At 42.8% G+C, this 109,786-nt stretch carries 91 protein-coding genes, 1 tRNA gene and 1 rRNA gene; 35 read left to right on the forward strand and 58 right to left on the reverse strand.

Annotated features, from left to right (window positions below):
• Positions 1-74 precede the first annotated feature (74 nt).
• The 3 genes from G337_RS0107850 to metA all read right to left on the reverse strand — a co-directional run bounded on the left by G337_RS0107850 (position 75) and on the right by metA (position 9,051).
• The gene (locus G337_RS0107850) at positions 75-3,320 is read right to left on the reverse strand and encodes a DEAD/DEAH box helicase (RefSeq protein WP_028863403.1); all 3,246 of its coding nucleotides are present in this window, start codon (positions 3,318-3,320) and stop codon (positions 75-77) included.
• 164 nt (positions 3,321-3,484) lie between these two features.
• Positions 3,485-7,165, reverse strand: coding sequence for a methionine synthase (gene metH, locus G337_RS0107855; protein WP_028863404.1), 3,681 nt, complete (start codon positions 7,163-7,165; stop codon positions 3,485-3,487).
• Between the two features lie 968 nt (positions 7,166-8,133).
• On the reverse strand, positions 8,134-9,051 hold the full coding sequence (gene metA / locus G337_RS0107860) for a homoserine O-acetyltransferase MetA (protein ID WP_028863405.1): 918 nt from the start codon (positions 9,049-9,051) through the stop codon (positions 8,134-8,136).
• Between the two features lie 130 nt (positions 9,052-9,181).
• Here metA and G337_RS0107865 point away from each other — a divergent pair, with 130 nt between their 5' ends.
• Positions 9,182-9,667 (forward strand): GNAT family N-acetyltransferase, encoded by a 486-nt coding sequence (locus tag G337_RS0107865; RefSeq protein ID WP_028863406.1) that lies wholly within the window; start codon positions 9,182-9,184, stop codon positions 9,665-9,667.
• Positions 9,668-9,791: 124 nt separating this feature from the next.
• Here G337_RS0107865 and G337_RS27640 read toward each other — a convergent pair whose 3' ends face one another.
• From G337_RS27640 to gspC, 16 genes are all read right to left on the reverse strand, one after another.
• The gene (locus tag G337_RS27640) at positions 9,792-10,157 is read right to left on the reverse strand and encodes a response regulator (RefSeq protein ID WP_169719616.1); all 366 of its coding nucleotides are present in this window, start codon (positions 10,155-10,157) and stop codon (positions 9,792-9,794) included.
• Between the two features lie 118 nt (positions 10,158-10,275).
• Complete coding sequence (locus tag G337_RS0107880) at positions 10,276-10,911, reverse strand: SCO family protein (protein ID WP_028863407.1); 636 nt, start codon at positions 10,909-10,911, stop codon at positions 10,276-10,278.
• Positions 10,912-10,997: 86 nt separating this feature from the next.
• The gene (gene lexA, locus G337_RS0107885) at positions 10,998-11,627 is read right to left on the reverse strand and encodes a transcriptional repressor LexA (RefSeq protein ID WP_028863408.1); all 630 of its coding nucleotides are present in this window, start codon (positions 11,625-11,627) and stop codon (positions 10,998-11,000) included.
• Positions 11,628-11,794: 167 nt separating this feature from the next.
• Complete coding sequence (locus G337_RS0107890) at positions 11,795-12,250, reverse strand: DUF3465 domain-containing protein (protein WP_028863409.1); 456 nt, start codon at positions 12,248-12,250, stop codon at positions 11,795-11,797.
• A 30-nt stretch (positions 12,251-12,280) separates the two neighbouring features.
• A complete protein-coding gene (locus G337_RS0107895; protein ID WP_028863410.1) occupies positions 12,281-13,033 on the reverse strand; it encodes a type II secretion system protein N in 753 nt (250 codons plus the stop codon).
• A gap of 24 nt (positions 13,034-13,057) precedes the next feature.
• Positions 13,058-13,540, reverse strand: a complete 483-nt coding sequence (locus G337_RS0107900) for a type II secretion system protein M (RefSeq protein WP_028863411.1) — start codon at positions 13,538-13,540, stop codon at positions 13,058-13,060.
• Positions 13,540-14,739, reverse strand: a complete 1,200-nt coding sequence (gene gspL, locus G337_RS0107905) for a type II secretion system protein GspL (RefSeq protein ID WP_028863412.1) — start codon at positions 14,737-14,739, stop codon at positions 13,540-13,542. The genes G337_RS0107900 and gspL overlap by 1 nt, the downstream gene beginning before the upstream one ends.
• A gap of 52 nt (positions 14,740-14,791) precedes the next feature.
• Entirely contained in the window at positions 14,792-15,778 is a 987-nt protein-coding gene (gene gspK / locus G337_RS0107910) for a type II secretion system minor pseudopilin GspK (protein WP_028863413.1), read from the reverse strand.
• Entirely contained in the window at positions 15,778-16,413 is a 636-nt protein-coding gene (gene gspJ, locus G337_RS0107915; RefSeq protein ID WP_028863414.1) for a type II secretion system minor pseudopilin GspJ, read from the reverse strand. The genes gspK and gspJ overlap by 1 nt, the downstream gene beginning before the upstream one ends.
• Positions 16,400-16,786, reverse strand: coding sequence for a type II secretion system minor pseudopilin GspI (gspI, locus tag G337_RS0107920; RefSeq protein WP_084605313.1), 387 nt, complete (start codon positions 16,784-16,786; stop codon positions 16,400-16,402). Before gspI ends, gspJ begins: the two co-directional genes overlap by 14 nt.
• Complete coding sequence (gspH, locus tag G337_RS0107925; protein WP_245597642.1) at positions 16,783-17,388, reverse strand: type II secretion system minor pseudopilin GspH; 606 nt, start codon at positions 17,386-17,388, stop codon at positions 16,783-16,785. The genes gspI and gspH overlap by 4 nt, the downstream gene beginning before the upstream one ends.
• Before the next feature lie 27 nt (positions 17,389-17,415).
• Positions 17,416-17,871 (reverse strand): type II secretion system major pseudopilin GspG, encoded by a 456-nt coding sequence (gspG, locus tag G337_RS0107930; protein ID WP_211235789.1) that lies wholly within the window; start codon positions 17,869-17,871, stop codon positions 17,416-17,418.
• A 120-nt stretch (positions 17,872-17,991) separates the two neighbouring features.
• Positions 17,992-19,206, reverse strand: coding sequence for a type II secretion system inner membrane protein GspF (gspF, locus tag G337_RS0107935; RefSeq protein WP_028863418.1), 1,215 nt, complete (start codon positions 19,204-19,206; stop codon positions 17,992-17,994).
• Between the two features lies 1 nt (position 19,207).
• Positions 19,208-20,740, reverse strand: a complete 1,533-nt coding sequence (gene gspE, locus G337_RS0107940) for a type II secretion system ATPase GspE (RefSeq protein ID WP_051303073.1) — start codon at positions 20,738-20,740, stop codon at positions 19,208-19,210.
• A complete protein-coding gene (gspD, locus tag G337_RS0107945; protein ID WP_028863420.1) occupies positions 20,740-22,719 on the reverse strand; it encodes a type II secretion system secretin GspD in 1,980 nt (659 codons plus the stop codon). The genes gspE and gspD overlap by 1 nt, the downstream gene beginning before the upstream one ends.
• A 101-nt stretch (positions 22,720-22,820) precedes the next feature.
• The gene (gene gspC / locus G337_RS0107950; RefSeq protein ID WP_028863421.1) at positions 22,821-23,741 is read right to left on the reverse strand and encodes a type II secretion system protein GspC; all 921 of its coding nucleotides are present in this window, start codon (positions 23,739-23,741) and stop codon (positions 22,821-22,823) included.
• A gap of 418 nt (positions 23,742-24,159) precedes the next feature.
• On the opposite strand from gspC, the gene hslR reads away from it, so the two are divergent.
• The 3 genes from hslR to pckA all read left to right on the forward strand — a co-directional run bounded on the left by hslR (position 24,160) and on the right by pckA (position 27,624).
• Entirely contained in the window at positions 24,160-24,564 is a 405-nt protein-coding gene (hslR, locus tag G337_RS0107955) for a ribosome-associated heat shock protein Hsp15 (RefSeq protein ID WP_028863422.1), read from the forward strand.
• 363 nt (positions 24,565-24,927) lie between these two features.
• Positions 24,928-25,788, forward strand: coding sequence for an Hsp33 family molecular chaperone HslO (gene hslO, locus G337_RS0107965; RefSeq protein WP_028863423.1), 861 nt, complete (start codon positions 24,928-24,930; stop codon positions 25,786-25,788).
• A 204-nt stretch (positions 25,789-25,992) separates the two neighbouring features.
• Positions 25,993-27,624, forward strand: a complete 1,632-nt coding sequence (gene pckA, locus G337_RS0107970; protein ID WP_028863424.1) for a phosphoenolpyruvate carboxykinase (ATP) — start codon at positions 25,993-25,995, stop codon at positions 27,622-27,624.
• A gap of 69 nt (positions 27,625-27,693) precedes the next feature.
• Here pckA and G337_RS0107975 read toward each other — a convergent pair whose 3' ends face one another.
• Positions 27,694-28,605, reverse strand: coding sequence for a DMT family transporter (locus G337_RS0107975; RefSeq protein WP_028863425.1), 912 nt, complete (start codon positions 28,603-28,605; stop codon positions 27,694-27,696).
• A 106-nt stretch (positions 28,606-28,711) separates the two neighbouring features.
• Between G337_RS0107975 and G337_RS0107980 the strand changes: the two genes are divergently transcribed.
• Positions 28,712-29,626 carry a LysR family transcriptional regulator gene (locus G337_RS0107980; RefSeq protein ID WP_028863426.1) on the forward strand — a complete coding sequence of 305 codons (915 nt, stop codon included), beginning with the start codon at positions 28,712-28,714 and terminating at the stop codon, positions 29,624-29,626.
• A gap of 9 nt (positions 29,627-29,635) precedes the next feature.
• On the opposite strand, the gene G337_RS0107985 is transcribed toward G337_RS0107980, so the two are convergent.
• Positions 29,636-30,724: a hypothetical protein gene (locus tag G337_RS0107985; protein ID WP_245597643.1), complete on the reverse strand. Its 1,089-nt coding sequence runs from the start codon at positions 30,722-30,724 to the stop codon at positions 29,636-29,638.
• Between the two features lie 217 nt (positions 30,725-30,941).
• Here G337_RS0107985 and G337_RS0107990 point away from each other — a divergent pair, with 217 nt between their 5' ends.
• Entirely contained in the window at positions 30,942-31,931 is a 990-nt protein-coding gene (locus G337_RS0107990) for a 2-hydroxyacid dehydrogenase (RefSeq protein ID WP_028863428.1), read from the forward strand.
• A 40-nt stretch (positions 31,932-31,971) separates the two neighbouring features.
• On the opposite strand, the gene G337_RS0107995 is transcribed toward G337_RS0107990, so the two are convergent.
• Positions 31,972-32,904 carry a Gfo/Idh/MocA family protein gene (locus G337_RS0107995; protein ID WP_028863429.1) on the reverse strand — a complete coding sequence of 311 codons (933 nt, stop codon included), beginning with the start codon at positions 32,902-32,904 and terminating at the stop codon, positions 31,972-31,974.
• A 160-nt stretch (positions 32,905-33,064) separates the two neighbouring features.
• Here G337_RS0107995 and G337_RS0108000 point away from each other — a divergent pair, with 160 nt between their 5' ends.
• The 4 genes from G337_RS0108000 to G337_RS0108015 all read left to right on the forward strand — a co-directional run bounded on the left by G337_RS0108000 (position 33,065) and on the right by G337_RS0108015 (position 38,912).
• Positions 33,065-33,640, forward strand: a complete 576-nt coding sequence (locus tag G337_RS0108000; RefSeq protein WP_028863430.1) for a TetR/AcrR family transcriptional regulator — start codon at positions 33,065-33,067, stop codon at positions 33,638-33,640.
• Between the two features lie 332 nt (positions 33,641-33,972).
• Positions 33,973-35,388, forward strand: a complete 1,416-nt coding sequence (locus G337_RS0108005; protein WP_037027243.1) for an aminotransferase class V-fold PLP-dependent enzyme — start codon at positions 33,973-33,975, stop codon at positions 35,386-35,388.
• A gap of 265 nt (positions 35,389-35,653) precedes the next feature.
• Positions 35,654-36,586, forward strand: a complete 933-nt coding sequence (locus G337_RS0108010) for a transporter substrate-binding domain-containing protein (RefSeq protein ID WP_028863432.1) — start codon at positions 35,654-35,656, stop codon at positions 36,584-36,586.
• Positions 36,587-36,590: 4 nt separating this feature from the next.
• Complete coding sequence (locus G337_RS0108015) at positions 36,591-38,912, forward strand: putative bifunctional diguanylate cyclase/phosphodiesterase (protein WP_028863433.1); 2,322 nt, start codon at positions 36,591-36,593, stop codon at positions 38,910-38,912.
• A gap of 63 nt (positions 38,913-38,975) precedes the next feature.
• On the opposite strand, the gene G337_RS28575 is transcribed toward G337_RS0108015, so the two are convergent.
• From G337_RS28575 to G337_RS0108030, 3 genes are all read right to left on the reverse strand, one after another.
• Positions 38,976-39,149 (reverse strand): hypothetical protein, encoded by a 174-nt coding sequence (locus tag G337_RS28575; protein ID WP_157619248.1) that lies wholly within the window; start codon positions 39,147-39,149, stop codon positions 38,976-38,978.
• Between the two features lie 290 nt (positions 39,150-39,439).
• On the reverse strand, positions 39,440-39,898 hold the full coding sequence (locus tag G337_RS0108025; protein WP_028863434.1) for a methyltransferase family protein: 459 nt from the start codon (positions 39,896-39,898) through the stop codon (positions 39,440-39,442).
• 9 nt (positions 39,899-39,907) lie between these two features.
• Positions 39,908-40,582 carry a hypothetical protein gene (locus G337_RS0108030; protein ID WP_028863435.1) on the reverse strand — a complete coding sequence of 225 codons (675 nt, stop codon included), beginning with the start codon at positions 40,580-40,582 and terminating at the stop codon, positions 39,908-39,910.
• A 247-nt stretch (positions 40,583-40,829) separates the two neighbouring features.
• Here G337_RS0108030 and G337_RS0108040 point away from each other — a divergent pair, with 247 nt between their 5' ends.
• Positions 40,830-41,393 (forward strand): phosphoribosyltransferase, encoded by a 564-nt coding sequence (locus tag G337_RS0108040; RefSeq protein WP_028863436.1) that lies wholly within the window; start codon positions 40,830-40,832, stop codon positions 41,391-41,393.
• Between the two features lie 84 nt (positions 41,394-41,477).
• Here the strand turns inward: G337_RS0108040 and G337_RS0108045 are convergent, their stop codons facing one another.
• Positions 41,478-42,074: an acyl carrier protein phosphodiesterase gene (locus G337_RS0108045; protein ID WP_028863437.1), complete on the reverse strand. Its 597-nt coding sequence runs from the start codon at positions 42,072-42,074 to the stop codon at positions 41,478-41,480.
• 252 nt (positions 42,075-42,326) lie between these two features.
• Between G337_RS0108045 and G337_RS0108050 the strand changes: the two genes are divergently transcribed.
• Positions 42,327-43,811 carry an alpha/beta fold hydrolase gene (locus G337_RS0108050; RefSeq protein WP_028863438.1) on the forward strand — a complete coding sequence of 495 codons (1,485 nt, stop codon included), beginning with the start codon at positions 42,327-42,329 and terminating at the stop codon, positions 43,809-43,811.
• Between the two features lie 62 nt (positions 43,812-43,873).
• On the opposite strand, the gene G337_RS25835 is transcribed toward G337_RS0108050, so the two are convergent.
• From G337_RS25835 to cra, 3 genes are all read right to left on the reverse strand, one after another.
• Positions 43,874-44,623, reverse strand: coding sequence for a metallophosphoesterase (locus G337_RS25835; RefSeq protein ID WP_051303076.1), 750 nt, complete (start codon positions 44,621-44,623; stop codon positions 43,874-43,876).
• A 53-nt stretch (positions 44,624-44,676) separates the two neighbouring features.
• The gene (gene speG / locus G337_RS0108060; RefSeq protein WP_028863439.1) at positions 44,677-45,195 is read right to left on the reverse strand and encodes a spermidine N1-acetyltransferase; all 519 of its coding nucleotides are present in this window, start codon (positions 45,193-45,195) and stop codon (positions 44,677-44,679) included.
• A 215-nt stretch (positions 45,196-45,410) separates the two neighbouring features.
• Entirely contained in the window at positions 45,411-46,394 is a 984-nt protein-coding gene (gene cra, locus G337_RS0108065) for a catabolite repressor/activator (protein ID WP_028863440.1), read from the reverse strand.
• A gap of 297 nt (positions 46,395-46,691) precedes the next feature.
• Here cra and fruB point away from each other — a divergent pair, with 297 nt between their 5' ends.
• Genes fruB through fruA form a run of 3 tightly spaced genes read left to right on the forward strand, consistent with a single transcriptional unit; the run spans position 46,692 to position 50,493 of the window.
• Positions 46,692-47,813, forward strand: coding sequence for a fused PTS fructose transporter subunit IIA/HPr protein (gene fruB, locus G337_RS0108070; protein WP_028863441.1), 1,122 nt, complete (start codon positions 46,692-46,694; stop codon positions 47,811-47,813).
• The gene (pfkB, locus tag G337_RS0108075) at positions 47,810-48,769 is read left to right on the forward strand and encodes a 1-phosphofructokinase (protein WP_028863442.1); all 960 of its coding nucleotides are present in this window, start codon (positions 47,810-47,812) and stop codon (positions 48,767-48,769) included. The genes fruB and pfkB overlap by 4 nt, the downstream gene beginning before the upstream one ends.
• Positions 48,766-50,493, forward strand: a complete 1,728-nt coding sequence (fruA, locus tag G337_RS0108080) for a PTS fructose transporter subunit IIBC (RefSeq protein ID WP_028863443.1) — start codon at positions 48,766-48,768, stop codon at positions 50,491-50,493. The genes pfkB and fruA overlap by 4 nt, the downstream gene beginning before the upstream one ends.
• Positions 50,494-51,066: 573 nt before the next feature.
• Here fruA and pulA (G337_RS0108085) read toward each other — a convergent pair.
• Complete coding sequence (gene pulA / locus G337_RS0108085) at positions 51,067-55,158, reverse strand: pullulanase-type alpha-1,6-glucosidase (RefSeq protein WP_028863444.1); 4,092 nt, start codon at positions 55,156-55,158, stop codon at positions 51,067-51,069.
• Between the two features lie 920 nt (positions 55,159-56,078).
• Positions 56,079-58,955 (reverse strand): pullulanase-type alpha-1,6-glucosidase, encoded by a 2,877-nt coding sequence (pulA, locus tag G337_RS25840; protein ID WP_037027246.1) that lies wholly within the window; start codon positions 58,953-58,955, stop codon positions 56,079-56,081.
• Positions 58,956-60,212: 1,257 nt separating this feature from the next.
• Here pulA (G337_RS25840) and G337_RS0108100 point away from each other — a divergent pair.
• From G337_RS0108100 to G337_RS0108110, 3 genes are all read left to right on the forward strand, one after another.
• The gene (locus G337_RS0108100; RefSeq protein ID WP_028863445.1) at positions 60,213-61,070 is read left to right on the forward strand and encodes an MIP/aquaporin family protein; all 858 of its coding nucleotides are present in this window, start codon (positions 60,213-60,215) and stop codon (positions 61,068-61,070) included.
• A gap of 73 nt (positions 61,071-61,143) precedes the next feature.
• A complete protein-coding gene (gene glpK / locus G337_RS0108105; protein WP_028863446.1) occupies positions 61,144-62,667 on the forward strand; it encodes a glycerol kinase GlpK in 1,524 nt (507 codons plus the stop codon).
• Between the two features lie 253 nt (positions 62,668-62,920).
• Entirely contained in the window at positions 62,921-63,694 is a 774-nt protein-coding gene (locus tag G337_RS0108110; protein ID WP_028863447.1) for a DeoR/GlpR family transcriptional regulator, read from the forward strand.
• Between the two features lie 73 nt (positions 63,695-63,767).
• Here G337_RS0108110 and glpQ read toward each other — a convergent pair whose 3' ends face one another.
• Together glpQ and glpT are read right to left on the reverse strand one after the other, a co-directional pair.
• Positions 63,768-64,850 (reverse strand): glycerophosphodiester phosphodiesterase, encoded by a 1,083-nt coding sequence (gene glpQ / locus G337_RS0108115; RefSeq protein WP_028863448.1) that lies wholly within the window; start codon positions 64,848-64,850, stop codon positions 63,768-63,770.
• Positions 64,851-65,022: 172 nt separating this feature from the next.
• On the reverse strand, positions 65,023-66,408 hold the full coding sequence (glpT, locus tag G337_RS0108120) for a glycerol-3-phosphate transporter (protein WP_028863449.1): 1,386 nt from the start codon (positions 66,406-66,408) through the stop codon (positions 65,023-65,025).
• 473 nt (positions 66,409-66,881) lie between these two features.
• Here glpT and glpD point away from each other — a divergent pair, with 473 nt between their 5' ends.
• Positions 66,882-68,429, forward strand: coding sequence for a glycerol-3-phosphate dehydrogenase (gene glpD / locus G337_RS0108125; protein ID WP_028863450.1), 1,548 nt, complete (start codon positions 66,882-66,884; stop codon positions 68,427-68,429).
• Positions 68,430-68,620: 191 nt separating this feature from the next.
• Here glpD and G337_RS28580 read toward each other — a convergent pair whose 3' ends face one another.
• On the reverse strand, positions 68,621-68,848 hold the full coding sequence (locus G337_RS28580) for a hypothetical protein (RefSeq protein WP_157619250.1): 228 nt from the start codon (positions 68,846-68,848) through the stop codon (positions 68,621-68,623).
• Positions 68,849-69,072: 224 nt separating this feature from the next.
• Here G337_RS28580 and G337_RS0108135 point away from each other — a divergent pair, with 224 nt between their 5' ends.
• Entirely contained in the window at positions 69,073-69,819 is a 747-nt protein-coding gene (locus G337_RS0108135) for a DsbA family protein (RefSeq protein WP_028863452.1), read from the forward strand.
• Positions 69,820-69,888: 69 nt separating this feature from the next.
• Here G337_RS0108135 and G337_RS0108140 read toward each other — a convergent pair whose 3' ends face one another.
• Complete coding sequence (locus G337_RS0108140) at positions 69,889-70,773, reverse strand: LysR family transcriptional regulator (protein WP_028863453.1); 885 nt, start codon at positions 70,771-70,773, stop codon at positions 69,889-69,891.
• 158 nt (positions 70,774-70,931) lie between these two features.
• On the opposite strand from G337_RS0108140, the gene G337_RS0108145 reads away from it, so the two are divergent.
• Complete coding sequence (locus G337_RS0108145) at positions 70,932-72,137, forward strand: DUF1254 domain-containing protein (protein ID WP_028863454.1); 1,206 nt, start codon at positions 70,932-70,934, stop codon at positions 72,135-72,137.
• Between the two features lie 77 nt (positions 72,138-72,214).
• Here G337_RS0108145 and G337_RS0108155 read toward each other — a convergent pair whose 3' ends face one another.
• On the reverse strand, positions 72,215-72,697 hold the full coding sequence (locus G337_RS0108155) for a GreA/GreB family elongation factor (RefSeq protein WP_028863455.1): 483 nt from the start codon (positions 72,695-72,697) through the stop codon (positions 72,215-72,217).
• A 250-nt stretch (positions 72,698-72,947) separates the two neighbouring features.
• Here G337_RS0108155 and G337_RS0108160 point away from each other — a divergent pair, with 250 nt between their 5' ends.
• From G337_RS0108160 to G337_RS0108170, 3 genes are all read left to right on the forward strand, one after another.
• Complete coding sequence (locus G337_RS0108160) at positions 72,948-73,259, forward strand: hypothetical protein (RefSeq protein ID WP_028863456.1); 312 nt, start codon at positions 72,948-72,950, stop codon at positions 73,257-73,259.
• A 100-nt stretch (positions 73,260-73,359) separates the two neighbouring features.
• Entirely contained in the window at positions 73,360-74,286 is a 927-nt protein-coding gene (locus tag G337_RS25845) for an HlyD family secretion protein (RefSeq protein ID WP_245597644.1), read from the forward strand.
• Between the two features lie 322 nt (positions 74,287-74,608).
• The gene (locus G337_RS0108170; RefSeq protein WP_028863457.1) at positions 74,609-75,592 is read left to right on the forward strand and encodes a LysR substrate-binding domain-containing protein; all 984 of its coding nucleotides are present in this window, start codon (positions 74,609-74,611) and stop codon (positions 75,590-75,592) included.
• A gap of 75 nt (positions 75,593-75,667) precedes the next feature.
• On the opposite strand, the gene G337_RS0108175 is transcribed toward G337_RS0108170, so the two are convergent.
• Positions 75,668-76,645 (reverse strand): zinc-dependent alcohol dehydrogenase family protein, encoded by a 978-nt coding sequence (locus G337_RS0108175; protein ID WP_028863458.1) that lies wholly within the window; start codon positions 76,643-76,645, stop codon positions 75,668-75,670.
• A 146-nt stretch (positions 76,646-76,791) separates the two neighbouring features.
• On the opposite strand from G337_RS0108175, the gene G337_RS0108180 reads away from it, so the two are divergent.
• Both G337_RS0108180 and G337_RS0108190 read left to right on the forward strand, forming a co-directional pair.
• A complete protein-coding gene (locus G337_RS0108180; RefSeq protein ID WP_028863459.1) occupies positions 76,792-77,682 on the forward strand; it encodes a LysR family transcriptional regulator in 891 nt (296 codons plus the stop codon).
• Between the two features lie 228 nt (positions 77,683-77,910).
• The gene (locus tag G337_RS0108190) at positions 77,911-78,393 is read left to right on the forward strand and encodes a GNAT family N-acetyltransferase (protein ID WP_028863460.1); all 483 of its coding nucleotides are present in this window, start codon (positions 77,911-77,913) and stop codon (positions 78,391-78,393) included.
• Between the two features lie 376 nt (positions 78,394-78,769).
• On the opposite strand, the gene G337_RS25850 is transcribed toward G337_RS0108190, so the two are convergent.
• From G337_RS25850 to G337_RS0108225, 6 genes are all read right to left on the reverse strand, one after another.
• Positions 78,770-79,531, reverse strand: coding sequence for a substrate-binding periplasmic protein (locus G337_RS25850; RefSeq protein ID WP_037027250.1), 762 nt, complete (start codon positions 79,529-79,531; stop codon positions 78,770-78,772).
• A 96-nt stretch (positions 79,532-79,627) separates the two neighbouring features.
• Entirely contained in the window at positions 79,628-79,942 is a 315-nt protein-coding gene (locus tag G337_RS0108205; RefSeq protein WP_028863461.1) for a 2Fe-2S iron-sulfur cluster-binding protein, read from the reverse strand.
• 146 nt (positions 79,943-80,088) lie between these two features.
• Complete coding sequence (locus G337_RS0108210; protein WP_028863462.1) at positions 80,089-80,397, reverse strand: hypothetical protein; 309 nt, start codon at positions 80,395-80,397, stop codon at positions 80,089-80,091.
• 204 nt (positions 80,398-80,601) lie between these two features.
• The gene (locus G337_RS0108215) at positions 80,602-81,159 is read right to left on the reverse strand and encodes a GNAT family N-acetyltransferase (protein ID WP_028863463.1); all 558 of its coding nucleotides are present in this window, start codon (positions 81,157-81,159) and stop codon (positions 80,602-80,604) included.
• Positions 81,160-81,197: 38 nt separating this feature from the next.
• Entirely contained in the window at positions 81,198-81,890 is a 693-nt protein-coding gene (locus G337_RS0108220; protein ID WP_028863464.1) for an esterase/lipase family protein, read from the reverse strand.
• 11 nt (positions 81,891-81,901) lie between these two features.
• Positions 81,902-85,354 (reverse strand): acyl-[ACP]--phospholipid O-acyltransferase, encoded by a 3,453-nt coding sequence (locus tag G337_RS0108225; protein WP_028863465.1) that lies wholly within the window; start codon positions 85,352-85,354, stop codon positions 81,902-81,904.
• Positions 85,355-85,503: 149 nt separating this feature from the next.
• On the opposite strand from G337_RS0108225, the gene G337_RS0108230 reads away from it, so the two are divergent.
• The 5 genes from G337_RS0108230 (at position 85,504) to G337_RS0108250 (ending at position 90,965) form a co-directional block, all read left to right on the forward strand.
• Entirely contained in the window at positions 85,504-86,241 is a 738-nt protein-coding gene (locus G337_RS0108230) for a helix-turn-helix domain-containing protein (RefSeq protein WP_028863466.1), read from the forward strand.
• 117 nt (positions 86,242-86,358) lie between these two features.
• Positions 86,359-88,389 (forward strand): VIT and vWA domain-containing protein, encoded by a 2,031-nt coding sequence (locus G337_RS0108235; RefSeq protein ID WP_028863467.1) that lies wholly within the window; start codon positions 86,359-86,361, stop codon positions 88,387-88,389.
• A gap of 242 nt (positions 88,390-88,631) precedes the next feature.
• Positions 88,632-89,264: a guanylate kinase gene (gene gmk, locus G337_RS0108240; RefSeq protein ID WP_028863468.1), complete on the forward strand. Its 633-nt coding sequence runs from the start codon at positions 88,632-88,634 to the stop codon at positions 89,262-89,264.
• Positions 89,265-89,606: 342 nt separating this feature from the next.
• Complete coding sequence (gene rpoZ, locus G337_RS0108245) at positions 89,607-89,882, forward strand: DNA-directed RNA polymerase subunit omega (protein ID WP_028863469.1); 276 nt, start codon at positions 89,607-89,609, stop codon at positions 89,880-89,882.
• A gap of 93 nt (positions 89,883-89,975) precedes the next feature.
• Positions 89,976-90,965, forward strand: coding sequence for a calcium/sodium antiporter (locus G337_RS0108250; RefSeq protein ID WP_037027252.1), 990 nt, complete (start codon positions 89,976-89,978; stop codon positions 90,963-90,965).
• 176 nt (positions 90,966-91,141) lie between these two features.
• On the opposite strand, the gene G337_RS0108255 is transcribed toward G337_RS0108250, so the two are convergent.
• The 3 genes from G337_RS0108255 to nirB all read right to left on the reverse strand — a co-directional run bounded on the left by G337_RS0108255 (position 91,142) and on the right by nirB (position 94,994).
• Positions 91,142-91,996, reverse strand: a complete 855-nt coding sequence (locus G337_RS0108255; protein WP_028863471.1) for a formate/nitrite transporter family protein — start codon at positions 91,994-91,996, stop codon at positions 91,142-91,144.
• A 125-nt stretch (positions 91,997-92,121) separates the two neighbouring features.
• A complete protein-coding gene (gene nirD, locus G337_RS0108260) occupies positions 92,122-92,448 on the reverse strand; it encodes a nitrite reductase small subunit NirD (RefSeq protein ID WP_028863472.1) in 327 nt (108 codons plus the stop codon).
• Positions 92,448-94,994, reverse strand: a complete 2,547-nt coding sequence (gene nirB, locus G337_RS0108265) for a nitrite reductase large subunit NirB (RefSeq protein WP_028863473.1) — start codon at positions 94,992-94,994, stop codon at positions 92,448-92,450. The genes nirD and nirB overlap by 1 nt, the downstream gene beginning before the upstream one ends.
• 255 nt (positions 94,995-95,249) lie before the next feature.
• Between nirB and G337_RS0108270 the strand changes: the two genes are divergently transcribed.
• Both G337_RS0108270 and G337_RS0108275 read left to right on the forward strand, forming a co-directional pair.
• Entirely contained in the window at positions 95,250-95,735 is a 486-nt protein-coding gene (locus tag G337_RS0108270) for a 2-thiouracil desulfurase family protein (protein WP_028863474.1), read from the forward strand.
• A 243-nt stretch (positions 95,736-95,978) separates the two neighbouring features.
• Positions 95,979-97,031 (forward strand): hypothetical protein, encoded by a 1,053-nt coding sequence (locus G337_RS0108275; protein WP_028863475.1) that lies wholly within the window; start codon positions 95,979-95,981, stop codon positions 97,029-97,031.
• 65 nt (positions 97,032-97,096) lie between these two features.
• Here the strand turns inward: G337_RS0108275 and G337_RS0108280 are convergent, their stop codons facing one another.
• Together G337_RS0108280 and G337_RS0108285 are read right to left on the reverse strand one after the other, a co-directional pair.
• A complete protein-coding gene (locus tag G337_RS0108280) occupies positions 97,097-98,503 on the reverse strand; it encodes a winged helix-turn-helix domain-containing protein (protein ID WP_037027255.1) in 1,407 nt (468 codons plus the stop codon).
• A gap of 97 nt (positions 98,504-98,600) precedes the next feature.
• The gene (locus tag G337_RS0108285; RefSeq protein ID WP_028863477.1) at positions 98,601-99,401 is read right to left on the reverse strand and encodes an NAD(P)H-binding protein; all 801 of its coding nucleotides are present in this window, start codon (positions 99,399-99,401) and stop codon (positions 98,601-98,603) included.
• Between the two features lie 179 nt (positions 99,402-99,580).
• Between G337_RS0108285 and G337_RS0108290 the strand changes: the two genes are divergently transcribed.
• Complete coding sequence (locus G337_RS0108290; RefSeq protein ID WP_028863478.1) at positions 99,581-100,663, forward strand: carboxypeptidase-like regulatory domain-containing protein; 1,083 nt, start codon at positions 99,581-99,583, stop codon at positions 100,661-100,663.
• Positions 100,664-100,703: 40 nt separating this feature from the next.
• Here the strand turns inward: G337_RS0108290 and G337_RS0108295 are convergent, their stop codons facing one another.
• Positions 100,704-100,916, reverse strand: a complete 213-nt coding sequence (locus G337_RS0108295) for a DUF1289 domain-containing protein (RefSeq protein WP_028863479.1) — start codon at positions 100,914-100,916, stop codon at positions 100,704-100,706.
• 113 nt (positions 100,917-101,029) lie between these two features.
• Here G337_RS0108295 and G337_RS0108300 point away from each other — a divergent pair, with 113 nt between their 5' ends.
• Entirely contained in the window at positions 101,030-101,386 is a 357-nt protein-coding gene (locus G337_RS0108300) for a glutathione S-transferase N-terminal domain-containing protein (protein WP_028863480.1), read from the forward strand.
• 39 nt (positions 101,387-101,425) lie between these two features.
• Here G337_RS0108300 and G337_RS0108305 read toward each other — a convergent pair whose 3' ends face one another.
• From G337_RS0108305 to rrf, 9 genes are all read right to left on the reverse strand, one after another.
• Entirely contained in the window at positions 101,426-102,289 is an 864-nt protein-coding gene (locus tag G337_RS0108305; protein WP_028863481.1) for an META domain-containing protein, read from the reverse strand.
• Between the two features lie 117 nt (positions 102,290-102,406).
• Positions 102,407-104,530 carry a permease gene (locus G337_RS0108310; RefSeq protein ID WP_028863482.1) on the reverse strand — a complete coding sequence of 708 codons (2,124 nt, stop codon included), beginning with the start codon at positions 104,528-104,530 and terminating at the stop codon, positions 102,407-102,409.
• A gap of 117 nt (positions 104,531-104,647) precedes the next feature.
• Positions 104,648-105,157 carry a cyclin-dependent kinase inhibitor 3 family protein gene (locus G337_RS0108315; RefSeq protein WP_028863483.1) on the reverse strand — a complete coding sequence of 170 codons (510 nt, stop codon included), beginning with the start codon at positions 105,155-105,157 and terminating at the stop codon, positions 104,648-104,650.
• Positions 105,158-105,238: 81 nt separating this feature from the next.
• Positions 105,239-106,423 carry a heme biosynthesis HemY N-terminal domain-containing protein gene (locus tag G337_RS0108320; protein ID WP_028863484.1) on the reverse strand — a complete coding sequence of 395 codons (1,185 nt, stop codon included), beginning with the start codon at positions 106,421-106,423 and terminating at the stop codon, positions 105,239-105,241.
• A gap of 12 nt (positions 106,424-106,435) precedes the next feature.
• Positions 106,436-107,593, reverse strand: a complete 1,158-nt coding sequence (locus G337_RS0108325) for a uroporphyrinogen-III C-methyltransferase (protein WP_028863485.1) — start codon at positions 107,591-107,593, stop codon at positions 106,436-106,438.
• Positions 107,594-107,653: 60 nt separating this feature from the next.
• Complete coding sequence (locus tag G337_RS0108330; protein WP_028863486.1) at positions 107,654-108,385, reverse strand: uroporphyrinogen-III synthase; 732 nt, start codon at positions 108,383-108,385, stop codon at positions 107,654-107,656.
• Positions 108,385-109,311: a hydroxymethylbilane synthase gene (hemC, locus tag G337_RS0108335; protein ID WP_028863487.1), complete on the reverse strand. Its 927-nt coding sequence runs from the start codon at positions 109,309-109,311 to the stop codon at positions 108,385-108,387. The genes G337_RS0108330 and hemC overlap by 1 nt, the downstream gene beginning before the upstream one ends.
• A gap of 152 nt (positions 109,312-109,463) precedes the next feature.
• A tRNA-Thr gene (locus tag G337_RS0108340) sits at positions 109,464-109,539 on the reverse strand.
• Positions 109,540-109,547: 8 nt separating this feature from the next.
• Positions 109,548-109,663, reverse strand: a 5S ribosomal RNA gene (gene rrf, locus G337_RS0108345).
• Positions 109,664-109,786 lie beyond the last annotated feature (123 nt).

Here is a 109,786-nt window from a genome sequence, read left to right on the forward strand (position 1 = left end):
AGCGTTCAAACAGTTTTCTTAAAGCGCTGTTAGTTGTTTACTGATGACGCAAACTTACTAATCCTTATAAAAAACTAATAGCGTTCAAACAGTTTAAGTAATGCATCACTGTTATCAGGCGCAAACTTCTCTTCCTGCTCTTTACCATAGACACTGTCGGCCAGTTTCTGCTTGCGCGTCTGCAGGGCTAAAACACGCTCTTCAACGGTATGCTCACAAATTAGTTTATAAACAAATACCGGTTTTTCCTGGCCGATTCGATAAGCTCGATCCGTTGCCTGGTTTTCAACCGCCGGATTCCACCAGGGATCATAATGAATAACTGTATCAGCAGCGGTTAAGTTCAGACCGACACCACCTGCTTTTAACGAGATCAGAAATACCGGTACATCACCGGACTGAAACTTATCAATAACCTCTGTGCGGTTACGGGTCTGCCCGGTTAACTTCACAAAGTCGATCCCCTCAGCCTGCAGCGATTCTTCAATCAGACCTAACATCTGTGCAAACTGTGAGAAGATCAGAATACGACGCCCCTCTTCAATCATCTCCGGCAGAATTTCCATTAAGAAATCCAGCTTAGCTGAACTTTTAATACTCTGTGCATGTTCGAGTTTTACTAAACGCGGGTCACAGCAGGCCTGGCGAAGTTTAAGCAGCGCGTCCAAAAACTCAATACGGCTTCTTGCCATGCCTTTTTCTTTAAGCAGATCCCGTACTTTCGCTTCCATGGTGACACGAATGCTTTCATATAATGTGCGCTGATCATTAGGCAGAATAACATTATGCACAATTTCAGTTTTAGCAGGCAGCTCTTTGGCAACATCATCTTTAGTACGGCGTAATAAAAACGGCCGGGTCTTTTGAATTAACCAGTCTTGAACCTGCTGATTGCCCTCACCTTCAATACCTTTACGATAAAAGCGGTTAAAAGTACTGTGAGTTCCTAAAAAACCAGGCATTAAGAAATCAAACAAAGACCATAACTCACCCAGATGGTTTTCCATTGGCGTACCGGTCAGACATAAGCGCTGTTTTGCATTAAGCTGCTTGATACTTTTGGTCATTTTCGCCAGCGGATTTTTAATAGTCTGCGCTTCATCAAGAATTAAATCCGAAAACTGCATCTCTTCAAGCTGTGCAAAGTCCCGTCCGACCAGAGGATAAGTTGTGATCACTAGATCGTAATCGGGCACATCCGCAAAGTACTGATGACGCTCTGTACCGTGCAGTACCAGCACTTTTAATGTAGGAGTGAACTTAGCGGCTTCATTTAACCAGTTACCCACCAGTGACGTCGGACAGATAACCAGTGCCGGGTGCGCTAACTGACCACGCTGTTTTTTATATAATAGATACGCCAGGGTTTGAATGGTTTTACCCAGTCCCATATCATCGGCTAATACTCCGGAAAAACCGTACTCATTTAAAAATACCAGCCAGTTTAATCCGGTTAACTGGTAGTCGCGTAATGTTGCATTAAGGTTTTCAGGCAGTTCTACCGCCTGGATACCGGTAAAATTAGTCAGCTTTTCGGCTAATGCTTTTACATGGTCGCCGCCTACCCAGCGGTTTATCTCTGGTAACTGCGCTAATAATGCGGCCTGGCTTTGCGGCAGATGAATATTGTCATTATTTACTTCACCCAGCTCCTGCAGAATAGATAAAATCGGCTGGATAGACTCACGTTTAATACGTAACGGACGTCCGTTAGGCTGTGCCAGGAGAATATCAAACTGATGCTGCTGCCAGTCTTCGTTGCTGCGCAGCCATTCTAATAACAAAGGCAGCAGCGCTATACGTTTACCGTCAATCTCAATAGAAACACCTAAATCAAACCAGTTACCCTGCTCTTCAACTTCTATATCAATACTGTCAATCTGATCGCTTTGTAATGCCAGATCAGAAGAGATATCAAACCTCCAGCCTAAAACCTCTAAACGGGCTTTGTGAGCGGTTAACAGGGATAACCACTGGAACTGCTGCGAGCCTCCTAATTCGGGAGGTAAAATACCCAGTAACTGCGCTGTTTTAGGCTGCTTAGAGTCGTACATGTGCACGTCAAGCAGACACAACTGTTCAAACTCCTGCAGCGCCAGGCGTTCTTTTTCAATCTCACGCTGAATATTAACAATTTCATCTTTCCACATAAACTGCGTACGATCCGGCTCATCAGTCACACTCGGATTCAGTACCAGCTCACCATATTGAAAAGTTAAAGACGCAAGGAATAACGGCTGTTCTTTAATGACTTTTTCACTAAGTTCAAATACAACCTGCAGCGGTTCACTGATATCACGCGTCTCAAATTCAACAGGATTAGGCAGAACAGTCTGAGGAAAACGCAGTGAAACTTCCTGGGTAAAATGCACACACTGTTTTTCAGCCAGCGGCGGCGTTTTTAATAAAGATAAGATCCACTCACGATCAAACTCACTACTTATCTCACCCACCAAACCCTTATCTGTGTCCAGGTAATAAGGCTGAGGAGTCGGTACCAGCAGCCAGTTTTCACTGTCCTGCAGGCTGACCTGCAGCTGCTTTAAATTATCTTCCTGCTCTAACCATTGTAACTGCAGTTCTTTGCTTTCAGAATGGTGCAGAGGTTGTGATAAATCGTTCCAGAAACAGCGTCCGCTAGCCAGTATTTTCTGCAGCGCCAGTAAGTCATGTTCATTGTGAATATAAGTTTTAGCCAGCTTAGCTACCCGCCCTTCTTTAGCTAATAACAGCTGCAGAATACTGACATCTTCAGCTTTTACCCATTTATAACTTTCCATCCAGGCTTCATTATCAACCACTGAAATAAGATCTTTCTCAGCAAAAACACTTACATTTTCACTTTTTAAAAAACGTACTGAACCGTATTCAACCTGCAGGTACTGCATTGAGTGGTTATATAAACTTTTATTAAAAGACAGGCGGAAATAGCCCTGATAAGCACTCGCGCTAGTAACCGGCTGTTTTTTGACTAACTGTGTCTGGAGCAGTTCAAACCAGGTCTGATAGCTGTTTTCAATATTATAATTGGGAGTATCCGCCTGATATGCAAGCAGTAAAGCCACTGCGTGTTTACAGTTCCAGCCGACAGGGCAGGTGCAGGTACTGTGGATAATAAATCCGCCTTTATTGGATTTTTTAATGGAAGCCGTAGTCTGGTAAGGCGCTTCTGATGTCCCTTTTACACTGCCGCTAAGTTTATTTTCCTGCTCGTCATATTCACACGATAAAACACGGCTTTCTTTAAAATAACGCGTTCCGCGGTCAATAATATTACGACCGAAACTAGTGAAAATATCTTGCTGAGTAATTTTGGGCATCTGTCCAACCAACTATAAAAACGGATCGCCAATGATAGAGGCAGCGGTGCAATAAATAAAGATTTATTCCGCTATAGTAAGAGAAATCAGTGAATATTTTTTAGGCGCTGTAAAAAGGGAGCCCGCGGCTCCCTTTAAATTAACAATAAACTACAGACTGCATTCTACAGATTAGGACCTAACCAGCGCTGTGCTGTTTCTAAGTCCCAGCCTTTGCGCTGTGCATAGTCTGCTACCTGGTCAGGCTGAATTTTGGCAACCGCAAAATAACGGCTTTCAGGATGTGAGAAGATCCACCCTGAAACAGCGGCTCCCGGATACATTGCATAACTGGAAGTCAGCTGCATGCCGATTTCCTGCTCAACATTCATCAGGTTCCAGATGATCTCTTTTTCACTATGCTCAGGGCAGGCAGGATAACCAGGCGCCGGGCGTATTCCCTGATATTTTTCACGAATCAGATCATCATTTGCCAGCGCTTCGTGCGGCGCAAATCCCCAGTATTCTTTACGTGTCTGCTGATGCAGATATTCTGCAAAAGCTTCCGCTAAACGGTCACATACCGCCTGAACGAGAATTGCATTATAGTCATCGTTGTCTGCTTTATAACGATCGGCAACCTCCCGCTCACCAATACCGCCGGTTACCGCGAAAGCACCTAAGTAATCCGCTACACCTGAAGATTTAGGCGCCACATAATCCGATAAACAATGATTTACAAAGGGTGCTTTTTTCTCAGTCTGCTGACGTAAGTTTTCGCTTACCTGCAGTATTTCTGTGCGTGATTCATCCCTGTAAATTTCAATACTGTCATTTACACTGTTTGCCGGAAAAATACCGACAATACCGCTGGCAGATATTTCACCTCCAGTCTCCACGGCATCAAGCATCTTAAGTGCATCGTTAAACAAACGGCTTGCCTCTTGACCGACAACCTCGTCTTTAAGGATACGCGGGTATTTACCAGCAAGGCCCCAGGTCATAAAGAAAGGGGTCCAGTCGATATATTCGCGCAGTGTTTTAATCGACATATTCCTGATCACCTGAACACCTAACCGTTTAGGTACCGGCGGCTGATAATTTGCCCAGTCAATTTTAGCGTGGTTATCGCGGGCTCTCTGCAGAGACACAGGTGCACTGCGCGGGCGCTTATTAGCATGCTGTTCGCGTACCCGCTGATAATCCAGGTTCAATTTTTCAACAAACTCAGGTTTATATTTAGGATTTAATAATTTCTGACAAACCCCTACCGCACGTGACGCATTAGAGACATAAACGACCGGCTGGTCATAATTCTGCTCAATTTTAACCGCAGTATGTGCTTTAGAGGTCGTTGCTCCGCCGATCAGCAGCGGCAGTTTCAGTCCCTGGCGCTGCATCTCCTTAGCCACATAAACCATTTCATCCAGCGAAGGCGTAATCAAACCAGATAATCCAATCATGTCGGCATTTTCTACAACAGCCGTTTTAATAATTTTATCAGTAGGAACCATTACACCTAAGTCGATAATTTCATAGTTATTACACTGCAGAATAACACCAACGATATTCTTACCAATATCATGTACATCCCCCTTCACCGTTGCCATTACGATTTTGCCGTTAGTTGCACCGGCTTGTTTAGTAGCTTCGATATACGGATTTAAATAAGCCACGGCTTGTTTCATTACCCGTGCAGATTTAACCACCTGCGGCAGAAACATTTTCCCTTCACCAAACAGATCACCAACGATATTCATGCCGTCCATTAACGGCCCTTCAATAACCTCGATTGGTTTATCCGAATTCAGTCTGGCCTGTTCAGTGTCTTCTTCAATAAACTCTGTAATACCTTTTACCAGCGCATGAGCAATACGCTCATTAACCGGCAGTGTGCGCCACTCCAGTGCTTTACCGTCATCTACCTTTTCTGAACCCGCATCCCGATACTTTTCTGCAATATCCAGTAATGCATCGGTAGCATCCGGACTGCTGTTCAATACCACCGCTTCTACAGCATCTTTGAGCTCTGCGGGGATATCATCATAAATCGCCAGCTGAGCCGCATTAACGATGCCCATATCCATACCGTTTTTAAAACAGTGATATAGAAATACCGCATGGATTGCTTCACGAACCGGGTTGTTACCACGGAAAGAGAAAGAAACGTTAGAAACACCACCGGAGATCATCGCATGTGGCAGGTTATCTTTAATATCTTTAACAGCTTCAATAAAATCAACGGCATAGTTATTATGCTCTTCAATGCCCGTTGCCACGGCAAAGATATTCGGATCAAAAATAATATCTTCCGGTGGAAAACCAACCTGGTTCACTAAAATATCGTAAGAACGCTGACAAATTTCAAATTTACGTTCCCTAGTATCAGCCTGACCGACCTCATCAAAGGCCATCACAATCACCGCAAAACCATAGCGGCGGATTAATTTAGCCTGACGGATAAAGTTATCAACACCCTCTTTCATGCTGATTGAGTTAACAATTCCTTTACCCTGTACACACTTCAGCCCCTCTTCTAAAATTTCCCATTTAGAAGAATCGACCATAATCGGTACTTTTGAAATATCCGGTTCAGAGGCGCATAAATTAAGGAAACGTTTCATCGCATATAATGAATCAAGCATCGCTTCATCCATATTGATATCGATAATATCTGCCCCCGCTTCAACCTGATGAAGCGCAACATCTAAAGCTTCATCGTATAACTCTTCTTTAATTAAACGCTTAAAGCGTGCCGAGCCGGTAACGTTAGTACGCTCGCCGACATTCTGGAACAGTGAATCTTTACTAATGGTCAATGCTTCTAAACCGCTTAAACGACAAGCAACTTCTATCTCCGGCAAAACTCGAGGTTTAACACCTGCAACAGCATCCGCCATCGCTTTAATATGCGCAGGAGTCGTACCGCAGCAGCCGCCGACCAAATTTAAAAAACCGATTTCAGCCCACTCTCTGATATGTTCAGCCATTTCGCCGGCTTCTAAATCGTATTCACCAAAAGCATTAGGCAAACCGGCATTGGGATGTGCAGAAACAAAAGTTTCTGAAATACGCGACATCTCCTGCACATACTGACGAAGTTCATCTGGTCCAAGCGCACAGTTCAAGCCAAATGAAACAGGCTCAATATGACGCAGTGAGTTGTAAAAAGCTTCCGTTGTCTGCCCGGAAAGCGTACGCCCTGATGCATCGGTAATTGTACCGGAAACCATCACAGGTAATTTGTAACCAAGCTGTTCAAAAACCCCACTGACCGCAAATGCAGCGGCTTTAGCATTCAGCGTGTCGAATACAGTTTCAATTAAAATTAAATCACAACCGCCTTCAATTAAGGCCAGGGTTGATTCAGAGTAAGCTTCTACTAATTCATCAAAAGTGACATTACGAAAAGCGGGATCATTTACATCGGGAGAGATTGAACAGGTTCTATTAGTCGGCCCTAAAACACCAGCGACAAAACGCGGACGGTCCGGTGTTTCTGCGGTTTTCTGATCCGCAGCCTGACGGGCAATGCGGGCTGCTTCACGATTGATTTCAGCCGAGAGATGTTCCATCTCATAATCAGCCATAGCAATAGTAGTCGCATTAAAAGTATTTGTTTCGAGAATATCAGCACCGGCATCCAGGTACTCGCGGTGAATATCAGCAATAATATCCGGCTGAGTTAAAACCAGCAGATCATTATTCCCTTTAACATCACATGGCCAGTCCGAGAAACGTTCACCACGATAATCCTGCTCTTCAAATTTATATGCCTGGATCATGGTGCCCATACCGCCGTCAATAAGCAGAATATGTTTTTCCAGTTGAGCTTTAATAAGTGCACTGCGATCGTCGACTAACATAAAATTCCCTGTTGCTGATTAAGTTGTATAAATATTAACATAAAAGCAGTATGCATTTACGTTTGAAAATAGACGGCTGGATGAAATATTTTGTTATAAATAATGAAGAAATTGATAGTTGCGGAATGAACAGAAAGAAGCGGCAGATAAATCAGGCATAAAAAAAGCGAGCTAGGAACAGCTCGCTTTTGCTTAAAAGAACATTTGCAATGTCATCACGATAAATATAATTAATAGTTTTTTTGCTTTCTGGCTTTTACCATCCTTCAGCTCTTGTACTCCATTAACCTTACAAACATAAACGACTACAACTAACTTTGTTTATAAATGAAACAGGTTTCAAAAACGCAAACCAAAAATACTCGAAACTAACACAATAAAACTATAATACATTTATCTTATGATCGACTATCACGTTACAAAAAAAGCAGTAATAGATGGGCCGACTTATTCGGCGGTGAGCTGCTTAAAAAAACACGCTCCTAAAATTTATTACTACCTTTAAGATACTGATATGAAGTAATAATATTTATTCCCTCCATGTTAGTGATACATCTGAAACCAGCGTTTTATTTCAACTAACAACAAACCTGAAATAAAAAGATCCTTTCCCTAAACCCCTTCGGGCGACTGAGTTACAGTTACAAACTGCAGCTCCTAATTGAGTCCGGATCTTACTAAAAACTGATATGAAGTAATAAACTATCCTCCACTTGGTTTTTAAGATTATCAACGAATTATTTACAATAACCAAACACACTATTTAATAAAACAAAGCCGCTAATTACAATTTCTAAGGCTTCTTAAACTGCTGACAGATTTGTAAAAATTCGCTGCGCTAGGTATAAGCTTGTTTGCCCTCCAGTTCATTAATTACTATTAAGTGTAGGTCTGATTCAACACATTACCAGCCTGCAGAATTGTTTATAATTGGTTTTAAAAGGTGCATCACACTTTTATTTTTTTAATTATTTCAGCTCAGCTAAATCGTAGGGCGTTACCTGATAAACACAGTAGTTTAACCAGTTGCTGTATAACAAGTTTCCGTGACTTCGCCAAATTGCACGAGGCATTTCATTCTCATTATCACCGGGATAATAATTAACCGGTAAAACCGGATCTAAGCCTTCATCCTGATCCCGTAAATACTCGTTATTTAATGTATTAGCATCATACTCAGGATGCCCAGAAATATAGACCTGACGGCAATCCTGGCTGGCGGCTAAATAAACACCGGCGTCAGGCGCATCGGCAAAAATAGTTAAATCACTTTTTTCTGCCAGCTGTTCAGAATTAAACTCAGCAAAACGTGATAAAGGCGCCCAGAATTCATCATCAAAACCACGTACTAAGGGATGATGGTGATTATAAGTACGATGCAGATAAATACCTGATAATTTTGAATCGCGGGTTGTTTTCTCAAAGTCGTATAAGTACTTAAGGGCGGCCTGCGCAGCCCAGCATAAAAATAGTGTGGAAGTGACGTTATGGCGCGACCACTCAACAATTTCAGTAAACTTATCCCAGTAGTAAACATCTTCAAACGGGATTTTGCCCAGCGGAGCACCGGTAATAATAAAACCATCCCATTTCTGATCTTTAACACGCTCAAAATCACCATAGAATTTATCCAGGTGTTCCTGAGGAGTATTACGTGACGCTCTGGCATCTACACGCAATAACTCCACATCCACCTGAAGCGGAGTATTAGAAAGCAGGCGCATCAACTGAGTTTCAGTTTCAATTTTTTTCGGCATTAAATTTAAAATTAATACCCGTAGAGGACGAATATGCTGATGGCTGGCACGGGACTCAGACATAGTAAAAATGTTTTCTGATTTTAATATTCCGGCAGCAGGTAAATCATCGGGGATACGAATAGGCATTACAATACTCCACATAAATTCATTTAGACATCTAGAAGTCTAACATTAATTTATTCAAAACTTCTAAATTTATTCAAACTGGTGATAATATCGACACAATATTTGATGATAAATTTAACAGGGAGTAAAAATGCTTACGATTATCCAGGCAGATTTAACCATACCAGAGCATACTCAGGCTTACCTGCAGCTGATGTCTCATTACGCTTTAGATCCCATGGGAGGTGGTGAAGATCTTTCTGATTTTGCAAAAGAAAACCTTATCGAAGCACTATTAAAACGCAATGATGTATTTATGGTATTAATCTTTAAAGATCAGAATCCAGCGGCTTTATTAACTGCAATTGAAGGGTTTTCAACTTTTGCCTGCCGGCCTTTGTTAAATGTTCATGATCTGGTTGTGCATAATAATTTTCGAGGCCAGGGTTTAAGCGGCCTATTATTTGCTGAGATTGAAAAAATTGCCAAAGCAAGAAACTGCTGCAAAATCACACTGGAAGTATTAGAGGGCAACCTGGCGGCTAAAAAAGCTTATAACAAGCAGGGATTTTCAGATTACCAGCTGGATCCGGAGTTCGGCAGTGCATTGTTCTGGAGTAAACCTTTAAAGTATTAACAACCCTTTTTTAGTAAGGCCGGCATAAACCCATAGGAGGCTGAAAACAGCCTCCTGCAGTATAAAAAAGACTTTTTCACAGCCCTCTACAAAATACAAAACAGGTTTTATCATTTAAATAATTCTAACTGCACAGTAGTTTGGCACTTTTAAAAAGCAGCTCATCCATCGTAAAAGGGATGGATAAATAACTGTTAACGGCAATCTCTCTTGCTGTAATCTCTTTTTCACCTAACGGCTCATCGATTAATACAAGAACGGGAGTAAAACGGTTCTGCGAGTGATTGCGTAATTGCTCAGCAAGATTTAAACCGTCAACCAGCGGCAGATTCAAGGTGGTTATTAATAAATCCACCTCTTTTTCAGCAATATAATCTAAAGCTGATTTACCGTCAGAGGCTGTTACTACTTGATAATTTTTCTGCGATAACGCAAATTCAATGGAAGAACTTAAGGATACTGATGCAGCGGCTAATAATATAACTTTCATATTCCCTCTCAGCTGTTTCATTCTGCTGTCACATTAACTTCGAAGCAGTAAAACAATATACCTGGAATTGAAAAAATATAACTCCTGAGCACAGGTGCACTGCTCGAGCAGGCAATTTTTACTGCCAGTTTTGATAAATATTATGAATATCTTTAACCATTAAATCCATATTAACGTGTGCAATACCATTTTTATCAACTACCGCTTTAAATGAAGCATAATGCTCCCCCTGCGGATTAATCAGAACAATTGAAGCGCTATGGTCAACTAAATAATACTTATCCGTATCTCCCTGATCAACAATGCTGTAAACAAGCCCTAAGTCCTGAGCAAAAGGGAACAGCTGCTGATGGGTGCTGGTTGTGCCTTTAAAATTAGGATTAAAATAGCTGACATATTCAGCCAGCTGCTTTGCTTTGTCACGATTAGGATCCACCGAAACAAACACCACTTGAATATTCTTATAGGGAGCTTTTGTGAGCTCGGGATATATTCGGTCAAGATCCGCCAGGGTAGTCGGGCAGATATCAGGGCAGAAAGTATAACCGATAAAAAACAGAGTCCATTTATTCAACAGATCTTTATTGGTGAATTTAGCATCGCCCGACATAATAAAAGAAAAGTCGGGAAGCACTTTATCTGCACTTTGGAGTACTAAAGAAGGATTATTGGAGATAAGATTATCAGCTTGTACCCGCCCTAAAAAAAGCGTGCCAAAGATGAATACAAAAACAAACAACAACCCTTTTTTCATTTTTACAGCCACTCTGCAGTTCGAATAACCCCGCGGTTATTCTTTTCAATATCAACTAAACACCTAATCTGCCAGACAAACTTTGCTTACATCCAGTCTGCCGTACGAATCACACCAACAGCAATGCCCTCGATATCAAATGACTGATATTCTAAGTCTACTTTAATGGGATCAAACAAGTTATTTTCCGCTTTTAATATTACCTGACTGCCTTCACGATAAAAACGTTTAACAGTAACATCATCTTCAACACGCGCGACTACCACCTGACCATTACTGATATCCTGAGTTTTATGCACAGCTAATAAATCGCCGTCCAGAATACCGATATCCTTCATGCTTTCACCCTGCACACGCAGTAAAAAATCAGCTCCCGGGTGGAACAGCGACGGATCAACCTCATAATGCGCTTCAACATGCTCCTGCGCTAAAATAGGTTCACCAGCGGCAACCATACCAACCAGCGGCAGTCCTTCATCATTGGCTGCTGCATTATTTTTATGTTCCGTTAAAACTCGGATTCCCCGTGATGTACCGGATAATATTTCAATTGCGCCTTTTCGGGCTAAAGCTTTTAAATGCTCTTCAGCAGCATTCGCACTGCGGAAGCCTAGGATCTTAGCCAGTTCGACACGTGTAGGGGGCATGCCGGTTTTTTGAATCTGATCTTTAATCACATCCAAAACTTCATTCTGACGCTTGGTTAACTCTTTCATTAGTTTTCTCCATGCAAAACCCAAACTACTTAAAATACATTAAGTTAACTTAGATAAAAAACAAACTGTAAACATAAACAGTGTATATCTATACACGCCATTATACCAGTGAGATAAGTAATTTTTTAAATTGAAGGAAAATTATATTTTGACTAAAAAGTATGCGCTTACTGATAGGTAAGTTTGTTGTATTTTAGCCAGCCTGATCTTTTCGGGTTATCCGCAAGAAGATGAGTTCCAATAATCAAACCGCCTTTAGGGTGCCACTTATAGACTCCGTAAAACTCCAGTGACTCCCCAGTCTTTAAACCCGGTACAGCCTGGCCTGATTCTATATTGTGCTGAATAATCAGCTTGCGCCCTGAGTGTAAACGAAGCAGTATCTGCTGGGCGGCAAAGGGTTTGTCCTGATTTTTTAGTATTTTTAAAATTATTCCGACACTGTGAACCTGCTGGCCGCCGCGCTGCTGCTTATAAAGAAACTCAATATGCTCCACTTCCTGTAGAAGTTTATCCATCTGCACGTCGGCATCATTGTAAAGTGCGTTTAACTCATCATTCTCACTTGAAAAGCAGGCCGATAAAAGCACCACCAGGGATAAAATCACAACTGTTTTCGGCATTAATTTCCCCTCAGATAATAAAATCCAGAATCACAGCTTACCGTTGAATTTTAGGATAGTCGCACCAGAGGCGTCTTTTCCGCCAACCCATGAAAGTCCCTGTCTGAATGTCGGATTAAGCTTATCCGTTGCTTTAATTAAACCTGTCAGCTGGTATGCCTGATGTTCTTTAAGCAGTGCGTTTGCCGTTGTCTGCAGCTGCTCTGACTGTTGTTTTAAGTCCGCGCTCACCTGCCCCTTATCACAGCTCAAATCTATACCTACCGATGCTAAATCAATCTTACCCATATCACTGTTAATCTCTGCGTCCTGCCAGCTGATATGCCCGTCAAGTTCCTGACAATATGGTGCTCCCTGCGAGCCCTGTTTTACCACTAGTGAAAGATCACCAGCCGCTTTTATCGGTACCGGCAGTTTAATGTATGAAAGAAACTCTGAAGCGCTAGAATCAATCAGTAAATTTTCAACAGATATACCGGATAAACCGGCTAGAACAGAGCCCTTGCCTGACATTGCTTTATTACCGTTGTTAAACTTAATATCCAGTTTTAATTTCAGCGTAAACAGTGCAGACCAGTCAACTTTCCAGGAGAACTTTTTCAGATGGTATCTGTTTTTGTAACTAAGCTGCGAGGCTTTACCGTTCCACAACGATCCCGTTACATCAGTAACTTTCAGATCCGCCTGCGCAGGGATAAATCCTGTCACCATAGCTGCCGGTATCGTCATCAGTAAGGAAATAATATAGAACAGGAAAACAGCTGAAATAATTTTAAGTTTCATGAAGATTGTATCTCTTTGAAAGGACTAGTAACCAAGTAATAAACGATGAATTTTAATGTAACCTTTTTTATCTGTTTTCGATATATCCGAATTGATAACCGAAACCGAGTATTGATTACTTAATACAGTTAACCAGCTGACAAAGCGGTTAAACTCAACATCATTAACCGAAACCTCAATTCTTCCTTTTCTATCCACAATACGCGAGAAAGTTATTCCCTGCTGCTTGGCACTTCGAGTAATAATTTGCGTTAAATTCAAGCGGCTGCTGATTTTCTTCTTATCTGCAACACCTGCTTTGCGTAATACCGCGGCTTTATCTTCGACCCAGGCTAATGTCTGCTCTGCCCGAACCAGCTGCGCCTTGTTTTTTTCAAGCTGTGTGACCAGCGGCTTCCACGCTCCCCAGTAAATAACTGCCAGCAATAAAAAAGCACCCGTTATTGAAAAAAGCCGCTGCTCTCTTTCAGAAATACTCTGCCACCAGGCTTTAAACTGCTCAACCATTATTTCTTCCTTATTGTCAGCATGCCGCTGACTCTATTCTTACTATTTGTTAGTGCCCCCTGCCGCACTGTATAGCCCTGCGGCAGTGAAGCTGAAAACTGCTCAAAAGCGGGGAAATTCTTACCGCTTGCTAAAATCTGCATCTCCTGCTTTTTACTGTCAAATTTGATGCTCTGCGGCTGGATCTGTGAATTGCCGGCAAACGCAGGTGCCAGTTCATTGAGCATGGATAGAAAGCCAGAATCGGCCTCACCGCTGTCTAGAGTCTTTAACATGGTATTAAGTTTTTTCTTAATACGTGCATACCTTAATTTGCTTTCTGACGGGAATGCTTTGCTGTAAACCAGTTCGACACGCTGTTTAGCCAGCTCCGTTTTTTTCAGTACCTGTTCATTTTTGATATACAGGTTAAGCATAAAGACCAGCACTAAAACAGCGAATACGGCAGCAGGGATCCGCCATTTATCTAAATTCTTATTACCCTCTGACTGCACTTTAAATTCACCGTTGAGCAGGTTAAATTTATTATCTTTAACCCCGTCGCTTAACATTGCCATCGGCAGGGCGGGATCTGCACTCAGCCACTCTCCAGAATGTTTTTCAGGAGCCGCACTGTGACTTTCAATCACCTGTGACGGCAGATCGGCAAGTTTACTCTGCAGGATCGGTTCAAGCATCTGCTCATCACAACTCCAGGCAATCAGAGAACTCTCTCTGATTAACCACTGTTGCTCAAGCTGCACGGCCTGCCAGCTGTCATTATCCGAAAGCGGCAGCGCTAACCCTTCCGGAATAAACTGCTCAGCTTTTATCTGCGCATTCTCTAACCACTGCAGCCAGTTAACCATTTTCACTTTTTCGCAGACAGCGATATGGATCAGATCCTTCTCTTTTGCTAAAACGGTGAAATGCAGTTTTTCTACATCAGAGGCCAGCTCCTCTTCAACCAGGTAGGGCAACCCCTGCTGCATCTGCCGGGTAAAGACACCGTTAATTGCAACGGGTTTAATGCACACATCAACCCCCGGCAGCAGACAGACAACAGAACGCTGCAGCGCTTTATCTGTTAGTAGCCCTAATTGTTCAGCATTATCGACTTCACCCGATGCAATAATTTCATTCTCATCATCAGACCAGATAAGCCAATGGTTCTTCTGCGAAGCTTCACTTGCTAAGCGAATTATTAATCGTTCAGTCACCAACACTCTCCATTTACCACCAAGCGGCTCACCCTTTTTTGTAACATTAAACTCATCTAATTCCACCAGACTGGTAACGAATTACCTCTGCCTTTTTTGAAACAATAGTAAATAACAGCTTTATAGCCAGTAAACGCTCTTCAAACTGCACAATTCCGTCCAGCTGAAAAAACTCGCTGCTGACTTTCAGCTGGCCCTTAAGCTCCGCTGATATCACTAAACCGCTAAATAAACTCTCTGCTAAAAACTCATCAACACTGCTCCAGCCGCTTGTCGGACGGTCCATAAGCAGAGAGTGAAAATCACTGATAGAAATATCATGATCTTTTTTAAACAAAGCATGTAATATTTCAGCCTGCTCAGTGCTTACTGTATTAACATTTATTTTCTGATCCTTGGCAGGGATCGCACATAGATACGGTGCTATGCGGGCATAGATATTCTGGCTGACCCCTTGTACGGCACGCAGTTCACTAATATCAACCATCAGATTATTAGCAGCCAGATGCGGTACCGGCCGTGCCTGATAAAAAGCATCTTCCGCCCCTGTTCCTGCGCCTGAACTGTCATTCTGATCAATCCAGTCCCGTGTTGACTCGGCAATCACTTCGGCTTCGTAATCGTCGATTTCCAGCGCTACCAGTAAATCCTGAAACTGCGTTACTGGAGTCGCACGAACTCCGTTTTCACTGTCTGCCACCGCAAGTGCATTAACATTGAAACAGCTTCTTAAATCTTTAAATTCCCCCCCCATAAGACCGTTATCAAGGGGAAAGACCATATCCGGGGTTGCCCAGGTCTGATCTAAACTGACTACTTCACTATCAGCAAAATCCTCATTCAGGGTTTTAATGCCTAAATCTATACTGGACTGCCCGTACCAGTATACTTTTTGTGAAAAAGTTAAACCTTCTGTACGTTTTAATCCTAAGGTTAACCGCCCGGTCATTGTGGCGGCAATGGTAACCATGATTGCTAAAATCATTAATACGGTTATTAAAGCGATACCGCGCTGTTTTTTGCCTGCCGCCAAAGCCATTACTGAAGCACCTCACCAGCGGAAATTAAGAACACCCGTCTTAATTCTGAAAAATGCTCGCTGGTTATATTGATTTCAATACCTTCAGGCAGCTGTTTAGGGCTATCCCAGGTGTTCTGCCAGCCGTTATTCCAAAAACGAAAAGTTAACTCTGTCACGTCTTCTAACAACACCTGAGTCTCCGGCTCCTGTCCGGCTACAATATCTGGATAAAGAAAATACAAACGCTGCAGCTGCCCTTCTTTGATCAGATAACGCACCCGCACAATCTCAGAGCGAGGCAGCAGACCTAAAGGATTAGTCCAGCCGAGACGGTTAAATTCAATGCCCTGATCATCTGATTCAAACAGTTCCTTATTAACCCTTAAAGCACGCAGATTTTCCGTTTCCAGGCCGTCTTCTCGTGATGTACGGGCCACAATCTGGGTAAAGTCCTGTTCAATAATAAGCATTGCACGCTGCAGTTCAGTCAGGCGTTCACTGTGCACTTTACTTATTTCTCCGCTTTTTAATACTCCTTGAAGTATTTGATAAGCAGCTAAACTTAACAGCGAAAAAATAGAAATCGCAACTAATATCTCGAGTAAAGTAAAGCCTTTGCTGTGCACCTTAGGTGCGAAATTACGGCTTGGCAATGTAAGTCCTAATGTAGGCTAATGCCCTACCTTCTTTTTTATCACTAACTTCAATATCCAGCGCTTTAAAGCTGCTGTCACCCGTTGCCACTCCCTGATAGCGCCAGTACCAGGTATTGCCGGCAAACTCGAGATCATCATTCCGCCAGCTTCCATCCGGCCACTGCTTTTCCAGCTTCAGTTCAGCTAATTTATTACTGGCAATCCATAATGCAAAGGTCTTATCCTGCAGATAGGCCTGATTATTCAGCGCAGTCGAAGCTGCATTCATAACCGCTAAACCGGAAACCCCTAGAATAACCAGCGCAAGCATTACCTCAAGCAGGGTCATACCTTTTTGTTTTACTGAATTACTGCTTTGTGTTGTTTTCATTCTTCAGTCAACTCAGGAAATGTAATAGCACCGCTCATATCAACAGAAACCTTAACAGCATCTTCTTCTCTGTCACCACCGTCGATTGAAAAGAGCAGTGAAAACGGTGTTACTTCACCACTCGCCATAATGTAAACCTGCGGATCTAAACTGGGCAGATCATCATCACCGTCAATTTCGACACGATCCTCGGCATTGATAAAGTCATCCTGCTTATTACTGTCAAGCTCATCCCACACCGAGCCTAACAGCTGATGTTCAATACGCATTGATTCAGGCAGTTCTATTTTACCTGCAATCTGTTCACCGGCTGCCGGCAGCCATTTACGGGTTTCATAGTCATACCAGGCGAACTGATAATTATATTTATCAAAGACTAAGCCTAATTCCCTGCCGGAAATCAGGGCTTCATCCTGGGCAAACTGTAAAACGGTACTAAAACGCTTCGCCTGCCAGTCCAGACTTCTGTTTGAAGCTAAGTTACCCGGCAGAGTCATAACCACCGCGACTGATACCATGCCGATCAATAAAAATACCAGCATTATTTCAAGTAATGTAAAACCGCTCTGCCGCCGATGGTTAATTAGCATTTGTTTAGACATTTTGTAATAAATCTAATTCACGGCTGTTTAATAATCGTCTTCTTTACCGTCAAGGTTCCAGTTACCGATATCATCATCAGTACCTTCCTCTCCATCTGGACCAACAGATAACACATCAATTTTACTGTGCTCACCAGGGCTGTTTAATACATATTCATTGCCCCACGGATCCTGCGGCAGACGTTTAATATAACCGTCTTCACGATAATTACGCGGCTCCGGCGATCCGCTCGGCTCACTAACTAATGCTTCTAAGCCCTGTTCTGTGCTCGGGTAAGAACCATTATCTAATTTATACATGTCCAGGGCATTTTCTAATGCAATAACATCTGATACTACTTTCTGGCGGTCGGCTTTGTCTTTATTACCCATTAAGTTAGGTACAACCATAGAGGCAAGTACACCTAAAATAACGATAACCACCATGATTTCGAGTAAGGTGAAACCTTTCTGCTTGCTGTTATGCTTAATGCTGTTTTTCATGAAATACCCTTTTAATTTTTGTTGTCAAAATGACAGCTGAGTGTCACGTTTTCAAATAAGAAAAAATTTCTGCCTGTTATTACCGGTCTGCTGACGATATACCCGTCAGCATTGTGATAATTAACCTGCAACCATATTATTAAGCTGGAGAATCGGCTCTAAGATCGCTACCACAATAAATAATACCGCCCCCGCCATGGAAATAACCAAAGCTGGTTCGAAAATACCTAAAGCAATAGTAACTTGCGACGAAAACTGCTTATCCTGATTATCAGCACAGCGTTCCAGCATATTTCCAAGCTCTCCGCTGCGCTCACCACTGGCGATCATATGCAGCATCATAGGCGGAAACTGTTTGGTACTTTCTAAAGATCGCCCTAAACTGGCTCCCTCACGAACACGATCCGTCGCTTCACCAACCTGCTGGCGCATGTATAGATTACTCAATACCTGCCCGGCAATAGACATGGCCTCCAATAACGGTACCGCGCTGCTGTTTAAAATACTTAATGTACGTGCAAATCTTGCAGTATTAAGATCATTCGCAACACGGCCGACTACAGCTACCTTAAGCAGATAGCGGTCAAAGCGCAACTGGTTACTTTCTTTTTTAAGATACTGTTTTACAGCAAAAAAGAAGATAATAATAAAGATCAGCAGGTAGATACCGTAATCACGAAGGGCATCACTGGAAGCAATCAGAAACTGCGTTGTTCCGGGCAGATCTGCGCCCATATGTTCGAACTGACCAACAACCTGCGGTACAACTGAAGTCAGCAGGATAGTAACAACCGAAATAGCCACTAAAGTTAAAACTATCGGATAGATCATCGCCTGCATCATTTTACTTTTCATTTCCTGACGCTGCTCAGCGTAATCTGCAAGTCTGTCTAATACTTTATCCAGATGTCCGGATTTCTCACCGGCAGCCACCATGGCACAGAACAGATTATCAAAAATAAGCGGAAAAGCGCGCATACTGTCGGCAAGGCTATGTCCTTCAAGAACGCCGCTTCGCACTGCGACAAGCATGCCTTTAATTTTTGGTTTATCACACTGCTCAACAACAGCCTGTAAACACTCTTCAATAGGAATGGCCGATGCTACCAAAGTTGATAACTGACGTGTAACTAACGCCAGATCAGCGGTATTAATTTTACTTCTTAATAAACTGCCGCCGCTTTTTGAGGCTTTAGCGGCAACAGCTTCCACTTCAATCGGTGTTAAACCAGAAGCACGCAGCTGCTGGCGCAGCAGGCGGGCAGAATCGGCTTCCAGCGTACCTTTCTTCTGTTTGCCTTGAGCATCAATTGCTTTGTAAAAAAACGTCGCCACCCTAATCCTCTCTGCTTACTCGTAAGATCTCTTCTAAAGTCGTTTTTCCGGCAAGCACTTTTGCCAGCCCGTCATCACGGATACTTGGCGTACGTTCGCGGATCAGTTTTTCAACAGCCTGCTCCCCGGCACCGGTGTGGATCAGTTCACGAACCTGATCATCAACCATAAACAGTTCATGAATACCGGTTCGTCCTTTGTAACCGCTGTTGTTACAGTTAGAACATCCGACTGCACGATAAATAATGGCATTTTCATCAGCAGTCAAACCTAAAATCTGTTTCTCTTTTTCGGTCGGCGTATGTGCCTCTTTACATTTTGGACATAATCGGCGTACCAGGCGCTGTGCGAGTACTCCCAGCAGACTGGAAGAGAGCAGGAAAGGCTCCACGCCCATATCACGTAAACGAGTCACCGCACCAACCGCGGTATTGGTATGCAGAGTGGATAATACCAGGTGACCGGTTAAACTGGCCTGCACGGCAATCTGAGCTGTTTCTAAATCTCGGATCTCACCGATCATTACTACATCCGGATCCTGACGCAGGATAGCACGCAGTCCGCGGGCAAAGGTCATATCAACTTTACTGTTTACCTGCGTCTGACCAATACCGTCAATTGCATACTCAATCGGATCTTCAACCGTTAGAATATTGCGGTCTTTAGAGTTTATTTCCAGTAAACCGGCATAAAGAGTGGTACTTTTACCTGAACCGGTCGGTCCGGTAACCAGAATAATACCGTGAGGTTTATGCACCAGCTCACTCATAATATGATGATTCTGATCCGTCATACCCAGCGTATCCAGATCCAGCTTAATGGCATTTTTATCCAGAAGACGTAAAACAACACGCTCGCCGTGACTTGACGGCATAGTTGAAACACGCACATCAACGGCACGTCCGCCGATACGCAGTGAAATACGTCCATCCTGAGGAACACGTTTTTCAGCGATATCCAGCTTCGCCATAACCTTGATACGCGATACTAATAATGCAGCCAGCTTGCGCTGCGGTTTCAGTATCTCACGTAATACACCATCGATACGGAAACGAATAATCAATGAGTTTTCAAAGGTTTCAATATGAATATCGGAAGCTTCTTCTTTAATCGCTTCACCTAACATGGCATTGATTAATTTAATAATCGGTGCATCATCTTCGGCTTCTAATAAATCTTCATCGCCCGGCAGCTCCTCTGCAAGCGTAAAGAAGTCATCACTGCCGATATCTTCCATCAGCTGCTGCGCTTCTGAAGATGACGACTGATAAGCAATCGCAACCAGGTTATCAAAACGTTCTTTGTCAACCTGCTTTAAAGTAAACGAATGACCGATAACCCGGCGTGCTTCCAGCAGCAGTTCCGCAGCTGGAAGATTTTTGTAACAAAGCTCCGTCAGCTCTTCATCGTGAAAAACAACCATTTCATGTTTTTTAGAAAATGAAAATGGTAACTGTCCGCGCGGCGTAACCTCACTTAGTTCCGGTTCATTTAACGGCTCAGCAGCCAGCCCCGGTTGTTCAAGTACAGTCATTACAGCTGTTCCTCTGTGCTGCTTTTAGCGGGCTTTCTATTTTCCGGATCATCCCCTAAACCAAAATCTGCAGGCACAATTTCGTGGCTTTCCCCCCACTTAGGTAATATCGGCGGAACTGCATCCGGCATCAGATCCACACCGGATTCACGCTGTGCTTCCTGAACCGCACGAATCAGGCTGTATTTACGTGAACTGAGAGCACTCATAGTTTCATCATCACGAATAATTGAAGCACGCAGGAAAACCATCAGGTTACGTTTTTCAGTTTTATTAGCAGTTGATCTGAACAGATGTCCTAAATACGGGATATCACCCAGCAGCGGTACTTTAGAGACAGATTCTGTCACTTTGTCATCAATTAATCCGCCGATCACAATGGTTTCACCGGATTTAGCTAATACCGTTGTTTTTACCGAGCGAGTGGAAAATACGACATCAGCCGCATCAGTATCAGGTTTAACACTGGATACTTCCTGCTCAATAACCAGCTGCACTGCATCTCCCTCATTGATCTGCGGTGTGACTTTTAGCTTAATACCAACTTCTTTACGTTCAATTGTCTGGTAAGGGTTGTCATTATTTGAACCTGTTGCAGATCCTGTTATAACCGGAACCTCATCACCAACCATAAAGTTCGCTTCCTGATTATCCAAAGTGGTGACACTTGGTGTTGATAGAATATTTGAGCCGCTGCTGGTATTAACTGCCTGTAAAACAGCCCCCCAGTCGCTGCCGATATAACCAAATGCCGCACCCGATATTTTTGCGATTGCACTAGCGGCATTGTCATCACTTTCACCCGCTGCAATAAGATCACCGGTGCTAGCTCCATTCCCAGCGAATTGTGTACCGCCGTAAGGGGTACCGAACTGTACATTAAGATTAATACCGTCGCCTTCTGTTACTTCAACAATAATTGCTTCAACTAATACCTGTGCGCGGCGGATATCCAGCTGGCGGATAATAGACTCCAGTGACGACATTAATGCCGGCTGCGCAGAAACAACAATAGAATTGGTACCTTCATGCGCTTCAATACTCAAATCTGACGAAGATGATTTACTTTTTTTACCGTCGGAAGATTTAGCAATGCTTTTACTAACTCCCTGCAGAACACCGACTAGATCTTCAGCTTTAGCATATTTAAGGTAAAACACGCGTGTATTACCGTTATTCTGCAGTTCTTTATCCAATGATTTAACTAAATCAACGATACGCGCACGCGTTTTCGGTTCACCGCTGATAATTATTGAGTTAGTCCGTTCGTCAGCAACCAGGCGCGGCTTTAAAATGCTTGGCGTGGTATTTTTTGAGCCGCTGGCCGGTTTTTGAATGGTATCGATAATCTTAACCATCTCCAATGCACTGGCAAACTCCAGCTTAACAATATCAACTTCCTGATCTCCGGCTTTATCCACACGGTGAATAATCTGTACCAGACGGTTTACAACCGCTGCACGCCCGGTGATCATAATGACATTAGACGGATCATAATGAACCACATTACCGCCGCCGGCATTATCATTTAACTGGCGTAATAGAGGAGCTAATTCTCTCACCGAGACATTGGTAACAGGTACAACCCGGGTGACCATCTCGTCACCGGAATATATTTCACCGTCATCAACAACCGGAATTGCTGAAACTTTGGCATCTTTGGCTTTGATGACTTTAATAATGCCGTTATCCATCTCAACAATCGCAAAGCCGTACACTTCTAATACATTTAAAAAGAACTGGTAATACTGTTTTTCAGTTAACAGATCATAGCTGCGGACGTTGATACTGCCCCGCACAGCAGGATCTAAAATGATGGTTTTATTTAAGTTTTTACCGACAATATTAACAAATTCATTAATATCAGCATTTTTAAAGCTCGCAGAATACTCAGTAGCAGAGACCTGCCCGACACTTGCGGTCTGAATTACTAAAGCAAGTAAAGATAAGCTTAATAATTTACCAAGTCTGTTATTCATCCCGAAAAATCTCATTTATTCTAAAACTCCAAATTATTACTTTTATTACAGGTAAATTATTTTAAAAAACTATCTAAAATAATAGCACCTAATTCTTTCTACTATGGAATACTGAAATACAATTCATGCAGCTGCCCGTTACGATCGACCGTTAAGCTTATTTCCGTCATCGTTGGAAACTCTTTCATTAATGAAAGAGTCTGCTGCGTATCAGTTAAATCAATACCGTTTAACTCAATCGCCAGATCTCCATTTTTCAATCCGGCCTGTTCAAATAACGAACGGTCTCTGCCCGGCCTAACTCGGTAGCCCTTTATCTGATTATCTTCACGAACAGGTGAAATACCAATAAAATCAGTTAGTTTACCAGGGTCTTTTAATAATGCCTTGCGGTCTAAGTTAACCTTTTGTGCTTTTTTCGGACGCTTGGAAGGTTTTTTGGCTTTTAAAGAAGCAAGGCTTTTTGACTCATGAGCTTTAACCTTACGAGCCGACTCCTCAACACCGTCGAGCATTAGTGTCTGATACACACCTCTAACATCAAGAATAATACGGTCTTCATAGACATCATAAATTTTTGCATTAGTCCCTTTTATTTCGGACGCAATAAAGTAACTATCCTGCTTTCCCTGATAAACAATAATTGCACTAGATTCAGAGGGGTCTGTGGCGGCAACAACGCCCACCAGTTTTAAAGCTAACTTGGTTTTCGGCGCTTCCATCAGAGATGTTAAATCCTGCTGTGCTGCTGACTTCTCTTGAGCCTGGATTTTATCCTTTTCAGCTTGTTCTGCAGCTGTAAGCTTTTTCGTTTCACCAAAAAGATGCTGCTCTTGTAATTCTTTTGTCTCTATCTTGCGGGACATATCAACAGCACTGACCGGAGGCGCCTCCCACTGGTAATCCGACTCGTCGGCGGGCAGTAGAGACCAGGTCAGTACAGCAAACTGATATGTTAATAAAGCCCCCACCGCAGTTAAGGCTATCGCGGAGGATTTTTGTAAAAATATTGATAAAAACACAAATAATACCCTGTTGAATTTCGAATTATCAGCATGTCGAATGCACTACTTTAGTAGTATGCTGTTAAATTAACATTAAGGCTTTATCTAAGCCAGTTCACTTCTATTTGTTTTTGTAAAATAATAATAAAAACACAAGCAGTATTTTTGTGAATCTTTAATAGTTACTGCTTAATTTTCAATCATCAGCCTGCCTGATATTTACAGTATGCAGATAAAATAGGCGAGGATGCTACCCCAGCCGGTCTCAGGCGACAACAAACTAACAGCAATAATGAGATCCAGTAAAGTTAATAAGCTTAATTTTTCTTAAATAAAGTATTCGTGCTGTTAATTTTAGCTTACTATCATAAAAAATGAGTTAGAGGCAAAGACGAATTTGTTATACTGCTCTTTCCAGTAACAGAAGGCTGAAAAAATGGCTGAAAAAAAAATCCGCCTGGATAAATGGTTATGGGCTGCACGTTTTTATAAAACACGCAGTATTGCACGCGACATGATTCAGGGCGGCAAAGTTCATTATAACGGACAGCGCGGCAAGGCAAGTAAAAGTGTCGAACTCGGCGCATTATTATCGATCCGTCAGGGCGATGTAATTAAACAGGTTACCATTGAGGTATTATCGGATCAGCGCCACGGTGCACCAATTGCAGAAACCCTGTATCAGGAAACGCCTGAAAGTATCAGCAAGCGCGAGCAGTACCAGACTTTGCGTAAATTAAGCCTGCAGAACGCCCCGCATCCTGACCGCAAGCCGAATAAAAAACAGCGGCGTGAACTAATTCAGGCAAAGGTACAGCGTAACACAGCCAAATACGATTAAAATAAGATCTGAATATGGACTGCAGTATGAATAAAAAGCCCTGCGTCAATGCAGATCTAATAAACAGCGGCGTGAACTAATTCAGGCAAAGGTACAGCGCAACACAGCCAAATACGATTAAAATAAGATCTGAATATGAACTGCAGTATGAATAAAAAGCCCTGCGTCAATGCAGATCGCAAAGAGAGCAATAAACAGCGGCGTGAACTAATTCAGGCAAAGGCACTGCGTAACACGGCCCAATACGATTAGCCGACGGTCAAAAATAAGCGAAGATCACGGCAACCAGACAATACAGAAACAACAGCCAAAGGCACTGCGCAGTAACGCAGACCACATAATTTAACTAAGAGTAAAAACACCATGACTGACCAGCTACAACGCTTTATTTTTGACGATTATCAAATTCGCGGAGAAATTGTACAGGCACATAACAGCTTCCATGAAATCATCAAAAATCATGATTACACCACTGAAGTCAATAATGTTATGGGTGAATTATTAATCGCAACCAGCTTATTAACTGCAACGTTAAAATTTGAAGGCAAAATTGCAGTACAGCTTCAGGGTGACGGCCCCCTAAATCTGGCAGTGATTAATGCCAATCAGGATTTACAACTGCGCGGTACCGCACGTGTTGAGGGTGAAACGGCAGGACTTACATTTAAACAGCTAGTTGGTAAAGGTCATCTGATGATTACCATCACCCCGGATAACGGTGAACGTTACCAGGGTGTTATTGCAATAGAAAAGGATTCGCTCAGTGAATGTTTAGAAGATTATTTTGAGCAGTCAGAGCAGTTAGCTACACGCATTATTTTACATGCCGGGAGCAGGGACAAAACCTTAGCAGCCGGTTTATTATTACAGACATTACCAGCGGCAGATGAAAATCACGAAGAAGACTTTCATCATGTTTGTGCTTTAGCATCAACAATTAAAGAAGATGAATTATATTCATTAGAGCGCGATGAACTACTGTATCGCCTCTACCACCAGGAAAAGGTACGTTTGTTTGAAGCTCAGCAGATCAGCTTCAAATGCAGCTGTTCAAAGGAGCGCTGTTTAACTTCGCTTGCTTCAATCACTCAGCAGGAAATTTTAGGTCTATTACAGGAACGCGGCGCTATCGACATGCATTGTGAGTACTGCGCAAGCGATTATCACTTTGAAATTGATGATCTGAAAATACTGCTGGATGATCAGCACCACACTCAGCATTAACAAAATACGTAATAAAATACACAAAAAAATAACAAGAAACGTAGAGCCTTCACATTCCTGATGTAAAGGCTCTGTTTTTTTAACTTTTATTTCATAATTTGAGCTAGATCTCCCACAACTTCTTCCATTTCCCCTACTCTGAAGACTGAAATTTTATCTAATACTTAATCAATGAAATTTCAACCACTTAAGAGGAACTGATATATGACACTAGCGAAATCACTATCCACTGATGAGTTAAGAAAATATGGCATCACAGGCGTTTCTGAAGTTGTGTACAACCCGAGTTATGACACACTCTTTGCTGAAGAGATGTCCCCTGACTTAGAGGGTTTTGAAAAAGGCGTTCTCACCTCCAACGGCACTGTTGCCGTTGATACAGGTATATTTACCGGCCGCTCTCCCAAAGATAAATACATTGTTAAAGATGATACAACCCGCGATACCATCTGGTGGGCCGACCAGGGTAAAAACGATAATAAATCTATCGATCAGACGACCTGGGTTCATTTAAAAGATCTGGTTACCGAAGAGCTGTCCGGCAAACGCCTGTTTGTTGTTGATGCGTTTTGCGGTACCAATGAAAGCACTCGTTTAAAAGTTCGCTTTATTATGGAAGTTGCCTGGCAGGCACACTTTGTAACTAACATGTTCCTCCGTCCAACTGATGATGAACTAGTTGATTTTGAACCTGATTTTGTTGTAATGAACGGTTCTAAAACCACTAATCCGGACTGGCGGGCGCAAGGTTTAAATTCTGAAAACTTTGTTGCTTTTAACCTTACTGAAAAAGTGCAGGTGATCGGCGGTACCTGGTACGGCGGCGAAATGAAGAAAGGTTTATTCTCAGTGATGAACTACCTGCTTCCTCTGAACGGCATGGCATCAATGCACTGTTCAGCAAACATGGGTGAAGACGGTGACACGGCTATTTTCTTCGGCCTGTCCGGTACGGGTAAAACGACTCTGTCAACGGACTCCAAACGTGCTCTGATTGGTGATGATGAACACGGCTGGGATGATGACGGTATATTTAACTTTGAGGGAGGCTGTTACGCAAAAACTATCCGTCTGAGCGCCGAAGCTGAGCCTGATATTTTCCGTGCGATTAGACATGATGCACTGCTGGAAAATGTGGTGACAGACGCAGACGGTGTTGTTGACTACCACGATGCCAGCAAAACTGAAAATGCGCGTGTTTCCTATCCGATCCACCATATTGATAATATTGTAAAACCGGTCTCTAAAGGCGGTCATGCACAAAAAGTGATCTTCTTAACTGCGGATGCATTTGGTGTTTTACCACCGGTTTCTAAGCTGACTAAAGCGCAGACGCAGTACCACTTCCTGTCGGGCTTTACCGCGAAGCTTGCCGGAACAGAGCGCGGTATTACAGAGCCTACACCAACTTTCTCTGCATGTTTCGGGGCGGCTTTCTTAACGCTGCATCCGACACAATATGCTGAGCAGTTAGTAAAACGCATGGAAGCCTGCGGGGCAGAAGCTTATCTGGTAAATACCGGCTGGAACGGCTCAGGAAAACGTATCTCAATTCAGGATACACGCGGCATTATTGACGCGATCTTAGACGGATCAATTGAAAATGCGCAGACTAAGCAGGTTCCATACTTTAATTTGGAAGTGCCCTTAGCATTACCTGGTGTTGACAGTAACATTCTAGATCCGCGCGATACTTACGCATCAGCGTCGGAATGGGAAACTAAAGCTGAAGAGTTAGCGACTCTGTTTATCAATAACTTTGAACGTTACACTGATAAAGAAGAAGGTCAGGCACTGGTATCTGCCGGACCGCAGTTAGCAGTAGAAACAGCTTAACTGAACAGCTTATTTAATTAAGTAGGCAAAATAAAACCGTAGAAGCGCATGCTTCTGCGGTTTTTTGTTTTAATCTCTTTTTTTCTGGCCGGAAAGAGAAGCATAAAGCGTCACCAGCACTATCAGCAAAGCACCTAGATACTGATACCAAAGCAGAGCCTCTCCTAAAAATATCATCGCAAATAATATACCGAATAAAGGCTCAGAACCCATTAATACCGAGACATTGCTTGCCGAGGTCTTAGAAAGTGCATAATTTTGTGCAAAAAAAGCAAAGATAGTACAAAACAAAACCAGATAAAGCGTTAACCACCAGAACTGTGGATCATTTGGTAATTCAGGAATACCTCCGTTATTAGACAACAGCAGCACAAATAAAGCACCAAAACCGATAATCCCAGACTGCAGCATAGTTAAACTAAGCGTCGACAGCCCCCTGCCCTGCATCAGTTTTTTGGTGTAAACCACCATAAAGGCACGCAGAACAGCAGCCGTTAAAATCAGCATATCTCCTTTATTAAAACTTAAGCTGAATCCGGCTTTTACCGTCAGTAGAAGCACACCGCTAAAAGCCAGAACACATAAAGCAAACAGCTGCCTGCCGGGCCTGCTTTTAAAAGCAAACCATTCAACAAAGGGCGTAATAATCACACAAAGACTGACTAAAACCACTGCGTTAGAGGCGCTGGTATTTAACACTCCGAATGCTTCAGCAGTGAATATTAACAGCAGCAGAATGCCGCTGGGCACAGCAATCCAGGCATCCTGTGTCTTTCCTTTTTTGTAGTCACTAATAAAAACAGGTAATAACAGTACAAACGTGAGCAGAAAACGGACTGTCAGAAAAGCCGTAACAGAAATAAAGGCGAGTGCCTGTTTACTGACACCGTAGCTTGTTCCCCAGAACAGCGCGACTAAAATCAGCATCAGCTCGGCTTTGGGCAGACGGACAAACTGTTGCGGTAGATAAAGTGACTTCATTTTTTTCCTCAGCGGTAGATAGTGACAGCAGTAGTAACTGTTTTTATATGCTAATTCATATAACATTGGTTGATAATAGACAGATTTGTAATAGGACTTATTCCCAGTGGACATCAATAAAGTTATTCCATTAATGCCTGATATGGCGGTATTTGTTACCGTAGTTGATGCAGGAAATTTTACTAAAGCGGCCGCATTACTGGGTGTTACTCCGTCTGCTGTCAGCCGCCAGATCGGCCGTTTAGAAGAAGCGCTGGCGGTAAAGCTGTTAATCCGCACCACGCGTAAACTCGCACTAACAGATCCGGGAAAAGTCACTTACGATTATTGTAAACAGATGTATGAATCGGCCCAGGAAGCCGTGCAGGTATCTAGTTCAGCGGCTTCCAGCCCTGCTGGGAAATTACGTGTATCAGCACCGAAAGCCTTAGCTAATCAAATACTTAAACCTATTATTAGACCATTCTTAGCTTTATATCCGGATATACAGCTGCAGTTAAAAGCAACCGACAGGTTGATCGATCCGGTTCACGACAATATCGATATAATATTCCATATTACCGAGCAGCCGATTGAAGGATTAATCAATAAAGTCGTCGGCCGTGTTAATCAGCTGCTTTGTGCCAGCCCGGAATATCTGCTGCACTACGGCACTCCTTTACACCCTTCTGATTTAACAGCTCATAACTGTATTTATCTGGGAGAAACAGCCGCTGACAGCCGCTGGAAGTTTACCAGAGAGGGCCACAGTGCAACGGTAAATGTAAGCGGTAACTACGCAGTAAACCACAGTGACATGCGCCTTGATGCATTGAGCAACGGGTTAGGGATCGGTTTTTTACCGGATTTTGTAGCACAACAGGCTATTTCCGACGGTTCACTGATAGAGGTACTCGATGACTGGCAGATAACCGGAAATTATCAGGGAGATATCTGCATGCAGTTCACCCAGTCAAAATTTTTACCTAAAGCCAACCGGGTGTTTATTGATTACGTCAGTCAGCAGCTGAGCGGCCGCTGACAAGGACCATTAAACCTGCAGATGATTAAGCAGGTGCTTGACTAACTGCTGTGAGCCATCTTCGCAGGCCTGCGGCGGCGGATAATCTGAAGCATTTAACTGCTCTATTACAGAAGCTAAATACTGCCCCTGCAGCTGCTCGATATGCACTTCCATAAAAGGAACTCGTGATGCTAAAAACGCATTCAGAAAAGGGGTTTCCGGCCAGTCGCAACGCTCTAAACTGATCACTCTTACTCTCTTCTGCGAAGCAGCGGCCGCTATTTCACAATAAGTACCATAACCAGGTTTGGTTAAAACCAGATCACAGCTGCCGAGCAGCTGCAGAAACGACATATTCACATCACTCACCTGGGTCATATCGTCACGCAGCTGCTTTTCCGGCTGATCCACCAGCCAGTGCCAGCCGGGAATAACCGGCCAGTTTTTAAGATCTAAAGACATAGGTAAACCGCCTAAAGCGGCTAAAGCCACCTTCTCTGTTCCCGGCGGCATCAATTCCAGGAGCCTGTCACGCTGATCCTGCGGCGCACTGTTAATACTGGCGATATTAATTTCATCAGCACCAGGCAGCGGCACAGAGGGCAGCGGTTTATAGTTATAATCAACCTTTTTATACACGCTGAGCATCTTTTCATAAACCGCCTGCGTATCACTCTGCGCGGCATCCAGACAGTAACGCTGATAAATCTGCGCCCAGTTAAAAGGGGCAACAGATGCGCAGGGGATATTTAACTGCATAGCGGCATCCAGCGTAACTGGAGAGATATTACTGATCACACAATCCGGTTTAATCTCTTTTAAAATTTCTATCTCTTCACTGACGATCTGCCGCCAGTTATCAAAAAGGTGCTGATACTTGAGCCTGCTGTTTTCAACATCAATCTTAATAGGGGAGTCCATCAGCATACCAAAATCATTACCCGCTTCTATATGGGTAAACGGACCGGAAAGGCGCGAATCCAGGTAACTTTTCGGCAGCAGGCTGAGTACTGTAATTTGTACTTCAGGAAAATCCTGCATCATCCGTTCAATAACAGAGGTGGAGATCGCGCCATGTCCGAATCCATGTGCACTAATAGAAAAGCAAAGATGCATATTTTCAGTCTCTTAAAGAAAATAAAGGTTATAACAAATATATACAGTGCGGGACAGCGGAGAAAAAATTATTAACAGATCTTTACAAACACTGAATCAAGACCTTCGCCAGACAGGCGCTTTAAAACATCTTAGCTGAATGCACTTCTTTAATTGCTCAGTCAGTGTTATAACATTCATTATAAAATCAATAATAATTATCAATTGGAGTTGTATTATGAAAGTTGCAATGTTCAGCGCACGCACCTATGACATTAACCATTTCAATCCGCTTATCGATGCTCAGAGTATGCAGATAAAATATTTCGATACTCAGCTTGATATCCATACCTGTCAGCTGGCACAGGGTTATGATGCCGTCTGCGCCTTTGTAAACGATGACCTGTCTGCACCGGTATTAACAGAACTGGCCAGGCTCGGCATTAAAGTGATTGTGATGCGCTGTGCAGGTTTTAACAATGTCGACATTGAAACCGGCAAAAAGCTGGGGTTAACGGTAATGCGGGTCCCGGCTTATTCACCGGAGGCCGTTGCCGAACATGCAGCAGCTTTAATGATGACCCTTAACCGTCGTATTCATAAAGCTTATCAGCGCACTCGAGATGCAAATTTCTCGCTGCAGGGGTTAGTCGGATTTAATATGTTCGGCAAAACCGTAGGTATTATCGGTACAGGTAAAATAGGTCTGGCAGCCATGCGTATTTTAAAAGGCTTCGGCTGCCGGATACTGGCATTCGACCCTTACCCTTCGGATCAGGCTGTTGAACTGGGTGCCGAATATGTTTCAGCTGAACAGTTATTTGAACAGAGTGATATTATCAGCCTGCACTGCCCGCTGACCAAAGAGAATCACCATCTTCTTAATAGTGATTCATTTGCAAAAATGAAAGACGGTGTGATGATAGTTAATACCAGCCGCGGGGCACTGCTTAATGCAGCAGATGCAATTGCCGCTTTAAAAGCCGGTAAGATCGGCGCATTAGGCTTAGATGTTTACGAAGAAGAAGACTCATTATTCTTTGGCGATCATTCTGACGAAATCATCGGCGATGATGTATTCCGCCGCTTATCTGCCTGTCACAACGTAATATTTACCGGTCATCAGGCCTTTTTAACCAAAGAAGCATTAACCAGCATTGCACAAACCACACTGGATAACTTACAAAGTTTTGCCGGCGGCCGCAGTAACGGCAATGAAGTAAATTAAATAATAAAACGCCGCTGTGACGCGGCGTTATTATCGACCCCTAACTGATACTGCTTTGTATTTTCTGGCAGACAGCCTCCGCTAACTGATGACTGGCCAGATTACGCTCCACCACGGCCTGCTTTAACTTACCGGCCTTCACGACACTTATCCAGTCTTCAATCATGCTGCAGAAACCTTTTGCGTCAAGCATAGGTATCCAGTCCTGCAGACGGATTATTGTTTCCTGATTATCCTGCAGACATCTGCCGCTGACAAAAGAGTCAAATTCATAGGAGCGGTTGGCAAAGTTTGCGCAAACCCGTTCACAGGTTATACCGTATAATCGATTCATCGATGCCTCAAAGATTGTATTTTCCAGCTGCCACTGCACATCTAACCTTGCCAGCTGTTTACCTTGAAACTGCCTGCTTAACTGCAGGCCATCGAGGTTACTCTTTGCACCGATATTGATACTGTCTAAGGGATGAATAAAATCATCAAACACAAAAGTACGAATATCTGCGGGTAAATTATGGCGGTTTTTCTCCCAGCGTAATGATAATAAGGGCGGCTCAGAAGAGCCGCACTGCAAACCCGGCAAATACTGAATGTATAAAGGAATAAAACGGCGGTTAAACCCCATATACAAAGGCAGGCGAGACTTTTCTGCTAATTCGTAAAGTCTTTCACAGTCGAAAGCATTATCCGCCAGCGGTTTATCAACAAAAACCGGCAGACCCAGCTGTAAAAAATAAGCACAAATTTCAGGATGCGAAGCAGTACTGCTGTGGATCATTACCGCATCTATATTAACTTTACTTAACTGCCGATAATCCTGGTAGACCTCTTTAATACGATACTGCAGCGCCAGCTGCTGCAGCCTGTTTTTATTACGGGTACAAAAAACCAATTCAACACCTTTTAACTGCGTAAGAACAGGTAAATAGGCTTTTTGGGCAATATCACCAATGCCGATAACTGCAATTCTCATTTTTAAGACCTTTTGTATTAAATACATAAAGCTTATTACAAAGTGCTGTTTATACAAAATAATGATGCCAGTCCAATATAGTATATCTGACTACATTGCGCAGGCAGACAATATAGTCTACTTTTGTCGGTATCGATAAAATGTTCCACGAGGCATTAATATGAACAGCAAAAAACGCAGCATTATTGAATCAGCATTTAACCTGTTTTATAACAAAGGCATACATGCAGTCGGTATTAATGAAATAATTAAAGTTGCCGATGTCGCTAAAAAAACCCTGTATAACCATTTTGAAAGTAAAGATGAACTTATTCTAGCCACCCTCGAGTATCGGGATCAGATCATGACGGACTGGTTAACACAGGAATTAAACAAAGCTGAACTGGGCAAAGACGCCCTGTTAGTCCTTTTTGAAGCATTAGACGACTGGATTAACGGACGTGCAAAAGCTTTGGGTCCATTTAAAGGCTGCTACTTTATTAATACTTGTGCGGAATATGGCGATATTAATAAGCAGATCTATCTGGCATGCAAGGAACACAAAGATAATATTAAAGCACTGATACAAGTTCATGTTGATTCCTTTGAATCAAATACTCAGAAAAATGCACTGCTGGTAGAAACCATCTGCCTGCTCAAGGAGGGAGTAATTACCACAGCATTAGTGCAGAAAGAGTCGACAAGTGCACAGAATGCCGGCGCGTGCCTGGAAAACTTATTAAGATTCAAACGCTGACATACCTTCACTCAGCCTCTCTTCAGCTTAGGCTGCAATAATTTTAGCGCTCAGTTAAATATAAAAGCTGAGCGTAATTTCCTCCCTGTCTTTTACTCACACAAATAAATCAAGACAAAAATCAATAACAGCTTAGTTTAAAATCAACACTCTCGATAAAACAACAAAACACAAGTAACAACAATTATCATTATATTTCACATTACCTCTATCAGAACAATATGTTAAATAAAAATAACTACTAAGAACATAATAATAACTACAATTTCCAATGATATAAAAAAGCTGATTAAAAGCTATAGCAACTTCGATTAACTAAAAGGATATTTAATATGAGCGAGAATAAAACAAAACCTTCTCCGGTAATTAACCGTCGTGATTTTCTCAAAACCAGCACTGGCCTGGCATTAGCCGGTGTCGGCAGTGCCATGTTTTCCGGCACAGTGCAGGCACAGGACAGCAATTCTGGCTGGCATCATTTATATAATAAAAATCCTGACCGCAAGTTCTGGAAAAAAGTACGTAAGGAATTTATTCTCGATAAAAGAAGCGTTTATATGAATGTCGGTACAACCGGCTCTATGCCTAAAGATGTACTCTACGAATATAACAGGAACAACAAAATTGTCGCCTCTAATCCATGGGATATGCAGGAAAAGTTCGGCAGCTGGCCCTATGTGGCAGATATGATAAATGCAGTGGCACCGGGTTTCGGCGCAGACAGTCATGAAATTATATTAAGCCGCAATACAACTGACGGTATGTGCAGCATTATCAACGGGCTGCATTTTGAAGAAGGGGACGTTATCCTCACCACCCATCATGAGCATGTAGCGGCCAACTCTCCTCTTAATGTGGTTACAAAGCGTTATGGTGTTGAAGTTATTTACCTGGAAATTCCTGTTTATACCGGCAGTGAACAGATCAGCGAACAAGACTTTGTAGATGTTTTTGCAGATGCTGTGGAAGAATACGGGGATCGCGTCCGCTTAATTACTTTTTCACATATCACCTACAAAACTGGTACGACTTTGCCCGCCAAACGTATCTGCCATGAAGTGGCTATCCCCAATCAGATTCCGACATTAATCGATGGTGCGCATACGATCGGTATGTTTGATCTGGATTTTCATGATATCGGCTGTGATTTTTATTCAGGTTCTGGTCATAAATGGCAGTGCGGCGCAGGTGCAACCGGTATTTTATATGTCCGCAATAATGCACAACGTTTAGATGAATACTGGCCGGATCGTGAAAATCCATTATGGTTCATTAACTCTTCGCTGTCGCATGCGGCCTACCTCGGTACCCAGCTGCAGCTTCAGTATATCGGCAATGACAACTACCCGGCAAAACAAGCTTTAACCGACGCCTGTTTAATGTGGGATATGCTTGGCCGCGATGTGATTGAAAAACGTGTATTAGCGTTAAGCCGACTGTGTAAAGAATGTCTACTGGATGCATTTCCGTCTGCTTCTTTTTACTCGCCGAATATCCCTGAATTATCAAGCGGTCTGACAACATTCAACCCTCTGTTTGATCAGCAGGATCTGGAGCAGTTAACCATTTTCCGGGATCGTCTGCGTGAAGAGTACGGTTATATTATCCGAACTACGGATTTTAAAGTGAAAGTAACGGATGCAGCCGATAGCCATGCACTGCGCATCTCAACACATCTGTTCCATGACGAACGGGATGTGATCGGCCTCGTTGAAGCAATGCAGGAGCTTTACCTGGATATGGTTTAATATCCGCCCGGATTCGAAAATATTCGAATCCGGCTGCCTCAATGTAAATGACATAAATATTCAAGTTTAAAAATCATTATTTAATCATTAATGACTATGCTAATAAGTAATAGTTTCTGCCTTTCCAAAAAGCAAGTGCTGCAAGCATCAGTCTAAAGACTCAAAAAAAACACAATAACTTATTGTTTTTTATTATTTATTTTATCTACTGCATAGCATACTATCAAACAACGGAATATTAACAGCTGAGTCAAGGAGCAATAAAATGACACTAAAAACGAAAAGTACTCTCTTTTTACAAATCATTTTATCAATTTCACTGGCAGTATCAGCACTGCAGGTAAATGCTCGAGATCTTGCAGAAATCAAAGAGTCCGGAGTACTACGTCATATCGGAGTTCCCTATGCAAACTTTGTGACTCTGTATTCTGAAGGCGGAAAAAAAGTGGAAGGCGGGCTGGATGTCGAATTAATGAAAGGTTTTGCCGCTCACCTTGGTCTGCAGTACCAGTTTGTCGCAGCCAGGTGGAGCAATGTATTCAGCCTGCTGAACGGCCGGAAAATTCAATATATTAACCAGCAGGTAGTCTTGGGTGATCAACAGCCGGTTCAGGGAGATGTTATTGCTAACGGAGTAACCACTTTAGACTGGCGCCGCGAAGTGGTCGATTTTGCGGACCCTTACTTTCCGTCAGCCGTATGGCTAGTTGCCCGGGCCGATTCCGAACTGCAGCCGATTACTCCTAAGGGCCGCCTCAGTGAGGATATCCTTCAGGTTAAAGCACTGCTCAAAGGGCGTGATGTATTAGCAATGAAGCAGTCCTGTCTGGATCCTGATTTATACAACCTCGAATTAACCGGTGCTAATGTCATTCTGCCGGTCAAGGCGCGTAATTTAAATGAGATGGTTCCGGCTATTCTTAATAATGACGCAGAAAGTACTCTGCTCGATGTTGCCGATACACTGATAGCACTACAGAAGTGGCCCGGTGAAATAAAAGTAGTCGGCCCTATCTCCCCGGAACAGCATATGGCGGCCGCATTTCGTAAAAATTCTCCGCAGCTGCGTAAAGCTTTTAACCTTTACTTAAAGCAGATTCGTGCCGACGGCAGCTACAATAAAATGGTCAAGAAATATTACCCTGCGGTATTTCATTTTTATGGTGAGTTCTTCTCCACAGCGATAGAAGAAATCTGAAGCGATGCGTTTAAAAAAATGGTTCAGCAGTAAAACAGTGATCATTACAGCCGGTATTATACTGGCGGGTTATCTGGTTTTAATTCTTGCGGTAACTAATGTCGGACAGAGCAAACTTAAAGAGTCCCAGCATAGCGAATTACACCTTAAAGTGACTCAGTATGTTAATACCCTGAGTTATTTTTTTAACGTCACCCGAGAGAATATTTATGTTCTCGCAAATGATCAGACAATGAGCACCTTTTTCGCAAACCGCAGCTCCGGCATGTCCATGGAGTACGGCTTAGGCTCCAGTTTATTTAATTTAAAAATGTTAATTTATCAGCTCACCCAGGACAGTCAAATAGATGCACTGCCCGTATACAAGCGCATGATGCTGGTTAGTTTCGACAAAACGGTCATTGTTGATACAGATCCTCATTCTCCGATAAATTTCAGCCCGATTCCTTTTAAAAAAATGCAGGAAAAAGCATCTGATATCATAGTAACCGATGATCCTAGCGGCCTGAACATCAGAATACTGAGAACCATTTATCAGCAGAACAAAGCGGTCGCTTTACTGATTGCAGATATCAACACAGACTTAATCGCCCAGCAGCTGAGCACACAGGAACATGCCGATAGTGCCAGCCGTCTGCAGCTGAATACCCCCAGCGGTAATATTTATGTCTGGAATTCAATTAAATCAACACTATTATCAGTACCGCCGAGCAATTCTCAAAGTTCGACTAATAAACTTTATATTGAAGAGCCGGTCAAAGGGACACCTTTCATACTGATGAGCTGGTTTGAACCGGTTAATGAACAGGATATTTTTACATCCGGATGGTTTATTGCCGCTATTTCAGTTCTGGCTTTTCCGGTCGTAATAGGGTTGTATTTCCTGATGCGCATAGAGCACAGCAATACAATTCTGCAGACCCAGATAGAAGTATCATCTAAGCAGCAGAACAAGCTGTCGCAGCATAATCTGCAGCTGGAAACGGAAGTCAAGAAACGTAAAAACTCGGAAGAGAGGCTGGCATATCAGGCGACTCATGATGCCCTTACCGGGCTGGCAAACCGCAGTTACAGTCACGAACGTCTTACTCAGGCGATTCATTATTCACAGAGAGACAACACCCAGATTCTGGTTATGTTTATTGATCTGGACAACTTCAAACAGATCAATGATACCCTGGGGCATATCGCCGGGGATCAGATCCTTAAAGATACCAGCACCCGGCTGATTAATTCCGTACGCAGCACAGATACCGTCGCCCGCTTAGGCGGCGATGAGTTTCTACTGATTATCCCGGAACTGCTCGATGATGAAAGTGCGGAAATGCTTGCCGGAAAAATTCTAGCGCTGTTTGAAAAACCCTTCAAAGTTGAAAACCAGGAGTTTTTCACCACAACCAGCATTGGTATGGCTATCTATCCGCAGGACGGCCGTGATCCTGACAGCCTGCTGAAAAGTGCTGATATGGCCTTATACCGGGTTAAGGATGCCGGCCGCAATGGTTTCAGCTTCTATGATCCGGCCATGAATGACGCACTGCTCCGCAGCCTATCCTTAAACAGCCGCTTACGCCAGGCAATCAGCAATAATGAAATTGAAATGTACTATCAGCCGATTATTGATTTAAAAAGCCGTAAAATTATTGCCGCGGAAGCCTTGATGCGCTGGAACGACAATGAGCTAGGTTCTGTCTCCCCGGAAGAGTTTATTTCACTGGCAGAGAAAAACGGCCTGATCCACCAGCTCGGCGAATTTGCACTTGAGCAGGCCTGTACACAGGCGGCCGAATGGCAGTCAATATGCCCGCTGCAGATTGCCGTTAATTTCTCAAGTGTGCAGTTCCGCTACTCTACTGACCTGTTAAATAAGATCGAAAATATACTGGAAAAAAGCGCTTTACCTGCACACAAATTAGATATCGAAGTCACTGAAAGCCTGCTGGTTAGCCAGAACAGTGAGCTCGCTTACGTCCTGGACCGCCTTAATGAGTTAGGTATTCGGCTTTCAATTGATGACTTTGGAACGGGCTATTCAGCACTGAGTTATCTGCAGCAGTTTCCTTTTTCAAAACTAAAAATAGACCGGGCTTTTGTTAATGATTTAGAAACTAACCCCGCCGATATGTCTCTAGTCTCAGCCATATTAGCCATGGCAAAAGCATTAAAGTTAAAAGTTGTCGCGGAAGGTATTGAAGATAACTATCAGGCAGATCTGTTAGAGGAGCTGCAGTGTGATTACGGCCAGGGATATCTATTCAGCCGCGCCCTTCCCGCCGATGATTTTACCCGGCTGTTAGTTAAAGAGAAAGTTAAAAACAGCGCCTGAAACGGTTCACTGACTTAACCGCTTTATCAGTATCAGCAGAGCAGGGCCGCCAAGGCCCGGCCGCTAGTCAGTCAGGTTTTGATTAAGCTGTTTCAGCCTTTCCTGCATATCCAAAGTGCGATGAATCAGTTTATCCTGCAGTTCAAGACCGTGAAACCGTAGTTCCAGCATCAGATCATCTAACAGCTCAGAAATTTCGGCGGCTGTTACAGTGTTTTTTTCTGTTGAATCATTCATTTCCAGCTCCTTTATTCAATGATATTAGCGGCTTTTTCGATAATCAGCTTGTATTCACCATAACTTAACGCGGAAAGATCAACTGTGACAAAGGCCTGATCTGCAACAGCTTCTACTGCGTTAATCTAATGTTCTGCACTAAGCTTTCCATCCCCCTCACCATAAATATTAGCACCACTATCATTCTCTATAGAAATAAAGGTGATCTAATAAACCTGCCCAGTAAAACCCGGTTAGATGGAAGTATGCTCAGCAGCTGTGAATCCCAGATACAAAACCTCAACAGTCAGTTAAAACCAGCGTCTAACCTTAGCTTTATAACTTGTAAACGACGGGCCGAATAACTTTAACAGCGCCCTCTCTTCTGGAATGATGTATAACTTATCTGCAAAATACACATACACGGGCAAAAGCAGTAAATTCAGCGGGTTACCTAAAAAGACAACAAGCGCAGCTAAACAAGAAAACGCTCCCGCATACATAGGATTACGCGAATAAGCATAAATACCGGTGCATACTAAATGTGATGCTTTTTCAGGCGCTCTGGGATCAACCGTTGTACCGGCTTTTCTAAAAGTGTGACCCGCGCTTAAAACAACCAGCATACCAACGCTGCACAGCACTGCTGAAACAGCAGTCTGACAGGGAAACAGATAAGAAAAAGTCGGGAGTGCCCTATCAACAGTAAACATTAATACGGTCAACAGCAGCACAAAAAAAACAGGTAATTTAAACAGTGTACGGATCATCGCACCTCCTTATTTATGAAATTCTACTTTCTTGTTTTTCCACAACAGACAGATTTGATTTAAAAAAGAATTAATTCGGTACGGATGATACTTAACCGGCATTTTATTATTCAGTGCAGGAATCGGCTGATGATCTTTACGTAAATGCGTCAGAATCAAGTTCAGCAGACCCGTTAAATAAACTTTAAATTCATCACTTTGATAAAGTTCCTGCCAGTGAATAAGGTTATCGGTACGATGCATCTCAATCAAAGGCCCCATTTTATAGGTATGCTTCTCAATCTCATCATCACCCATACAGTATTCCTTCACTAACTGTAAAAACAGATCTAAGCATTCACCTCGAGGCACAATATTAAAAAACTCCTGCTGAGTTTCTTCATCTTTTATACTCTCCTGAGTGTTAATCGTTCGATATAAAATCTCAAACATATGCACAATCGTACGATCTAAAATACGCATTTTTGGAAAATGCTGATCCTGTATATCCCGCTCAACAATAGAATAAATTTCAGCTAAATCGATATTATCAACCATTTGACGGGACAATTTACGCGCAACACTGACTGGAATACGATTTTCCAGCAGGGTATCAGTCACCGACTCAACAATCATCGCCTGCAGTTTCTTCTGCACTTTACTCGAGCAGCCGGCCGCTAGTTTAGGTACTGTACTGTCAAACATATTATTCCTTTAACTTCTTGTTTTTCTTTATTCTATCTTAGTTGCCTGGATTAATAACTTTAATGATCCTGTTTAAATCGGCTTATCAATTAAGCACAAAAATAAAGATTAAAAATGAAACAAAAATCACACTGAAATTATTCATTAATATTTTCAGCAAAAAGCGTAATAAAAAGCGTTTAGGACATTGTTATTTTATGCCGTTAGTCTAGACTTTGCGCAAAAATTCACTAGGAGAGGTTATTTTATGTCTGAGAAGGTATTTATCAGCGCCCAGCAGCTGCTTGAAGACTCATTCCGTCTGGCGGCTCAAGTATATGACAGCGGCTTTCGCCCGCAGTTTATCGTCGGTATCTGGCGAGGCGGCGCACCGATTGGTATTGCTGTACAGGAATACTTTGACTACAAGAAAGTAGAAACAGACCACATTGCAGTACGTACCTCTTCTTATTACGGTATCGGCCAGCAGAGTAAAACGATTAAAGTACACGGCCTGCACTACATTATTGAAAATGCTAACGCCGATGACGGTTTATTAATCGTTGATGATGTATTCGACTCCGGCCGCAGTGTTGTAGCCTTAAAAGAAAAACTATCTGAACAGATGCGTTTGAATATGCCTACTGATGTACGTATTGCAACGCCTTATTACAAACCTAAAAATAAAGCGGTATCAATCGTACCGGATTATTTCATTCATGAATCTGAAGAGTGGTTAGTATTCCCTCATGAAGTTTCAGGTCTGTCGATCGAAGAAATCACCGAAGGTAAAGGTGATTTCAAAAACATTAAACACCTGTTCAGTGAATAGATTTTAATGCTCAGCTGAATTTTTCAGCGAAATAGATAACGCATTTTAAAAAGAGACCACACGGTCTCTTTTTTTATAACCCGCCTACTGCGCTTTAATAAACTGTAAAGAGTTCTGTAAAACGTCCGGATAAAGCTCAAAAAACTGTTCGGTTAACAACTCATAATGCTCCAGCAGAACCTGCCCGGTATCCGTCAGCGGTGCCATTCTAGGACGGCGGGAAGCCATACGCTGCAGGGCGAAACTAATATTATCTATCTCGACATACTGCTCAAGCCACTGCTCCTGCCAGACTAGGTGTGAGACTTTTTCAAAACGAGGCGGCAGGCTGTTCACCTCTGATTTAGTTTCCACTTCAATCTGCAGTCGGGCTTGATTACAGAATTCTGCTAATGAGCTGTCGTGAAACTGAGACCAATGCTTAGCCAGGCAATGGTCCCAGAACATATCCAGACTTATCGGAGCAAAACGCCGCAGTTCAGATGGAAACAGAGGTTTCAGTGTTTTTACAATAACATGCTGATCCGTATAACTGTCCACAAAACGGTGCACACGAATCCCCAGTACAATCTCTGCATTAAACAAACCGTCAGGATTTCCTTTAACAAAATCACCTAAAAAGCTGCCCGTAAAACTGCTATGGGTAAATTCTGCAATATGTAAGTGTGCAAGAAAATTCATATTTCCACCTGACTCACTGCCATTCAAATTGCCCCGCTATTTATCAAAAAACACTTAGAAATCCCGATCACTATAAACTTAATTGAAGTTAAACACATAGTTAATAAGTTTTTGTGCTTAGCACTGTAAATACCTGTCTAACAGACAAGGCGCCTGGTAATATCAACAAATAACCAACAAAAAACAAACCACTGGTTTGTAAGTTAACAGCAGATACCTGTTAAATAAAAATCCCCAATTAATGGAATTAATATGCACCGTTCAATTATAGTAGCAGCACTGACAGCCCTGCTTTTTGGCTGTAACAGCAGTGACAGCAATACAAATACCTTTTCCAGCACACTTTCACCCACAGTTGTAAACAGTAGTGATTGCCCTGCCAATATGCAGTGCGGCTTATTACCCGTACCAAAAAGCTATACAGATAATAACGGTGAAACTATCGATATTTATTACGCGGTACATAAAGCTCTGGATAGTGATAACCGTATTGGTATCCTGGTACTTAATTTTGGCGGCCCCGGCGGTGAATCGGTTAACAGCACGTCAAGCATGGTACAAAACTATTTACCCCAGGAGATCCTAGAGCGTTTTGATATTGTTGGTATTGATCCGCGCGGAACAGGAAAAAGTGCTTATTCTCAAGCATTAACCGATTGCGCCGTAGCACAAAGTATTGGAACCGGTAACTGTGATGCAGTTTATACCGCAACCGCACCGTATCTGGGCAGTAATAGCATAGTTAAGGATATCGACCAGTTACGTAGTTTTCTTGGAGAAGAAAAACTTAACTTTTTAGGCTATTCCTATGGAACACGCTTAGGTTCTCTCTATGCAAATATTTTTCCGGAGAATGTACGTGCCATTGTTTTAGACTCACCAATGCCGCCGGCCACGGGTAATTACGTCGATCTGCAGCTAGGTAATACAGCAGGCAATGACCTGGTTGCCGATTACCGTTTAGGCTTCGACAGTACAAGAAAATTACAGTATGAAAATATCATTACAACAACTTTCAACAATATTTATTATCATGCCTCCGACGGCTTCGCACTAAGTATCCCGGATGCAGTATCTACCTTATATTTAACCGTCAGCCGCGAGCACTCCGGCTACTGGCAGGCAATACAAAGCGGCTTGTTTGACCTGCTGGATAATGATTATGTATCACTTTTAAACTGGCAGCTTGCAAGCATAGGGACTTCAGAAGATGATGCTGACAGTTTACGCTCGCAGGCATTATTTAAAGCGGTAGTCTGTACGGATGAGTCTCAGCCTCTTTCCAGAGACGATATAGTGGCAACCCAGTCTTCTTTTGAAAGCACTTCAACACTGTACGGCTTAGTCAGCTATTACAGCTCTTTTCTCTGCGCTGACTGGAGTGATCAGCGAGATCCGATTGCAGCCGTTGAAAATATGGAGCATGTTTTAGCCGGTCAGCAGATTCTTATTATCGGTGGTAAATATGACCCGGCAACACCTTATCAATGGACAGAAGAAATGGTGAACAGCTTCGGCAATTCAGCTTCATTGATTACTGTTGATCAACTGGTAAGCCACGCCTTCAGTTATACCGATATAAGCTGTGTAGATGCAAAAGCAACGCAGTATCTGTTAGACCCCGATACTAAGATTGAAAATACCAGCTGTTCAGGTACCCCGCAAAATCAAACATTTATGAGAGCACTCTCTAAACCCGTACATCCAGCCAGAAAAAATCCACAAGGTACTTATTAGGCAAGATAGAAAAGCAAGGTCCCTGGTTTTAAACAAAAACTTGGGGCCGTGAACTTTATTGGTTATTTAATATCAATTTTAGACAGTTCAAACAGCTGCTCCGCTACTGCATAAACTTTAATATGATTTTTTTCAAACTCACAGATAGTCAGATGAGGGGTCGGTCTCTTTTCGTTCGGCTGATGACCGCAGCCGCTGTCAATAAACAACAGCTGTTTTTCTAATCGCGCTTTACGTATCGGCGTATGACCGGAAACAATAAAATCAATGCCAGCTGTTAAATGGTCATGCCCGTTTCTCAGGTAATCCCTGCTCCACAGTAATTTATGCAGATTATCTTTATTTATATCATCTGCATGCATCGGCCACTTCTCTAACGGATACTGGGCATGTACAACCCCCACTTTACCGGCGGCAGTATCAACGCTTAAGGTAAGGCAGAAGTTTTTTGCAATAATATTTTTTGCCAGCAGTTTTTCCTGAACAGCAAGATTTTCCCACCAGCCGCCGCCGTTCTCATACCAGGAAAACTTCTTATACATATTATTATCGTCAATTTCCCTTAAAAACTGTTCGTGATTACCAACAACAGGGATAAACCAGTTTTTATTTGCAAGAAGAAGACAATAAAAAGAATCCTCGCCGCGATCAATAACATCACCAACGGAAAACAAACGGTCCGCACTATAATCAAAATTGATCTGCTCCAGAGCCAGCATCAGCAGAGTATGCTTTCCATGAATATCACCGACAAAAAAATCCCGTCCATTAGGGTTGGATTCATAATGATGATGGGCCGCTAAAGAATTCAAAATAAGTACCTCATGTAAGACAAACTAGATATTAAAACAGGCTGGCGGTTAGATTATTCAGCGGATAGGTACTGTTCCTGGAGCTGATACATACGTATTGCATCACAGTATTTTCCATTGATGAAAAACTCCTGCACTAAGCGCCCTTCTTCTATAAAACCAGATTTTAAGTAGAGGTGAATAGCCTTGCTGTTATCTTCGGAAACCAGCAGGTAAACTTTATGCAGATTAAGAATGGTAAAAGCATAATCCAGCGCTTTATGAATAAGCGCTTGTGCATAATTTTGCCCCTGAAAGTCAGGAGCAATAATTATCTGGAATTCCGCATTACTATGGATGTAGTCAATTTCAATTAATTCAACCAGACCAATAGATTCATTATCTTTATTTGTGCCGATAAAGCGCCGCTCAGTATTGTCGTGAATATGCCTGATATACAGATCTTCAAGTTCACCAAATGATTCATAGGGTTCTTCAAACCAGTAAGACATTATATTGCGGTTATTATCAAGCAGATGTACGAAACGTAAATCTTCTCTTTCTAATGCCCTTAACTTAACCTTATGTTTCATATGTTTCTTATAATAAAAAAATAATGATTAAGTTTAAAATTGCTGATTAGCTTTAACAAGTTAGCTGCGTCAAAGTATTCAACAAAAGTTAGATGTTTTTTTGATTAAGAGGGTGAAATTATAAAGTTAACCAAGTGATACTCAAGAAAACAGCAGATTTTCCTATAAGAAGTAACTCTATAGAAGAGCACTTCTTATATTCACAGCCGTTATCATTATCTTTTAATCAGCTTGCGTGGTACCACTTCAATACCCGGCTGATACTGCCCTTCTGCAGCCGCCAATGCCAGCTGCAGTGCTTTTTCCGCAATGACTTCATACTGCTGCGGCAGCGACTGAATTTTAATCGGCAGAAAATCCAGTAAACGGTTATCACCAAAAGTTGCTAACGCGGTCTTTTTTAATAATTCCGGGTGTGCCAGCAGGCAGTCTAAAACACCTTCAAATAAAGTATAAGAGGTAATTAAAAGTGCCTCAGGAAAACAGCGCTGATCCAGCCACTGCTGTGCTAAATCCTGCCCCTGCTGAATACTAAAATGATCGCCATATGCATATTTTACCTCAAGGATTCCGTTATGCTCCGCAACCGCTGCTTTAAAGCCCAGCTCACGCTCCTTCGATACCCCCAGAGCCGGTACTGCGCCGATCAGACCTATACTGCTGACCTCCTTTTCCAGCAGAGAACGGCTTAAATCCAAAGCGCCTTCCAGATCTTCGCTGATCACATTAGCAAAAATTTCATCATCCAGGCTTCGGTCTATTGCCACTACCGGCACACCTTTCGCTTGAATCTTACGGTAAAAAGTCGTATCCGCAGGCAGTGCACTGGCAACTAAAAGCACATCGATACGCCGGCTAACCAGGCTTGCCGCCACGCTTTTTTCTGTTTCCGGCTGATCATCCGAACAGGAAATAATCAACTGAAAGCCGGCTTTCCTCGCATCCCGCTCCAGCAGTTTAGCTAACTTCGCATAACTGGAATTTTCTAAATCCGGAATAATCAGACCAAATGTCCGGCTGTTACCGGCCCTTAAGGAACTGGCTGCATAATTTGGTTTATAGTTATGTTTTTCTACTACCGCCATCACCTTCAGACAGGTTTTTTCACTGATTCTATATTTCTCAGCTTTACCATTGATCACATAACTTGCTGTCGTACGAGACACACCCGCTAATTTGGCAATTTCTTCTAATTTCATGACTAACCCGCATTAAGCTGCCGGATAATTGCGATAAGCATCACAATTTTTGCGGCAGACAAATAATAACTGCTTAAAAAGTGATTGCAATTGTAGCTGAAACGGTTCAGCATAACAACTGAATCGTTTCAGCAAGTAAGTAAAGCAGCATTTATTCTTATTCCTGCAGAGTAATTCGACACAAAAAGTTCGTTTTACGGATTCATTAGAGCCGGATTAAGCTCTCAAATTTTTAAGGCACTTGTTTAATCCTTTCGGTTAAACATAAAACAAGACAACAGAAGCAAGGTGGTCAGCATGTTATCAATTAACAGCAGTGATATTGTTCTTTCACAAGCAGCAGAAAATAAACAACAGGCAATACAGTCAATTGCTAACAGCCTGGTCGAAAAGACCTATGTGGAAGCCGCTTACCTGGACGGCATGCTGGCACGCGAAGCGCAAAATTCTACTTTTTTAGGTAACGGCATCGCTATTCCCCACGGCACCACGGAAACACGTGACAAAGTAAAGCAAACTGGTGTTGTTGTGCACCACTTCCCGCAGGGCGTGGACTGGGGTAACGGTAATACAGTTTATCTGGCTATCGGCATCGCAGCTCAGTCGGATCAGCATTTAGCAATTTTAAAACAGCTGACTAAAGTGCTTTCTGCCGATGATGTCGAGCAGCAGCTGAAAGAAGCGCAGACAGCACAAAACATCGCCTCTTTACTGAGCGGCGAAGTGCAGAATGAAACTCTGTTTAATCCTGACCTAATTCAAATGAACTTCCCTGCCTCGGATCTGCTCCAGCTGACCGCTGTAGCGGCCGGCTTAATTAAGAACCAGGATGCAGTACAAAGCAGCTTTATTGCCGATCTGATTGCTAAACCAGCAGCTTATCTAGGCCAGGGACTGTGGCTAAGCAGCAGCAGTACAGGCATCAGCAAAACGGCAGTCTCTTTAGTAACCGCCTCAGAGTCTTTTCAGTTTCAAAATAAACCGGTGCAGGGCCTGCTGTGTATTGCCAGCAACAGCCAGCTGCACCTGAAAAACCTGAATATATTAATCAACCTTATCCACAAGCAGCAGATTGAACAGTTATTTGATGCTTCCGAAGAGCAGATAATTACTTTGCTGACTCAGGAAAAGCTCGAAGGTTCTCAACAGGTATTCACCATTAGAAATCCGCATGGCTTACACGCCAGACCCGGTGCAATGCTGGTTCATGTAGCGAAAAAATTTAAAGCAAAAATTCAAATGACCAACCTTAACGGCTCTGGTAAATCAGCCAATGCCAAAAGTCTGATGAAAGTTATGACTCAGGGGGTGCAGTTCGGCCACCAGCTGCAGTTTATTGCGCAGGGCGAAGATGCCGAAGAAGCGCTGGATGCTATCGGCCAGGCAATCAACGAAGGTTTAGGCGAGGCAATAGCATGAGTCATCCGTTAAAAGTCGTCACCGTCACCTTAAATCCGGCCCTGGATCTTACCGGCTCCTTAAATGAACTGGTAAAAGGAACGGTTAATTTACTTGATTCAGGCAGTCTGCACCCGGCGGGTAAAGGCATCAATGTTGCTAAAGTGCTTGCTGAACTCGGTGCTCAGGTAACCGTCACAGGTTTACTCGGTGCAGATAACCAGGAAGCTTTTGTACATCTGTTTGAGTCATTAAATATTAATGATCAGTTTGTACGCGTCGAGGGTGCAACACGTATCAATGTGAAAATAGTCGAGAGCTCAGGGCAAGTCAGCGACCTTAACTTCCCGGGTGTCAGCGTTAGCGAGTCACAACTGCAGCAGTTTGAAGATACTTTATTAGAGCTTGCCGACTCCCATGAGATTTTTGTTATTGCCGGCAGCCTTCCGCGGGGACTTACTCCAGAACGCTGCGCTAAGTGGATAAAGCAGCTGCAGGAAGCCGGTAAAAAAGTATTTTTTGACAGCAGCAACGGGGCATTAAGCGCAGGGGTTGAGGCTGGTCCATATCTGATTAAACCTAATGATGAAGAGCTTAGCGTATTAACCGCTGCAACACTGAGCAGCAGTCATGATATCCAGCAGGCGGCTGAAAAACTGCAGCGTCAGGGCTGTGAAAATGTGGTGATTTCGCTGGGAGAAAAAGGCGTATTGTGGATTGAACAAAACGGCTGGATAAAGTCTCAGCCGCCGAAAATGACTGTAGTCAGTACCGTTGGCGCAGGAGATACCTTAGTCGCCGGGCTTTGCTGGGGTGAACTACAGCAGTGGCCAAAGACTCAAACATTAAGTTTTGCAACCGCATTAGCCGCCCTTGCCGTCAGCCAGATTGGTGTCGGAGTGGCAGATATAGAACAAGTATTAGCAGTACAAAACAACGTACAGATAGAACAACCAATGGAGAGGATAGAAAAATGAAATTAGCTATCGTAACAGCCTGCCCCAGCGGCATCGCTAACAGCATTATCGCAGCCGGTTTATTGGAAAAAGCCGCCTCAGAATTAAACTGGGAAGCGCAGATAGAATGCCAGTCAAGTGTTATACCGGTACAGGCGCTGACCGAGCAGCAGATAGAAGATGCCGACTGCATTATTATCGCCAGCAATACTGAGATTGATAACAGCCGCTTTAAAGGTAAAAAAGTCTATCAGTCAGATATCAGTGAATGCTTGCTGGATGCTAAAAAGTATCTGCAGAATGCGGCTGACAATGCCTCTCCATTAACTCAGATTACACAACTGAGTAGTGCCGCGGCGGCAAGTAAAAAAATCGTCGCTGTCACCGCCTGTCCGACGGGTGTAGCACATACCTTTATGGCGGCGGCGGCGCTGGAAGATAAAGGTAAAGAGCTTGGTTATCAGGTGAAAGTTGAAACTCGCGGTTCAGTAGGTGCAAAAAACCAGCTGAGCGCAGAGGATATAAAAGAAGCCGATTTAGTTATTATTGCTGCCGATATCGAAGTTGATTTAGCACGCTTTGACGGTAAAAAACTGTATAAAACCAGCACCGGCTCAGCACTTAAAAAGACCGAACAGGAGATCAATAAAGCATTTGCAGAAGCACCGGTTTATCAGCACACGGCTAATGCAGCGAATAACAGCAGCGATAACCAGGTGCAGGGTTCGGCAGTCTATAAACACCTTATGACCGGTGTTTCACATATGCTGCCGTTAGTAGTTGCAGGCGGCCTGTTAATTGCCCTTTCATTTGTCTTTGGTATCGAAGCCTTTAAAGAGGAAGGTACACTAGCGGCCGCACTAATGAATATCGGCGGTGCATCAGCTTTTGCACTTATGGTTCCGGTATTAGCCGGATTTATTGCGTTTTCAATTGCCGACCGACCAGGGCTTGCGCCGGGTTTAATCGGCGGCATGTTAGCAAGCTCTACAGGAGCGGGTTTCCTTGGCGGTATCGCAGCTGGTTTTGTGGCAGGTTATGCGGCTAAATTTATTGCCGATAAGGTGCAGCTTCCAGACTCAATGGCGGCTCTTAAACCTATCCTGATTATTCCCTTAGCAGCCAGCTTAATCACCGGCCTGGTAATGATCTATATTGTCGGCGGCCCGGTATCTTCAGTAATGGCAGGCCTTACTGAGTTCCTCAGCAGCATGGGTTCAGCTAACGCAGTATTACTGGGTATTTTACTCGGTTCTATGATGTGTTTTGATCTAGGCGGTCCGGTTAATAAAACTGCATACACATTTGGTGTCGGCCTGTTAGCTTCCAGCTCTTACCTGCCGATGGCGGCCATTATGGCGGCCGGCATGGTACCGGCATTAGGTATGGGTCTGGCAACATTTTTGGCTAAATCTAAATTTATCAGCAGCGAAGCTGAAGCGGGTAAAGCGTCATTTGTATTAGGTCTATGTTTTATCTCTGAAGGTGCGATTCCTTTTGCAGCTAAAGATCCGATGCGCGTAATCCCCTGCTGTATCGCCGGCGGCGCATTAACGGGCGGTTTATCCATGTTGTTCGGTGCACAATTAATGGCACCGCACGGAGGATTATTTGTACTGCTTATTCCTGGTGCAATTACCCCGGTACTGATGTATTTGGCGGCCATTGCAGCTGGTACGGCGGTTACCGGTTTCAGTTATGCATTCCTAAAAAGAAGTGAAGCAAAACAGCTGGCAGCGGCTTAATTAACATTTATGATGAAAGGAAGCTAAACAGCGAATGCCTGTCAGTTAAAAACTGACAGGCATTTTTTATGAGCAGTCCAAACTATTTCAATATGCAGGAAGGTAATCACATGCATCTACCGTTATATGTGAATACCTAAAATAGTACGCAGCGACAAATTATTGCCTAGTCATGGTCGCTTTAAAGTGATTTTGAAAGATAGCAGGTTTGTTGTCTTTTCTTCATTCGCGACTGCTTGTATTTTTTGATCTTAATTTCCTGTTCGACAATTAAGCAATAATATATGGGCAGCCACATAGTAGTGAAAGTTAGGGTCACTATGCAGCATACTTTCATTCGAATTTAAAAAATCGCTCTTCAGCAGATCTGGTGAGTTACTGAGTTTTTTATTCAGTAACTATTCAGCCCTAGAAAAAGGATTAAGACAAAGCTGGCACTTCTTTTAACAATAATAGAAAAATATCGAGTAGCAGCTCTATTTTATAGACATAAAAAAACCGGGAAATCCCGGTTTTTTCTTTACAGTTTTGCTAAAACAGAGGCTAACAACTCCTCTGCTTATATTCATACAGCTACTGGCTGCACTCTTGGATTAATAGAGTAGCTTTACTGCTATCATCTGCATCAAGCGTTAACATAAAGCTCCAATCACCCTGTGCTAAATCTACAGAGTCATTACCACTGCCACCTTCGCCAGCTCCAATTGCATATTCAACATCAGCGCTTAAAGCAGCATGAACTGCATATTCAACACTCCAAGCTTCATTCGCAATTTTAAAAGTAGATTTAACTGTCGTATCAGTTAATACAACTTGGTAAATGTTATTACCTTTGTAAGTTAACTGATATTCAGGAGCAATACCCCACCCATTTAAGTCACCTTTAATATAAAGATCATCTGCTATTGGTGCAGTTTCAGTACTGTCTTCCAGCACTGAACAGCTTTTAACTTCTTCAGCCGTCACAGTAAGCGTTGCAGCGTCTTTATCGCTTGCATTAAACTTGAAGGTTACAGCAGAATCAGCCTCTAGTGATAGTTTTATGTTAGAAGATGAAGTTTCATCATATGCTAATGCTAGTGGCGTGTTCAAAACTGCTGGATTAAATGCACCGTAGCTAAGATCCACCCAGTTACCAACATTATCATCGCCAATTTTGAATTCATAATCGCCAGCATCTAATGTCATGGTAATAGAATAAACTCCATTTCCATCAAACGTCATCGCATCAGTTGTTCCCCAGTCATTCATACTACCGCGTAGATGAGGAATAGTTTCACCAAACGGAGGGATAGCTGATGTATCTTTCGTACTATTATCAACTGCAAGACCAGTCCCCTGAGCACCGGATTGTCCTTTAACAAATACCGCAGTAGTCAGCGCCGGTACAGTGAATTTCCCAGCAGCAAAACTAGCGGTTTTCACAACATCATCAGCAGAAGCCTGCTGTACAGCATGCAGTGTAAAGCCGTCAGCTTTAGCCACAGGCATAGACTGCTCACTTGTTGTCGCATTAACCACAATAACAACGGCATCATAGTTACTGTCCAGATCTGTCACTCCAGTACCGTCATCAACAGACATAACAACTACACCTGACACCTGATCGACACCGGTATTATGGAAGTCCACTCGCGCCATAACATCTGCAGCGCTTTCCAGGTTGAATAACGGACTAGCTGTACGTATTTTCAACAGTTCCTGGAACTGTTCAGCCGCCAGCTGAATCTGCTCTGCACTAGGCTGTGCTTCAGGATCAGCAATCACCTCTTTAATTACGTCGTAATTAGCACCGTCTTTATCTTCACGCGGCAGGCCGACGTTCCAGTTATTATGCAGATCCGTATTTTCCAGATCAAAATCTACACGGTTGTACCAGTCACCGGAGTCATAGCTGTCACGCTGCATAGATTTAGAACGCAGCAGCTCAGAGCCCATATGCAGGAACGGAACACCTTGCCCTAATAATACGGTACTTAGCGCAATATTATGCATACGTACGCGATCATCAGAGTTTGTGCCCTTCAGAATTTTGTACTGATTATTATCCCACAGGGTCTGGTTATCATGTTTAGAAACATAGTTTACCGTCTCCTTCGGCTGCTCAGAGTAGCCCGCTTTCTGCCCGTTATAATCAATATCCTGACCGCGTTTACTTTCACCCAGGTGATCTACAAGCATATAATCCTTCAGATTAGCGGCCATACCTAAACGTACTAAATCTGTCAGTTTATTCAGATCCGTTGTTTTAGTGTCGTCAGCAAAATCAGGTCCCGCATTAGCAAAACCTTTGTTATCACGTAAGCCTTCACCACTGTCAAAAGGACTGCCGCCGCGAACCGCATCACGTAAACGGTCACTGAAAGTACCTATGCCGGTACCAGCCATATTCCATTGAATCGCATTTTCACCGCGCTTACCGTCACCCACTTCACCGAAGTTCCAGCCTTCGCCGTAAAAGTAAGTGCTTGGATTAACCTTTTGTACTGCCGCTAGTGCTTTTTCCATATTTGACTTCATATGGTGACCCATTAGATCGAAACGGAAAGAATCAATCTTGTAGTCTTCAGCCCAGGTAACTAATGAATCAACCATCAGTTTTTCCATCATGGTATATTCAGAAGCGGTATTATCACAACAGGTGGACATCTCAACGGCACCAGACTCGCTGTTCAGACGGTGGTAATATCCAGGAACAACTTTATCTAATACCGATTTTTCATTATCACCGGAAGCATTGGTATGGTTATAAACTACATCCATTACTACCTTCAGCCCCATATCATGCAGCGCCTGTACCATCTGACGGAACTCTTCAATACGTTTAGAGCCTTCAGCATCACTTGCATAGCTGCCTTCTGGAACCGTGTAATGGTAAGGGTCATAACCCCAGTTAAAGCTGTCCAGCGCGCGCATATCATTCATCAGCGCCTGAGCATCTTTGGTATCACTTCCGTTTTCCTTATAAGCTTCTAATAAAGACAACAATGTCTGACTTGGATCTGCACTGCTGCACACGCCAGCCGTTGCATTTAATGAACATAATTTTTCAACGGTATCATTAAGATTAACCAGTTTTTCCGGATCTTCATTAACCGTGGCGATATCAAAAGTAGGCATCAGATGGAAGTAAGTCAGACCAGAATCTTTCAATGACTGCAGGTGCTTCATACTGGCACGCTCGGCTTCTGTGAAAGCCAGGTATTTACCGTTATTTTCCGCAGTGCCTAATGTATCGCTGTTACTAAAATCGCGAATATGAGATTCATAAATAATTGCATCGGTCGCTTTCGCCTGTGCATCAAACTGATAATCATCCCAGTTTGCTGGTTTTAAGCTGGCATCATCCATATCAACCACTTGAGAAAACAGGCTGTTTTCAGAAAGACTTAAAGAGTACGGATCCGTTACATCAAAAGTTTCCAGATTACCCGTAGTCGGATGATAAACCGTTACACGGTAGCGGTAATATTTATCCATTACACTACCGTCGGCAGCCAGTGTATAAACACCGTCACCGTCTTCATCACTCATCGTTTTCGGGTAACCTTCTTCAATCTTACCCGCATCAGATTCACTGAATAAAATTAACTCAACTTTCTGTGCAGTTGGTGCCCAGACATTAAAAGACACATTACCAGAATCAATAACTGCACCTAATGCCTGCGTATCGGCATTACGGCCTTCGTCAGTGCTACCGGTATAAAGAGCATCGAGTGCCCCCGGAATCTGTATTTTAGTCAGCGCTGTAATTTTGCCTTCTGTGTCACGAGCAACGGCAATAAGCTGACCTTTCAGTACATCTTTAGCATCTGTATCAGATGGAACGCTGAATGCAGCATAATCTTTAAGATGCGGGAATTTTGCTTTAACGGCATCGGTAGCTGTACCTTCAACCAGAGTAATAACTGTTCCGCCGGAAATGGTACCTTTATCTTCATCAAATTTTATATCAACAGTTTTAGAATGATAAATTTCCACTTTATCAGCTGATTTAGCCTGCTCCCAAAGCAGCGTATCGGCATCAACCCAGTGTGCAGAAGCACCTTCCAGGCTTACCGGAGTGGTATCTGCCGGGCTGTCTAACACCGCTGAGTAATCAGCAGGTACAAACCCCTGGCGATCTGAAATTGTAGCAAACTCCAGCTTCATATTAGGTGACTGACCGCCGGCACCGTCACGAACGATAAAATTAATACAATCTGTCGATTCCTGGCTGGTTAAAGGTAATATCCAGTAAATACCTGTTTCATCTGTATTATCAGCTTCAACACCTACATCCCACTGGTCATAGCCGGTAATTTTATCTGCGTCAAGCGCACTACATTCATCATTATTCCATACATGCAGAGTCTGCGGAATATCACTTTTTTGTAAAGAGCCGTTATTTAACAAGTAGATTACCGCTTGATTATCAGCAGCAGTCACATAATCTGGAGTAGGATCCGGAGTAGGATCCGGAGTAGGGTCAGGAGTAGGGTCAGGAGTAGAATCCGGAGTAGGGTCAGGAGTAGGCACTGGAGTCGGCGTTGGAGTCGGTGTCGGCACAACCGAACTGTCCGACGTCGAACTATCACAACCTGATAGAGTAAGAGATGCAACGATTGCCATTGCACAGATTCGAGGCATTGTTGCTAATGCCAGTTTATTAAGTTTATTTTGCATTTAAGTAACTTCCTGTATTTTTATATTTTTAAAATCAGTCTTACCTTATTCACAACCAGCTAATGTTGCGCCGAAAAATCATATTGGATTACGATAAATTAATAGTTGATCCAACCGAAATTTCTCAGAACAGAAAACCGCAAAAATACATTTTTTGTGAGCCGTATCGCCACAAAAATGCTTCATAACGACTCGAGCCAAAAAATACAATTTGTTACAAAAAATGACAAGCAAGCGCAGTGTAAACGTAACCAAACACACAAAAAACGATATCAAAACAAGCAGCTACAGACCACTGTCAAATAAGAACATAATTTTCATAATAACCAGTTCACACAAAAAAACACATATTCAAAGAGCAAAGCCCGAATTTTAAGGCTTCAATTTTAATGGAAGCGTTACCACTGTTCTTTGGTGATTTTAAAGAGCAAAAAAAGTCTGACAAGTACATCCATAAAAAGTCTCATAATGATAAGGAATAGAGGATGATTTATATCTACTTTAGCGCCATAAATTATGTCCTAAACAGATAGAAACTTTGACAAAAGCTTTTCTGTAAGGCTCAATTTTTCCCCTTGTTTTTATCCGATTATATTTAGAAAACGACATACACCAGACGCAATTCGACATCAAACATAGCGATTTAATGTTTTTTACAGTCGCTTATGCTGCCGCACTGATATTAACAGGTGTAGTTTTTGCTCAGTGGAAATGAAAGAGAACATAATATTTGACTGGATAATAAGCAGAACATTGATTTGTTTTGTACCTAGAAAAATAGAGCTGCGAGTGTGATTGAAAATGCACTATACATATTGAAATAGTTTGCATAGGCCGAAAAAAATGCCTGTCAGCTCTTAACTGACAGGCATTTTAGTTAATAACACCAGCCTCTATAATAAATAGAGAGAGCGGCTGTTCTACATCTCTTTTGCAGAAACAGGCAGACCAGCACCTTGTGATTTACCCTGTGCTTTAACAAACACAGCTGTCGTTAACGCCGGTACGGTGAATTTTCCATCTGCAAAAGCAGCTGTTTTCACAATGGGATCAACAGAGTTCTGCAGATCAGAATGCAGAGTAAATCCAGCAGCTCCAGCCACAGGCATGATCTGTTCACTTGTTGTTGCATTAATGACAATCACAACGGCATCATAGTTACTGTCCAGATCAGTCAGTCCAGCACCGTCATCAATAGACATAACCACTACACCTGACACCTGCTCCGTTCCCGTATTATGGAACCCCACACGCGCTATAACATCTGCAGCGGTTTCCAGGTTAAATAACGGACTGGTCGTACGGATTTTCAGCATCTCCTGGAACTGTTCAGCCGCCAGCTGAATCTGCTCAGCACTTGGTTGTGCTTCGCTGTCCTTAATAACCTCTTTTATTACATCGTAGTTATCACCGTCTTTATCTTCACGCGGCAGACCAACATTCCAGTTATTATGCAGATCCGTATTTTCCAGATCAAAATCTACCCGGTTGTACCAGTCACCGGAATCATAGCTGTCACGCTGCATAGACTTAGAACGCAGCAGCTCAGAGCCCATATGCAGGAACGGAACCCCTTGACCTAATAACACTGTACTTAGAGCAATATTATGCATACGTACACGATCCGCCGAAGTTGTCCCCTCCGGAGTTTTGTACTGATTGTTATCCCATAGAGTCTGGTTATCATGCTTAGAAACATAGTTTAGTGTCTCCTGGGGCTGCTCTGCATAACCTGCTTTCTGACCGTTGTAGTCAATATCCTGACCGCGCTTAAGGTCGCCTTGATAATCGACAAACTGATAATCCTTCAAATTGGCAGCCATGCCCAGACGCACTAAATCCGTCAGGCGGTTCAGCTCTGCTTTTTTACTGTCGTCTGCATAATCATCAGCGGCATTAGCAAAACCTTTGTTCTCTCGTAAATATTCACCACTGTCAAAGGGGCTGCCGCCGCGAACGGCATCACGAAGACGGTCACTGAAAGTACCTATACCTGTCCCCGCCATATTCCATTGAATCGCATTTTTACCGCGTTTTCCGTTTTCCACTTCACCAAAATTCCAGCCTTCGCCGTAAAAGTAAGTGCCGGGATTAACCTTTTGTACTTCTGCCAGTGCTTTTTCCATATTCGTTTTCATATGGTGGCCCATCAGATCAAAACGGAAAGAATCAATCTTGTAGTCCTGCGTCCAGGTAACTAATGAATCAATCATCAGCTTTTCCATCATGGTATGTTCAGAAGCAGTATTGTCACAACAGGTAGACTGCTCAACAGAACCTGATTCGCTGTTCAGGCGGTGGTAATAGCCGGGAACAACTTTATCCAGCACGGATTTTTCATTATCACCAGACGCATAGGTATGGTTATAAACCACATCCATTACCACTTTAAAGCCCATATCATGCAGTGCCTGCACCATCTGACGGAACTCTTCAATCCGTGTTGAACCTTCTGCATCACTTGCATAACTGCCTTCCGGAACCGTGTAATGGTAAGGGTCATAACCCCAGTTAAAACTGTCCAGCGCACGTATATCATTCATCAGAGCCTGTGCACTGTCCGTTTCCGGATCATAACTTTCCATCAGAGACTGCAGCGTCTGACTTGGATCTGCACTGCTGCACACACCGGCAGCTGCATTTATCGAACATAATTTTGCAACAGTGTCATTAAGGTTAACCAGTTTTTCCGGATCTTCATTAACCGTGGCGATATCAAATGTCGGCATCAGGTGGAAGTAAGTCAGACCAGACTCCTGCAGTGATTTAAGATGCTTCATACTGGCACGCTGATCTTCAGTAAAAGCCAGATATTTACCGTTATTTTCCGCATTACCTAATGTATCGCTGTTACTAAAATCTCGAATATGAGACTCATAGATAATGGCATCGGTAGCTTTCGCCTGAGCATCAAACTTATAATCATCCCAGTTCGCTGGTTTTAAAGCTGCATCATTCATATCAACGACTTGAGAAAACAGACTGTTCTCAGACAGGCTTAATGAATACGGGTCGGTTACATCAAAAGTCTCAAGGTTACCCGTAGTCGGATGATAAACCGTCACACGGTAGCGGTAATATTTATCTATTACGCTGTCATCGGCAGACAGTGTATAAACCCCGTCTCCGTCTTCATCAATCATGGTTTTCGGATAACCTTGTTCAACCTTGCCCGGATCAGCTTCGCTGAATACAAACAGCTCAACTTTCTGTGCGGTAGGCGCCCAGAGATTAAAAGTAACACTGCTGGAATCAACAAGCGCACCTAATGCCTGTTTATCGGCATTACGCCCCTCTTCTTCGCTTCCGGTATATAGTGCATCTAATACACCAGGAATCTGAATCTTAGTCGCAGCGGTAATCTTACCCGCCCCGTCGCGGGCAACGGCAACAAGCTGACCTCTTAATATCTCTTTAATATCACCATCAGCAGGAATGCTGAATGCGGCACTGTCTTTAAGGTGCGGAAATTTTGCTTTAACGGATTCACTAACACTGCCTTCAGTCAGTGCAAGCACTTCTCCACCGGAAATAATGCCTTGATCTTCATCGTATCTAATATCAACAGTTTCAGAATGGTAAATTTCCACTTTATCAGCCGCCTTAGCCTGATCCCAAAGCAGAGTACCGGCATCAACCCAATGTGCAGAAGCTCCTTGTAAAGGTGCTGGATCCGGCGCCCCCGAATTGTCTGACGTTGAATCATCACACCCTGACAAAGTAATAGATGCTGCAAATGCCATTGCACAGATTCGAGGCATTGTTGCTAATGCCAGTTTATTGAATTTATTTTTCATTTAAGCTGCTTCCCGTATATTTACACTTCGTTGACACAATTGACTTTATTTACAACAAACTAATGTTGCGCCGAAAAATCATATTGGATTGCTATAAATCAATAGTTGATCCAGGCGGAATTTTTCATAACACAAATATTCTAAAGCACATTTTTTGTGATCTTAATCACTGTAAAATGCTTTCCATAAATTCAATAAACAAATACATTCCGCTTACAAAAACACAGTGTAAACGTAACCAACCACAACCAAAATAACAACAAAACCAGCAACTTGGCATTAGCGCGGCAATTAAAGAATAATCACTACAATATTCTAGGCACATAAAAACAATCGTTTTAAAAGTAAAACCAGCAGCTGTACGGATCAGCAGTAATGAAAGCGTTACCACAGCAGTTTGCAATCGCCAGACAGTTCAGCAAACAAACATAAAATAATAATATAATGTACATGCAGAACATGCTCAAGACGCAGCCGCACCCATTAAATGAGAAATAAAAGTCACTTACTGATTGACAATTAATTCACTTAAACCGAAATAAAAACTCTTTTATTTCCCTGCTTGTTTTTAATAAAAAACATTGAAAAACACAAAGGACGACATCAAACAAACAGTCAACATTTTGAAGCCACGAGGTAAAATAAACTGAATTTTGATGCAGATAGACACAAAATTTTCGAACGAACCTACCGCCAGCATTATGATAAGACCATCCTTGCGCTGCATTCAGCTGTTAAGTACACAGCCCCTTCCCTAAAACCTTTATGCAGCAGCCCAGCAGGGCACCTGTAAAAAAGCCTGTCTATTTATGCCCCCTGGCGACAGAAGTGTATATTTCGATTTAAAAGCGAAAAGCCCCCCGCCCTGCTTTTTCAGCTGAAAATAATAAGCCACAAAAAACATAAAAGTTTAAAAACAAATCGTTACAACAAAAAATAGAAAGTAAAACAATCTAAAACAGCAGTATCTATAAGTAAAAACCGGCCTATTACCCAAAACAAAAAAAAATAAAAATATACACCACACCTAAATATCAACAACGAATGTGCTTATTTATTAAACAGCCTCTATGGCAAAGGGGCCACGGGTAATATCAAGCGTATTTACACAAACAATTCAACCTTCAATTGAGAACATTAATGTGCTCGAACGCTCATTTCCTGCCTTTTTATGTTTCCTAATTGTTAATATGGCGTACATTTATGCAACACAGAAAGTGTAATCTTAATTAAACATCACATACAGAGGAATGGATTATGACTCAAAGTAAACAACATACGCTGCTGGGACAGTGCATCGCAGAGTTTATAGGCACAGGGCTGTTAATATTTTTTGGTGTCGGTTGTGTTGCCGCACTGGTATTAACAGGTGCAAGTTTTGGTCAGTGGGAAGTCAGTATCATGTGGGGGATGGGAGTCGCAATCGCTATTTACTGTACAGCTGGTGTTTCTGGTGCACATATTAACCCGGCAGTCACTATCGCCCTGGCGGCTTTTCACGGTTTTGAAAAAAGAAAAGTACTGCCTTATATCCTGTCGCAGCTTTTAGGCGCATTCTGTTCAGCCGCTTTAATTTACGCTTTATACAGTAATTTATTTACTGACTATGAAATTGCCAACGGCTTCATGCGCAGCAGCGAAGCCGCATTATCCACTGCAGGTATTTTCTCAACTTACCCGCACCCGTCATTATCTATGCTTGGCGCATTCTCTGTAGAGTTTGTCATTACCGCTGTATTGATGTTTGCTATTTTAGCTCTAGGAGATGAAAGCAACGGCGCACCGCGCGGCGCAATGACCCCGATTCTAATTGGTGTACTGATTGCTGTCATCGGCGGCTCATTAGGTCCGCTAACCGGTTTTGCTATGAACCCGGCTCGTGACTTTGGACCAAAACTGTTCGCTTATTTTGCCGGCTGGGAGTTCGCTCTAAGCGGTGCGAAAGAGATCCCTTACTTTATTGTCCCCATCCTGGGGCCTGTCTTCGGCGCATGTTTCGGCGGCTGGGCTTACCCTAAACTGATTGCACAATATCTACCGGATGCCGGTCAGAGCGACACTATTTCGAATCAGTCTGAAGATGAACAAGAGAATAAAGATTTAGCAGAGGCCTAAGCATTAAATATTTAATTAAAAATGAGTATCAGTACAAATTACAACTAAACTTAAAGAGATAAAGGACAACGTCATGACAGATAAAAAGTATATTGTTGCACTAGACCAGGGTACAACCAGCTCCCGCGCCGTTATTCTTGACCACGATGCAAATATCGTCAGTGTTTCTCAGCGTGAATTTACACAAATTTATCCGCAGGCCGGCTGGGTTGAGCATGATCCTCTGGAAATTTATGCAACGCAAAGCTCGGTATTAACTGAAACGTTAGCCAAAGAAGGTATCCGCAGTGATCAGGTCGCCGGCATTGGTATTACCAACCAGCGTGAAACAACCATTGTCTGGAATAAAGAAACCGGCAAACCTGTTTATAACGCAATTGTATGGCAGTGCCGCCGTACCGCTCCTATTTGTGAGACATTAAAAGAGCAGGAAGGTTTAGAAGAGTATATCCGTGAAAATACCGGCCTGGTGCTTGATCCGTATTTCTCCGGCACCAAGATCAAATGGATCTTAGACAATGTGGAAGGTGCACGAGAAGATGCTGAAGCCGGAAAATTAATGTTCGGTACCGTTGATACCTGGCTGGTCTGGAAAATGACCCAGGGCCGTGTTCATGTTACTGACTACACCAATGCTTCTCGTACTATGCTTTTCAATATCAACACATTACAGTGGGATGAAAAACTCCTTAAAGCATTTGGTATTCCGCGCTCTATGATGGCAGATGTGAAAAGCTCATCAGAAGTTTACGGGCAGACCAACATCGGCGGCTTCGGCGGCACACGTATTCCTATTGCCGGTATTGCCGGTGATCAGCAGGCTGCCTTGTACGGCCAAATGTGTGTTGATAAAGGCCAGGCGAAAAATACTTACGGCACAGGCTGCTTCCTGTTAATGAATACAGGTAAAGAAAAAGTAACTTCTAAAAACGGCCTGTTAACGACCCTGGCATGCGGACCGAGAGGAGGCGCCGCCTATGCGCTGGAAGGTGCGGTATTTATGGGCGGCGCTTCTATTCAGTGGCTGCGTGACGAAATGAAACTGCTCGCTGATGCCAAGGATTCCGAATACTTTGCCACTAAAGTTGACTCTTCCAACGGTGTTTATGTGGTACCGGCATTTACCGGTTTAGGCGCACCGTACTGGGACCCCTATGCACGAGGCACCATTGTCGGCTTAACACGCGGCGTCAATTCCTGCCATATTATCCGGGCAACACTGGAGAGTATTGCTTATCAGACCCGTGATGTACTGGATGCAATGCAGGCAGACTCCGGCATTAAACTGTCAGCTTTACGTGTTGACGGCGGCGCGGTGGCGAATAACTTCTTAATGCAGTTCCAGTCAGATGTATTAGATACAACAGTGCAGCGCCCTGCTGTCACCGAAGTCACCGCACTGGGTGCGGCTTACCTGGCCGGTATCGCAGTGGGTTACTGGGAAGGTTTAGAAGAATTAGCAGATAAAGCTGTTATTGAACATTCATTTACGGCAAACCCTGATAAAAGCAAACGTCAGCAGCGTTACAACGGCTGGAAACGTGCCGTTAAATGTACGCAGGTCTGGGCAGAGCTTCATCATGAAGACAATGAGTAACGGCTAAAATCAGCCCTGTGCTTATTATATAAAGAGTGTCGTAAGACACTCTTTTTTTCGAAACTTATTCTCTTACTTCGCTCAACATTTCGAGTGTTCGCTGATAAAAGTACATCTTAAAAGTCAATTTGTTGTAATTCGAAACTAATATGCCTCATATCACTCAGCAATATTGTAATTTCATTGCTATTCATTACCGCAGCGGTAAACTTATTTCATTAAACTTCGGCACAGAACCAAGGAGCAGTGTTTCGTGAAGCAAACTACAAGACAGCAGAAAATCATCGATCTCGTACAAAAAAACGGCTATGTCAGTACCGACGACCTTGTTGAGCGTTTTAAAGTCAGCCCGCAGACCATTCGCCGTGATCTGAATGAACTGGCCGATGAAAATAAAATACGTCGCCATCACGGCGGCGCAACCACCCCGCTGAGCTCCGTAAATACCGCTTATAACACCCGTAAAGTGATGCAGCTGCATGAAAAGGACTGCATTGCAGAAGCCTTGGTAAAATATATTCCTAACGGCGCAACCCTGTTTATTGATATAGGCACGACGCCGGAGTCGATCGCCAAAGAGCTGGTGAAGAACCACAAAGATCTGCGTGTTGTGACCAATAATATCAATGTGGCGGCTATCTTAATGGGTAACGAAGACTTTAAGGTTATCCTTGCCGGCGGAGAAGTACGTAATAGAGACGGCGGTATTGTTGGTGAAGCAACCCTGGATTTTATTAAACAGTTCCGTTTAGATTTCGGCATTCTAGGTATCAGCGGTATTGACTATGACGGTTCACTGCTGGACTTTGACTACCATGAAGTACGGGTTAAAAAAGCGATTATAGAAAACAGCCGCAGTGTTTACCTGGCAGTTGACCATACAAAGTTCGGCCGTAATGCCATGGTGAATCTCGGTAATATTTCTGAACTGGATATGCTGATTACCGACCAGCAGCCGCCGGAAGAAATTGCAGCATTATTAAAGGAACATAATATCCCCTTTGAAGTGATTTCCCGCACAAGCTGAAACACTAAGCCATGTCTAGAAAAGATAAGCACTTAGGCAAAGACTAAGTGCTTATTATTAACTATCAGTCTGACTAGCTGCTTTTCTGAGCATCTAAAAAATCAACCGCACGATCCGGAAAGTCCGTAAATACACCGTCAACATCCGCTTTGTTATAGAAAATATCTAATAACTCTTCAAAGTCCTGCGCATACTCAGGTATTTTTCCTTCATCTAATCTAAATGTATAAGGATGAACCTGCATGCCGGCCTGATGCGCTTCCTTAACCAGAGAGGTAAAAACTAACTTACCTTTCTGCGATTCCGGTGCCACTACCATTGGATGCCAGGGGCCGACACCGTCCGCATATTCAGCAATTATTTCCATCGCTCCAGGCTTAAACATCCAGTCATAGTTATAAGCTTCAGGTTTGCCATCGACATACTGCATGGTTTCCCCCCAGCTTGTTTCAGCCATTAACTGCACTAATCTGATGTCCATGGAAAACTTTGGAAGCAGCTCATATTTGACACGCTTTAACTCATCAGCATCAAAAGACTGAAAGTAAACCAGATCCGTTTTATCAGTATAACCGTATTTTTTAAGCACTTTTAATACTGCCACACTGATATCTTTGCCCTCTTTACGGTGAAACCAGGGCGCTTTCACTTCAGGATATATGCCGATATTTTTTCCCGTACTGGTATTTAATCCCTGAATCATCTCGATCTCTTCTTCTAAAGTATGCACCTTAAAATCAGACTTCCAGATTGGAAAACGCCGCGCATAAACAGCGGTTTTCTCTCCATCCTTAAGGTTGAATGCTTCGGTCATTTTAAGTCTTTTAATTTCATCCAGGGTAAAATCAATAGCATAATACCTGCCGTCTTTACGTTTACGATCCGGGTAAACCTCGGCAACATTAGTAACACGGTCCAGATAATGATCATGTAATACCACTAAGAAATTATCTTTGGTCATGACCACATCCTGCTCAATGTAGTCAACGTCCATCGCATAAGCCATCGACTTGGCCTCCATACTGTGCTCCGGAAGATAGCCGCTGGCACCGCGGTGGGCAACAACGATCTTTTCAGCATGAGCAAAACCGGCCGTCGATGAGGTTATCAGCAGACCCAGCAGCAGCTTTTTCTGACCTGGTAATTGTTTGAACATAGTTTCACCACTTCTTATGATTAAATGTATTAGCCTGCTCAGATGCTTCAGCCTGACTTTCTATAAGTCATTCTAAGCAGGCGCTATTAAACTTTTATTAAATTGAGGCGGGTAAAAAACATTTAACTCGGATCTGACTGTTAATAGTCAGATCCGGCACTTTTTACCTTGTTTATACCGTGGCGGGATCCAGCTGTTCGTTTTCTTGATCAAGCTTGCGTTGTGCATGAATCTTATTTTCACCAAACATCGCCAGTATAAAGAACATAATAGACAGTACACATGAGGCAGTTAAAACTAAGAAGCCGCCGTCCCAGCCGAAGTGATCAACGGTATAACCTAACACTGCATTAGCCGCCACAGCGCCGCCAAGATAACCAAACAGACCAGTCAGGCCGGCCGCTGTTCCGGCTGCTTTTTTAGGTGCAAGCTCCAGTGCGTATAAACCAATTAACATTACCGGGCCGTAAATTAAGAAACCGATAGCCACTAAAGCCAGCATATCCACCATAGGATTGCCGGCAGGGTTAAACCAGTAAACCAGCACAGCAATAGTTACCAGTACCATAAATAAGATACCTGCAGGTGCGCGGCGGCCTTTAAACAGTTTATCCGACATCCAGCCGCATAATAAGGTGCCGGGAATACCAGCCCATTCGTATAAGAAATATGCCCATGAGGATTTATCCACCGAGAACTCTTTTACTTCATTTAAATATACCGGTGCCCAGTCAAGCACTCCGTAACGGATCATATAAACAAATGCATTCGCAATAGCGATGTACCATAGAAGTTTGTTGTTAAAAACATACTTAAAGAAGATCTCTTTCGCGGTCATCTCTTTTTCAAAGGACTCATTATAGTTATCAGGATAATCATCTTTATACTCTTCAACGGCAGGCAGACCACAGGACTGCGGCGTATCACGCATGGTCAGGAAAGTAAAAGCGGCAACCAGTAAAGCAAATATCGCCGGTACATAGAAAGCTGTACGCCAGTCATCATTAAACGCCCATAAACCTAATAAAAAGATCGGACCGATTAACCCGCCGCCGACGTTATGCGCAACATTCCAGACGGAAACAATACCGCCGCGCTCTTTATGAGACCACCAGTGCACCATGGTTCGTCCACAGGCCGGCCAGCCCATTCCCTGAAACCAGCCGTTCAGGAACAGAAGAATAAACATAGCGGTGATACTGCTTGTCGCCCAGGGCATAAAACCAAAACTGAGCATAACCAGTGCAGACATCACCAGACCTGCAACCATAAAATAACGCGGATTAGAACGGTCTGAAACATTACCCATTAAAAACTTCGATAAGCCGTAAGCAATAGATACAGAAGCCAGCGCCACACCAAGATCACCGCGGCTGTAGCCGTATTCTTCAATCAAAAAGGGCATCGCTAAACTGAAGTTTTTACGCACTAAATAATAACCGGCATAACCGACAAAAATACTTAAAAATAATTGCCAGCGCAGGCGTTTGTATACTGGATCAATCTTGCCTTCAGGCAGACGTTCAATATGTGCGACAGGTCGAAATAAACCGAACATAAGCAGTTCCTTAACAATGAATGGTGTGTATATTTTGAGCAGTCGAGCTCAAAACAAAATTATTTTAATCGTTTTCGCTCACAGAATAACTATTGCTGCGATATCTTAACGATTTTGCTGCGCCACTGTTGCGCGAATGAACAAATATTTCCACGAAGTTGATCACAAACGAAGATTTTATGTGCAAAAAAACGGACGCACTTAACAAAACAACGCATTAATTATCATTTACCCAGTATTAACAGCAACATACACAAACCACAACAGTTCATAACAAGCGCCTCACAAAGCCGCATGAGAACAGGGCAAGGCAATTATCCGCTCTTAAAACAGCACACACAGACTTCGGAAAAACACACGAAATGTTCGATACCGAAAATAAAAAGTGCATTTATTTAACAATTAATCTATATTGCATTTACACGCTCGAAAATGTTCGTTCGCCCAGCACAGATAATAAAAGTGAGTTTAATATGTATAATGGAAAGCAGGAACAGGAAAACAAACAAATTTTAGATCTGGTTGTTGTCGGCGGCGGCATCAACGGCGCAGGTATTGCGGCAGATGCAGCCGGCAGAGGTTTAAGTGTCGGGCTGTACGATGCATGCGATTTTGCCTCGGCGACATCTTCCGCCAGTTCGAAGCTTATCCATGGCGGTTTGCGTTATTTAGAACATTATGAATTTCGTTTAGTCTCTGAAGCACTGGCTGAACGTGAGGTTATATTAAAAAAGGCGCCTCATATAGCTAAACCTATGCGCTTCCGATTACCACACCGCCCGTTTTTACGTCCGGCATGGATGATCCGTATCGGTCTGTTTTTATACGATCATTTAGGAAAGCGCACAACCTTAGACCCAAGCCGGCAGGTTAACTTAGCAGAATCCGGTCTACTGAAAAAAGAGATCACTAAAGGTTTTGAATATTCAGACTGCTGGGTGGATGACGCGCGCCTGGTTATTCTTAATGCAATGGCCGCCGAGTCTAACGGCGCCGAAGTAAAAAACTACTGCCGAGTTGAAAAAGCCCAGCGTGTAGACGGTTTATGGCTGGTCACCATTTTTAATGAACAGACCAATAAACGTTTCCAGCGTAAAGCGCGTGCATTAGTAAATGCTGCCGGCCCATGGGTTAAACAGTTCTTTGACGACAGTCTGCCGGACAACTCTCCGCGCAATATCCGTTTAGTCAAAGGCTCACATATTGTTGTACCGCGCATTCATAACGAAGAGCAGGCTTATATCCTGCAGAACAAGGATAACCGTATTGTTTTTGTTATCCCGTATATGGATGACTTTTCTATTATCGGCACCACAGATGTTGAGTACATCGGTGATCCGCGTAAAGTGGCCATCTCAGACGAAGAGATCAGTTACTTAATTGATGTTGTTAACCAGCACTTTGTAAAACAGCTTAAAACAGACGATGTAGTCTGGACATACAGCGGTGTGCGTCCATTATGTGATGATGAATCAGACTCACCGCAGGCAATTACCCGAGATTACACCTTAGAATTAGAGCAGAAAGGCGATCAGGCACCATTACTGTCTATCTTCGGTGGAAAATTAACAACTTATCGTAAATTATCAGAGTCTGCGATGAAATTAATTCAGCCCTATTTTGCTAAATTAGGCGGTTCATGGACAGCCGACGTACCTTTACCCGGAGGTGACTTCAATTATCCGCGCAAACAGCTGGCAGAAAACTTAACCGCCCAGTACAGCTGGCTGCCGGTTAAAACCGCAAACCGCTATGTCAGCCAGTTCGGCACCCTAGCATGGCAGTTATTTGAAGGCTGTGAATCAGAAACTGATTTCGGCATTCATTTCGGAGCCGGTTTATACAGCCGTGAACTTGATTATTTTATTGAAAATGAATTTGCTAAAACCGCTGAAGATATTCTCTGGCGCAGAAGCAAATTAGGCCTGTACTTAAGCAAAGAGCAGCAGGTTAATGTAACAGCTTATATTAACGCTAAAGTTCAAAAAACAATGCCGGTTAAACTTGCTCAGGTCGGTTAACAATTATTTATGGCTGACATAAAAGGAGACTACATAGTCTCCTTTTTGTTTTTCGAGAGACGACTAACTGATTATTTTTAAACAATTTATCCAGTTTACGAACTTTTTTCAGAAAACAGACTCCAACCCACTCGCCAGAACTATAAAATTAGATAAATGCATATAAGCACTTTAAAACACAAAAAATACTATTACACTCTCTTAACTATGCTGGTGTTATTAATGTGTTTGTGCGGATTATTTAAAAATGCAGCGCAGCCGCAGCTTAAGCCGTTCACTATCATTTCCGCCCCACAGGCCGCTAATACATTTAATAACACGGCATCTCCCGCCGTCGGTATCTGCACCTTAGGAGAGCAGCTGTTAAGTTTTTCTTCCGGTTTAGAAAAAGAGCCGAGCTTTATTTTTCTCTGTATCATTTTCCTGAGCCTGCTGTTATTTAATAAAACAGCCGATCTCTTTTATTTCCCAAAAACACCTCTATATAAACCCCGACAAAAAATCCATTTAATGAAGTGTTTGTTTTTAGAGTAAATATTACGTTTTACCCTAAAAAATTCACTACACGGCCTATAGACAGAACTGTCTCATGCACTTAACGTTTTCTATATAGAAAATGTAAACTATTATTTTGGAATATTTAATGAACAAGACATTAACTCGGATTATTGTATTAATCAGCTTTATATTAACCTTTAACACTATCGTCCATGCCGAGCAGGAGACACAAACTGAGCGGCAGAAAATTACCAGGATCACAGAACTGCTGCAGCAGAATCCGCAGATGATTGATGATTTTCTTAACAGCCTGAATTATTACATAGAGCAGGATCAGCAGATCAAAGAAACACTGCTTAAGCATCAGAACTGGCTGCAGAATAATGCCTCACAAAGCAGTTTTGGTGCAGCTGAACCTGCACTAACCTTAATTAATTTCAGCGATTATAACTGCCCGTACTGCAAACGTTTAGATCCGGTACTTACAGCTTTAGCTGCAGAGATTCCGGAGTTGAAAGTGGTAAATGTATTTGTACCGCTGCGCCAGAAAAATCCGGCAGGATTAGATACAAACAGTGCTGAGTTCGCATTAAATGTATGGAATAATGATCCGCAAAGCTATCAACAGCTACATGATTATCTGATGCAGAAATCGGGATTACATACTGCGGCTTCACTTCAGAAAGCAGCCCGGCTGAGCGGCACTGAAAATTTATTAAGCGCTGATACGGCTTCACGAACAATACTGCAGAAAAATTACCAGATATTTTTAGAACTGGGATTAAAAGGCACACCGGCCATGATTATTAATAATCAGATTATTCCAGGCTATATGCCTTTAGATAAGCTTAAACCGATTGTTGAACAAGCACTGGCAGAGATAAACAAGTAACAGACAAACAAAAAGGAGACTACATTGTCTCCTTTTTTTAACTATTACCGTATTACTGTGGCCGTACTTCTACGGATGCTTGATAACCGACACACAAACATCATAAAGCCACTTGTGTAACAGACTGTTTCTATTAGATGTTTTTATGCAGTACACAAGCTTTAAAGGCACCTGGCAGGCTTTGTCAAAAGAAAAGTATTTAAGATCAGGTGTGATCACTACTTTCGGAACAAACATTACCATTTCAGAATTTTTAATCAGTTTAAGTCCCAGTGACAGATGATCAACTAATCCCCCATGAACAAAGTTCATGCCCTTGGCCCGCAGGTTTTCAAGAAAGCGATAACGCTGATCATTCCAGCCGGAAGTTTTAAGAATAATAGCCGGGTATGCAAGTGCCTGCTTCATATCAGCGGCGGGATGATCCGCTTTTAATGCCAGCACCATCTCATCATCTAACATGCGTTTCTGGTAAATATGCTGCGGTTTTTCTTCACTTAATATATGAATCGCCGCGGTTATCTGTGCGGATGCAAGCTGCTCCTGGGTTTCTCCCGTCCAGGTATAAAGCAGGATCTGCGCACGGGGAGCCAGCCGGGAGAGCTCACTGAACAGCGCAGCACCAAAACGTTCAATTAATCCCATAGAACAGGTTAACGAGATCTCCCCTGTAAATAATGCCGGATCAAAGGGACTGTTTTCTCCCAGGCTTTTTTCTAAAATTCCCTGCACCAGCTGCAGATCTTCAATAATTTCTAATAAGCGCGGGGTTACCTCACCTCCGCTTGCAGAGGCAACAAATAACGGATCATTATAAGTCTCCCTGAGTCTGGCTAAGGTTTTACTAATGGCGCTGGGTGTTTTACCAAGAATGCGGGCTGTACGCTTTAAACTCTTCTCTTTGTACAAACAGGTTAACACGCGAATATGTTTTAAGCCGATATCAGTTTCCATTTGCTCACCACTCGAAGTCCAAAAGTTCATCTAACCATCAAGTATAGTGACTTTATGGAAACACAAACGAGGTACGTTTCCAAAAAACAAAAAACTTGCGGCTCAAGAGGGAAAGTGGGTCAGTCAGTTAATCCGTGACTTTCAAATAAGGCAATCCCATGAAAAAATCTATTTTATCACTCGCTTTAACGTTTTCTTTCAGCCTGCACGCAGCTGAAATTACTCATGCATCCGATGCCCAGCTCCATGCTTATAAAGTGTTTCATCATGCTGATTATACACTTGATGTTGCCGATAAAGCCGGCGGCACCAATAAACTGATCCACACCACGATTTTACCAACTGAGGGCACGGATAACGTGGTAACACCGGCTCTGGATCATCTGTACAGCAAAGCGGTTATTGATTTAAGCAGCGGCCCGGTGATAATTGACTTACCTGAAGTTGAAAAAGACCATTATTTTTCTATTCATATTACCGACCAGGAGCATTACACCATATTTGATGAAATACGTCCGCAGGGCAAGTATGTCTTTATACATGAAGACTGGCAGGGTGAAGTTCCGGCAGGTAAAGTAATCAAAACCCGCAGTACTTATCCGCACCTGTTTATTCGTACGCAGGTAAAAAGCATAGATCAAAGTGGTTATACAGCAGCTTATGCTGTTCAGAATAAAATTCAAATTACCGGATTGTCCAAAACGCTGCAGGCTGAAGATGATTTGATCAAATTTACGCTCGACTCCCATTCTGCCTACCCCAAAAACAAAGCTTTACTTGAATCAATGATCGGTAACTATGACAGCGGCGTCCACCAGGAGATGTTTAAATATATCGGCCGGGAGTTTGTTAAAGGGGCGGCGAAAAGTAATATAGGCATTTTTAATGCTGAAGATAAAGGCGTTGATGATCCTCTAATGCGCGCTTTGGCTGTGATTGGTCATTTAGGTTTACCGGAAGAGCACGCCTATTACGCCGCTATGGCCTTTAACTGTTCCGGCACGCCGCTTAACGGTGATAATGTGGAGATAATGACCTTCCCCTATAATGCCGGTGTTGACGAGTTCTGGTCAGTCACTCGTTACAGCTCTTTAACCCGTAATACCTACCCGGGGAAAAATGATTTATATAATGCCTACAATACCAGACCGGATGCCGACGGTAATGTAACTGTTACCTTCAGCGCGGAAGATCCGCAGGACGGTACTTACTGGATGCCGGTTAATGCAGGAGAGCCCTATTATGTTGTCGGGCGCTATTACTCGCCGGATTACAATTCAGTGCGGACTATTGATGACTGCGGTACTCCAACCAACCCTGTGGCTGATTTTTATCAGGAGCATGCTGCTGTCTCAGCCAGATAAACTAACACTGCATAAAACAGAGCTTGTGCTTTTATCGGCACAGGCTTTAGCCGCAGATTTTAAACATCTGGCAGTCCTTAATAAATTCTTATAATTTCATAACTGCTCACTTTATCAGCGATTGAGACACTGACTTCATCTCCAGCTTCTCGATTCATTACAGCGCAGCCGAGTGGTGAGCCCGGAGTGACTACAACAATTTCTTTTTCTGCAAATGTCAGTTTTAAGCCGCCGGCAGCCGGTCCGAAAAAAATGTATTTTTCATTGTCCTGCATATCTAGCAGCACAACTAACGACCCTAAACGGACGCACGGCTTAACAGTGTCGGTACTGCTGCTTAATTTTTTAAAAGCGCAGAGATCAGCCGCGCACTCTTCCGCACGTAATGACTGCCCCTGTGCTAAATAGGATGCTTCCAGCGCTAAAGTATCATATTTGTTTTCTGCAATATTCTCATCATTGGTTGCCGTATCGTAGGCGCGGGAGGCGGCATCGACTGCACCTTGATAGGCTTCTTCTAATAGTCTAATAAGTTGTTCATGCAGCAGTTTTTTATTCATTTTCAGATCTTTTATTATCAGCAGAAAACGATCTTAATCAGCCCAGCCCTTAAAGTAAAGGCATGCATAAAGTACAACAGAAAGAACATAACGCCCATCTTCTCAATACCAATTTGTAATATCAGGTATACCTATCATTCATTATTCAACGGACCGCAATTGTTCGAAAATAGAGCAATAAATTACATGAGGTATATCTGTTTGTGCAGTCCGTACCTTGAATTAAATAATGCAGAACAACAGGTGCCCTATGAAAATACATGCAACAACTCTGTTATATGAAGAACTGCCTTCGGTATATAAGCTTTTAGACTCGCTCGGTTTTATGTGGTTTGTGGTATTAGTCACGGTGGGCATTATCTCCTGGTGCTTAGCAAAACTATGGCATATTCACTCAATTCCTAAACACCTGGCCAAAGAGAAAGGTCTGGCACAGGCCAAACTAGTATTCTGGCTGTGTATATTAGGCCTCGCCTGGAAACCTCTGTGGGTATTAGCGGTACTGGCTATCGTTACCGACTGGGACAAAGTTCAACTGTGGTTAAAAGGAGCAAGATCATGAAAGAAATAATGCTGCCGTATATTCTGCTCGTCTGGCTGTTATTCAAGTTTAATGTACTGAAACGTACTGCGGGTAACTATTTTATTACTGTCTTTGTCGGTTGATACTAGCGCTGGCACTGTTTTTCGGACACCGCTTTTATTCACCAGCTGATTTAACTAACTCAACAACGGTAAAAGCCCCGCATGCGGTTTTATCACCTGCAATTGGTCAGCATATTGACAAAATTTATGTAGATCACAATCAGCATGTGAAAAAAGGTGACATTCTGTATGTGTTAAAAGATGACAAGGTAACTTCTTCTATTTCAGAAGTGCACTCAGCACAGGTTGAAATTGAAAGAACCATTGATGCTAAAAAAGTCGTATTAGCGCAGGCGGCACGAGATCATAAACGTAATACCGGTATGCAGGAACATGTATCAATTAAAGAAAGAGAAGAATCCAGCGATCTGATTGAAACATTAACCGCCGATTTATTAGTGTTAGATGCCAGACAACAGGGTTTATATGCCAAATTAGACAGCCTTGAATTTGAATTATCACGCTTAACTGTCACAGCCCCTTTTGACGGCATGGTCACGCATATCTTTATTGCAGACGGATCTCGAATTGGTTCACTGCATCTTTGGGATACCAGCAAAAAGTTTATTGAAATGCGTATTCCTGATCAGGCTTATAAAAATGTTAAAACCGGCCAGTTTAGTGAATTCTTTGTGCATGCTTATCCGGGAGAAATATTCAGAGCTCGTGTTCACAGCAAAGTTGATGCAACAGGTGAAGCACAGGGCAGTTTACTGCCGCAGGAACAGTTTGTTTCCCGCCATATTCAACGCGGTGCTGCTCCCGTTGGTCGTACGGTTATTTTAGAAATAGACAGGGAAACCATGGATATGCTGCCTATAGGGGCAACCGGCTCTGCATGGATAAGTGCAGAAAAACCATGGTCACTGTTAGGTTTCTTAGACATTATCGGTGGTGCAACCGTACGCTTAACAGCTGCCAAGTCATATATACAAGCGTTATAAAAAACAAGCAGGAATAGGGATAGTTATCCCTATTCTCTGTTTTTAGATATATGTATTGCGTATATCAGCAATAACAATAAGTCATTATTCGAATCATCCGGCTTTCCATATTATTAATGCATTCAAATAAACATATTAAATATTAGAAAAAGTGCAGAAATAAGCCGCGGAGGTCATAACTTTAACTATGCCGGCTAATAAAAAAGAGTCATTCGACCTGTTTACCCATTGCCGCCAGATAGTGTCTTTATTTGGCGGCTTTTTTTATTGCCATCACAGCGTTTGCAGCTTTTTATAGCCAATCAGCCCTTGAAGGAACATTATGTCTTTTTTTCAACAATATGGTCTACTGATGAGCCAACTGGATTTAAATCTGTTAAAAGTGTTCAGAGCCTTAATTGAAGTACAAAATACCCGTAAAGCCGCCGAGCTTCTACACCTCAGCCAGCCGGCAGTGAGCCGCTGCTTGAGCCGCTTAAGAGACTATTTTGACGATGAACTGTTCATTCGTACTTCGCACGGGCTTGAACCGACTTCCAAAGCACTGGAAATTGGTGCCCGCCTGCCCGCTGCCATGGATCTGCTGATGGAAGCTGTTCACGGCAGTGATAATTTTGATCCAAGCTTTTATCACGGCAAAGTAACCATAGCTATTAACGGTTTTATTGCCCACTGGTTAGCTCCCCCGTTAATCAGCAGTATTGTAAAGCAGGCACCAGATATTGAAATTCAGATCACCAACTGGGAATCTACCACTCCGATACAGCTGACCGAAGGACAGGTACAGCTTGCCGTTAATTATTTCCCGCTGGATTTATCAAAGCAGCTGGTGCAAAAAAAATTAGGGCACGAAAAATTTGTGGTGCTGTGCCGTCAGGAGCATCCCATTAATACAAGGTGTATTCAACTCGAACATTTTGAGTTATTTCCTCTGGCTTCTCTGCTGATTCCAAACTGGAATGAAGTTAAAAACCGCACAGCTGAAATACTTAAAGAGTTCAATATTACCCCTAAAATTCAGCTGCGCAGCAGCCAGCTTAATGTTATTCTAAATGCATTATCCGAGACGGATATGTTGTTCCCCTGTTCAAAATTACTGGCAGGCACACTCGATACAGATAAGTTTAAAGTGCTGGAGGTCGACAGTAACTTTTATGATTCGATACCGCCGGGCGACTTTGCACTAGTGACGGCGAATAAATCTCGACGTCATCCGCTTAATCAGTGGCTGCAGAAATGTGTCAGCGATTGTGTACAGGAACAACTTCGTAATAGAGATAAGCTTGAAAAAAAAGAGACTCATTAGTCTCTTTTTGAACAAAACACGGACTGTTACCGCTTTCTCTGCTGCTGCGGTTTGTTTTTCTGGTTATTCATTTTATTAAGCCGTTAAGGTGATTTTACCTACTGCTTCACCAGACTCTAAACGTGCATGGGCATCTGCTGCCTGCCAGATAGTAAAATCTGAGTTATCAATTAACGGCTTAATAAGCCCTTGATCCACCAGCTCCGCTGCCTGTCTTAAAATCTTACCGTGAGAAGCCCGGTTAATTCCTTTGGTAAGCGGGAGAAGCATTAATACACTATGAAAGCTCAAACTTTTTAAAGCGACTTGTAAAATATTATCAACCGGCAGTGTAGCAGCAACTGCACCGTTAAAACGGACGGCTTCAAAACTGCGTTGAATATTCTCTCCGGCAATCGTATCGAAAACGGCATCAAAACCTTTACCACCAGTAAACTGCTGTACATAATCCTGCACTGAACAGTTATCCACATTGACTAAGTTATCAGCCCCTAAACCACAAGCCTGTTCAATAGTCCTTGATTTAGCCGTCGCAGTTACTGTGGCACCAAAATATTTAGCAAGCTGCACAGCAATATGACCCACACCACCTGTTGCACCGTGAATCAGTACGTTATCACCGGCTTTAACGGCTAATTTGTCATGTAATGCTTCCCACGCTGTAATAGCAACTAACGGCAGTGCCGCAGCCTGCTTCATGGTTAGTGTTTTTGGTTTTAATGCCATCAGATCCGCATCCACCAGCATAAATTCTGCTAATGCTCCATCGATACCCGCAATACCGCCAGCGCAGCCGTAAACTTCATCTCCGACTTTAAAATTATCGACATCAGCAGCGGCTTCAGTCACTATCCCGGCAACATCTCCATGTAATATTTCTGGTAAATTTGCCGACCAGGGTGTATCTACTGAACGCAGCATGGTATCTAACGGGTTAACACTAGTTGCTTTTACCTGTACGACTAAGTGCCCGGCTTTAAGCTGTGGTTTGTCTTTTTCTGCCTGTTGAAAAACATCACTGCCGCCGAGTTGTTTAATGATCATTGCTTTCATATTAATACCCTTTTATCCGTTTGTTTAGTAAGTGCGGGCATTGTATACATTGCATAAATGACCAACAACGCACCAAAAAACAAACTACTTTTGCTTTTTATGCAATAATGTATTTTTCAGTGTTTAATCCGCTTAAGGTAAATAAAATGAGTATGCTCACACGCCTGCACTATTTTAATTGTGTGGTAGAAACGGGGAGTATTTCCCAGGCAAGCCGCATTTTTGATCTGCAGCCTTCTTCAATATCACGACAGCTGGCGGCATTAGAAAAAGAGTTAGGTATCACGCTGCTCAACCGGACCACACGTAATATCGGCTTAACTGAAGCAGGACAGACCTATTATCAGTATTCGCAGCGTATTGTCGCAGAGCTTGAGCAGGCAAATCGTGCGGTCAATGACCTGCAGCAGAATCCTAAAGGAAATTTAAAAATCAACATGACAGTCGGCTTTGGTGAAAGCTGCGTGCTGCCGCTTATCCCGGCTTTTATAAAAAAATATCCCGATATCAAAATTGAACTAGAGCTCTCTGAGCGAGTGATTGATCTGGTAGAAGATAATGTGGATATCGCAATCCGCAGCGGACGTCTTCCCGACTCTAATTTAATTGCCAGAAAACTGGCGGATAATAACTTTATCTTATGCGCCAGCCCTGAATATTTAAGCACGCACGGCAGCCCTGAAAATACTGAATCACTGGCTGATTATGACTGTATTCGTTACGGTTATTCGGGCTGGCGGGACTGGTTTGTTATTAAAGAAAAAGCCCGAAAATTAGTTATTAAAGAGGGGCTGGTAGTCAACTCGGTTAACGGTCAGAAACAGCTGCTGTTGAATCATGCTGGTTTAGCATTAGTAGCCAGATGGGCACTTAAAGACGAATTAAATAACGGGACTTTAGTGCAGGTACTCGCAGACACTGTTTTCAGCCCCTATGAAAGCTTAAGCTCCACCTATGCAATATATTTAAAACGCGATCTTATTTCTCCCAAAGTGCGGGTATTTTTAGACTTCCTTAAAGAGAATATCGACAAATAGAAACAGGAGAGACCAAGCGGTCTCCCCTTTAATCAGCCAATGTCTTCCATATCTGCACAGGTTCTTCTCGGCGCTGTATCGCCAGTCACGCTGAAACCAGCACAGAAATATGATCTAACCGTTTTAAGACGGGAACAGCCTGCTTTTCAAGGTAAAAATGACTTGTGACACGAATAACAAACAACTACATTAAAGTTCAAGGATCAGTTATTTTAGGAAAAAGTACTTATGTCATACCGTATTTCAGAAATCCGTCCTGCAGACGATGAAACAATCTGCGCTATCATCAAAAATGCCGGTATCGAGCATGGAGCGTCAGGAGAAGGTTTCGGCCCTTCCGATCCGGAAGTACAGTGTATGAGCAGTCACTATAAGCAGCAGAACCACAGCCGTTACTTCGTTGTAACGATTGACGGCCGGGTTGTCGGCGGCGGCGGTATTGCACCTTTTAACGAAAGCAGTGAAATCTGCGAGTTACGCAAGCTGTTCTTACAACCCGAAAGCAGAGGTTTAGGTATTGGTAAAGCCTTAACTGAACAATGTCTGGATTACGCAAAATCGCAGGGGTATCTGCAGTGTTATCTGGATACCTTATCTAGCATGAAGCCTGCCATAAAGTTATATGAAAACGCTGGTTTTAGGCATTTACCGCACCCCCTTGCCGGCACGATTCACGGCGGCTGTGATATCTGGATGATCAAAGAGTTATAGCGGCAGTTGGCCCCATAAGCAGGAGAATATTCACCGTGCTAATAGGTTACTTAAGGTTTACAAAACAAAAAGAGACCGATCGGTCTCGTTTTGTACTGATATCATTCTTACGTAAGCAAAACGTCTAATGTTATTCGTCTTTGGGTCTGACCTGAATTTTATAATAAAACTGCAGTCCACCAACAATTACAGCCAAACCAAGCAGTAGTACATATGAATAATTTTCCATCTCTTTACCCCCTGTTGATAACATAAGAGTTTAATTTTTATCACGCACATATCCGTAATAACAAGGGGCAGATTCACAAGGTGTGAGAGAGGCGGGGTTTTACAGCAGGCAATACAAAAAACAACGGCTGCAGACAAGTTCGATGAATTACTGCCCCGCTTTTACTTTCTGCAGCTGCAGCATACGGTTATATCGGCCGCTCGCTTTTAATTCTGCCAGTCCGATGTTAAAGGCACTGAGTAAGCGCCTGGCCCGCTGATCCGGAATTTTCCGGGAGAAAATAAGCGAAATAGGTATCTCAGCAAAAATGCGCGGATCATAGGTAATGAGTCTGCCCGATTCTACTGTCAGGTAGCGATTAATAAGGCTGTTGCCGACGAGCAGATCCATAGGAAAAAGATCAATAACCTGTTTGTTTAAATTGCTGATATTTTCCGGATTATTATCCACATAGTTAATATTTAACAAACCATTTTTAACAGCATTATCAAATTCACTGCCGAACTTATAGGTACGGGTAACACCAATACGCAGCCCTTTGAGATCATCAATGCTGTTATACATAAAGTTTAATGACTTTAAATGAAAGAAGACTTTACGACTGGTGTAGATCGGATCTGAAAAATAAAAATCATGACTGCGCTGTTCATTCGGCGCCCAGCCTAAAGAGCCGTCAAACTTATTATCCCGGGCTTCTTTGTAACTTACTGCCCATGGCTGAAACTGATAAATCACATCAAAGCCCTGCAGCGCAAACGCTTCCCGTACAATCAGCGGTAAAATACCGTCATTTTCATAGCGATGTGAAATTAAAGGGGACCATTCTCCCGTTGTCAGGCGAACGGTTTGATCTGCGGAAACCTGCCCAGCACAAAACAAAGCGATAAGAATATAAAATATACGTAACATGTTTCCTCCTCACCCGAGTTTCCTGAATCACTGTTATTAGTATTGAGCAGTCCTAACAGCCAGTAAAGGCTGTCATTATCAGACAACAAACAAAAACTACAGCTCAATTTTTATTGTTACTGTTTCCTGCCCCTCCACTGAAGCAGGCAATGCGCAGCAGAGCAGAATTTCATTACCTGCAGTTTCGGCCGTTACTTCACTTTGATAGATTATTTTTCCGGCCAGTAATTTACGCTTACAGCTCCCGCAATGGCCACTTCGACAGCTGAAATCAGCTAATAAACCAAGACCTTCCGCAAACTCAAGTAACGTTCCGTCACCTTCTTTCCAGACCTGTTCGATTCCGGATACAGCGAAATTAACCACGGCTTGCCGGGCAGCAATTAAAGGCTTGCAGGCAGATTCAGGCATATTATCTTCCCAGTTAGTTTATTACGGATACAGACGGCATTAATCACAGTGCACAAGAGAGTTTTAAAAATGCATCACTGTACTTAAAGTCTATACCCGATTTTTACTTATGCAGAACCAATGTTATTTCCTGACTGCTTCACAAATCAATGTTTAGCGGCACTGGATGAAAAAATATTCTCACTTCCAAAAAGGATTTTTTTACATGACATACAGCGGTGCTTATAACGAGGATCATTAACGCGGGTTAACGGTTGAAACAAAACTTTATCTGATTTACAGCTGTAACAGAGGGCCTTTTCATTATCATCCGTTCGGCACTCCGGGTGACGTTCAAGATACTCGGCCAAAGAGGGTAATTTACGTAAATGACGGCCTTTCAGCTTAAAATAAAATACAAAATAAGCCGCAAGTGCGACGACGGCAGAAACCGCGCCGATCCATACCAGATCCATATATTCAACCTTCCCTGTTGAGCATTAAAATTTGTTTAAAAAATAAACCACAATTTACCTTTTTAGCACATACAGATCTGGATAAATTTGATAAATATCAGTTTATTGAACAAGCACCTTCCTTTAACTGCCTGAACAGAAAAAGTAATCTGCAATTGTGATGAACAAGACATTTCTGTTTTCAGATTTATCTATCTGCAGCGCCTAAAACTGTCCGGACAAATTCAGTTTCATATCTATATTAACCATCTCGGTATTAAATGAGCCGTATTCTGTGAAGCCCAATTTTTTATAAAAAGCTCTAGCCAGGTGGTTAGACTCCTGCGTTCCCCCCATTAAAACAAGACTTCTAAGGCCTTTGTTTAAGGCAAATTCAATAATTTTAAGCATAACCTGACTAGCAATGCCGCTGTTCTGATACTTATCGGCAATACAGGGAGCAAAGACAGGATCAATTTTACACTGAAGAGCTGTTCCATAGGAAAGGTAACGACTCTTTTCGTGCTCAAACAGATTAAAATCAAGTATAAAATAACCCGCGATTTCAGTATCGTTTTCAACAATGAATCGGCTTACACTTGTATCAGAAGCAGAGCACAGCTTTAATGCATGCTCTCTACTTAAAGGGTGCGGGCCGAATCTTGAACGTGTATCAGCCGATAAGTTTACAAAAAAATCTCCCAGTATCTGCGCATCATCGACCTGCAGTTCCCGAAACACAAATGTTCTATTATTTTTTGCAGTAATGATTTGTTTTTCCATGATGTGTCCTATGCTCCGCTGTTTGTTGTCAGTCGTATTTAAACACTGCGTACTACGGATAATTCATCACGATAAAACTGTCCGTATTGCAGAAAGTATTTAACCTGATTAATAACCTGGTTATTTTTCATCATAAAGGGATGTGTTACCGGCATAATCAGATGATCTTTCATGCCGGATAATCTAGTACTGTGCACAGAAACCTTACCGTCGTTCTGTCCCGGCAGTAAAGTTGACAAAATAGGATTAACACTGCGTTTTCCAGCGATAATACCCAGTTCAAAATCTGCCCTGCCGATACTGTTTACAAGACTGTCCGGTTCAGTGCCCAGCTGCATGCCAGCCTGTTTATTAAAGCGCCGGTTTTTAATCAGCCTGCCTAACAGATCAATCAGCTGAGAGCCCTGATTAGGCGGGCCTAACATCACCACCCGCCCAAGGTTATTAATGTGCCTATGCTGCAGATATAAACGCACTAAGATACCGCCCATGGAGTGGCTGACGAAATGCACTTTATCCGACTCAGGGCATAACTGCAGCGCCTGATTAATGGTATTTTCAGCAAGCATTTCCAGAGATTGTTTTAATGAAGGATAACGACAGTTAATCACTAAATACCCCTGCCTGGTTAGGTCTGCAGCAATCTTTTTCATACAAAAATCACTTTTAGCCAGACCATGCAGCAGAATAACCGCTTCATTAGTTACTTTCTCAGACAGATTAACTGTCATTTATAACCTCTCTAGCTTAACTGTAAAGCCAGCTTTTTAGCCTGACTGAAATCCGTTTTACCTGCTCCGAGTTTAGGGATCTGCTCTACTTCGAAGCAGCGCTTCGGGATCATTAACGGATTACAGCCGGCGGCTGACATATTCTTCTTTAAAGCCTGGCTGTCCAGCTCTCCTTGATGCAGTAAAATAATACTTTCACCTTTCTGTGCATCTGCAATGTTTACCGCGACCAGTTCGATATCGTTATCACAGGCTTTAATAACCGCCTGTTCGACGGCACTTAAACTGATCATCTCGCCGCCTAATTTTGCGAAGCGTGAGTAACGATCCAAAATAGTTAAGAAACCATCACTGTCTAAACAGCCTTTGTCACCCGAGATATACCAGCGCTCACCATCTATCTCCTTAATCACCTGTGCCGTTTTTTCCGGGTTATTTAAATAACCAAGCATTACCTGGGCACCGCCGATCAGAACTAATCCCGCTTCACCTGCCGGCAGCTCTACAAAACTTTCAGGATCAACTATTTTAAAGCTGCTGCCGGGTAACGGCATACCAACCGTGCCCTCTTTACCGCCAACCTGTACCTGCCACAGCTTTTGATCTAACTGATCCGGCATATTAACACTGGCAACCGGAGTGGTTTCTGTGGTGCCGTAACCTTCTAAAATGCGTTTATTAAACTTGCTTTCAAAATCGCTTTTTACCTGCGCATTAAGCTTTTCGGCTCCCGCTACTACAATACGCAGCGAATCAAACATTAACGGACTTACCTTTCTATTTTTCGCATATAAACGCAGGAAGGTCGAAGTACCGCACATAATCGTCGCCTGATTTTTTGCCACCGCTTTACCGATACCGACGGCATCAGTGGGATCGGCATGACAAACTAAGGGCAAACCTTCCACTAAAGGCAGGAACTGCGTTACCGTTAATCCAAATGCATGAAATAACGGTAAAGAGCCCAGAACCACATCACTCTCCTGGGTATTTAAAACATCGGAAACCTGTTTTAAGTTAGCCATAATATTGGTGTGACTTAACATTACTCCTTTCGGCGCCCCTTCACTGCCGCTTGAAAACAGAATAGCGGCAGCCTGCTGAGATTTTACTTTTGTTACATAAAGCGCTTTTAACAGCCACGCCGGTAAACATTTAACTAATAATAAACGTGCTGCTTTATGAGACTGCTTGACCTGTTTAAGTGTCTCTTCCAGGTATTCAACCTGAACATCCTGTAAAACATCAGTTAAGTCGATACCGCGCTTATGCAGTTTCTTCAAAAACAACTTTGAAGTATAAACATGAGTTAGCTGCGCCTGCTTAACAGCATCAGCAACAGCATCCCGGCTTGCAGTGTAGTTAAGGTTAACAATCGTTTTCCCTGCAATAACCGCAGCCATATTTGCAACCACACCGCCCGCACTGGTGGGTAATAACAAACCGACATTTTGTGTTTTACAGCTCTTTTTAATCAGTTTACTTAAGCTGATCGCGCCTACTAGACTCTGCTGAGCAGACAGTACAGTGCCGGTACTGTCAGTAATTGATGTTTGGCTTCCAACACGTTTAACCGCATCAATCCATGCACAGCCGATATTCGGCAGCTCGGCAGCATGTTTTTTCCAGGATAATACAGACAGATCAAACACCCGGCGTTTCACCTGCTCAGCACTGCTGCTTTTCGGCATCTCTTGTGCAAAAGCGACAACCAAATCACGGAACACCCCCTGTCTGCGCACCTCTTTTAACTTGTCCGATGAACGGCTGAATTTACTGCCCCATAAGCCGCGGATATAAAAAGGTACAATGGCCAGTTCCTGCTCCGCCTTTTTACAAGCCAGCTCAAAACCACGCTTAAACTCAGCCAGATGACCATTACGGCTGATTAAACCTTCGGGGAACAGCGCCACGACTTCACCCTGATCTAAAACAGCGGCTATCTCGGTTAATGAACGTTTACTTGAAGCCGAAGATTCAATTGGAATGCAGCCTAAGGCCTTAAAAAACCAGCATAGATACCAGCGGGAAAATATTTTTTTCTCCATCACAAAACGTACCGGACGAGGACAGGCAATCTGCAGAACAGCCCAGTCTACCCAGCTGACATGGTTGCCTAACAGCAGCACGCCGCCCTGCTCGGGAATATTTTTCATACCTTGAACAGACACTTTATAATGGCGTGATATCGACCAGTTAAGCACGATCCGCACTAAGCTCTGCGGTAGTTTATAAACAGTGTAAATACCGCCTAAAATCGCCACCAGCGCAGTAAAAGTCAGTAAAAAATGACTGTCAAAGCCGTAAAAAGAGAAACAGGCGGTGATCACTAAGAAGCTCGCCATACCGATATTCTGCACCCAGTTATTCAGTGCTAATACTTTACCCATTTCACCGCTGCCGGCATGGAACTGAATCAGTGCATTAAGCGGTACAATAAAAATCCCCCCCATTATACCGACTGCAAAAAAGCACACAGCCTGTGCTGCTGATGACTGCATAAAGGGTAAAAACCATAATGCGGCGGCAATGCCCGCGGCTCCCAGCGGAATCAAACCGGTTTCGATATGGTCTTTTGACCATCGCCCGGCCAGCCATGAACCAAGAGCAATACCGACACCTGTTGCGGCAATAGTTGCCTGAATAATTAAGGTGTTGGTTACCGAGAAGTTGGCTTTGGCATATGCAGGAAAACTCGCTAATAACATTTGTCCGATTGACCAGAACATAGCTAAACCAATAATAGAAAGGCGAATCACTTTACGTTCAATAAACGGACTTAAGCTTTCTTTAAGATAAGCGCCGGAGCGGTATTTATTCCAGTTAAAGGATTTATCTGCTTGTTTCTGCTCTAGATTTGGTAAGCGGTAAGCCATGATTAATTCAATAATCGAATTGATCACTAATAACCAGGCTAACGGCGCCATGCTCTGCAGTATCAATGCCGGATTTGAAAATTCAGGCTGATACAGTGACTCAAATAATAAAGAATACACCAGGGTGCCCGCTAAAATAGCAACAATGGAGACCGCCTGCACCAGTCCATTTGCTTGAGCCAGTTTCTCTTTACCAAACAGCGGTTTGATATAACCGTATTTAGCCGGAGAATAAAAGGTCGACTGTACAGCAAGTAAAAAGGTCATCGCAAAAGCAAACCAGAACAGGCCCAGGTAATAACAGACAGTGATCGCCAGTGTCAACACAACAGCCGCCCAGGCGCTGATCCGTATCACTCGGTTTTTAGGGTGTTTATCAGAAATAAAACCAGCGGGGGTCAGCAGTAAAATAAAGGGAATTAAAATTAAACCATTCACTAAAGCAGTCAGCAGTACCTGCTGCTGCCCGTCATAGCTTTTGAAGATAGTATTCTGAATGATTATCTTATGCCCTAGATCAACAAAGGCATTTAAGAAAACCGCAAAAACATAGGGCCAGGCCCCTTTTATCTTAGCTAACTTATCCATTTTAAAACTCCGTGTAGACTGATACAAAAATCATATTTAAGAATGATTATGATGAGCTTCAAAAATGACGCAAGCAGCATTTAATAAGTCTATCTATCTGCACCAAAAGGTATTACATTTTAATACTTTTTAAATGTGAAGGTCTCAATATGTCACAAACCAAGATTCTAATCGGTGCTTTGAAGGCGCAGTTAAAAGCCCACGGGAAAACCTATGATGATGTTGCAAAATATCTTCAGCTTAGCCAGGCATCGGTTAAACGACTTTTTAGTGAGGGAAATATAAGCCTAGCCCGCTTAGAGTCCATTTGTAATATGATTGAACTGCCGCTTGCGGATCTGGTTTTATCTATGACTATCGAACATAAAAAAATAGACAGTCTGTCGTTATTACAGGAGCAGGAGATCGCTGATGATTTATTACTGCTGCTTCTTACCGTCTGCGTTGTCAACGGTTTTACTTTTGACGATCTTCTCCAGGAATATTCGCTGACAGAGCTGGAATGTATTCAAAAACTGGCAAAATTAGACAAGCTGAAAATTATTGAGTTATTACCCGGTAACCGTTTCAAACTTAAAATCAGTACTAACTTTGCCTGGCTGCCCGACGGTCCCATTCAGCGCTTCTTTTTAAAACGCGTTCAGGAAGAATTTTTTAACAGTCACTTTAAGCTGCCCACTGAAAAACTGATCGTGATTAACGGATTGTTATCATTAAGCACCAATGCAGAGATTCAAAAGCAGATGCAGAAACTCAGCAGTAATTTTGCCGAATGCAGAAATGAAGATGCTTCCTTAAAAATGAAGCAGAAACACGGTACAACTATGGTACTGGCATTACGGCAATGGGACTCCAGTTTGTTTGATGAGATCCGCAGAAAATCCTGATCAGTCTTCTATATCGACCTATTGGGTAGCAAATATCGCTACCTTTTCATTTGCATTTTACCTTATTCCAATACCTGCTTATAACTTAGCTGTCTTTAGCACCTAATGGAGAAAGGTATGAGAATTTCAAACTGCAAAGCAGCTTTAGCATTCACTACGTTATTATTAAGCAGTACATTTGCTTATAGTGCCGGATTATTAAAACCCAGTAATGCCTCCTATCAGGATTTACAAATTAAAACACATGATGTGCATGTGATTGTTCAGGACGGTTATTCACGTACGGAAGTTGAGCAGACATTTTTTAATCCTAATCAGCAGGAGCTCGAAGCACTTTATTCCTTCCCTGTACCGCAGGGCGCCGCTGTGGGAGAGTTTACCTACTGGATTAACGGCCAGGCGGTAACGGCAGAAGTGGTGGAAAAAGGCCGGGCAAAACAGATTTATCAACAGCAGAAAGAAGCCGGTAATAACACCGCACTTGTAGAGCAGGACAGCTATAAAACTTTTGATGTAAAAGTATTTCCAATAGCGCCTCAGGATCAGGTCAAAATTCGTCTGGTTTATCTGCAGCAGGAGCAGATTGACACCGGACTAGGCCGTTATGTTTATCCACTTGAAGAAGGCGGTGTCGACGAAGCTCGAAATAGTTTCTGGACCCGCAATGACACGGTACAGGAGCGCTTTTCTTTTACCATGGATATCCGCTCAAGTTACCCCTTAGACGGCGTACGATTACCGGCTCACCCAGATGCGCAGTATACGCAGATAGATGATCAGCAGTGGCAGATTTCTATCGGCAGTAACAACAATGAACAAGAAAACTTAAACCCGGCACCTGAAAGCAGTCTAAAACTGGATAAAGATATTCTGGTTTACTGGCGCCATAAACCGGACTTACCCGGCAGTGTCGATTTAATCAGTTACCGTGAACCGGGTAAAAAGCAGGGTACCTTTAAACTGACCTTAACACCGGGTGACGACTTAGCTTTAAACCAGGGACAGCGTGACTGGATTTTTGTACTGGATAAATCCGGTTCAATGGCGGCAAAATACCAGACATTAATTGAAGGGGTGCGTCAGGCACTTGCTAAACTACCGGCAAATGACCGCTTTAGAATTATTACCTTTAATAATCAGGCACAGGATATCACCTCGGGTTATCAGGCGGTCACTGCCGAGAATGTAGAAAATAGTCTTAATAAACTGCAGGCTGCCGGTGTGAGCGGCGGTACCAACCTTTATTCTGGTATCGAAAAAGCGATTAAAAAACTCGATGCCGACAGGGCAAGTGCGATTGTACTGGTTAGTGACGGTGTTGCTAATGTCGGTGTGACCGAGAAAAAATCCTTCTTAAAGCTACTGGACAAAAAAGATGTGCGTTTATATTCCTTTATTATGGGTAACAGCGCTAATCGCCCATTACTAGAGGGCATGAGTAATATATCTAACGGTTTTTACGCGGCTGTTTCTAACTCCGACGATCTGATGGGTCAGGTGATGTTAGCCACCAGCAAAATGACTCATCAGGCGATGCGTGATATTAAGTTGAATATTGACGGCATCAAAATCAGTGAATTAAGCCATGAAGATTTCAACAGCCTGTACCGTGGTCAGCAGCTGACCTTCTTTGGTCATTATTACGGACAGGGCGCGGCTGAAGTTGAACTCACAGGTAAAGTAAACGGGCAGAAAGTCAGTTATAAAACTGAAATTGATTTTAATAACGGGCAGACATTACATCCAGAGCTTGAACGTTTATGGGCATACAGCAAGATCAAACAGTTAGAAAAGGAAATGGATTACCTGGGAGAATCTGCCGACAGTAAACAGGCAATTCAGGAGCTCGCAGTGAAATACGGTTTAGTGACTAACTACACCTCGTTATTAGTCGTGGAAGAACAGGTATTTGAGCAGTTTGCGATTAAACAAACGAACAAGCAGCGGGTGGCAAAAGAGCAGGCGGCACAACAGCAGAAAATACAGCAGCCTCCGGCTGACAACCGTGCAGACCATAAGCAGCCTATGTTCAGCTCACCTAAACCAAGCTTTGCCGGAGGCGGCGGTGCAGTGCATCCGCTGTGGATGCTGCTGTTAGTAATGCTGAAACTGCCGAGCCTGCTGCGAAAACAGTCTAAAAAGGCTTAAAACTCAAACCCACCGCAAAGGAGGCTAATCAGCCTCCTTTGTTAATTAATTTCTACAGCCGGAAGCAGCTCAAAACAACAACTGTAAAAGATCTATTTGTCATAATTTAATTTATTTCAGCTATTAAAAAGACATCACTATAAAAATAGGGGATAATCCGCGACTACTAAAAATCAGGCGTTCAATAAATAGACAATATTAAGCCCTGATAGAACCAATTAATGTTGCAGGAATCATTATTTATGTCCCAAGTCGGCACGCTTTATATCGTATCTGCCCCAAGCGGCGCAGGAAAATCTAGCCTTATCAATGCTCTTTTAGCTGAAAAAAGAGACTGGACAGTGCAGGTTTCTGTATCACACACCACTCGCACGCCGCGCGTGGGTGAAAATAATGGCGAACATTACCATTTTGTAGATGTGGATAACTTTAAACAGCTGATTGAAGAAAATGCCTTTTTTGAATGGGCAGAAGTCTTCGGCAACTATTACGGCACATCCCGCGTAACCATTGAACAGGCACTGGCACAGGGTATCGATATCTTTTTAGATATTGACTGGCAGGGAGCGCGTCAGGTACGAGCAATGATGCCTCAGGCAAAAGGTATTTTTATTCTGCCGCCTAGCCGTAAAGAGCTGGAACAGCGTTTAAATAAACGCGGCCAGGACAGTGAGGAGATTATTGCCAAACGTATGGCGCAGGCGCAGTCTGAAATGTCTCATTATGATGAATATGATTACCTGATTGTTAATGACGACTTTGAAACAGCAGCTCAAGAATTTTCTGCTATTGTTAAATCACAGCGAAATGCGCAGGCTAAACAGGCTGTCAAACATCAGGCAACCATTAAAGAATTGTTAGAACAACAATCTTAAGACGAAGTTGCTGGATCAAATCACATTTAGGACTATACCCAAACCACCTCAATATGCAGATTCAGAGCTTCGCCCGGATGCTGGAACAAGGCGCAATATGATGAGAATGGTATTCCCTTTTCAAGTATTGCAACGCAGTACCAGCTTTTGGGCGAAACTCCCGAAGGGCAAGCCTGGAAACAATGAGCTTCGTTGTTAGAAGGCTTTGATTTAGATCCCTAGATCATCAGCCTTCTGCCTAGAATCTCATCATTTCTCGACTTGCTGATTCTTGCATCTTGGGGTGGCTTGGGTATATAATAAGCGCCCTTTTTTGTGTAATTAACTTTTTGGAGTTCAACAATGGCACGTGTAACCGTTGAAGATGCAGTAAATGTAGTCGGTAATCGTTTTGATCTTATCTTAATGGCATCTCGTCGAGCTCGTCAGCTTGCTACTCAAGGTAAAACTCCTTTAGTTGAGCCAGAAAATGATAAAGCGACTGTTATCGCTTTACGTGAAATTGAAGAAAATCTAATCACTAATGAGCTGATGGATATTCAAGATCGTCAAGAGAAGCATGAGAAACAAGCTGCTGAATTAGCTGCTGTTGCTGCAATTGCTGAAGGCCGCGGTTAATAACCGACCTTATTAAAGTATTTTAAGAAACGCCGATCATGCAGATGCTCGGCGTTTTTTTATATTCAATGAATATGGAGTTTACTTATTGTGATGAGCTTATTATTACCCGCCCTGGCAATTATTGTCGGCTTTGCGCTGCTTATCTGGAGCGCCGATAAATTTGTTTTAGGCGCATCAAATACTGCACGCAGTTTTTCAATTTCCCCTCTGATTGTTGGTGTCGTTATTGTAGGTTTAGGTACCTCAGCTCCTGAAATGCTGGTCTCAGCTATGGCGGCTGCAGATGGAAAAACCGGGTTATCAATCGGTAATGCAATCGGCTCCAATATTACCAATGTGGGTTTAATGCTCGGCCTGACCGCAATCTTTTATCCGCTGCAGATCCACTCTAAACTGCTCAAACGAGAGATGCCGGTACTGCTGGTAATTATTGGACTTAGCTATTTTTTACTGTGGGATCAGCATCTTAGTTTTTTAAATGGTCTGGCTTTATTAATTATGATGTTTGCCATGCTGGCCTTCACGGTCTACGAAGCTAAAAGCCATGGTGAAGATACGCTGCCGCAGGAAATTTTAGATGAGATGCCGGAGGAAGTCGGTAAAAGCGAAGCGCTGAAATGGCTGGTGATCGGTATTGTTGTTCTTATTGTTTCATCGCGAGTTCTGGTCTGGGGCGCAACTGAAGTTGCAGAATACTTTGGTGTCAGTGATCTGATTATCGGCCTGACTATTGTTGCTATCGGTACCAGTTTACCAGAGCTGGCGGCTACCGTGGCAGCGGCGCGCAAAAAGGAGTTTGATTTAGCAGTTGGTAATATTATCGGCTCTAATATCTTTAATATCTTAGGGGTAATGGCATTTCCAGGTCTGATCCATCCCGACAAATTTGATATCGAGGTATTAACCCGCGACTATCCGGTAATGATCTCCTTGACCTTAGCACTGATGCTCTTTTCAATCGCCTGGCGTAAAGGTAAAACAGGGCTGCTGGGACGCTTTGAAGGCTTTTTATTACTATCGGCTTATATTGGTTATATGTTCTGGCTGTTTAAAGATATGCAGGCTTCTGCAGGGGCTTAAATTTCAGCAGATATTACAAAGACAGCTGTTATACCCAAGCCACTTGAAGACAAAGGAATCAGCAAGTCCGGAGGTGAACAGATTCTAGGCGTAAAGTTGAAGATCTAACCGGTATATGATCAAAAAGGCCCCGTGTTTACACACGAGGCCCAATAGTTTGATAACTTGTTTAAAAATTACTTAGCGCTTAATACAGCTTCAGTGTTAACTTTTTCATCCTGCTCAGTATCTAGAGTTGCAGAAGTCTTTTTATGCGTTAGGTAAAGTGGAATAGTGGTAAATAATAAACCGCCAACCAAGTTACCTAGAATGGTTGGAATAAGATTGAAGTTCAACCAGGTCGCAATACCAAAATCAGCACCTAGAATCATACCTAGTGGAAACAGGAACATATTGACCACTGTGTGCTCGAACACTAATACAAAGAAGATGAAGATTGGTAACCACATTGCAGCAACCTTGCCGGCAACAGAACGAGAAGTCATGCCGCCTACAACACCTAAGCACACCATTAGATTACAAAAGATAGCGCGGACAAAACAAGTAATCCAGCCGTCTGCACCTAGATTTTCAAAACCAACTGTACGCGCCGTTGATACTGCAATAAATTTCTGCGCAACTGCGTTTGTATCGATTGTAAAGTTCATTGTCAGTGATACAGCAATCAAATAAGCCACAATCAGTGAACCAATAAGATTACCTAAACCAACCAGTCCCCAGCAGCGTAAAACACGCGGCCAGTCTATACCAGGGCGGTTTTCAAATTTAGCCAGAGGCGCTAAACCAAACACACCTGTCACTAGGTCATAGCCCATCAAACTTAAAATACAAAAACCGACAGGGAAAACGAGTGCCCCGACAAGACCAATCCCAGTTTGAACGATTGCAGTAATTGCAACAACAACAGCAAGCGACAAGATAATGCCCGCCATTGTGCCGCGTAAAATAAGATCACGAGTACCAGTTTTTGATTTCGCTTCACCAACATCGATCATAGTTTGAACAAAGTCAGCAGGTTTAATGTAAGACATAATTACGTCCCTATAGGTTAAAGTTAAGGTTAAAAGTTAATAGTGAAAGGCTTCCTGCTGCTCATTTATCACAGTGCGCTGATAAATAAAAAGCAGGAAGCATTTAAGCTATTAAATCTCAGCGCTTACAAGTGCACTTCAACAAAACCATCAGAGACACGGGCTTTATAAGCCTCTACTGATACTTCACTGTTTTCCAAACATGAACCATCTAATAGATTAAAGCGCTGCTTTTTAAGCGGTGATGCCACCCATAACTGCTCCTGATGCTGACAGATAAGGCCGCGGGATAAAACATTTGCGCGCGCAAACGGGTCCATATTATTAATTGCGTAAACCTGTTCTTCGTCACTCGGGCGGAAAACAGCAACCTGCTTACCGTCCACCAGCGCGCACACACCAGTTGCAGGGTAAATATTTTTCAGTTCACAAACTTTAATCCAGCTGCTCATTACACTTCCTCCAGAGAAATATTGTATGTCGGGGCTTTTTCTTCGATAAAGGCAGGACGTTTCTGCTCTCGCTCAGGTGTGAATACAACATTATCATCCTGCTGATCACTGTTAATAAAGTGTGCGAAACGCTGCAGCTGCTCCTGATCTGAAAGAGTTGCTGTCCATTCACACTGGTAATCGGCAATTGACTGTGCCATCTCTTTTTCAAGCTGCTCGTTGATACCTAGTTTATTATCAACAATCACTTCTTTAAGGTAATCAATACCGCCACTTAGATTCTGCAGCCATACAGAAGTACGGGTCAGCTTGTCGGCAGTACGCACATAGAACATCATGAAACGATCCAGGTATTTAACTAATGTTTGTTTATCAAGATCTGAAGCAAGCAGCTCGGCATGCTGTGGTTTCATACCACCGTTACCACAGACATATAAGTTCCAGCCGGAATCGGTGGCGATAATACCCACATCTTTACCCTGGGCTTCAGCACACTCGCGTGTACAGCCAGACACACCAAACTTCATTTTATGCGGAGTGCGCAAACCTTTGTAACGGTTTTCCAGTTCAACACCAAGGCCGACACTGTCCTGCACACCAAAACGACACCAGGTGCTGCCGACACAGGTTTTCACCATACGCAGCGCTTTAGCATAAGCCTGACCGGTTTCAAAACCAGCCTCAATTAACTGCGACCAGATATCAGGCAGGTCGCTTTTATGTGCGCCAAACAGACCGATACGCTGTGCGCCGGTAATTTTGGTATAAAGCTCATACTGCTCGGCAACTTTAGCCACCGCAGCCAGACCTTTTGGTGTTACTTCACCACCAGCCATACGCGGAATAACCGAATAAGTACCGTCTTTCTGCATATTACCCAGGAAAATATCATTAGTATCCTGCAGACCATTATTATCACTGCTTAAGATATAATCACTCCAGCAGGACGCTAGAATGGAGCCGACAGTAGGTTTACACACTTCACAGCCGTAACCTTTACCGTATTTTTCTAATAATTCTTTGAATGTTTTAATGCCTTCAATACGGATCAGATGGAATAACTCCTGACGGGAATACTCAAAATGTTCACAAAGGTGGTTTTTCACTTCCACGCCCTGTTTTGCAAGTTCAGCATTTAACACCTGAGTGATCAGCGGTACACAGCCTCCACAGCCGGTTCCTGCACCAGTTTCCATTTTTACTGCGCCAATCGTAGTATGACCGGCAGCTACCGCATCAGCAATATCACTTTTCTTAACATCAAAACATGAACATACCTGAGCCGTTTCAGGCAGAGCGTCGACACCTAAACCGCCGGTTTTAGCACCGGCATGTGCAGGTAGAATTAATGAATCAGGATGTTTAGGTAATTCAATATCATTAAGTGTGTACTGCAGTAAATCACTGTAGCTTTCCGTATCACCTACCAGTACGGCACCTAATAAACGCTTACCGTCTTGTGAAACAATAATACGTTTATAAACAGAACTGTTTTCATCCAGGTAAACATAACTTTTACAGTCCGGTGTGCGTCCATTGGCATCGCCAATACTGCCCACATCAACACCTAACAGTTTTAATTTCGCGCTCATATCGGCGCCGCTGAACTCATTATCACGTCCAAGAATATTATCCACAGCAACTTTCGCCATGTTGTAACCCGGTGCAACTAAACCGAAGAACTTTTCATTCCAGGAAGCACATTCACCAATCGCATAAATATCAGGATCTGAAGTTTCACACTGGTTATTAATACTGATACCGCCGCGGCGGGCTGTTGCTAAACCGCACTGTTTAGCTAGTTTATCCTGCGGACGAATGCCGGTTGAGAAAACAATAAAATCAACTTCTAACTCACTACCATCTGCAAACTTCATGGTATTACGTGATTTTTCACCGCCTACAATAATCTCTTTAGTGTTTTTACCGGTATGTACGTTAACACCGATACTTTCAATTTTCCGGCGTAACATCTGTCCGCCCTGCTGATCTAACTGCTCAGCCATTAGTACAGGAGCAAATTCGATAACATGTGTTTCCACACCTAGTGCTTTAAGTGCACCGGCAGCTTCTAAACCTAATAAACCGCCGCCGACAACTACACCGTTTTTACTGCGCCGGGCAGTTGCTTCAATGGCATTAAGATCTTCAATAGTACGGTAAACAAAACAGTCTTTGCTCTCATTACCTTTGATATCCGGAACCCACGGGTAAGACCCGGTTGCCATCACTAATTTATCGTAATAAACCGCACGCCCAGTCTGTGAATGGATCACTTTTTCCTGACGGTTAATGGTTAATGCACGTTCGCCGATTAATACATTAATATTATGCTTTTCATAAAAACCTTCTTTTACTAAAGAAAGTTCATCTGCGGTATGATGGGAAAAATATGAGGAAAGATGCACACGGTCATAAGCAACACGAGGCTCTTCACAGAAAGCAGTGATTTCAAATTTATCCAGATCAGCCTTCTCGACAAAATCTTCGATAAAGCGATGACCTACCATGCCGTTACCAATGATAACTAATTTTTGTTTGCTCATATTTTCCTCTAAGACTAAGTGAATTTAATCGCGCGAAGATTAACTAAAACCAACGAGATAGTCTTGATAAAAATCAATGAGAATTACATGTTTATTACAATTTCATACGTACATGACCAAAAATACTCACAAAGAGAGGTAAATTTACTAACAAAATACCCACATAATGTTAAAGGATTTAACAATAGCCACACAAGGCAAATGGTTAATAGTTAAGATATAATTCGATAAAAACGCTCACTGCAGGAGTACAAAATGCACAGATTAAATAACCCGCCCGGCCCTTACAAAATCTTAATAAGTGCCTGTTTATTAGGTGAGCGGGTTCGTTATGATGCGAAAATAAATAAAATAGAAGATAAGCTGATCGACAGCTGGCTTCAGCAGGGAATATTACTAAGTGTCTGCCCTGAAGTATGCGGCGGTTTAGCAACACCGCGTCCGGCAGCAGAGATTCAAAGTGACGGATCGATTAAAACTCAAGCGGGTCAAGATGTCAGTAATGCATTTACAACAGGAGCAGAAAAAACCCTGCGGCTTGCTTTAGAAAATAATATTAAAGTCGCGATTCTGACTGAAAAAAGTCCCTCCTGCGGCAGCTCGCAAATTTATAACGGTAATTTCGATCGCACTCTAATTAGCGGGCAGGGAGTCACCACACAATTATTACGCCGGCACGGCATTAAGGTATTTAATCAGTTCCAGTTAGCGCAGGTACAAAACTATTTAGATGATTTATAAAAGCAAATATATTCAGCTTGGCGGTTCTTCTGCTAAGCTGCATTTGTAAAGCTCCACAGTAGCCCGCTAGTTTAACAAAAACTGCCAACACACCAAAAACCTCATTAATTCAATGCGTTACATAAGCATTCACATTTGTTGAGTTTAAATCACACTTCTTGATTCTACAAACCATCACACTCTTATTATCATTCTTGAAAATTTACAAATCATTCAATCATTTAATAAACAGGGTGTAATCAGATGAACACTTTTATAAAACAATCCGCAATACTCGCCGGCATCACATTACTCTCCGCCTGCGGCAGTTCTAGCGGTGGTGATGCTCCGGCAATAAAAATTAATCCATCTAAAGCTAATATCGAGCAGCCTAAAATTAATGATATTCAGATACCAGTATTACCTGCTGACAATATCTCATTTAAGGTCGGCAGTCAGAAAATTAACCAGGATTATCTGCCGCTGAGACTGCATGTTAATAATATGCGTAATGAGTCGGTAAAATTTGCTATCAAAAACCCTTCAACAAACGCTTTGGCTCTGCAAAATGCTTCATTTATCTTTGTTCCGGCAGAGGGGCTAAAGTTACAGCAGTCATGGCGCAGCGGTTATGAGCACAGTATTCAAGTTCATAAAAGTAAAGCAGACACTAAGTTCGCAGCTAAGATAAGTGATAATTCAGGAGATATTCCCTGGACAGTCGAAGGCGATATAGACGGTATCGATGATGCGGGTTATATTATTGTACTGCCGAAAGAAACCGATATTGACGAACAAGAGCCTGTCGCATTTGTCGAAGGCCTGGATAAAGAAGATCCAGCCGGCAGCTATATCAGTTTTATCAATCGTTTTTCAGACAGCAATTTAAGCACCAAAGACTCTGATATCTGCCTTGCTGTTGTTGATGAAAACAACATTTATCCGATCAGTGAATCCTTAGAGCAGGCAGACACAACAGCTCTTATTAACACGGCCGCCTTAGGCAGCTCTATGAGCAAACACTTAGCGGTAGTAACCCGTGCAGCTCTAAACGCTCAGGATGATAAACATAGCCTCACAGCAGAACAGCTGCAGAAAATTAGAAGCGTATGCCCTTCACACACCGTAGGAAACGGTGAAACAATGCAGATAATTGATACAGCAGTGCAGATGTCATCAATGAGCGCGGTTGTTATTTACAGTCCGAATAATGGTGAAATAGGTAAAACGACAAGAGATGCAGACTTAAAGTCATTACGCTGGAAATCAGAAACAAATGCAGGCTTAGAGGTATTAATCAGGAAGTCGAAGAAATAATCACGATTTATTAAATCCGTTATCTGAATACTCAGGTAACGGATATTTCAGGCACCAGAAGAAAGCTACTCTGGCTGCTTAAGCAGATGTTCGACAAGTGCATCAGGCCTTAACAGGGCCGGTTTATCAGCCTCTTCTTTTAAATAATTAACTGCTAAATAGTACTGCAGTGCTTTTTTTAATCCGGGAAATGATACCCGCTCAATTTTCTGTAACATTAAATAGGATTTCTCCGACTGCCCAGCCAGTGCATAAGCGGCGGCTAAGGTTAGCTCTGTTTCAGATAACAGTTCAGGTGCCCCGCGCTGTAAATAATCTAACGAATTGAGCAGATACTGGCGCTCTTGTGTTTTAATATACATATGTAGAAGCACCCGGCCGTAGGCACCATATATTAAAGGACAGTCAAGGTTACATGTCTGAGTAGACTGTTCAATTTGTTTAACAATAACAGCATCCTCAATAACCTGGTCACTGTATGCATAGGCTGCCAGTTTCATCCGGTCAACAGCCAGCTTAGGATCATTAGGCTGTTTAAGCCACTCGAATAAAACCGACATAATACGTTTATGATTCAGCTCATTAGTGAATCTTTTAACCAGATTAATCAGCAGTTCATCAAGCTCCTCATCTAAGTAACTGAAAGATAATTCCGAGGTTTGCAGTTCGAAAGCGTTCTGCTTACCATCAATCAGCAGGTTAAGTTTTATCTTGTTAGGTCCGTAACGGATCATCGGCTTGATTTCCACTACCTTAACCGGATTATAGCTGTACTGTTCAGCACACAGGGCTTTAGATGCTAATGTAGTACAGTTAAAATGAACCTCTATATCTTCATTTTCAAAGGATTTTTTAAGGCCTGTATATAAAAAACCGGCTACGGCATAACTTATCGGGTCAGCCGGCAGCTCCCCGTGTTTAGTCAAAACCGGCGCAGGTGAAACGACAACTCGAATTTTATTTGAGGGCCAGAGCTGATAACCGAAAAAAACACAAACAAGCAGAAAAATTAACAATAATGCCCCTTTTATATTGAGTAATGAAAACTGCTTTCTCTTTTTTTGTTCGGTGCTCTTTTCAGCTTCACTTAAAATTTTTTCAGGTGCATCGGCGGGAGCCTGCACTTCATTTAACAGAGTCACAGGCTCAATTAACGAGTAGCCCTGACGGGGGATTGTTACGATAATATGCGGAGTACGGCTGTCATCTCCCAGTAACTTTCTCAATTTACTTATTGACTGATTCAGGGAGTTAGGAGCTACCACTATACCCGGCCAGATGCTGGAAAATATCTCTTCCCGCCCCACGGTTTTTCCCTGCTCACTGGCCAGCAGAGTTAATAGCTGTATCAGCTTGGGTTCGGTTTTTTGTTCATTATCAAGGGTGATTGTCTGCTTGACCGGATCAACGATGATCCGCTCTCCGATCCGGAAGGGGCGCGGTGATATAAATAGTGATTGCTGATCTAACATAGTGATGTCGCTAATTCAGATTTCTGACGTTCAGGCATAAATAGGTACTCTACAGCCCGTTATAAGTATTGAACAGTAACACATAAATTTAAAGCTCTTATACAGATAGATCATAATCTGCGATCGGATCGATCTGCATCAAGTCTGCATGAATAAAACGGTAATCAAGCAGCGATTTCAACACTTCATTGCTTACCACTTTATTAAGCCCGCTGTTTTGTGTACCTAAGTCTGGTTTATCCAAACCTAAAGCAGCGGCATTATAGGTATAAAAATCAGCTTTAGCCGGATGGGTATCGGCACAAACATTTAACACCTTTCCCCAGACAGCTTTTGCGATAATCAAAGAAATAATCTGCAGACAGTCATCACGATGAACTAAATTGACCGGTGCCAAAATATTTTGAATCTGCTTAGAATTAAAAAACCGTCCGGGATGGCGCTGCCCGCCGATTAAACCTGCACAGCGCAGAATAGTTGTCTGGAAATTTTTATTCTCTTGCAGAAGCCGTTCTATCTTCACCAGCGGATGAACAATATCTTCTAAATCATCATCTTCTCTACATATGCTGTTTTTTTCAGGATAAACAGAAGTGGAACTGATGAATATCACTTTCTTCACGGGCGACTGCTCAATCTCTTTAATCAGATGTTTAAATGCTTCAATATTTTTACTGGTTATTGTGATCAGTAAAATTTCTGACTGTAAAAACAGCTGAATATTGTCGCTAATGCTATCAATATCAACAACAAATGCCTTTAAATCCGGCTTCTTTAACTCACGAGCTTTAGTAACTGAACGAGTCGAAATATTTACGCTGGTGAAGTTATCACTCAACTTAAGTGCAGCGGCTAACCCTAACCAGCCACTTCCTAATACACTAATACTTATACCCATTTAATCTCCTTTATAAAGCTGTCAGCGTAGGGTTATTTCCCTATCTCTATTTAATAGATGTCATTCATGACAATAAAGACAACTAATAGTCAAAATAAAACCCATAACTACCCGGCCGGGTAGTTACATATTAAAAAACCTTCAACTATGATGAATTTCCTTAAAAGTGAGGATTCGCCATGAGATATTTATTTTCAACTGTCACACTGCTTCTGCTGCTCAGTTTATTATGGATAAATTACGCTGCAGTTCAAGCACCAAAAATAACCGCAAAACAAATAAACACTGAAATAAGCGGCCTGGAGGGTAAGCTGACACTCACTGTTAATGACCAGACACTGTCACTACAAAATGACGGCAGTTATGCATTCAGTTTATTTCTGCGCAAAAAAACACCGTTAAATATTGAAATAACAGAACAGCCTGCAGGCCAGAAATGCAGCCGGACTAAATCAGGGCTTCGCTCAGCAGCGGACACTTCAAGTATCAACATTACCTGCAGCACTTTACCAGGTTCAGTATCCGGACTGGTAAGTCATTACTATAACGGTACTTTGATCAAAAATGCGCAAATAAAGCTGCTGCAGAAAGGCAAAGTTATCCGCACAACCACCACCAATGAGCAAGGGGAATACTCTATCCGCGGAATAGGTATCGATAAACGTTTCACAATATCTGTTCAGGCGGATAATTTTGCAAAACTATCGGAAATATTCTCTACCGGTAAACTGGATATTGAAAAAGATCTTAGTTTATTACCGGCCCAAGTATCTCAAACTCTTTTGAGCGATCAGAAAACTTCATTTTTTATCAATCAGAAAGAGGTACTGCGCATTGATTTACGCCATCTTGTTCGTGAAGACGGAAAATCATTGCAGTTACCGGTTAAAGCCATTATCACCGCCATTGATCCGCCTGCTAATGCCGGCCTTATTCCCGGCGGCCTTGCTGATACAACTCAAACCGTAGTCAACCCGGTTTCAACGGAATCGTCCGGTGCAGTGTCTGTGGATTTATTTGATGACTCAGGCGCAGTCGTTAACCTGGATAAAGGTAAACGCGCAAAAATAATGATTCCTTTAGCAAGTCACCTTAACGCCCATAATGCACCGCCGATTATTCCGTTATGGTATTTTGATGAGCAGCGTGGTTACTGGATAGAAGAAGGGCTCGCCTATTTAAGCAGAGATGAAACGGGGAGTTATGCTTATAACGGCCATGTGGCGCACTTTACAACCTGGAATGCCGATCAGATCAACTAGCAGCATTTTTATTACAATTAACCGGCAGAATTGCTGCTGGTTATTTGATCCTGTCATAGTCTTTTTTTCTTTGTTCATGCAGCCGCTGTTCATTTTCTTTTCGCTGTAAACATAAAACATTAATTTCCTGTTTGCGAATATCACTCGCCTGCCCCCACTCTTTTATCTCCTGCAGGCTGCGGAAACATCCCATACAAATATCAGATTGATCAAGACAGCAGTTACGGATACATGGAGAGGTTATTTTCGTCATGGTTTTTCTTCTTAATCATCTGTCGTTAGATAAGTGCTGTTAACTTTAATGATAAGCATAGTTAAGTTACACTGCATTGTAGTTAACAAAATGGTAACAAAAAAGAGGTTTATATGTTTATTATCCGCTGGATTTTAGGGCGAATTATTTTATTACTTAATTTTATTTTTACACCGGCCAAGCGTCACCGTCCTGCTGCAGAGCAGTCTGCCGTTGACTCTCAAACACAAGCAATGCAGCTTTATCAATATAAAGCCTGCCCTTTCTGTGTAAAAGTACGTCGGGTTATGCACAGTCAGTCTATTAACATAAACACTATTGATGCCAAACAGGCTGACCATAAACAGGTATTAGAAAATGAGGGCGGTAAAATACAAGTACCTTGTTTACGTATTGAAGAAAATGAAAAAGTAACCTGGCTGTATGAATCATCCGCAATTATTGACTACTTAAATGAACGTTTTGCTTAGACAGATAATAACCGGCCCCTCATAAACGGGGCCGCTTGCTTACTGACTGTTAAACTGCAGTAACTGCAGTTTATTTTCATCATATAAGTACAATTTATTATCTGTAACAGACCATGATTTAACTTTAGTTAATGAGGTAAGATAGTATTTTTCAACTTCCATTCCTGTGTCGCAATGTTTTGCCGTTGAAATAAAATTATTTAACAGCAGCGAATGCTGTTCTATCTTGTAGCCTCCCTGGAACTTATTACACCCTCCACTGCCGACAACACTGCCTCTACGCATATCAAATATAAGGTATGGTTTATTTTTAACTTCACTATCCAGCACCCAGTATTTGCCCGCTAACAAAGCGGTGGTATCTAACTGCACAGGCTCCGGGGAGGCTTCAGTAGTTATTTCCGGCGCTTTAACCGTAACTTCAGCTACTGCCTTAGGTTTCGATTCAGGCTTAGCTTCAGATTTAGCCATGGACTTAGGTTCTGCTTTAGGTTTCCGCTCAGCCTGCATTATAATAGTGACGGCCTCGGTCAGATCTTTACGCGTTAAAGGAAGCATATTGCGAGTTATGAACAGTGTCTTACCATCTTTTACAACCTCTGCACGCAATTGATATAAACCGCTCCGAGAGAGTGATTTTTCTAATACCGACAAGGTAAATTTCTGCGGAAATGCAGTGAAAGCATTATTTTCAGAAGCAGAGAGAATGACGAATTTTGTATCTCCCTGCGGACGGGACTCAAGGCTTAGCCTGAAAACAGTACCAGGCTCAACCTTAATAATCTGCTCATAAGTTAATTTTCCGCTGATATTTTCTGTTTTAGGTATTTTGTAAAGCGCATAAGTTTCAGCAAGTAACACCGCTGTAATAATAGCAATAATTGTCCAGTACAGCTTTTTCATCGTATCAGTCCCTTTATCATCAACTTATTAGAGAATAGTTGACGAATGGCAATCCAACTAGTGAATTGCCGTCCGACTGTGAACCAGGGGATTTTTCTGTACTTAAAACTTCACGGCTTAATGGTGATGATGCTGTTTTAAAAGACCTTTAGGTAATAATTCAGCAATAAAAGCCCGCGCGCCGCGGCGCAGTAAAGAGGCAAAATATAAACATAAAATAAGCGCTAAACTCGCATATTGCCACCAGCTGTAACCGTCCTGATGATGCTCTAACCACGGCAGAGTAATGACTTCTATATACTGGTTAAGCACCAGGCCAGTCAAGAATGCACCGCCTGACATCAGCATAGCTAAACTCATAGCGGCAAAGACTCCCTGCTGTGTGCGAATATTTTTCAATAACTCCAAACTGATAGTCGGCGCAATTAAGAAAAATGCAGCCGCGGCACCAGGTGATAAACCAGCAATCAGTAAAACAGCAATAACCGGGGTAATACCCGTTGCACATAATGCAAACGGGAAAGCGACAACAATCATAACCAGTACCTGCAGCCATAGAGCCTGTTCAAAAAACGCCCAGGCTGAAGCGGCTGACAGTGTGGCGGCTAACGTCCAGCCTAATAAAACCCAGGGAGCAGTATGATCTAACTGATGCTGATACCCCTGTTTTATCGCAGTAAGGAAACGCGATGTTGATGCGCCTCCCTGACAGCTTGAAGCGGCGGCCGAAGAGATCGGTGCTTTAAAATGACGGCCTAGTAACCAGGCAATAGATAATGCAAACAGAGCTGCTGATACAATGCGTAATAACAACATCTGAGTACCTAATAACGGCAATGAAATCAATAATGCATCAAAACCGATAATCGGGGTCGCAATTAAAAATGCAGTTGCAAAGGTCTGATTTGCCCCCATGCCTAATAACTGCTGATGCATTTTAGCTGCGCTTGGCGAACACACTGGTAAAGGCAAGCCGTAAACAACCCCTTTTAATCCGTCCTGCAGATATGTTCTACTGCCCTGCATAGGTAAAATTGAAAACTTGGGTTTAAAATAATGCATCAGTGCGCTTAAAAAGTATGCCAGTAACAACATAGGGGCACTGTGCAGTGCGATATTAGTGAAATTGGCCAGAGTTAATGCAGTATTATTTTGTCCGTGAGCACTATCAATATCTTGTGAAGCAATCGCGCTATGGTCATGATCTAGATGATCTTCTCCTACGCCATGAGTAATATCGTCATGCCCATGCTCTTCATGCGCCTCTTCTTCATCATGAACGGCGTGCTCATACTCTGCATGCGGCTGTTCTTCATCATGAACAGCGTGCTCATGCTCTGCATGCGGCTCTTCTTCCCCATGAACGGCGTGCTCATGCTCTTCATGCTGTTCTTCTATTTCCTGAGCTGCGTGACCATGAAGTGGCTGTGAATACAGACCGTCAGCTCCATTAACTGTATCAGTATCTATAAGAGCTGCAGCTTCTGCAGTCGGACTATGATCATGGTTATGTTCAATATAACCCAGCCAATGCGGCAGCAGCACAGCAGCTAAAACCAGAACCCCAAAAATACTGCCGATACCGGCCGCATATTTATTCTCCTGATCTTCTTTTATATCATTGTGCGCATGCGAATGAGAGTGAGCATTTAAATATGGGCGATGCAGCACTACGTGCATAATTGACCCCATAACAAACGCCTGGAACCAGGCTAACCATTGCCCGTCAAGCTGACCGAGCGAGTGATCCGCAAATAATGCCCCGGCTAATGTCGCCGCAGACATACTCAGTAGAATAACCAAAGGTAACAGGCGCCCATACTGTGGACGTAATAACCACCAGACCGTTAAACCAACCGGAAAGCGGTGTAATAAAACACCAAGAGCAAGCAGCCAGGCGGTATGATCACCCGCTTCAACAAGCAGCGCAGATCCGTCAATACTGGCATGCAGAACTAAACCGAATACACCTAAAAACAGAGTTGCCTGATGCGCCTGGGAAGCAGCTTTATGAAAGTACTTTTCTATCCAGCTTGGTGCAAGAAGACCAATCGCCATCAATACCAATACTATCAGTCCACCGCTGTGCAGAACTTCGGGCAGGATATGAAACAGGACAAGACCTGAAATCGTGACAAAAATAAACGCATCAAGCAGATCCAGCCAGCCGGGCTGACGCTGCAGCAGCCGATAGGTTAACGGGCCTAAAAAAAGCGCCAAAATGCTTAATAACAACAACATAAAATAGAATCTCAATAAGGTTAACAGATATTTATTTTGTTATAGTATAACATTTTATAAATACAGACCAATCTTATATGAGATTCATTCTCATTTATAGCTAAATAAAAGGTTAATTTATTCCTTTAAACTTTTATCCAGAGCAGTTAAATAGTCTCGATGGCAGGCATGAGTAAAAGCGTTCGGGCGAACAACTTGAATACGTTTCATTAACGGCACTATTGCCTCACCACGCTCTAACAGAATTTGGGCACAGATAAGTCCGGTACGTCCTGAACCGCCTTTACAGTGCACCGCAATACTTTTTCCCTGTTCAAGCAGAGCATGTACTGCAGGCCCGGCATTTATCCAGGCTTCTAAAAACGGTGCTTCAGGAGCATGATCATCAATAATAGGCAGATGAAACCAGGACATACCAGCCTCCATTACCGATTTACCGATATCGGATAACTCATTTTTATCCAGCTCCTCCTGGGTCATAAATGTTAAAACGGCCTGGGCACCTGATTCTTTAATCTGCGCTAATGAGGTGGTTAAATCAGTCCCTTTAGTACCAGGACATGGAGTCAAAATAATTTCTGCATCGCTATTTTTGATGCAGATTGGAAAAAGAGGATGTACTGACATGATAACTGCCTTTTAAATTATAAAAAAAGCAGATGGGAAACCACCTGCTTAATTAGATTTTATCACTGTAAAACTACATTTTTATGACACAGCAGAAAGCAGTCCTTTACGATAATAATTCTGCGCTTCCTGCTCGCGATCGTCCTTTTCTAACAGATCTGCTAATAAAACAAAGTCATCAATATCGGCAACACTTTCCACGCTGATAATCAGGTGCTGGATCACCGCTGCATAGTTATTTTCTTTTAATTTTAACTTCGCCAGAGCCTGATGAATCAACCCTGTCTCAGACTCTTTTTTAAGTTTTTTCTCTAATAACTGGATTAACGGATAATGATCATTAATAGTCAGTTTATCGATATAAGGAACAAGCGGTAAGGAAAATTGTTTATTTAATTTTTCTAATAATAACTGCTCAGCAATTTTATCATTACCGCTGTTTATCAGCGCATCCAGTAAAATTTTCTGATATGCAAGCTCTTTACGCATCCAGCGGGGACATGTATTTTCCCAGTAACTGTGCAGTGCAGCTCCTTCCTGAAGCGCCAGCTGGGTAAATAGATGTTGATAAGCATCAAGCTGCACAGCTTCAAACTCGCTTTCCGTATAATCTAGAGACTTGCGCTGCTTATGCAGTACATCGATATATTTCTGCCACTCCTGCAGTGCAGGATAAATCTGCAGATATAACTCAACTGCGCGTTTCTTTTTCGGAAAGTTTGTATCTAACTCATTAAGTGTTGCCAGTGCATTTTCATACTGCTTGGCTTCCAGCTGCAGCTCAACCCAGACAAGAGCAACAGCCACCCGGCAGCCCTGCTGGCTTTGTGTTGCCTGCTGCAGGTATTCATCACGCAGATCATACTGTCCCTGCTGCTGAGCAGCCCTAGCCGCTGCAATATAAGTTAAAGCAGGTGCCTCTGTGCGCTCCGCTGATTTGGCCAGTAGCTTCTGCGCCTGTTTTGCATCGCCTTCAAAGAGTGCCAGCATACCCAGCAGGCTGTTTTTTTGTGCTTTTTTAGTTTTACGCTGTCCAAACCAGCCGCGGGTAACAGAGCTCATAGACAACAGTTTACGTAATAACCATTCAGCTAACAGCAGTAAAAAGTAAAAAATAACAGCCATAAAAACGGCATTGATAATAGTTGTTTCATAGGTTGTATAGGTATCCAGAGAAACTAGAATATAACCTTTGTTACCGCTAATTTCCGGAGCAAATATCAGCCCCGCCATAAGTACTGCAACGATAATAATAATTCGTATCATAAGATTCCCCTCCTACTCAACACGTGAACTGGCTAAGGATTTTTTTACACGTTTTTTTATTATACTGTCCAGTAACGGCGCACTTTTTAACTGATCAGGATAATCACTGGTGATTTTGCGTTTACTGAGACGCTGAATTGATTTATAAAAATGACTCGTATTACTGTCACTTAAATCGTAATAACCGCTAAGCAGCTCAGAAGCACTGTGTAATGCAGTATCGTAAATTTTCTGCTGTTCTCGATAAACGGCAAATTCAGCTTTGGCCAGATCATTACGTAAGTTTTCTCTTAAATACCAGCTTTGCTGTGGAGAAAGTAACGCTTGAACAGCACGGTCGCGTCTATTAATAACAACAATGCTTTCTACAAAGCTGTCCCAGGATTTAGTTAAATTTTCCTGCCAGTCGTTAATATCACTAGAAATGTCAGTCTGAGTGTCTTCATTTTTTTCAGGAATAGTTAAACCGGCCACAACCAGTTTATCTATACGGCGCTCTAAACTGGAAAGTGCTAAAACCACTCCGTCAGGATCGCGTTTCGGAAGAGCTTCTAACCTGTTGATATCTTCAAGCAGAGCAGATCGTAAAGGACTCAAGCTGGCATCACTAAGCTCAACAACGCGCTGATCAGCAGCAAATAATAAAGCGATCGCAGTAGCAGTATCTTTCTCTAACCAGATCTTTCTGCCGGCAAGCTTAACCAGATATTCAACTTCAGCTAAAATCCAGTCATTAGGGTGGCGAACAGTCGTTTCAGAAAAGCTGCGCTGCAGGGCCTGCACATCACTGCTGTATAATTTATTTTCATTTTTGACTTTCTGCAGCTGCTGGTTTACCTGCTCGACTTGTGCTTCGAGTTGATTTTTCAACTTTAAAGCAGCTTGTGTTTGCTTATTCTGCTTGTCCGCCTGTGATGATAACTTTCCAGTCAACTCAACTATTTCTGCCTGCTGCTGCTTACTTAGTACTTGATACTGCTGATAGAAATAAGTCCCCAGAGCTGTCAGAGAAAGTGAAAATACTAGTGCTAGAAGGCCGATAAAAATTGCGGTTTTACTGCCTTTACTCTTTTTTTCTTCAGGTGCTTGTTCAACTAGCTGCGGCGGGTTTTCATCACCAGAACTGCTCGTTTCTATTACTGCTTCGTTATTATTTTTATTGTCTGTCATAACCACCCTCACATTTTTAAGCCTACCAGGCTAAATACGAACAAAGCGTTTATCCGCTGTTTATTTAAAGTAATCGACGATCTTCTGATCTGATATGCCCGGAAGAACTTCCGCAGCAGACCAGCCTAATGATACTGCATGAGCAGTTATTCGTTTGCTGGGCGCATAGATGGTCAGACTCTTTAACCATTTATGTTCAACTTCAGGTACAACAACGAGTAACCGCTCAAGTAATTCAACACTGCTGATAATAACACCATTAATATTCAGCTGCTGCCATTTTTCAGTTAACAGCGGCCCGCTTAATTCAATGGCGACGCGCTGATAGGGCTGATAATACTCAACCACTGCCCCGCGGGCAGTTAATGTTTCACTGAGTAACTCGCGTCCGCCTAAACCGCGCAGAATAAGAATTCGTTTACCCTGTATATTCGATAAATAAGGTAAGGCAAGCAGTCCTTCACTATCATAACGCTTATCCGGAATAGAAACACTTTTTCCAGTTGCTGACGTTAACCTTGCCTGTGTCCCTTTGCCCACTGCAAAATAAGACGCATCAGGCCAGGGATTATCACCAAGGGCCAGCTTAGTATAGTCGACAGCATTAGGACTGACTGCAATAATATAATCGTAACGGTCTGCAAAGAGTACACGGATATCATTAAAGTCAGCTGTTTGTTTCACTTCCAGCAAAGGCTGTGCAAAAGCAGCTGTGCCCTGCGCATTAAGCAGATTAGACAAGCGTACAGCATGGGGAGCAAAACGTGTTATCAGCAGACGCGCTTTTGTCATTATTTGTAGACTTTAGCCAGAATTTCCTGCGCACCACAGTCAAGCAGCTGCTTAGCCAAATTAAGGCCTAGTTTCTCAGCATCATCATGATGACCTTTAATTTCTTTACGGATAATCTGCTTACCGTCAACACTGCCGACCAGCCCGCGCAGAAAGATCTGATCATTATCTAGAGTCGCATAACTGCCGATCGGCACCTGGCAGCCGCCTTGTAATGCAAGGTTCATGGCACGTTCAGCGGTCACACGTATCCGGGTTACAGTATCTTCAAGAGGTTTTAATAATGCTATGGTCTGCTGATCATCTAAACGGCATTCGATCCCCACAGCACCTTGTCCAACTGCAGGAAGGCTTATTTCAGGTTCGATATAAGCAGCAATACGATTCTGCATCTCTAAACGAATTAATCCGGCAGCGGCTAAAATAATGGCATCATATTCGCCGTCATCTAATTTACGTAAACGAGTATTAACATTGCCGCGCAGATCTTTAATAATCAGATCCGGACGTAATTCACGAATCTGACACTGGCGCCGTAAACTGGAAGTACCGACAACAGCCCCTTGGGGTAACTGCTCAAGAGAATTAAAATGATTGGAAACAAAAGCATCTCTGGGATCTTCCCGTTTACAAATAACCGTTAACCCCAGACCTTCTGGGAAATCAACCGGCACATCCTTCATAGAATGCACTGCAATATCTGCACGACCTTCCAGCATCGCAACTTCTAATTCCTTAACAAAAAGACCTTTTCCGCCCACTTTAGCTAACGGAGTATCAAGAATCTTATCACCTTTGGTTTTCATCGGTAATAATTCAACAGTTAAGTTCGGGTGATATTTTAAAAGTTCTGCTTTAACAAAGTTTGCCTGCCACATTGCAAGAGGGCTATGACGTGTAGCAATACGGATTATTTGAGGAGTCATTTATCTGTTATCTCGTTAATAAACTAATGATTTGATGCTACCAAAGATAACAAAATTTAGCATGCCTAACAGAGATAAAATCGGGATTGTTAATAAAAAAGTTTAATTGATAAAGAGTTGTTGAACAGGATATGTCAAATAGAAAGGAAATGTGGTGCTGATAGGCGGATTTGAACCGCCGACCTCACCCTTACCAAGGGTGCGCTCTACCAACTGAGCCATATCAGCAAAAGGGGATCTGATAATGACCTACTCTCACATGGGGAGACCCCACACTACCATCGGCGCAACTGCGTTTCACTTCTGAGTTCGGAAAGGGATCAGGTGGTACCACAGTGCTATGATTATCAGAAAAAATTTTTAAAATATTATAATTATTAATATAGAAAACCCCAGTCATTAACTGGGGCTTAAAATTTGGCGCTTGGCGATGACCTACTCTCACATGGGGAGACCCCACACTACCATCGGCGCA

Source organism: Psychromonas aquimarina ATCC BAA-1526 (assembly GCF_000428725.1).
GTDB lineage: Bacteria > Pseudomonadota > Gammaproteobacteria > Enterobacterales > Psychromonadaceae > Psychromonas > Psychromonas aquimarina.

Bases quoted from the DNA above. Each gene is read 5' to 3' on its own strand.
- G337_RS0107850 (WP_028863403.1), bottom strand. From the start codon at position 3,320: ATGCCCAAAATTACTCAGCAAGATATTTTCACTAGTTTCGGTCGTAAT.
- metH (WP_028863404.1), bottom strand. From the start codon at position 7,165: ATGTTAGTCGACGATCGCAGTGCACTTATTAAAGCTCAACTGGAAAAA.
- metA (WP_028863405.1), bottom strand. From the start codon at position 9,051: ATGCCTATTCGTATCCCCGATGATTTACCTGCTGCCGGAATATTAAAA.
- G337_RS0107865 (WP_028863406.1), top strand. From the start codon at position 9,182: ATGCTTACGATTATCCAGGCAGATTTAACCATACCAGAGCATACTCAG.
- G337_RS27640 (WP_169719616.1), bottom strand. From the start codon at position 10,157: ATGAAAGTTATATTATTAGCCGCTGCATCAGTATCCTTAAGTTCTTCC.
- G337_RS0107880 (WP_028863407.1), bottom strand. From the start codon at position 10,911: ATGAAAAAAGGGTTGTTGTTTGTTTTTGTATTCATCTTTGGCACGCTT.
- lexA (WP_028863408.1), bottom strand. From the start codon at position 11,627: ATGAAAGAGTTAACCAAGCGTCAGAATGAAGTTTTGGATGTGATTAAA.
- G337_RS0107890 (WP_028863409.1), bottom strand. From the start codon at position 12,250: ATGCCGAAAACAGTTGTGATTTTATCCCTGGTGGTGCTTTTATCGGCC.
- G337_RS0107895 (WP_028863410.1), bottom strand. From the start codon at position 13,033: ATGAAACTTAAAATTATTTCAGCTGTTTTCCTGTTCTATATTATTTCC.
- G337_RS0107900 (WP_028863411.1), bottom strand. From the start codon at position 13,540: ATGGTTGAGCAGTTTAAAGCCTGGTGGCAGAGTATTTCTGAAAGAGAG.
- gspK (WP_028863413.1), bottom strand. From the start codon at position 15,778: ATGGCTTTGGCGGCAGGCAAAAAACAGCGCGGTATCGCTTTAATAACC.
- gspI (WP_084605313.1), bottom strand. From the start codon at position 16,786: ATGAAAACAACACAAAGCAGTAATTCAGTAAAACAAAAAGGTATGACC.
- gspH (WP_245597642.1), bottom strand. From the start codon at position 17,388: ATGTCTAAACAAATGCTAATTAACCATCGGCGGCAGAGCGGTTTTACA.
- gspG (WP_211235789.1), bottom strand. From the start codon at position 17,871: ATGAAAAACAGCATTAAGCATAACAGCAAGCAGAAAGGTTTCACCTTA.
- gspE (WP_051303073.1), bottom strand. From the start codon at position 20,740: ATGACTGTACTTGAACAACCGGGGCTGGCTGCTGAGCCGTTAAATGAA.
- gspD (WP_028863420.1), bottom strand. From the start codon at position 22,719: ATGAATAACAGACTTGGTAAATTATTAAGCTTATCTTTACTTGCTTTA.
- hslR (WP_028863422.1), top strand. From the start codon at position 24,160: ATGGCTGAAAAAAAAATCCGCCTGGATAAATGGTTATGGGCTGCACGT.
- hslO (WP_028863423.1), top strand. From the start codon at position 24,928: ATGACTGACCAGCTACAACGCTTTATTTTTGACGATTATCAAATTCGC.
- pckA (WP_028863424.1), top strand. From the start codon at position 25,993: ATGACACTAGCGAAATCACTATCCACTGATGAGTTAAGAAAATATGGC.
- G337_RS0107975 (WP_028863425.1), bottom strand. From the start codon at position 28,605: ATGAAGTCACTTTATCTACCGCAACAGTTTGTCCGTCTGCCCAAAGCC.
- G337_RS0107985 (WP_245597643.1), bottom strand. From the start codon at position 30,724: ATGCATCTTTGCTTTTCTATTAGTGCACATGGATTCGGACATGGCGCG.
- G337_RS0107990 (WP_028863428.1), top strand. From the start codon at position 30,942: ATGAAAGTTGCAATGTTCAGCGCACGCACCTATGACATTAACCATTTC.
- G337_RS0107995 (WP_028863429.1), bottom strand. From the start codon at position 32,904: ATGAGAATTGCAGTTATCGGCATTGGTGATATTGCCCAAAAAGCCTAT.
- G337_RS0108000 (WP_028863430.1), top strand. From the start codon at position 33,065: ATGAACAGCAAAAAACGCAGCATTATTGAATCAGCATTTAACCTGTTT.
- G337_RS0108005 (WP_037027243.1), top strand. From the start codon at position 33,973: ATGAGCGAGAATAAAACAAAACCTTCTCCGGTAATTAACCGTCGTGAT.
- G337_RS0108010 (WP_028863432.1), top strand. From the start codon at position 35,654: ATGACACTAAAAACGAAAAGTACTCTCTTTTTACAAATCATTTTATCA.
- G337_RS0108015 (WP_028863433.1), top strand. From the start codon at position 36,591: ATGCGTTTAAAAAAATGGTTCAGCAGTAAAACAGTGATCATTACAGCC.
- G337_RS28575 (WP_157619248.1), bottom strand. From the start codon at position 39,149: ATGAATGATTCAACAGAAAAAAACACTGTAACAGCCGCCGAAATTTCT.
- G337_RS0108025 (WP_028863434.1), bottom strand. From the start codon at position 39,898: ATGATCCGTACACTGTTTAAATTACCTGTTTTTTTTGTGCTGCTGTTG.
- G337_RS0108030 (WP_028863435.1), bottom strand. From the start codon at position 40,582: ATGTTTGACAGTACAGTACCTAAACTAGCGGCCGGCTGCTCGAGTAAA.
- G337_RS0108040 (WP_028863436.1), top strand. From the start codon at position 40,830: ATGTCTGAGAAGGTATTTATCAGCGCCCAGCAGCTGCTTGAAGACTCA.
- G337_RS0108045 (WP_028863437.1), bottom strand. From the start codon at position 42,074: ATGAATTTTCTTGCACACTTACATATTGCAGAATTTACCCATAGCAGT.
- G337_RS0108050 (WP_028863438.1), top strand. From the start codon at position 42,327: ATGCACCGTTCAATTATAGTAGCAGCACTGACAGCCCTGCTTTTTGGC.
- speG (WP_028863439.1), bottom strand. From the start codon at position 45,195: ATGAAACATAAGGTTAAGTTAAGGGCATTAGAAAGAGAAGATTTACGT.
- cra (WP_028863440.1), bottom strand. From the start codon at position 46,394: ATGAAATTAGAAGAAATTGCCAAATTAGCGGGTGTGTCTCGTACGACA.
- fruB (WP_028863441.1), top strand. From the start codon at position 46,692: ATGTTATCAATTAACAGCAGTGATATTGTTCTTTCACAAGCAGCAGAA.
- pfkB (WP_028863442.1), top strand. From the start codon at position 47,810: ATGAGTCATCCGTTAAAAGTCGTCACCGTCACCTTAAATCCGGCCCTG.
- fruA (WP_028863443.1), top strand. From the start codon at position 48,766: ATGAAATTAGCTATCGTAACAGCCTGCCCCAGCGGCATCGCTAACAGC.
- pulA (WP_028863444.1), bottom strand. From the start codon at position 55,158: ATGCAAAATAAACTTAATAAACTGGCATTAGCAACAATGCCTCGAATC.
- pulA (WP_037027246.1), bottom strand. From the start codon at position 58,955: ATGAAAAATAAATTCAATAAACTGGCATTAGCAACAATGCCTCGAATC.
- G337_RS0108100 (WP_028863445.1), top strand. From the start codon at position 60,213: ATGACTCAAAGTAAACAACATACGCTGCTGGGACAGTGCATCGCAGAG.
- glpK (WP_028863446.1), top strand. From the start codon at position 61,144: ATGACAGATAAAAAGTATATTGTTGCACTAGACCAGGGTACAACCAGC.
- glpQ (WP_028863448.1), bottom strand. From the start codon at position 64,850: ATGTTCAAACAATTACCAGGTCAGAAAAAGCTGCTGCTGGGTCTGCTG.
- glpT (WP_028863449.1), bottom strand. From the start codon at position 66,408: ATGTTCGGTTTATTTCGACCTGTCGCACATATTGAACGTCTGCCTGAA.
- glpD (WP_028863450.1), top strand. From the start codon at position 66,882: ATGTATAATGGAAAGCAGGAACAGGAAAACAAACAAATTTTAGATCTG.
- G337_RS28580 (WP_157619250.1), bottom strand. From the start codon at position 68,848: ATGATACAGAGAAAAATAAAGCTCGGCTCTTTTTCTAAACCGGAAGAA.
- G337_RS0108135 (WP_028863452.1), top strand. From the start codon at position 69,073: ATGAACAAGACATTAACTCGGATTATTGTATTAATCAGCTTTATATTA.
- G337_RS0108140 (WP_028863453.1), bottom strand. From the start codon at position 70,773: ATGGAAACTGATATCGGCTTAAAACATATTCGCGTGTTAACCTGTTTG.
- G337_RS0108145 (WP_028863454.1), top strand. From the start codon at position 70,932: ATGAAAAAATCTATTTTATCACTCGCTTTAACGTTTTCTTTCAGCCTG.
- G337_RS0108155 (WP_028863455.1), bottom strand. From the start codon at position 72,697: ATGAATAAAAAACTGCTGCATGAACAACTTATTAGACTATTAGAAGAA.
- G337_RS0108160 (WP_028863456.1), top strand. From the start codon at position 72,948: ATGAAAATACATGCAACAACTCTGTTATATGAAGAACTGCCTTCGGTA.
- G337_RS0108170 (WP_028863457.1), top strand. From the start codon at position 74,609: ATGTCTTTTTTTCAACAATATGGTCTACTGATGAGCCAACTGGATTTA.
- G337_RS0108175 (WP_028863458.1), bottom strand. From the start codon at position 76,645: ATGAAAGCAATGATCATTAAACAACTCGGCGGCAGTGATGTTTTTCAA.
- G337_RS0108180 (WP_028863459.1), top strand. From the start codon at position 76,792: ATGAGTATGCTCACACGCCTGCACTATTTTAATTGTGTGGTAGAAACG.
- G337_RS0108190 (WP_028863460.1), top strand. From the start codon at position 77,911: ATGTCATACCGTATTTCAGAAATCCGTCCTGCAGACGATGAAACAATC.
- G337_RS25850 (WP_037027250.1), bottom strand. From the start codon at position 79,531: ATGTTACGTATATTTTATATTCTTATCGCTTTGTTTTGTGCTGGGCAG.
- G337_RS0108205 (WP_028863461.1), bottom strand. From the start codon at position 79,942: ATGCCTGAATCTGCCTGCAAGCCTTTAATTGCTGCCCGGCAAGCCGTG.
- G337_RS0108210 (WP_028863462.1), bottom strand. From the start codon at position 80,397: ATGGATCTGGTATGGATCGGCGCGGTTTCTGCCGTCGTCGCACTTGCG.
- G337_RS0108215 (WP_028863463.1), bottom strand. From the start codon at position 81,159: ATGGAAAAACAAATCATTACTGCAAAAAATAATAGAACATTTGTGTTT.
- G337_RS0108220 (WP_028863464.1), bottom strand. From the start codon at position 81,890: ATGACAGTTAATCTGTCTGAGAAAGTAACTAATGAAGCGGTTATTCTG.
- G337_RS0108225 (WP_028863465.1), bottom strand. From the start codon at position 85,354: ATGGATAAGTTAGCTAAGATAAAAGGGGCCTGGCCCTATGTTTTTGCG.
- G337_RS0108230 (WP_028863466.1), top strand. From the start codon at position 85,504: ATGTCACAAACCAAGATTCTAATCGGTGCTTTGAAGGCGCAGTTAAAA.
- G337_RS0108235 (WP_028863467.1), top strand. From the start codon at position 86,359: ATGAGAATTTCAAACTGCAAAGCAGCTTTAGCATTCACTACGTTATTA.
- gmk (WP_028863468.1), top strand. From the start codon at position 88,632: ATGTCCCAAGTCGGCACGCTTTATATCGTATCTGCCCCAAGCGGCGCA.
- rpoZ (WP_028863469.1), top strand. From the start codon at position 89,607: ATGGCACGTGTAACCGTTGAAGATGCAGTAAATGTAGTCGGTAATCGT.
- G337_RS0108250 (WP_037027252.1), top strand. From the start codon at position 89,976: ATGAGCTTATTATTACCCGCCCTGGCAATTATTGTCGGCTTTGCGCTG.
- G337_RS0108255 (WP_028863471.1), bottom strand. From the start codon at position 91,996: ATGTCTTACATTAAACCTGCTGACTTTGTTCAAACTATGATCGATGTT.
- nirD (WP_028863472.1), bottom strand. From the start codon at position 92,448: ATGAGCAGCTGGATTAAAGTTTGTGAACTGAAAAATATTTACCCTGCA.
- nirB (WP_028863473.1), bottom strand. From the start codon at position 94,994: ATGAGCAAACAAAAATTAGTTATCATTGGTAACGGCATGGTAGGTCAT.
- G337_RS0108270 (WP_028863474.1), top strand. From the start codon at position 95,250: ATGCACAGATTAAATAACCCGCCCGGCCCTTACAAAATCTTAATAAGT.
- G337_RS0108275 (WP_028863475.1), top strand. From the start codon at position 95,979: ATGAACACTTTTATAAAACAATCCGCAATACTCGCCGGCATCACATTA.
- G337_RS0108280 (WP_037027255.1), bottom strand. From the start codon at position 98,503: ATGTTAGATCAGCAATCACTATTTATATCACCGCGCCCCTTCCGGATC.
- G337_RS0108285 (WP_028863477.1), bottom strand. From the start codon at position 99,401: ATGGGTATAAGTATTAGTGTATTAGGAAGTGGCTGGTTAGGGTTAGCC.
- G337_RS0108290 (WP_028863478.1), top strand. From the start codon at position 99,581: ATGAGATATTTATTTTCAACTGTCACACTGCTTCTGCTGCTCAGTTTA.
- G337_RS0108295 (WP_028863479.1), bottom strand. From the start codon at position 100,916: ATGACGAAAATAACCTCTCCATGTATCCGTAACTGCTGTCTTGATCAA.
- G337_RS0108300 (WP_028863480.1), top strand. From the start codon at position 101,030: ATGTTTATTATCCGCTGGATTTTAGGGCGAATTATTTTATTACTTAAT.
- G337_RS0108305 (WP_028863481.1), bottom strand. From the start codon at position 102,289: ATGAAAAAGCTGTACTGGACAATTATTGCTATTATTACAGCGGTGTTA.
- G337_RS0108310 (WP_028863482.1), bottom strand. From the start codon at position 104,530: ATGTTGTTGTTATTAAGCATTTTGGCGCTTTTTTTAGGCCCGTTAACC.
- G337_RS0108315 (WP_028863483.1), bottom strand. From the start codon at position 105,157: ATGTCAGTACATCCTCTTTTTCCAATCTGCATCAAAAATAGCGATGCA.
- G337_RS0108320 (WP_028863484.1), bottom strand. From the start codon at position 106,423: ATGATACGAATTATTATTATCGTTGCAGTACTTATGGCGGGGCTGATA.
- G337_RS0108325 (WP_028863485.1), bottom strand. From the start codon at position 107,593: ATGACAGACAATAAAAATAATAACGAAGCAGTAATAGAAACGAGCAGT.
- G337_RS0108330 (WP_028863486.1), bottom strand. From the start codon at position 108,385: ATGACAAAAGCGCGTCTGCTGATAACACGTTTTGCTCCCCATGCTGTA.
- hemC (WP_028863487.1), bottom strand. From the start codon at position 109,311: ATGACTCCTCAAATAATCCGTATTGCTACACGTCATAGCCCTCTTGCA.